At 71.8% G+C, this 115,343-nt stretch carries 96 protein-coding genes and 1 pseudogene (1 of these 97 running past the window's edge); 46 read left to right on the plus strand and 51 right to left on the minus strand.

The annotated features are described in order from the left end of the window. Positions 1-221 precede the first annotated feature (221 nt). Positions 222-941: a phosphatase PAP2 family protein gene (locus tag AB0B58_RS33075; RefSeq protein ID WP_360231808.1), complete on the plus strand. Its 720-nt coding sequence runs from the start codon at positions 222-224 to the stop codon at positions 939-941. Positions 942-962: 21 nt separating this feature from the next. On the opposite strand, the gene fdhA is transcribed toward AB0B58_RS33075, so the two are convergent. Beyond that, positions 963-2,222 carry a formaldehyde dehydrogenase, glutathione-independent gene (gene fdhA / locus AB0B58_RS33080; RefSeq protein ID WP_360231811.1) on the minus strand — a complete coding sequence of 420 codons (1,260 nt, stop codon included), beginning with the start codon at positions 2,220-2,222 and terminating at the stop codon, positions 963-965. Positions 2,223-2,499: 277 nt separating this feature from the next. Then, positions 2,500-3,510: a GNAT family N-acetyltransferase gene (locus AB0B58_RS33085; RefSeq protein WP_360231813.1), complete on the minus strand. Its 1,011-nt coding sequence runs from the start codon at positions 3,508-3,510 to the stop codon at positions 2,500-2,502. Between the two features lie 186 nt (positions 3,511-3,696). On the opposite strand from AB0B58_RS33085, the gene AB0B58_RS33090 reads away from it, so the two are divergent. The 12 genes from AB0B58_RS33090 to AB0B58_RS33145 all read left to right on the plus strand — a co-directional run bounded on the left by AB0B58_RS33090 (position 3,697) and on the right by AB0B58_RS33145 (position 18,539). Beyond that, positions 3,697-4,464, plus strand: coding sequence for a polysaccharide deacetylase family protein (locus AB0B58_RS33090; RefSeq protein WP_360231816.1), 768 nt, complete (start codon positions 3,697-3,699; stop codon positions 4,462-4,464). Then, the gene (locus AB0B58_RS33095) at positions 4,457-5,587 is read left to right on the plus strand and encodes an aminotransferase class I/II-fold pyridoxal phosphate-dependent enzyme (protein WP_360231819.1); all 1,131 of its coding nucleotides are present in this window, start codon (positions 4,457-4,459) and stop codon (positions 5,585-5,587) included. Before AB0B58_RS33090 ends, AB0B58_RS33095 begins: the two co-directional genes overlap by 8 nt. Beyond that, complete coding sequence (locus AB0B58_RS33100) at positions 5,584-6,873, plus strand: glycosyltransferase family 4 protein (protein ID WP_360231822.1); 1,290 nt, start codon at positions 5,584-5,586, stop codon at positions 6,871-6,873. The genes AB0B58_RS33095 and AB0B58_RS33100 overlap by 4 nt, the downstream gene beginning before the upstream one ends. Before the next feature lie 19 nt (positions 6,874-6,892). Next, complete coding sequence (locus tag AB0B58_RS33105; RefSeq protein ID WP_360231825.1) at positions 6,893-8,602, plus strand: polysaccharide biosynthesis tyrosine autokinase; 1,710 nt, start codon at positions 6,893-6,895, stop codon at positions 8,600-8,602. Next, positions 8,595-9,884, plus strand: coding sequence for an NAD(P)H-quinone oxidoreductase (locus tag AB0B58_RS33110; RefSeq protein WP_360231828.1), 1,290 nt, complete (start codon positions 8,595-8,597; stop codon positions 9,882-9,884). The genes AB0B58_RS33105 and AB0B58_RS33110 overlap by 8 nt, the downstream gene beginning before the upstream one ends. Then, on the plus strand, positions 9,881-11,116 hold the full coding sequence (locus AB0B58_RS33115) for an O-antigen ligase family protein (RefSeq protein ID WP_360231831.1): 1,236 nt from the start codon (positions 9,881-9,883) through the stop codon (positions 11,114-11,116). Before AB0B58_RS33110 ends, AB0B58_RS33115 begins: the two co-directional genes overlap by 4 nt. Further along, positions 11,113-12,276: a hypothetical protein gene (locus tag AB0B58_RS33120; RefSeq protein WP_360231834.1), complete on the plus strand. Its 1,164-nt coding sequence runs from the start codon at positions 11,113-11,115 to the stop codon at positions 12,274-12,276. Before AB0B58_RS33115 ends, AB0B58_RS33120 begins: the two co-directional genes overlap by 4 nt. A 24-nt stretch (positions 12,277-12,300) precedes the next feature. Continuing rightward, positions 12,301-13,332, plus strand: coding sequence for a GNAT family N-acetyltransferase (locus AB0B58_RS33125; RefSeq protein WP_360231837.1), 1,032 nt, complete (start codon positions 12,301-12,303; stop codon positions 13,330-13,332). A gap of 9 nt (positions 13,333-13,341) precedes the next feature. After that, entirely contained in the window at positions 13,342-14,598 is a 1,257-nt protein-coding gene (locus AB0B58_RS33130) for an FAD-dependent monooxygenase (protein WP_360231840.1), read from the plus strand. Between the two features lie 3 nt (positions 14,599-14,601). After that, positions 14,602-15,612, plus strand: a complete 1,011-nt coding sequence (locus AB0B58_RS33135) for a GNAT family N-acetyltransferase (RefSeq protein ID WP_360231843.1) — start codon at positions 14,602-14,604, stop codon at positions 15,610-15,612. Between the two features lie 60 nt (positions 15,613-15,672). Then, positions 15,673-17,790, plus strand: coding sequence for a tetratricopeptide repeat protein (locus AB0B58_RS33140; protein ID WP_360231846.1), 2,118 nt, complete (start codon positions 15,673-15,675; stop codon positions 17,788-17,790). 89 nt (positions 17,791-17,879) lie between these two features. Next, entirely contained in the window at positions 17,880-18,539 is a 660-nt protein-coding gene (locus AB0B58_RS33145; RefSeq protein ID WP_360231849.1) for a maleylpyruvate isomerase family mycothiol-dependent enzyme, read from the plus strand. 18 nt (positions 18,540-18,557) lie between these two features. Here the strand turns inward: AB0B58_RS33145 and AB0B58_RS33150 are convergent, their stop codons facing one another. The 4 genes and pseudogenes from AB0B58_RS33150 to AB0B58_RS33165 all read right to left on the minus strand — a co-directional run. Further along, positions 18,558-18,974 (minus strand): VOC family protein, encoded by a 417-nt coding sequence (locus AB0B58_RS33150; protein ID WP_360231852.1) that lies wholly within the window; start codon positions 18,972-18,974, stop codon positions 18,558-18,560. 58 nt (positions 18,975-19,032) lie between these two features. After that, the gene (locus AB0B58_RS33155; RefSeq protein WP_360231855.1) at positions 19,033-19,425 is read right to left on the minus strand and encodes an AraC family transcriptional regulator; all 393 of its coding nucleotides are present in this window, start codon (positions 19,423-19,425) and stop codon (positions 19,033-19,035) included. 36 nt (positions 19,426-19,461) lie between these two features. Continuing rightward, complete coding sequence (locus AB0B58_RS33160; RefSeq protein ID WP_360231858.1) at positions 19,462-20,754, minus strand: GAF domain-containing protein; 1,293 nt, start codon at positions 20,752-20,754, stop codon at positions 19,462-19,464. Between the two features lie 95 nt (positions 20,755-20,849). Continuing rightward, positions 20,850-21,047, minus strand: a pseudogene (locus AB0B58_RS33165) (aldo/keto reductase); the annotation flags it as partial. A gap of 203 nt (positions 21,048-21,250) precedes the next feature. On the opposite strand from AB0B58_RS33165, the gene AB0B58_RS33170 reads away from it, so the two are divergent. Further along, the gene (locus tag AB0B58_RS33170; protein ID WP_360231861.1) at positions 21,251-21,577 is read left to right on the plus strand and encodes a TraR/DksA C4-type zinc finger protein; all 327 of its coding nucleotides are present in this window, start codon (positions 21,251-21,253) and stop codon (positions 21,575-21,577) included. An 18-nt stretch (positions 21,578-21,595) separates the two neighbouring features. Here the strand turns inward: AB0B58_RS33170 and AB0B58_RS33175 are convergent, their stop codons facing one another. From AB0B58_RS33175 to AB0B58_RS33195, 5 genes are all read right to left on the minus strand, one after another. Further along, positions 21,596-23,050 carry an Nramp family divalent metal transporter gene (locus AB0B58_RS33175; RefSeq protein WP_360231864.1) on the minus strand — a complete coding sequence of 485 codons (1,455 nt, stop codon included), beginning with the start codon at positions 23,048-23,050 and terminating at the stop codon, positions 21,596-21,598. A gap of 71 nt (positions 23,051-23,121) precedes the next feature. Further along, complete coding sequence (locus AB0B58_RS33180; RefSeq protein ID WP_360231867.1) at positions 23,122-24,213, minus strand: hypothetical protein; 1,092 nt, start codon at positions 24,211-24,213, stop codon at positions 23,122-23,124. After that, positions 24,203-24,853, minus strand: coding sequence for a sugar transferase (locus AB0B58_RS33185; protein WP_360231870.1), 651 nt, complete (start codon positions 24,851-24,853; stop codon positions 24,203-24,205). The genes AB0B58_RS33180 and AB0B58_RS33185 overlap by 11 nt, the downstream gene beginning before the upstream one ends. A gap of 16 nt (positions 24,854-24,869) precedes the next feature. After that, on the minus strand, positions 24,870-26,126 hold the full coding sequence (locus AB0B58_RS33190; RefSeq protein ID WP_360232122.1) for a nucleotide sugar dehydrogenase: 1,257 nt from the start codon (positions 26,124-26,126) through the stop codon (positions 24,870-24,872). A gap of 29 nt (positions 26,127-26,155) precedes the next feature. Beyond that, a complete protein-coding gene (locus AB0B58_RS33195; protein WP_360231873.1) occupies positions 26,156-28,141 on the minus strand; it encodes a nucleoside-diphosphate sugar epimerase/dehydratase in 1,986 nt (661 codons plus the stop codon). A gap of 425 nt (positions 28,142-28,566) precedes the next feature. On the opposite strand from AB0B58_RS33195, the gene AB0B58_RS33200 reads away from it, so the two are divergent. Then, positions 28,567-29,736 (plus strand): glycosyltransferase, encoded by a 1,170-nt coding sequence (locus tag AB0B58_RS33200; protein WP_360231876.1) that lies wholly within the window; start codon positions 28,567-28,569, stop codon positions 29,734-29,736. Here the strand turns inward: AB0B58_RS33200 and AB0B58_RS33205 are convergent. Continuing rightward, positions 29,625-30,212, minus strand: coding sequence for a VanZ family protein (locus AB0B58_RS33205; protein WP_360231879.1), 588 nt, complete (start codon positions 30,210-30,212; stop codon positions 29,625-29,627). The genes AB0B58_RS33200 and AB0B58_RS33205 overlap by 112 nt on opposite strands. 34 nt (positions 30,213-30,246) lie before the next feature. Continuing rightward, on the minus strand, positions 30,247-30,834 hold the full coding sequence (locus AB0B58_RS33210) for a response regulator transcription factor (RefSeq protein ID WP_360231882.1): 588 nt from the start codon (positions 30,832-30,834) through the stop codon (positions 30,247-30,249). 405 nt (positions 30,835-31,239) lie between these two features. On the opposite strand from AB0B58_RS33210, the gene AB0B58_RS33215 reads away from it, so the two are divergent. Together AB0B58_RS33215 and AB0B58_RS33220 are read left to right on the plus strand one after the other, a co-directional pair. Beyond that, a complete protein-coding gene (locus tag AB0B58_RS33215) occupies positions 31,240-31,938 on the plus strand; it encodes a phosphatase PAP2 family protein (RefSeq protein ID WP_360231885.1) in 699 nt (232 codons plus the stop codon). A 105-nt stretch (positions 31,939-32,043) separates the two neighbouring features. Next, a complete protein-coding gene (locus AB0B58_RS33220; RefSeq protein WP_360231888.1) occupies positions 32,044-32,700 on the plus strand; it encodes a DUF3159 domain-containing protein in 657 nt (218 codons plus the stop codon). Here AB0B58_RS33220 and AB0B58_RS33225 read toward each other — a convergent pair. The 3 genes from AB0B58_RS33225 to AB0B58_RS33235 are packed head-to-tail and all read right to left on the minus strand — an operon-like array spanning position 32,665 to position 35,608. Then, entirely contained in the window at positions 32,665-34,125 is a 1,461-nt protein-coding gene (locus AB0B58_RS33225) for a glycosyltransferase (protein ID WP_360231891.1), read from the minus strand. The two genes, AB0B58_RS33220 and AB0B58_RS33225, sit on opposite strands and share 36 nt — an antisense overlap. Then, on the minus strand, positions 34,122-35,234 hold the full coding sequence (locus AB0B58_RS33230; RefSeq protein ID WP_360231894.1) for a HEAT repeat domain-containing protein: 1,113 nt from the start codon (positions 35,232-35,234) through the stop codon (positions 34,122-34,124). Before AB0B58_RS33230 ends, AB0B58_RS33225 begins: the two co-directional genes overlap by 4 nt. Continuing rightward, positions 35,234-35,608, minus strand: a complete 375-nt coding sequence (locus AB0B58_RS33235; RefSeq protein WP_360231897.1) for a response regulator — start codon at positions 35,606-35,608, stop codon at positions 35,234-35,236. The genes AB0B58_RS33230 and AB0B58_RS33235 overlap by 1 nt, the downstream gene beginning before the upstream one ends. Before the next feature lie 119 nt (positions 35,609-35,727). On the opposite strand from AB0B58_RS33235, the gene AB0B58_RS33240 reads away from it, so the two are divergent. The 4 genes from AB0B58_RS33240 to AB0B58_RS33255 all read left to right on the plus strand — a co-directional run bounded on the left by AB0B58_RS33240 (position 35,728) and on the right by AB0B58_RS33255 (position 40,010). Then, positions 35,728-36,936, plus strand: a complete 1,209-nt coding sequence (locus AB0B58_RS33240) for a pyridoxal phosphate-dependent aminotransferase (RefSeq protein ID WP_360231901.1) — start codon at positions 35,728-35,730, stop codon at positions 36,934-36,936. 91 nt (positions 36,937-37,027) lie between these two features. Next, the gene (locus tag AB0B58_RS33245; protein WP_360231904.1) at positions 37,028-38,035 is read left to right on the plus strand and encodes an efflux RND transporter periplasmic adaptor subunit; all 1,008 of its coding nucleotides are present in this window, start codon (positions 37,028-37,030) and stop codon (positions 38,033-38,035) included. Next, positions 38,032-38,733, plus strand: coding sequence for an ABC transporter ATP-binding protein (locus AB0B58_RS33250; RefSeq protein ID WP_360231907.1), 702 nt, complete (start codon positions 38,032-38,034; stop codon positions 38,731-38,733). The genes AB0B58_RS33245 and AB0B58_RS33250 overlap by 4 nt, the downstream gene beginning before the upstream one ends. After that, complete coding sequence (locus AB0B58_RS33255; protein WP_360231910.1) at positions 38,730-40,010, plus strand: ABC transporter permease; 1,281 nt, start codon at positions 38,730-38,732, stop codon at positions 40,008-40,010. Before AB0B58_RS33250 ends, AB0B58_RS33255 begins: the two co-directional genes overlap by 4 nt. 25 nt (positions 40,011-40,035) lie before the next feature. Here the strand turns inward: AB0B58_RS33255 and AB0B58_RS33260 are convergent, their stop codons facing one another. From AB0B58_RS33260 to hypA, 3 genes are all read right to left on the minus strand, one after another. Further along, complete coding sequence (locus AB0B58_RS33260) at positions 40,036-41,001, minus strand: hypothetical protein (protein ID WP_360231913.1); 966 nt, start codon at positions 40,999-41,001, stop codon at positions 40,036-40,038. Positions 41,002-41,126: 125 nt separating this feature from the next. Further along, positions 41,127-41,852 carry a hydrogenase nickel incorporation protein HypB gene (hypB, locus tag AB0B58_RS33265; protein ID WP_360231916.1) on the minus strand — a complete coding sequence of 242 codons (726 nt, stop codon included), beginning with the start codon at positions 41,850-41,852 and terminating at the stop codon, positions 41,127-41,129. Between the two features lie 3 nt (positions 41,853-41,855). Next, positions 41,856-42,185 carry a hydrogenase maturation nickel metallochaperone HypA gene (gene hypA, locus AB0B58_RS33270; RefSeq protein ID WP_360231920.1) on the minus strand — a complete coding sequence of 110 codons (330 nt, stop codon included), beginning with the start codon at positions 42,183-42,185 and terminating at the stop codon, positions 41,856-41,858. Positions 42,186-42,370: 185 nt separating this feature from the next. Here hypA and AB0B58_RS33275 point away from each other — a divergent pair, with 185 nt between their 5' ends. The 12 genes from AB0B58_RS33275 (at position 42,371) to AB0B58_RS33330 (ending at position 54,690) form a co-directional block, all read left to right on the plus strand. After that, positions 42,371-43,378, plus strand: a complete 1,008-nt coding sequence (locus AB0B58_RS33275; RefSeq protein ID WP_360231923.1) for a hydrogenase expression protein HypE — start codon at positions 42,371-42,373, stop codon at positions 43,376-43,378. A 43-nt stretch (positions 43,379-43,421) separates the two neighbouring features. Then, complete coding sequence (locus AB0B58_RS33280; RefSeq protein ID WP_360231926.1) at positions 43,422-45,212, plus strand: nickel-dependent hydrogenase large subunit; 1,791 nt, start codon at positions 43,422-43,424, stop codon at positions 45,210-45,212. Beyond that, positions 45,209-45,784 (plus strand): NifU family protein, encoded by a 576-nt coding sequence (locus AB0B58_RS33285; RefSeq protein ID WP_360231929.1) that lies wholly within the window; start codon positions 45,209-45,211, stop codon positions 45,782-45,784. Before AB0B58_RS33280 ends, AB0B58_RS33285 begins: the two co-directional genes overlap by 4 nt. Beyond that, the gene (locus AB0B58_RS33290; RefSeq protein ID WP_360231932.1) at positions 45,781-46,425 is read left to right on the plus strand and encodes a DUF5947 family protein; all 645 of its coding nucleotides are present in this window, start codon (positions 45,781-45,783) and stop codon (positions 46,423-46,425) included. Before AB0B58_RS33285 ends, AB0B58_RS33290 begins: the two co-directional genes overlap by 4 nt. Next, positions 46,422-47,054 carry a DUF6084 family protein gene (locus AB0B58_RS33295; protein ID WP_360231935.1) on the plus strand — a complete coding sequence of 211 codons (633 nt, stop codon included), beginning with the start codon at positions 46,422-46,424 and terminating at the stop codon, positions 47,052-47,054. The genes AB0B58_RS33290 and AB0B58_RS33295 overlap by 4 nt, the downstream gene beginning before the upstream one ends. Then, the gene (locus AB0B58_RS33300; RefSeq protein WP_360231939.1) at positions 47,051-48,367 is read left to right on the plus strand and encodes a hypothetical protein; all 1,317 of its coding nucleotides are present in this window, start codon (positions 47,051-47,053) and stop codon (positions 48,365-48,367) included. Before AB0B58_RS33295 ends, AB0B58_RS33300 begins: the two co-directional genes overlap by 4 nt. Positions 48,368-48,479: 112 nt before the next feature. Beyond that, a complete protein-coding gene (locus AB0B58_RS33305) occupies positions 48,480-48,986 on the plus strand; it encodes a hydrogenase maturation protease (protein WP_360231942.1) in 507 nt (168 codons plus the stop codon). 2 nt (positions 48,987-48,988) lie between these two features. Then, positions 48,989-51,499, plus strand: coding sequence for a carbamoyltransferase HypF (gene hypF / locus AB0B58_RS33310; protein ID WP_360231945.1), 2,511 nt, complete (start codon positions 48,989-48,991; stop codon positions 51,497-51,499). 23 nt (positions 51,500-51,522) lie between these two features. Then, positions 51,523-51,807: a HypC/HybG/HupF family hydrogenase formation chaperone gene (locus AB0B58_RS33315; RefSeq protein ID WP_360231948.1), complete on the plus strand. Its 285-nt coding sequence runs from the start codon at positions 51,523-51,525 to the stop codon at positions 51,805-51,807. Next, positions 51,804-52,904, plus strand: a complete 1,101-nt coding sequence (gene hypD, locus AB0B58_RS33320; protein ID WP_360231951.1) for a hydrogenase formation protein HypD — start codon at positions 51,804-51,806, stop codon at positions 52,902-52,904. Before AB0B58_RS33315 ends, hypD begins: the two co-directional genes overlap by 4 nt. After that, complete coding sequence (hypE, locus tag AB0B58_RS33325; RefSeq protein WP_360231955.1) at positions 52,904-53,962, plus strand: hydrogenase expression/formation protein HypE; 1,059 nt, start codon at positions 52,904-52,906, stop codon at positions 53,960-53,962. Before hypD ends, hypE begins: the two co-directional genes overlap by 1 nt. After that, on the plus strand, positions 53,962-54,690 hold the full coding sequence (locus AB0B58_RS33330) for a DUF6390 family protein (protein WP_360231958.1): 729 nt from the start codon (positions 53,962-53,964) through the stop codon (positions 54,688-54,690). Before hypE ends, AB0B58_RS33330 begins: the two co-directional genes overlap by 1 nt. 24 nt (positions 54,691-54,714) lie before the next feature. Here AB0B58_RS33330 and AB0B58_RS33335 read toward each other — a convergent pair whose 3' ends face one another. The 5 genes from AB0B58_RS33335 to AB0B58_RS33355 all read right to left on the minus strand — a co-directional run bounded on the left by AB0B58_RS33335 (position 54,715) and on the right by AB0B58_RS33355 (position 60,932). Next, on the minus strand, positions 54,715-56,412 hold the full coding sequence (locus AB0B58_RS33335; protein WP_360231961.1) for a glycoside hydrolase family 13 protein: 1,698 nt from the start codon (positions 56,410-56,412) through the stop codon (positions 54,715-54,717). Positions 56,413-56,504: 92 nt separating this feature from the next. Further along, a complete protein-coding gene (locus AB0B58_RS33340) occupies positions 56,505-57,548 on the minus strand; it encodes a LacI family DNA-binding transcriptional regulator (RefSeq protein WP_360231964.1) in 1,044 nt (347 codons plus the stop codon). A gap of 30 nt (positions 57,549-57,578) precedes the next feature. Then, a complete protein-coding gene (locus tag AB0B58_RS33345) occupies positions 57,579-58,517 on the minus strand; it encodes a serine hydrolase domain-containing protein (protein WP_360231967.1) in 939 nt (312 codons plus the stop codon). Positions 58,518-58,556: 39 nt separating this feature from the next. Further along, complete coding sequence (locus AB0B58_RS33350; RefSeq protein ID WP_360231970.1) at positions 58,557-60,548, minus strand: ATP-binding protein; 1,992 nt, start codon at positions 60,546-60,548, stop codon at positions 58,557-58,559. A gap of 9 nt (positions 60,549-60,557) precedes the next feature. After that, complete coding sequence (locus AB0B58_RS33355; protein ID WP_360231973.1) at positions 60,558-60,932, minus strand: response regulator; 375 nt, start codon at positions 60,930-60,932, stop codon at positions 60,558-60,560. 198 nt (positions 60,933-61,130) lie between these two features. Here AB0B58_RS33355 and AB0B58_RS33360 point away from each other — a divergent pair, with 198 nt between their 5' ends. From AB0B58_RS33360 to AB0B58_RS33375, 4 genes are all read left to right on the plus strand, one after another. Then, positions 61,131-61,367 (plus strand): hypothetical protein, encoded by a 237-nt coding sequence (locus AB0B58_RS33360; protein WP_360231976.1) that lies wholly within the window; start codon positions 61,131-61,133, stop codon positions 61,365-61,367. 220 nt (positions 61,368-61,587) lie between these two features. Next, positions 61,588-63,399 carry an anthranilate synthase family protein gene (locus AB0B58_RS33365; RefSeq protein WP_360231979.1) on the plus strand — a complete coding sequence of 604 codons (1,812 nt, stop codon included), beginning with the start codon at positions 61,588-61,590 and terminating at the stop codon, positions 63,397-63,399. A gap of 84 nt (positions 63,400-63,483) precedes the next feature. Beyond that, positions 63,484-64,062 (plus strand): DsbA family protein, encoded by a 579-nt coding sequence (locus AB0B58_RS33370; RefSeq protein WP_360231982.1) that lies wholly within the window; start codon positions 63,484-63,486, stop codon positions 64,060-64,062. Positions 64,063-64,092: 30 nt separating this feature from the next. Then, complete coding sequence (locus tag AB0B58_RS33375; protein WP_360231985.1) at positions 64,093-64,362, plus strand: hypothetical protein; 270 nt, start codon at positions 64,093-64,095, stop codon at positions 64,360-64,362. Positions 64,363-64,418: 56 nt separating this feature from the next. Here AB0B58_RS33375 and AB0B58_RS33380 read toward each other — a convergent pair whose 3' ends face one another. From AB0B58_RS33380 to AB0B58_RS33405, 6 genes are all read right to left on the minus strand, one after another. Continuing rightward, entirely contained in the window at positions 64,419-67,682 is a 3,264-nt protein-coding gene (locus AB0B58_RS33380) for an SCO7613 C-terminal domain-containing membrane protein (RefSeq protein WP_360231988.1), read from the minus strand. Positions 67,683-68,355: 673 nt separating this feature from the next. Next, positions 68,356-68,907 (minus strand): suppressor of fused domain protein, encoded by a 552-nt coding sequence (locus AB0B58_RS33385; RefSeq protein WP_360231991.1) that lies wholly within the window; start codon positions 68,905-68,907, stop codon positions 68,356-68,358. Then, the gene (locus tag AB0B58_RS33390) at positions 68,904-75,536 is read right to left on the minus strand and encodes a polymorphic toxin-type HINT domain-containing protein (RefSeq protein WP_360231994.1); all 6,633 of its coding nucleotides are present in this window, start codon (positions 75,534-75,536) and stop codon (positions 68,904-68,906) included. Before AB0B58_RS33390 ends, AB0B58_RS33385 begins: the two co-directional genes overlap by 4 nt. A 15-nt stretch (positions 75,537-75,551) precedes the next feature. Then, positions 75,552-79,829, minus strand: a complete 4,278-nt coding sequence (locus AB0B58_RS33395) for a LamG-like jellyroll fold domain-containing protein (protein WP_360232125.1) — start codon at positions 79,827-79,829, stop codon at positions 75,552-75,554. 201 nt (positions 79,830-80,030) lie between these two features. Next, a complete protein-coding gene (locus tag AB0B58_RS33400) occupies positions 80,031-80,864 on the minus strand; it encodes an LLM class F420-dependent oxidoreductase (RefSeq protein ID WP_360231997.1) in 834 nt (277 codons plus the stop codon). A gap of 10 nt (positions 80,865-80,874) precedes the next feature. After that, positions 80,875-83,481: an MGH1-like glycoside hydrolase domain-containing protein gene (locus tag AB0B58_RS33405; protein WP_360232000.1), complete on the minus strand. Its 2,607-nt coding sequence runs from the start codon at positions 83,479-83,481 to the stop codon at positions 80,875-80,877. 121 nt (positions 83,482-83,602) lie between these two features. On the opposite strand from AB0B58_RS33405, the gene AB0B58_RS33410 reads away from it, so the two are divergent. Continuing rightward, positions 83,603-84,388: a sulfite exporter TauE/SafE family protein gene (locus AB0B58_RS33410; protein WP_360232003.1), complete on the plus strand. Its 786-nt coding sequence runs from the start codon at positions 83,603-83,605 to the stop codon at positions 84,386-84,388. 19 nt (positions 84,389-84,407) lie between these two features. Beyond that, positions 84,408-84,902: an NUDIX domain-containing protein gene (locus AB0B58_RS33415; protein WP_360232006.1), complete on the plus strand. Its 495-nt coding sequence runs from the start codon at positions 84,408-84,410 to the stop codon at positions 84,900-84,902. A 6-nt stretch (positions 84,903-84,908) separates the two neighbouring features. Here AB0B58_RS33415 and AB0B58_RS33420 read toward each other — a convergent pair whose 3' ends face one another. Further along, on the minus strand, positions 84,909-85,595 hold the full coding sequence (locus tag AB0B58_RS33420; RefSeq protein WP_360232009.1) for a response regulator transcription factor: 687 nt from the start codon (positions 85,593-85,595) through the stop codon (positions 84,909-84,911). Next, positions 85,592-86,956, minus strand: a complete 1,365-nt coding sequence (locus tag AB0B58_RS33425) for a sensor histidine kinase (protein WP_360232012.1) — start codon at positions 86,954-86,956, stop codon at positions 85,592-85,594. The genes AB0B58_RS33420 and AB0B58_RS33425 overlap by 4 nt, the downstream gene beginning before the upstream one ends. Before the next feature lie 224 nt (positions 86,957-87,180). On the opposite strand from AB0B58_RS33425, the gene AB0B58_RS33430 reads away from it, so the two are divergent. Then, positions 87,181-87,645, plus strand: a complete 465-nt coding sequence (locus AB0B58_RS33430) for a DUF1707 domain-containing protein (RefSeq protein WP_360232015.1) — start codon at positions 87,181-87,183, stop codon at positions 87,643-87,645. 121 nt (positions 87,646-87,766) lie between these two features. After that, complete coding sequence (locus tag AB0B58_RS33435) at positions 87,767-88,588, plus strand: metal-dependent hydrolase (RefSeq protein ID WP_360232018.1); 822 nt, start codon at positions 87,767-87,769, stop codon at positions 88,586-88,588. Positions 88,589-88,597: 9 nt separating this feature from the next. Here the strand turns inward: AB0B58_RS33435 and AB0B58_RS33440 are convergent, their stop codons facing one another. From AB0B58_RS33440 to AB0B58_RS33450, 3 genes are read right to left on the minus strand one after another with little or no spacing between them, the layout of a single operon-like run. Continuing rightward, the gene (locus AB0B58_RS33440; protein WP_360232021.1) at positions 88,598-90,184 is read right to left on the minus strand and encodes a protein kinase domain-containing protein; all 1,587 of its coding nucleotides are present in this window, start codon (positions 90,182-90,184) and stop codon (positions 88,598-88,600) included. A gap of 50 nt (positions 90,185-90,234) precedes the next feature. After that, positions 90,235-91,914 carry a bifunctional 3'-5' exonuclease/DNA polymerase gene (locus tag AB0B58_RS33445; protein WP_360232128.1) on the minus strand — a complete coding sequence of 560 codons (1,680 nt, stop codon included), beginning with the start codon at positions 91,912-91,914 and terminating at the stop codon, positions 90,235-90,237. Positions 91,915-91,955: 41 nt separating this feature from the next. Further along, on the minus strand, positions 91,956-92,552 hold the full coding sequence (locus AB0B58_RS33450) for a helix-turn-helix domain-containing protein (RefSeq protein ID WP_360232024.1): 597 nt from the start codon (positions 92,550-92,552) through the stop codon (positions 91,956-91,958). A gap of 60 nt (positions 92,553-92,612) precedes the next feature. Between AB0B58_RS33450 and AB0B58_RS33455 the strand changes: the two genes are divergently transcribed. After that, positions 92,613-94,871, plus strand: a complete 2,259-nt coding sequence (locus AB0B58_RS33455; RefSeq protein WP_360232027.1) for a glycoside hydrolase family 3 C-terminal domain-containing protein — start codon at positions 92,613-92,615, stop codon at positions 94,869-94,871. A gap of 52 nt (positions 94,872-94,923) precedes the next feature. On the opposite strand, the gene AB0B58_RS33460 is transcribed toward AB0B58_RS33455, so the two are convergent. Both AB0B58_RS33460 and AB0B58_RS33465 read right to left on the minus strand, forming a co-directional pair. Continuing rightward, complete coding sequence (locus AB0B58_RS33460) at positions 94,924-95,337, minus strand: hypothetical protein (RefSeq protein WP_360232030.1); 414 nt, start codon at positions 95,335-95,337, stop codon at positions 94,924-94,926. A gap of 123 nt (positions 95,338-95,460) precedes the next feature. Beyond that, positions 95,461-95,691, minus strand: a complete 231-nt coding sequence (locus tag AB0B58_RS33465) for a hypothetical protein (RefSeq protein ID WP_360232033.1) — start codon at positions 95,689-95,691, stop codon at positions 95,461-95,463. A 210-nt stretch (positions 95,692-95,901) separates the two neighbouring features. Here AB0B58_RS33465 and AB0B58_RS33470 point away from each other — a divergent pair, with 210 nt between their 5' ends. Further along, positions 95,902-96,744, plus strand: coding sequence for a helix-turn-helix transcriptional regulator (locus AB0B58_RS33470; RefSeq protein ID WP_360232036.1), 843 nt, complete (start codon positions 95,902-95,904; stop codon positions 96,742-96,744). An 8-nt stretch (positions 96,745-96,752) separates the two neighbouring features. Then, complete coding sequence (locus AB0B58_RS33475) at positions 96,753-96,944, plus strand: DUF397 domain-containing protein (protein ID WP_360232039.1); 192 nt, start codon at positions 96,753-96,755, stop codon at positions 96,942-96,944. A gap of 73 nt (positions 96,945-97,017) precedes the next feature. On the opposite strand, the gene AB0B58_RS33480 is transcribed toward AB0B58_RS33475, so the two are convergent. From AB0B58_RS33480 to murD, 8 genes are all read right to left on the minus strand, one after another. Next, entirely contained in the window at positions 97,018-97,953 is a 936-nt protein-coding gene (locus AB0B58_RS33480) for a carbohydrate ABC transporter permease (RefSeq protein ID WP_360232042.1), read from the minus strand. A 19-nt stretch (positions 97,954-97,972) separates the two neighbouring features. Next, positions 97,973-98,884 (minus strand): sugar ABC transporter permease, encoded by a 912-nt coding sequence (locus tag AB0B58_RS33485; protein ID WP_360232045.1) that lies wholly within the window; start codon positions 98,882-98,884, stop codon positions 97,973-97,975. A 47-nt stretch (positions 98,885-98,931) separates the two neighbouring features. Further along, positions 98,932-100,365: an N-acetylglucosamine/diacetylchitobiose ABC transporter substrate-binding protein gene (gene ngcE, locus AB0B58_RS33490; protein WP_360232048.1), complete on the minus strand. Its 1,434-nt coding sequence runs from the start codon at positions 100,363-100,365 to the stop codon at positions 98,932-98,934. Between the two features lie 36 nt (positions 100,366-100,401). Continuing rightward, positions 100,402-101,301 carry a carbohydrate ABC transporter permease gene (locus AB0B58_RS33495; RefSeq protein WP_360232051.1) on the minus strand — a complete coding sequence of 300 codons (900 nt, stop codon included), beginning with the start codon at positions 101,299-101,301 and terminating at the stop codon, positions 100,402-100,404. Further along, on the minus strand, positions 101,301-102,284 hold the full coding sequence (locus tag AB0B58_RS33500) for a sugar ABC transporter permease (protein WP_360232054.1): 984 nt from the start codon (positions 102,282-102,284) through the stop codon (positions 101,301-101,303). Before AB0B58_RS33500 ends, AB0B58_RS33495 begins: the two co-directional genes overlap by 1 nt. A gap of 77 nt (positions 102,285-102,361) precedes the next feature. After that, complete coding sequence (locus AB0B58_RS33505; protein WP_360232057.1) at positions 102,362-103,669, minus strand: extracellular solute-binding protein; 1,308 nt, start codon at positions 103,667-103,669, stop codon at positions 102,362-102,364. 46 nt (positions 103,670-103,715) lie between these two features. Beyond that, complete coding sequence (locus tag AB0B58_RS33510; protein WP_360232060.1) at positions 103,716-104,690, minus strand: MurR/RpiR family transcriptional regulator; 975 nt, start codon at positions 104,688-104,690, stop codon at positions 103,716-103,718. 362 nt (positions 104,691-105,052) lie between these two features. After that, positions 105,053-106,405: a UDP-N-acetylmuramoyl-L-alanine--D-glutamate ligase gene (murD, locus tag AB0B58_RS33515; protein WP_360232063.1), complete on the minus strand. Its 1,353-nt coding sequence runs from the start codon at positions 106,403-106,405 to the stop codon at positions 105,053-105,055. A gap of 194 nt (positions 106,406-106,599) precedes the next feature. Here murD and AB0B58_RS33520 point away from each other — a divergent pair, with 194 nt between their 5' ends. Further along, positions 106,600-107,955 carry a hypothetical protein gene (locus AB0B58_RS33520; protein ID WP_360232066.1) on the plus strand — a complete coding sequence of 452 codons (1,356 nt, stop codon included), beginning with the start codon at positions 106,600-106,602 and terminating at the stop codon, positions 107,953-107,955. A 3-nt stretch (positions 107,956-107,958) separates the two neighbouring features. On the opposite strand, the gene AB0B58_RS33525 is transcribed toward AB0B58_RS33520, so the two are convergent. The 3 genes from AB0B58_RS33525 to AB0B58_RS33535 all read right to left on the minus strand — a co-directional run bounded on the left by AB0B58_RS33525 (position 107,959) and on the right by AB0B58_RS33535 (position 112,021). Continuing rightward, complete coding sequence (locus AB0B58_RS33525; RefSeq protein WP_360232068.1) at positions 107,959-110,253, minus strand: hypothetical protein; 2,295 nt, start codon at positions 110,251-110,253, stop codon at positions 107,959-107,961. A 98-nt stretch (positions 110,254-110,351) separates the two neighbouring features. Continuing rightward, positions 110,352-111,479 (minus strand): aminotransferase class I/II-fold pyridoxal phosphate-dependent enzyme, encoded by a 1,128-nt coding sequence (locus tag AB0B58_RS33530; RefSeq protein ID WP_360232070.1) that lies wholly within the window; start codon positions 111,477-111,479, stop codon positions 110,352-110,354. Further along, complete coding sequence (locus tag AB0B58_RS33535) at positions 111,479-112,021, minus strand: GNAT family N-acetyltransferase (protein ID WP_360232073.1); 543 nt, start codon at positions 112,019-112,021, stop codon at positions 111,479-111,481. The genes AB0B58_RS33530 and AB0B58_RS33535 overlap by 1 nt, the downstream gene beginning before the upstream one ends. 86 nt (positions 112,022-112,107) lie before the next feature. On the opposite strand from AB0B58_RS33535, the gene AB0B58_RS33540 reads away from it, so the two are divergent. Next, entirely contained in the window at positions 112,108-112,914 is an 807-nt protein-coding gene (locus AB0B58_RS33540) for an RNA methyltransferase (RefSeq protein WP_360232076.1), read from the plus strand. Positions 112,915-113,054: 140 nt separating this feature from the next. Here AB0B58_RS33540 and AB0B58_RS33545 read toward each other — a convergent pair whose 3' ends face one another. The 3 genes from AB0B58_RS33545 to AB0B58_RS33555 form a co-directional block, all read right to left on the minus strand. Beyond that, a complete protein-coding gene (locus tag AB0B58_RS33545) occupies positions 113,055-113,645 on the minus strand; it encodes a dihydrofolate reductase family protein (RefSeq protein ID WP_360232079.1) in 591 nt (196 codons plus the stop codon). A gap of 61 nt (positions 113,646-113,706) precedes the next feature. Beyond that, positions 113,707-114,375 (minus strand): hypothetical protein, encoded by a 669-nt coding sequence (locus AB0B58_RS33550; protein WP_360232082.1) that lies wholly within the window; start codon positions 114,373-114,375, stop codon positions 113,707-113,709. A 123-nt stretch (positions 114,376-114,498) separates the two neighbouring features. Further along, a protein-coding gene (locus AB0B58_RS33555) for an SPFH domain-containing protein (protein ID WP_360232085.1) crosses the window boundary here: on the minus strand, positions 114,499-115,343 show its 3' portion. It continues 274 nt past the right edge of the window; only the last 845 of its 1,119 coding nucleotides appear in the window; its start codon lies beyond the right edge, outside the window — the gene reads right to left on this strand; its stop codon occupies positions 114,499-114,501.

Raw genomic sequence — 115,343 nt, forward strand, 5'->3', positions numbered from 1 at the left:
GATTTGCTTTCCCCCCGCTTGTCCGGCCGTTGTCGACCGGGCATGCATAGAGATTCCGTGGCGCGCGGTGCGGGCCTCGTTCCCGAACAGGTGCCACCCGGTTGCGACCCACCCGAACCGCGAAACCTGAGGATTTCGAGGCCCGGAAACCCCGCCGAACGGGTGGTTCCGGACTGCGAGGGGGCGGGTTCAAGGACCGGATCCGCGGGTAGGGACAGACGGTGAAGCTAGGCCTGCGGCTCACCACGGCCGCCACCCTCGCGTTCCTGGCGCTGGTGCCGTTCGCGCTGCTCGCGGCGCTCGTCGCCGGCGGCTGGACGCCGCTGCACCACCTCGACATGACCGTCACCGGCGCCCTGCACGACTGGGCGCTGAGCCACCCCGGCTGGACCCGCGCGACCGTGTGGTGGACGACGATCCTCTCCCCCAACCCGCTGCGGCTGGCGGCGCTGATCCTGGTGATCTGGCTGGTCAGGCGTCGCGCACGGCCGCTCGCCATCTGGGTGGCGACCACGATGGTGGTCGGCGGGGTGCTCGGCGCCCTACTCAAACTGCTGGTCGGCCGGATCCGGCCCGAGCTGCTCGACCCGGTGGCCAGCGCGCCCGGCCTCGCGTTCCCGTCCGGGCACGCCCTGAACGCGACCCTGGCCGCGGCGGTGTTCGTGCTGGTGCTGCTGCCGGTCGCCCGCGGCGGCAGGCGCTGGCTGCTCTGGGGCGCGGCGATCGCCGTGGCCGTGCTGACCGGCCTCAGCCGCATCGTGCTCGGCGTGCACTGGACCAGCGACGTCGTGGCCGGCTGGCTGCTCGGCGTCGCGGTGGTCGCGGCGACCGCGGCGGCCTTCACCCGGCTGGGGCCCGCCACGGTGATCGAGGAGGGCCTGGATCCGCGGCTCGCCCACTCGGCCGACGGCGCCGCCCCCGGCGAGCCGCCGCGCCGGTGACACCGGCGCGGCGGCCTGCGATCAATTGCGGCTGCCGAGCATGCCGTGCGGGTCGAGGACGTACTTGCGCGCCGCGCCCTGGTCGAAGTCGCGGTAGCCCTGGGGAGCCTGGTCGAGCGGGATCGGCGTCGCGTTGACGTTCTTCGCGATCTGGACCCGGTCGTGCAGGATCGCCATCATGAGCGCCCGGTTGTACTTCATCACCGGGCACTGACCCGTGACGAACGAATGCGACTTGGCCCAGCCCAGGCCGAGCCGGATGGACAGCGAGCCCACCTTCGCCGCCTCGTCGACGCCGCCGGGGTCGCCGGTGACGTAGAGGCCGGGCACCCCGATGGCGCCGCCGGCCCTGGTGAGGTCCATCAGCGAGTTCAGGACGGTCGCCGGCATCTCGGTGTCGGCGTCCGCGCCGTGCCCGCGCGCCTCGAATCCCACCGCGTCGACGGCCGCGTCGACCAGGGGCTGGCCGATCGCCGGCGCCGACCGGCCGAGGATCTGCTGCACCTGCTCCGCCGGGTCGCCCTGTGCCACGTTGACGGTCTCGCAGCCGAAGCTGCGCGCCTGCTCCAGCCGCTGCTCGTTGAGGTCGCCGACGATGACGACGGCGGCGCCGAGCAGGAAGGCCGAGGTCGCCGCGGCCAGCCCGACCGGGCCCGCACCGGCGATGTACACGGTGGATCCGGTCGTGACGCCGGCGCCGACGCAGCCGTGGTAGCCGGTGGGGAAGATGTCGGTCAGCATGGCCAGGTCCAGGATCTTCTCCATGGCCTGCTCGCGGTCGGGGAATTTCAGCAGGTTCCAGTCCGCGTACGGGACCAGGACGTACTCCGCCTGGCCGCCGACCCAGCCGCCCATGTCGACGTAGCCGTACGCCGAGCCGGGCCGGTCCGGGTTCACGTTGAGGCAGACGCCGGTCCTGCCCTCCCGGCAGTTTCGGCACCGTCCGCAGGAGATGTTGAACGGTACCGAGCAGATGTCGCCCACCCTGAGGAACTCCACGTCGGGGCCGGTGTCGACGACCTCCCCGGTGATCTCGTGCCCGAGCACGAGTCCCTCCGGCGCCGTCGTGCGCCCGCGGACCATGTGCTGGTCGCTGCCGCAGATGTTGGTGGCGACGGTCTTGAGAATCACGCCGTGCGGCGTCTTGCGGCCGACATTGGCCTTGTTGACGCCGGGACCGTCCTTCATTTCGTAGGTCGGATATTCACTGTCTCGGACTTCCACGTCGCCCGGGCCCCGATAGACAACCGCTTTGTTGCCTGGCATCTCGTTGCGCTCCATTCCTGATCGAACTCGACTGTGGCCGGGTCTCTCGGTCAGGTGCGTCACCTCCTCTCGGCCGCATGGACTCTGCGGACGGGGGCAGGCGAGCGATCAGGTCGCGGGGCAACGGTTGCCGGACACCGCCGGGGAACGGACACGGGTCAGCGACGGGATTGCGACGGGATTGCTACGCCCGCCTTCCCTTCGCCATGTTTCCCGGGACGCAGGGGAAAGAAAACCATCGATACTGACAAGACTCGCCGATAGTCGCATTACTGGCATACGGGGCGCGGTGCTACCGGGCCCGGGCCAGGCGGGCGACGGTGCGCTGCTTGAGCGCGAAGCCCTCCTTCGCCACGTCGCGCAGGCGCGCAACCAACGGCGAACGCGACCGGCGCGCCCACGGCACCGGCACCTCCGTGGTGCCGTACTTGGCCTTGTAGGAGTTTCCGCCGACGAAGTCGAACTCGGTGACACCCCGTTCCTTGGCCCAGCGCAGTGCGTACCAGATCAGTGCCTCGTTGGGGCGCAGATGCTGGTGCTCCCGGTAACTCGCGCCGCCCCAGAAATACATCGTGCGGTGATACCAGGGCAGGACCGCGGTGGCGATGCACCGGCCCTCGGCGTCACGGGCACGGAGGAGCAGAATACTGCCTGCCGGGGCGAGATTCCGGATCAGCGAACGCACCCGCTCGATCGAATAGGTCGGCACTAGACCCTGTTTGGCGAATACGTCGCGCAATTGATCGTAGAATTCATCGGCGAATGCCGGATCGTCGCCCGGCGCCTCCTCGATGACCACTCCGGACTTTGCGGCCTTACGGATATTGCGGCGGCAGGCGCTGGCCATCGCGCCGAAGAGGTCGTCCTCGGCCGGGCTCAGATCGATCACCGCGGTCGGCGCCGCGGCCCAGCGCAGACCCAGCCCTTCGAGGTCGGCCTCGGCGAGCCCGCGATCGCGGATCTCCAGGTGCGCGGCGCCGAGATCACCGAACGCGAACGGCAGCAGGGCCTCCAGCGCGGCGCGGCGCGGAATCGCCGGATCCAGGTTGAAGCCCACGTAGGACGTGGTCCAGCCGGCCATCGGGCTGCCCAGGATCCGCAGGCCGTACCGCCTGGAGAGCAGGCCGGTGAAGTGCCCGACGGTGCTCGTGCCGTCCGTGATCGTGGCTAGGACCGGCTCGGCGCGCTGCGACTGAGCCACGAACCGCAGCCACGGCTCGGTGTGGAAGATCAGGCGATCCGGGTAGGTGTCGCGGTCGGACCAGAGCGCGGGCGTCGGCTCGACCCGTTGTAGTCGAAGCATGTAATCCCCCCTTGTGGCGGATGATGCCCCGCCGGAAGTTCATTCCGCAACAACCGTTCAGACCCTTCTCGAATTGACGTGAGCTTTCCTCATGTTCCCTATGACAATTGCTACTGACGCCACCCACCATCCATTTGCAAGAGTGAGTCGACAGGGAAAGCCGACGAGCGGGGAGGGGTGCCGAGGGTGGAGTCGCAGACCCGGATCAAGCGCCGCCTAAACGAGTTGGGGCTGCGCAGCCGGCTCCGCGCGCGACCACGGGCCCAGGGCCGGGTGCTGGCGCCGGCCGGGATGTTCCGCCGCCTGCCGACCACCGCCGGGCTCTACTTCCCGTTCTACCACGACGTGCCGGCGCGCTACGCCGACGACCTGCGCCGGCACCTGCGGACCTTCCAGCGGCTCGGACCGCTGGTCTCCTGGGACGAGGCGCTGGACGTCCTCGCCGGCCGGCGCGAGCTCGCCGGGCCGATGTTCTGCCTCTCCTTCGACGACTGCCACGCCACCTGGCGCGACGTGGCCGCGCCGGTCCTGCGCGAGCTCGGCGTGCCGGCCACCTTCTTCCTGACCACCGGGCTGGTCGGCCAGGCCGGCAACCTCACCTGGCAGGACTGCCGCGACCTGCTCGCGCAGGGATACCGGTTCGGCTCGCACACCGTCACGCACCAGCGCCTGGCCGATCAGGACGACGCCTCCTCGCTCCGGGAGATCCGCGACTCGAAGCACCGGATCGAGGACGAACTCGGCGTGGCGGTGCTCGACTTCGCGGCACCGTACGGCAGCGCCGTCGACTTCGGCGACCGCGAGCTGCACGCCGTACAGGAGGCCGGTTATCGAAGCTTCGCCACCACGCTGCGGGCCCCGATGCACCCGGGCGACTCACCGATGTACATCCAGCGCCAAGGCCTGCACCCGGCCTGGCCGATCTGGGCCGTCAGGACGCGTGTCCATGACTGACGCGCGCATCTACCTGTCCCCGCCGGACGTCAGCGGCGTCGAGCGCAAGCTGCTGCTCGAGGCGTTCGACTCGAACTGGGTGGCGCCCGTCGGTCCGGACCTCGACGCGTTCGAGGCCCAGGTGGCCGACCTGCTCGGCGTACGGCACGCGGTGGCGCTCAGCAGCGGCACCGCGGCGCTGCACCTGGCGCTGGTGGCCGCCGGCGTGCGCCGCGGCGACACCGTGCTGGTCCCCTCGTTCACCTTCGCCGCGACCGCGAACGCGGTGATGTACCTCGGCGCCCGGCCGATCTTCCTCGACAGCACGCCGGAGAGCTGGAACGTCGACCCCGGCCTGGTCGCCGAGGAACTACGCGACCGGGCCGCCCGCGGCCAGCTACCCCGGGCGGTCGTCACCGTCGACATGTACGGCCAGTGCGCCGACTACGAACCCCTGCTGGACGCCTGCGACCGCTACGGCGTCACGCTGATCGAGGACGCCGCGGAGGCGCTCGGCGCGTCGTACCGGGGCCGCCCCGCGGGGTCGTTCGGCCTGGCCGGGGTGCTCTCCTTCAACGGCAACAAGATCGTCACCACCGGCGGCGGCGGCATGCTGGTCACCGACGACGGCCGGGTCGCGACGCAGACCCGGCACCTCGCCACCCAGGCGCGCGAGCCGGTGCCGCACTACGAACACCGCTCGGTCGGCTACAACTACCGGCTGAGCAACCTGCTCGCCGCGGTCGGCCGCGGCCAGGTGCAGCGGCTCGACGACCTGGTCGCCGCCCGCGGGGAGACGGCGCGCTACTACCGCGCCGCGCTGGGCGACCTGCCCGGGCTGACGTTCATGCCGGTCGCGGAGTACGGCACGCCGAACTGGTGGCTCACCTGCCTGCTGGTCGACGCCGACGAGTTCGGCGCCGACCGCGACCGCATCCTCGATCACCTCGCCACGCTCAACATCGAGGCGCGCCCCACCTGGAAGCCGATGCACCTGCAGCCGGTGTTCCAGGACTGCGTGATGCGCGGCGGCGAGGTCAGCGCCGACCTGTTCCGCCGCGGCCTGTGCCTGCCGAGCGGATCCGCACTCACCGACGACGACCGGCAACGCGTCGTGGACGCCGTCCACGCGGTGATCCGGTGACGGCCGAGCAGGAGGGTGACGGCGGGATGCGCATCGTCTACATACACCAGTACTACTGCAACCCTCGGATGACCGGCGGCATCAGGTCCTACGAGCAGGCGCGACGGCTCGTCGCCCGCGGGCACACCGTGCACGTCATCACGACCGACATCACCCCCGGCAAGCGCGCGCTGGGCTGGCGGCAGACCGACGACGACGGGGTGACCGTGCACTGGTTCTCCGTGCCGTACTCCAACAACATGTCCTACGCCCGGCGGCTGCGCGCCTTCGCCGAGTTCATGGCCCTGGCGGCGGCGAAGGCCACCGCGCTGAAGGCCGACCTGGTCTTCGCCACCAGCACCCCGCTCACCGTCGCCGTGCCCGGCGTCATCGCGGCGAAGCTGCGCCGCGTGCCGTTCGTCTTCGAGGTCCGCGACCTCTGGCCCGAGGTGCCCATCGAGATGGGCGCGCTGCGCAACCCGGTGCTGCGCGGGCTCGCCGGCGCACTGGCGAACCTCGCATACCGCAACGCCGCGGAGGTCATCGCCCTCTCCCCCGGGATGGCCGCCGGCGTCACCGCCCGCCGGCCGGGCACCAGCACCACCGTGATCCCCAACGCCGCCGACCTGGCGCTGTTCGAGGTGCGGCCCGAGGCGGTACGGCGCTTCCGGGACGAGCACCGCTGGCTCGGCGACCGGCCCCTGATCGTTTACACCGGCGCCCTCGGCGCCGTCAACGGCGTCGACTACCTGGTCCGGGCCGCCGTACGGATGCGCGACCTCGACCCGGACGTGCAGTTCCTGATCGTGGGCCACGGCAAGGAGTGGGAGGACACCCGGCAGCTCGCCGCCGGGCACGGCCTGCTCGACCGCACCGTGCACATGTGGGAGAAGGTACCCAAGGCCGACCTGCCGGTGATCCTCGGCGCGGCCACCATGTCGACCAGCTTCGTGCGGCCCATCCGCGCACTCTGGGAGAACTCGGCGAACAAGTTCTTCGACGCGCTCGCCGCCTCCCGGCCCATCGCCATCAACTACGGCGGCTGGCAGAGCGACCTGCTGCGCGAGTCCGGCGCGGGGCTGGTCCTCGACCCCTACGACACCGACGCGGCGGCGGAACTGTTCGCCGGCCACGTCCGTGACGAGTTGTGGCTGAAACAGGCGCGCGAGGCCGCGCACCGACTCGCGGTGGAGCAGTTCTCCCGCGACCTGCTCTTCGAACGCTTCGAGGCCGTGCTCAACCGGGCGGCGGCCACCGGGCGACGGGGTCGGGCCGCGGCCCGCGCGGCCCTGTCCGAGCAGTCGTGACGATCGGGAGAGGGCAGACGTGGAACTGCGCGAGTACGTACGGGCCTGCCGGCGCCGTTGGGTTTGGATCGTCGTGCCGGTGCTGCTCGCCACGGGCGTCGCCGCGGGCCTGACGCTCACCGGGAAACCGGCGTACCGGTCGTCCATGATCCTGTTCGTCACCACCGGCGCCGGCGACCCGGACGCCAAGGCGAGCCGGCTCAACTCCTACATCGCGCTGCTCACCGGGCCCCGGGTCGCCGAGAGCGTCGTCAAGGAACTGGGTCCGGACCTGAGCGCCACGCAGGTGCAGAAGAGCCTCTCCGCGCAGGTGCAGGAGGGCACCGACCTCCTGGTCGTCTCCGCGACCGACTCGTCGGCCGAACGCAGCGAGTCGATCGTCACCACCGCGACCGCCATACTGATCGGCCTGGCCCGGCAGCTGGATCCGCCGAACTCCGCCGGCGACGGCCCGCGGCCGTCGGTCTCGATCGCGCAGAACCCGGTCACCGTCCGCCAGCCCGGCAACCTGGTCCGCAACATCGGCTTCTCGGCGGTGCTCGGACTGCTGATCGGCGCCGCCGCGGTCGCGGTACGCGAGGCCACCCGCAAGACCGTCAACGACGAGGACGACCTGCGCCGCCTCGGGCTGGGCACGGTCGGCGTCATCTCGATAGGCGGCCGGTCCCGCCGCGACGGCTCACCCGACGAGGCGCTCGCCGAGGCCTTCCGGCGGCTGCGGAGCCTCCTGCCGGACATCTCCGGCTTCAAGCGCCCCGGCGCCCGCGGCACGTCCCTGCTGCTCACCGGCCCACACGAGAAGGAGGGCACCACCGCCGTCGCCTGCGGGCTCGCGATCGCCATGGCCGAGACCGGCGCCCGGGTGGTGCTCGTCGACGCCAACCTCCGCGCACCCGGCCTGGGCCGGTACCTGTCGCTGGACACCAGCCGCGGGCTCGCCGACGTGCTGACCGGCCGGGCCCGGGTACCCGACGTGCTGCAGGACTCGCTGGACGGCCGGCTGACCGTGCTGCCCTCGGGCGACCCGGCACCGGACCCCGGCGAGATCCTGGCCTCGCCGACCCTGGGCGCCACCCTGCGCCACCTCACCGAGCGCTTCGACATCGTGCTGGTGGACGCGCCGCCGCTGCACGGGGTCGCGGACGCCGCCGTGCTGGGCAAGGTGACCGACAGCGCCCTGCTCGTGGTGCGCGCCAACCGCACCCGCACGGCCGACGTCGAGCGCTCGACGGACCTGCTGCAGCGGGTCGGTGCCCGGCTCGCCGGCGCCGTGCTCAACGCGCTGCCGCGCAAGCTGCCGACCGGCGGGACCTGGCACCGCGAGGATCCGCTGCCGCAGCCGCACGACCCGGAGCTGATGTCCCGCCTCCTCGGCGACGACAACGCCCCGGACGAGGGCGTCGCCACCGACGAGACGGTCATCTTCCCCGCGTACAGCGGCCCGGTCCGCGGCCGCGCCCGGGTGGTCAAGGCCACCATCGGCGCCGCCGAGGAGGAGCCGAAGAAGGCCGAGCCCGTACCCGAACCGGCCCTCGAAGCCGCGCCCGCGCCGGAACCCGCACCTGAGTCCACTCCCGAGCCCGTACCCGAGGACGCCGGTGCCGCCGGTGCCGCACGGGGACAGGCCCGGGTCATCGTCAACGACGTGCCGGCCGCCGGCGACCGGGCGGAGCAGCCGAAGCTGCCCACCCAGCGCGGCACCGACGACAAGCAGCAGCCCGGTGAGTGAGCTGCAGGCCGTACGCACCGCGGCCGCCCCCCGCCGCCGCGACCCGGCCGGCTGGGCCCTGGGGCAGCTGCGCGAGCCGTACCTGCAGTTGCTCGCGTCGCAGGTGCTGACCGGCGGCGTCGCGCTGGCCGCCAACATCCTGATGGTCCGCGCCCTGAGCCCCTCCGGCCGCGGCCAGGTCGCCCTGATGCTGCAGGTCGTCTACCTCACCACCCAGATGCTGCTGCTCGGCACGGAGCGCAGCTTCGTCGCGAGCTACCACGACACCGCACCGGCGGTCGCCGTCCGGGCGTACGGGCGGCTGCTGCTGGTCCCCTGCGTGCTCGGCGTGGCCGCGGCCATCGTGTACACCTCGGTGGCGCCGGCGCGGCTCAACCCGGGGCCGGCCGTCGTCGCCCTGCTCGCCGCGTACGGACTCGTCGAGACGGCGATCCTGGCGACGCGCGCGGTCGCCATCGCCGCCGGCCGGATGGCCGAGTTCCTCTATGCCCGCGTCTTCGAGTCACTGCTGCTGCTCGCGCTGCTGGTCACGCTCTTCGTCGCGGACGTCTCGCACCCCACCGTCTGGATCCTCGCCTACCTGTTCGCCGGCGCCGTGCCCACCGTCGCCTTCCTGGCCATCTGGCTGCGACAGCCGGCCGGGGCCGCGACCGCGGTGCCGCCCCGCCAGAACCGCCTGGTACGCCAGGAGGGGCTCGCCCTCTTCCCCGCCGCGCTGTCGAACATGGCGATGCTGCGGGCGGACCGGCTGGCGCTGCCGGCGCTCGCCTCGACCTCCGCCCTCGGCCTGTACGCCAGCGTGGCCACGATGACGGAGCTGCTGGCCTGGCCGCTGCGCGCGTACGCGGACTCACGCCTCGGAAAGTGGCGGGCGACCCATCGCGGCGGCGGGCTGAACACCCGGCCCATCGTGGTCACCGCCGCCGTCTACTGCCTGATCGTGACCCCGTTGGTGGCCGGCGGCCTGTACCTGCTCATCGTGCCGATCTTCGGCCACCAGTACGCGCCGGCCAAGGTCGTCGTGCTGCCCCTGGTCGCCGCGGCCGGCCTCTACGCGGTCTCCCGGATCAGCCTGGGCCTGCTCATCGCCAAGGGGCACAGCGCGCTGGTCTCCGCCGCGGAGATCACCGGCTTCGCGGTGAGCTTCACGGCATACCTGCTGCTGATCCCGCGGTACGGCATCCTCGGCGCGGCGTACGGCTCGCTGCTGGGCTACGGCGCCTGCCTGGCCTTCGCCCTGGTGACGAGCCGGGTGGTCCGGGACCGGACGACGGCGCCGTGAACACCACGGGCTGGCTGCGCACCCCCCGGGTCTTCCTGGCACCCGGCCTGGTGCTGATCCTGGTGGCCATCGGCGGCCGGTTCACCCTGGACCGCGCCGGGTTCGTCGACCTGGCCTGGGTGGACCTGCGGGTGATCGGCCTGGTCATCGCGCTGGTGGTGCTCGCGGTCGACGCGGCACGCCGGCCACACGCGCTCTCGGCACCCCGCCCGGAGGGGTGGCTGGTGGCGACCATGCTCTTCTTCCTCTTCCAGATCGCCTCCGGGCTGTGGGCACCGCCGGCGTCGCGGGTCGGCCCGCAGACGCTCGACCTGGTGCTACTCGCCGTGCTGACCCTGGCCTACTACTTCTACACGGTCGGCGACCCCACGGCCGTCGCCCGCACCACGTTCCTGCTGTTCTTCGTCGCGGCGGTCGTCTTCGCGCTCGCCGCGCTGTTCATCAACGGCCCCGGCGAGCAGGGCCGCTACTCGGCCTTCGGCGGCGGCCCGAACGTGTTCGTGCGCATCGAGATCCTCGGCGTGATCAGCGCCGTCGCCCTGTACCTGTTCACTCGGCGCATCCTGCCGCTGCTGGTCATCCCGCTGTTCCTGCTGGCGGCCGTGCTCTCCGGCTCCCGCGCCGGCCTGCTGGCCGGCATCGCGGTGGGCGCCGCCGGGCTCTGGCGGATCCGGCGCCGCGTGCACATCGGATTCGTCGTCGCCGCGGGCGCCGTGCTGGTGGCGGCGACGGCCGTGATCTGGGCGTTCGCGCCGCCCGCCTTCACCGACCTGTTCCAGGAACGCTTCGTCGAGCAGACCGTCGAGGAGCAGTACACGTCCGACCGCACCGACATCTGGGCGGCCGCGTGGCGCCTCGCCGTCGAGCATCCGCTCGTCGGCAGCGGCCTGGACGGCTTCTACGGCCTCATCGGCGTCAACCAGGCCGTGGAGTACCCGCACAACTACGTGCTCGCGGTCGCGGCCGAGGGCGGGCTGGCCGGGATCGGGCTGCTCACCGCCGCGATCGTGCTGTGGGCGCGGACGATCCGGGGCGGCGCGCACCCGCAGCTGACCGCCCTCGCCGCGTCCTCGGCCGTCTTCGTGGCCCTGAGCAGCCTTTTCTCCGGCGACTACTACGACTCCCGGCTCGCCTGGATGTTCGCCGCCCTGGCCGCCGGGGCGGCGGTGACCCCACCGGCGCCGGCCGCGCCCGGCCCGCCGGTGCGCGTGCGAGAGCCGGTGGCGCGATGAGGCGGGAGCACGCGAGGATCTGCCGCCGCAGCGTGCTGCTGCTCGGCGTCGCCTCGCTGACCGCGGCCAGCGCCTCGCCGTGCACCGCGGTGACGCCGCTCATGACGCCGCTGCCGGCGGCGCCGGCCGCGGCGCCCGGCACGGTCAAGCTCAGGCCCGTCTCACACTGGACCGCGCTGTTCGAGCAGAGCTGGAACTACCAGTACCGGACCGGCCTGCCGATGAGCCGGTCGACGGACAGCTGGGACCACTACGACCTGTCGTACTCCCTCGACGCCTGCATCGCGATGTTCCGGGCCACGGCCGACCGCCGCTACCTCGACCGCGCCCTGGAATTCGTCGAGAACGTCGCCGGATCCGCCGCGGTCTCCTCCTCGCTCGCCGACAGCCAGTTCAAGGACGACTACCTCGGCTGGGCGTCGTCGGCCTCCGGGCAGGACGGCGATGAGGTCCCGCTCTACGAGAGCTACTTCTGGCGGTACGCGACCACGCTGCTGGTCACCATGCGGGACTCGCCGACGGTCTACGCCGACCCCGGATACCGCGCGCGCCACGACCGGCTGCTGCACTTCGCCGAGGTGAACATCTTCGACAAGTGGCACTCGCGCGGCCCCGCCGAGAACATCTACCGCGAGCGGACCCACATGGCCGCGCACTGGGCGCTGATCGCGCTGAACCTGTCACGCATCACCGCGGACCCGGCCCGCCGGGCGCGGTACGACCAGGTCGTCGACAACGTCGATCAGCACGTGCCCGGCACCAGCTCGGGCCTGCGGTCCCAGCTACGGCGGAACCCGGCCGAACCCACCGCCTACTTCTGGAGCGACGTCTGGGGATCGGCCCGGCGGCCCGGGCAGGACGTGAGCCACGGCAACGGCGTCATGGCGTACGTCGTGGAGGCCCGCGACCGCGGCCGGTTCTGGACCGCCGCCGACATGGCGGCGTTCTCGGCGCTGCTGACCAAGGTGATCTGGCCTCGAGCGACGACCTACCGCGAGTTCGTGGACGGCACCGGCGCCGACAACGGCTGGTTCTCCGACGGATTCGTGAAACTGGGTCGTTTCGACCCGGCCGTGCAGCGGCGGCTCGAGGACCACCGGGTGGTCAACGACCAGTTCGCCGCGAACATGGCGTTCAACGCCTGGGTACTGGGGTCGTAGTCAGGCTGGAGGAAAGGCAACGGAATGACCGCATCGCCGCGCGCTGCACTGCTGGAACCGGCCGCACGGGAGTGGAAGGAAGCCCTGCAGAGAGCAGAGCACGACATGTACCACGAGAGCGAGTACGTCGTGCTCGACGCACGGCTATACGGCGGCAGACCGGTCGCCTTCTGGTACAGCGAGGAAGGGCGACAGCTGCTGATGCCGCTGATCGTGCGCGACATCCCCGGCTCGGAACTGCGCGACGCGCTGTCGCCGTACGGGTATCCCGGCCCGGTCAGCGACGCACCCGGCGACACCGGGTTCTGGGAGCGGGCCTGCGCCGCGATGATCGGGACCCTGCGGGACGAGGGGATCGTGTCGGTCTTCGTCCGGATGCACCCGCTGCTGCGCGCGCCGCTGCCGACGCTGGGCCGCTTCGGCGCGCTGGTCCGCCACGGCGAGACGGTGTCGATGGACCTGACGGTCAGCCTCGACGAGATGTGGCGGCAGACCCGCAGCGACCACCGCAACCACATCAACCGGGCCCGCCGCGACGGCACCCGGATCGTGTTCGACGACTGGGACCGCCTCGGCGAGTGGGTCGAGGTCTACCACGACAACATGCGCCGGGTCGGCGCGACCTCGTACTACTTCTTCACCCGCGAGCACCTCGCGGCGATGCACGACGCGGTCGGCGACCGCATGCACCTCGCCGTCGCCCTCGAGGGCGACGAGGTGGTCGGCGGCAACACGTTCTTCGAGCACGACGGCATCGCCACCGGCTACGTGTCCTCCACCCGGCGCGCTCCCCGCCGCTACGCCGACGAGCTGCTCTACGACGAGGTGCGGCGCTGGTGCAAAAGCCGCGGCGACACCGTCTTCCACCTCGGCGGCGGCAAGGGCGGCAGCAACGACTCGCTGTTCTCGTACAAGGCGGGCTTCTCGCCGAGCCGGCACGAGTTCCACACCTGGCGCGTGGTGACCGATCAGCCCGCGTACCGGGAGCTGGTCCGGCAGCGGGCGCCCGAGGCCGATCCGGCCGACCTGTCCGCCACCTTCCCGTCCTACCGTTAGGAGTTCGGCATGCGGATCAACTGCGTCGGCGGCGGACCCGCCGGCCTGTACTTCGCGGTACTGGCGAAGCTGGCCGACCCCACGCACGAGGTGACCGTGCTAGAACGCAACCCGGCCGGAGTCACCTGGGGCTGGGGGGTGGTCTTCTGGGACGACCTGCTCGACGACCTGTTCCGCTACGACCCGGTCAGCGCCCGCCGGATCTGGGACGCCTCCTGCCAGTGGGACGAGTACGAGGTGCGCGCCGCCGGCAAGGCGGCGACCCACCTCGCCGGCTACGGCTTCAGCCTCGGCCGCAAGGTCCTGCTCGACATCCTCACCCAACGGGCGACCGAGCTCGGCGTCGACGTCCGCCACCGCGACGAGCTGACCGACGAGTCCGGCCTGCCGGACGCCGATCTGGTGGTGGCCTGCGACGGCGCCGGCAGCCGGATCCGCGAGCGGTACGCCGAGCACTTCGGCACCGACATCGAGGTCGGCCGCAACAAGTACATCTGGCTCGGCACTCGGCAGGTCTTCAAGACGTTCACCTTCGGCTTCGAGCGGACCGAGGCCGGCTGGATCTGGTTCCACGCGTACCCGTTCAACTCCGAGACCAGCACCTTCATCGTGGAGTGCGCCCCCGAGACCTGGACGGCGCTGGAGCTCGACCGCCTCGACGCCCGGGAGGGCGCCGCCCGCCTGCAGGAGATCTTCGCGGCGCACCTCGACGGGCAGCCGCTGGTCGACCACCGCGCCGAGGTCGGCGGCACCGGCTGGCTCAACTTCCGCCGGCTCACCAACCAGCGTTGGGACCACGGCAACGTCGTATTGATGGGCGACGCCGCGCACACCACGCACTTCGCCATCGGCTCGGGCACCAAGCTGGCGATGCAGGACGCGATGGCGCTGGCCGACGCGGTGTCCTCAGGGGACGAACTCGCGGCGGCGCTGGAAAGATACGAACATCGACGAAAGGCGGCACTTGCGCCGCTGCAACGTGCCGCAAAGGCCAGTAGTGAATGGTTCGAACGAGTGCCAGACTACGTGGACCTTCCGGCGAAGCAGTTCTCCTATGCGCTGTCCGACCGGCGAGGCGAATATCCGATGTGGAGATATCTGCTGCACGTCGCGACACAGAGTGCGATTCCCCGCACGCTGCTGCGCTGGGCACTCAGCGCACGCCGGTGGAGCCGAGCCCGACGGAGGCCGGGCGCTTCGCGCACCACCCAGGCCGGTCGCCCGACGCAGCGGTACGGGGTGAGACCCAGACCTGCAAAGGGGTGACGAATGGCCGGAGCCGCCCTGCTTGAGCCCGATGACGCCGCGTGGACCGACGCGCTGAGCCGGATCAGGCACGACGTGTACCACCTTCCCGAGTACGTGCGCATCGACGCCGGGCTCTCCGGCGGCACTCCGGCCGCCCTCCGATATGACGACGCGGGCCATGTCCTGCTGCTACCCCTGGTCCTGCGCGCCGTGCCGGACACCGATCTGCGGGACGCGATCTCCCCGTACGGATACCCCGGTCCGGTCAGCGACACCGCCGATGCGGCCTTCTGGTCACGCGCCGTGGATGCGATGGCCGAGTCGCTGCGCACGCGGGGCGTCATCACGGCGTTCGTCCGGCTGCATCCGCTGCTGGAGGCCCCGGCCGCCGCCCTGGCACATGCAGGCACGGTCGTGCAGCACGGCGAGACGGTCTCGGTGGACCTCTCGCTGACGCCGGAGGAGATGTGGCACCAGACCCACCGCACGCATCGCAACCAGATCAACAAGGCCCGCCGGGCCGGCGTCTCGATCGTCTTCGACGACTGGGACCGCTTCGCCGAGTGGATCGCCACCTACCACGCCACCATGCGCCGGGTCGGCGCGACGGACTTCTACTTCTTCACCTCGGAGCACTTCCACCGGCTCCGCGCGGCGCTCGGCGACCACGTGCACCTGGCGGTGGCGCTGTCCGCGGAGGGCGAACTGCTCGGCGGCAACCTGTTCTTCGAGTACGGCGGGATCATGCACACCCACCTGCAGGCGACCCGGGACGGCAGCACGTACTACGCGGACAAGCTGCTCTACGACGAGGTACGCCGCTGGGGCCGGGACCGGGGCGACACGGTTTACCACCTCGGCGGGGGTCTCGGCGGCGCGGCCGATTCGCTGTTCGCGTACAAGGCGGCGTTCGCCGCGGGCCGGCACGCCTTCCACACCTGGCGGGTGGTCACGGATCCGGACGCCTTCGAGAAGCTGGCGGGCCCGCCTTCGCCGGCGGCGATGGAGGGCCGCTTCCCGCCGTACCGCTGAGGTCCGGTTTTCACGCTATCGATGGGTGTCTGGATTGTCACTGCCTGCAACCATGTATCAATGGCGATGGATCGTGGTGGGCGCCGTGCGGCGCGCGGGGTAGCCGTCACCGGCCTGGTGGCCGGCGCCGTGCTGCTGACCGCCCTGCTGGGGGCGGCGACGAACCTGCTCACCGGCCTGCCGGCCATCCAGCGCTGGGTACAGGCGCAGAGCGCGATGATGCTCGGGCAGGCGACCTGCGGCCTGGTCCTGCTGGTCGGTGTGCTCGCCGTGCTGCAACACCGGCTCGCCAGCGCCGAACCCGCCGCGGCGGCCGGCGCGGTCCGCGACCCGTTGCCGCCCGCGCACTACGGTCGCATATGGAACGTGGCGCAGCCCGTGGCCTCCTTCACCGGCCGGGACAGCGAGCTGGCGGCGCTGGACGAGGCCGTACGCGGCGGCGGGCGCCTGGTCCTGTCCGGCCTGCCCGGGATGGGAAAGACCCAGCTCGCGCTCGCCTGGACGCACCTGCGCGCCGCGGACGCCACGCTGGCCTGGCAGATCCAGGCCGGTGACCGGCTCACCGTCCTCGCCGGCCTGGCCCGGCTCGCCGACCGGCTCGGCCTGGCCGGCGACACCGACCAACAGCGCGCCCGCGCCGTGGCGGAGCGCCTCAGCTCGATCGACGGCTGGGTGCTGCTCTTCGACGACGCGTCGCCCTCGACGATCCGTGGGCTGCTGCCCGCCCGGGGCGGCACCGTCCTGCTGACCTCGCGCAACCCGAACTGGGCGGAGGTCGCCGTGCCCTTCGAAGTCGGGCCGTTCCCGCCGGCGGCCGCGGCCCGGTTCCTGACGCCGGGCGCCGCAGCGGCCGACGAGGCCGCCGAGCAGCTGGCGCGACGGCTCGGCTACCTCCCGCTGGCGCTGGCGCAGGCCCGCGGGTACTGTGCCGCCACCGGCCGCACGACCGGCGCCTACCTCGCCGACTACCGGCGGCTGCTGGCTCACGCCGACAGCGACTCGGCACGTGCCGCGGTCACCACCACGCTGTCCCTGGCCATGGCGCAGGCGAGACGGCGGAGTCCGGCCGCCGGGCAGCTGATGGCGCTGCTGTGCCAGCTGGCACCCACCGACATCCCGATCGACCTGCTGACCGCCTTCCCGGACCTCCTGCCGCGCCGGCTGCGACGCGCCGCGGCCGGCGGCAGGCCGGGTATCGACGCCCTGGTCACGGTGCTGGCCGAACTGGGGCTGGTGTCGCTGGGCCGACCTGGGCTCCTGCGCATCCACGAGCTGACCGGCGACCTGCTGCGCGACCCGGCCGGCAGCGCGAACCTCGGCGGCGGCCGGTCCCGCGCGGCCACGAACCGGCTGTCCGCGATCGCCCTGCGGCTCGTCTGCCGGGCCGTTCCGGAGGACTTCGCCAACCCCGCCACGTGGGAACGCTGGGCGCTGCTGCTGCCCCATGCCCAGGTGCTGGCCGACCGGCACCCGCCGGTCACCCACGCCGTCGCGATGCTGCGGCTGGCCTGCGGGCGGTACCTCTACGTCCGGGGCGAGCACGCCACCGCCGCCCGCCTGTTCACGCAGGCGCTGGACGGCTGCCGGCGGCTGCTGGGCGAGCGCCACTCGGACACGCTGACCGCCATGAGCAACCTGGCCCGGACGCTGCACGACCGGGGCGAGCTGGAGCAGGCGCGGCGGCTGCACGGACAGGCCCTGGCGGCCCGCCGCGAGGTGCTCGGTGACCTGCACCCGGACACCCTGACCTCGGTCTGCAACATGGCTCGGGTCCTGCATGACCAGGGCGACCTCGACCAGGCTGGGCGACTGCACGAGGAGGCGCTCACCGTCCGGCGCCGCGTGATCGGCAAGCTGCACCCGGACACGCTCACCTCGATGTGCAGCCTGGCTCGGGTCCGGCACGACCAGGGCGAGCTGGAGCAGGCACGGCGGCTGCACGAGCACGGCCTGGCCGCCCGCCGTGCGGTGCTCGGCGATCTGCACCCGGACACGCTCGCCTCGATCAGCAACCTCGCCCGGGTCCTGCACGACCAGGGTCACCTGGACCGCGCGCGGCGACTGCACGAAGACGCGTTCACCGCCCGCCACCGCATCCTCGGCGACCGGCACCCCGATACCCGGGCATCCGCGGGACACCTGGCCCGGATCCAGCGGGAAACGGGCCGGAGCTCCTGACGCCGAGCCTCACCCCTGCGCTACTCTCCGTAGACGCCGGATCGGTGCGCACTTCCGCCGATCGGCCCCATGCCGAGGGAGGTAACGGCATGAAGGACAAGGTCGTCATCGACCGCGACCAGGTCTGGCAGGTCATCGACTCGCAGCGGACGGCGCTGGCCGACCTGCTGGATGACCTCTCCGACGACGAATGGCGGCAGCCGTCGCTGTGTGCCGGGTGGACGGTCCGGGACGTGGCCGCCCACCTGACGCTGCAGCAGCTCGGCCTCACCGACGTGATCCCCATGCTGGCCAGGTGGCGCGGAAGCATGGACCGCACGATCCAGGATGCCGCCCGCCGGCGCGCCACCGCGTTGTCGACCGGGCAGCTCATCGCCGGGATCCGCGGCATGGTCGGTTCCCGGCGCCGCAACCTCGGGGTCACCCACCTCGAACCCCTCATCGACATCCTCGTCCACGGACAGGACATCGCCATCCCGCTCGGCCGCCGCCACGACATGCCGCCGGCCGCCGCGGCCGTCGCGGCCGACCGGGTGCTGTCGATGCGGTGGCCACCGCCCGCTCCCGCGACCCGGAAGGTGACGGGGTTCCGGCTCACCGCCACCGACACGCCGTGGTCCGCCGGCGAAGGGCCGGAGGTCCACGCACCGATGGCGGCGCTCCTGCTGGTGTGTACCGGACGCCTCGCCGCGCTACCGCAACTGTCCGGCGACGGCGCCGCGGATCTCACCGCCCGCCTCTCGCGGTGACCGAGCCGCGGCAGTCCTTCAGCCCTTGTGCTGGGTGAAACGGATGGGGTTCCCGAACGGGTCACGCATGCCGCAGTCGATTCCGTACGGGCGCTCGGTGGGTTCCTCGGTGAACTCGACGCCGAGGCCGAGCAGCGTCTCGTAGGTCTTGCGGCAGTCGTCCGTGCTGAAGATCAGAGTGCCGCCCATCGCGCCCTTGGTCACCAGCTCGCGGACCTGCTGCGCCGTCTCCTCGGACATCTGCGGGCCACCGGGCTTCTGCAGCAGGACCTGGCGGTCCGGGTGACCGGGGACGTTGACGGTCAGCCAGCGCATGAAGCCCAGGTCGACGTCGGTGTTGACCTCGAGGCCGAGCTTGCCGACGTAGAAGTCGAGGGCCTCGTCCTGGTCGAGAACGTAGATCTGTGAGTGTGTGATCGCGGTGAACATGCTCATCACGCTACTGACCGGCCCGGACGAAAACTTATCCAAAACTGCTCAGCCGTACGGATGATCAGGCGCTCGGCCGGGTCCATGCCATCGTGAAGCAGGTCGGTACACCCGTGGTCGCCGCATCCCGGCGGTACGCCCGCGGTGACCGGCCGACGATCTCGCGGAACGTGCGGCTGAAGGTTCCCAGGCTGCCGAAGCCGACCTGGTAGCAGATGTCCGTCACGCTGCTCTCGGTCTCCCGCAGCAGGAACATCGCGCGTTCGACACGGCGGCGCTGCAGGTAGCGGTGCGGCGTCTCGCCGAACGTGGCCCGGAAGGTGCGGGTGAAGTGCGCCTGCGACACGTGCGCGATCCGCGCCAGGGCCGCGACGTCCAGCGGCTGCGCGTAGGCGCGGTCCATCGCGTCCCTGGCGCGCAGCATGCGACGGTTGGTCTCCTCGACGGCACGGCCCACGACGCCATCACATCACGTTCCGCGCGTCCGGGGCGGTCAGCGGTCGCGGTATGCGGCCAGGCCGCCGAGTTCCTCGCTGGCGATGAAGACCGACCGCACGTTGATGATGGCCTCCTCGACGTGGGCGGGGCAGCCCCACGCCGCGTCACCCCACGAGTCGGCGATCTTGATCTCGGCCGGCGCGGTGCATCCGGAGGAGCCGCCGAGCTGGCAGCGTTCGGGGTGCGGCGTGGGTGCCTGCGCGGCCGCGGCGGCGCGCATCCGGGCGGCGAGCTCCGCGGCCGCGGCGGCGCGCTGTTCGGCGTCGGCGCGCAGTTCGCGCTCCGCGCGTACCGCCGTGGCCAGGTCGTCGAGTGCCGCCTTGGCGCGCGCCTCGGCGGCTCGCTGCGCCTGCTCGGTGTGGTGGCGTTCGATGGCGAGGGCCGCGGTGTCGGCGAAGACCCGGGCCAGGGCCAGGTCGGCGTCCTGCGGGATGCGCGGGGTGCGGTGGTACATGGCGAAGGTGCCCAGCAGGCCGCCGTCGCGGGCCAGGATCGGCGTGGACCAGCACGCGGCCAGTCCGGCCCGGCCGGCCAGGTCCCGGAAGTCGGCCCAGAACGGGTCGGTGGCGATGTCGGTGACGATGACCGGTTCCCGCCGGTGCGCGGCGGTGCCGCAGGAGCCGACGGCTTCACCGGTGGCGATCCCGTCGATGGCCTGGTTGTAGAAGTCTGGCAGGCTGGGTGCGGCGCCGTGGCGCAGGTGCCGGCCGTCGGGGTCGGCCAGCAGGACGGAGACGAGCACCTCCTGGGGTGCGAGCTTCTCGATGCAGCGGGCCATCCCGTCGAGCACCTCGGCCAGGGGCGCCTGGCGGGCGATCTGCTCCAGCAGCGCACGGTGCTCGGCCATCAGCTGCTGGGCCTGCTTGACCTGGGTGGTCTCCACGCCGATCACCCGGATCCCGGTGACGTTGCCGTCGGTGTCCCGGCGCGGCTCGTAGGTGAGGTCGAAGAACGCCTCCCGCGCGTGCGGGCCGGATCCGAGCACGACCCGGACGTCGCGGCCGGTGTAGGGCTCCCCCGTGCGGTAGACCTGGTCCAGCAGCGCGATGATGCCCTGACCGGCCAGTTCCGGCACCAGTTCGGCGAGGGCGACCCCGGTGCGAGCCCGTTCTTCTCCGATGGTGGCGAAGAACGCCGCGTTCGCCGTCTCGACCAGGTACTCCGGCCCCGCAAGCGACGCGAAGACGGCGGTGGAGTGCCCGAACAAGGCCCGCAGATCCTCCTCCGCCGCCTGCCCGGCGGGCGCCGGATCCGCGGCAGGGTGCCGCCGGCCTGATACCGCCGTCATGTCGTGGCCTGCCTCTCGTCCGCGGATGCGTGCAATGATCCATGACGCACCGCCCGGCCGCAGGGAACGCCCCCGAGATCGGCGCCCCGCCGGACCTATGCCGGTTCGTGCAGCAGATCCAGGCCGGCGCGCTGGGCCGGGGTCAGGTGGAGTTGCCCCGCGGCGACGTTCTCCTCGAGGTGGTCGACGCGGGCGGTGCCGGGGATCGGGAGCATGACCGGCGAACGGCTCAGGAGCCAGGCGAGCGCGACCTGGGTGGCGGTGGCGCCGGCCTCGGACGCCACGGCGGCGATCCCCGCCTTCGCCCCCGACGTGCCCGCCGGGCGAGCGTCACCGAGGCCTCGCGGGCATCGCCCGGCCCGGTCGGCAGCCGCATGGCACCGAACCCGAGCCGCCGTACCTCCAGGTCTCCGCCGATACGGAATGCCGTCGCGGTCATTCGTCTCCCCCGTCGAGGCAAGCCTAACGGCGCTCCGGCGCTCGTTAAGCTGGCGGGATGGTTCGGCATGAGCTGCTGCGGCTGCGAGCGCGGGCGCAGGCCGAGGCGGCGACACTGGCCCAGGATCTGGAGGCGCTGTTCGCGGCGTCGCGGGATTCGAACGCCGACGACGAGCACGACCCGGAGGGCGCCACCATCGGCTTCGAACGCGCCCAGCTGACCGCGCTGCTGGCCGCCGCACGGGAACGGGTCGCCGAGGTCGACGACGCGCTGCGCCGGGTGGACGCGGGGACCTACGGCGTCTGCGAACGGTGCGGGCGGCCGATCGCCGAGGAACGGCTCGCCGCGCGGCCGTTCGCCCGCTGCTGCATCGCGTGCGCATAGGGCATCCCGATCACGCGGTCACTCGAAGAGTTCCCCTATCCGGTCCTGGAAGGTGAGCACCGAAAGCACGCCGAACAGCAGGAAGGACCAGATCAGCGCGCCGAGGCGGACGCCGCGGATGCGGATCGGCTCGGGCAGGATGCGCCGGTTGATCAGGATCAGCAGGGCGGAGTAGATGAACATCATGAAGCCGCCCACCACCGCCGAGATCACCAGCAGCACGATGGGCTGGCTGAAGCCGGCCAGCAGGACCGCGATGCCGATCAGGACCAGGCCCCAGACCAGCGCGGCGTACACCTTGCTCTCGTTGGCGTTGCGGGCGTACGAGGTCTTGATGACGTCGGCGGCCATCCGGCTGGTGTAGTCGACGATGCCGAGCGCCGCCGCGAACAGCGAGAATGCGCCGATGATCCAGAACAGGTACTGGAACCACGGGCCGACCCGGTCGGCGAGGACCTGGCCCTCGGTCTGCAGGAAGGCGATGTTGTTCTCCAGGCCCTCGCGCCCGAACACGGTGGAGAAGGCGAGCAGCGAGGTGAACAGGATCGTCACGAAGGTGATCAGCACGAACGTGGTGAGCTGCTCGACGTTGGCGAACTTCCACCAGCCGCGCCAGCGCCGCAGGTTGTCCGGCGTCGGCTCGAAGACGTATCCGGTGCTCGGCGCCGCCTCCGGCTGGCCGGTCACCGGGCTGACGAGCCGCGGCACGTACGTGCCCATGCCGTAGCCCTTGTCCCGGATCCAGTTGGACTGCACCAGGTTCTGCCCGCCGCCGGCGCCCGCGAAGGCGAGCGCGCCGAGCAGCAGCGCGAAGCCCAGCTCGTCGATCGGAAGCCGCGGCTGCGTCACCACCTGCGGCAGATCGCTCCAGGCCGCCGCGCCGATCGCGAAGATCGCCGCGATCACGAAGAACGTCAGCACCGCCGCGACCTTCAGCATCTGCGTCTTCTCGAGGGCGACGTAGACCACGGGCGCCAGGGTGAGGACCAACCCGACGACCACCAGCATGCCGATGGCGATCGCGGTGCGGTTGCCGCCGAAGATGTACGTGGTGAGCGTGGCCGAGCTCGTCACCCACCCGGGCCACAGGTTCGCGAAGTAGGTGAGGATCGCGAAGAACAGCCCCCAGTGCCGCCAGTACCGGCTGAACCCGGTCAGCGCGGTCTCGCCGGTGGCGAGGGTGTACCGCTCGATCTCCATGTTGAGGAAGTACTGCGTGACCAGGCCGACCAGCGCCGCCCAGACGAAGACCAGCCCCACCTGGGAGGCGATGTACGGGAACAGCACGAACTCGCCGGAGGCCAGGCCGACCCCGGCGGCGATGATGCCCGGGCCGATCAGCCGCCAGTAGCGGCGCGGCTCGTCCGGCATGTCGCGGATCTGCGGACTGGGAAGGTTGCGGGTGGGGAAGGCCGCGGCCACCCCGGCCGGTGTGGTCTCGCCGGCGTTGCCCACGTCGTCGGTGGTCGACACAGCAGCTCCTCGGTCGGGCCTCCTACCCTCCCCGCGACCACTTTGGTGTGTCAAGGGTCACAGTCACGCGTTCACCGGACGGCCTGCGACGCCGGGGCGAACGCGGTCAGCACCTCGGCGATCCGGCGGATCTCGGCCGGGCCGCACCGGTGGTCGACCGGCACGGTCAGCATCCGCTCGGCGAGGTAGGCCGCCTCCTCATCGCCGCTCCAGAGTCCGGCGCGGTCCTGCTGCCAGTGCACGGGTGCGAAGATCCCGTGCCCGGCGAGGTGGCCGCGCAGGGCGTCGCGAATCTCCTCCGAGGGGCACACGAGCTGCACCCGGAACGGCGCCGCGTCGGCCGGCCCGCCGGTCAGGACCCGCCAGGCGGGGCCCTGCCCGGGCAGGGCAGCGATCAGCGCCCGGGCGTTGCCGGTGCTCGCCGCGCGCAGTCCCGCCACGTCCAGCAGCGGCAGCGTCGCCACGGTGACGGCGCTGGCCGGGCCGCCGCTGCCGAGCAGGGCGTACTCGCCCTGCTGTTGCAGCGAGCGGAAGCCCTCCTTGCCGATCGGCCGGCCGCCGAGCCAGGCCGACTTCAGCAGCATCGCGGCCAGCTTGAGCTGGGCGCCCGGGCTCTCCTCGCCGCGCGGCCGGGGCAGGTCGAGCCCGCGCGGTGACCACAGCAGGCCACCGTCGGGCAGCGGCAGCGTCTTGCGCAGCGAGGCGACGGCGTACGCCGCGGTGCTTTCGCGCGCCCAGGTGCCGAACGGATCGTGCGAGTGGTCCTCCACGACGTGCACGCGCGCGTGTTCCTCCCGCCAGGCGTCCCACGGCTCGCGTACGTCGCGGCCGAACAGGTTCTGGGCGAGCACGACGTCGCCGGGCTCGGCGTGCAGCGTCTGGAAGCAGGGGCCCTGCCCGTCCGGCAGGTGCCGGTACCAGGCGATCGGTGCCTCCGCCGAGAGCGCCTCCGCGACGCCCATGCAGAAGTACGACGGCATGTGCAGCCGGCCGCCGGGCGCCAGCAGGCGCAGCACGGCGATCAGCGCGCCGCAGCCGGTGGCGAACAGCGCGTGCCGGTCCGGCAGCCACCGCGGCAGGCCGCCGCCCTGCTCGGCGCCGAGCAGGACGCCGGGGTCCCAGTGGAATTCCGAACCGACCTCGCGGGGTGGTTCAGGCGGCACGGCGCACGTCCACGTCCTGCGCCCGGCGGATGTTGAGCTCGTCGACGTGCACGGGAGCCTCGTCGCGCCGCAGGGTGGCGACCGTGAGCCAGAGGATCCGCAGGTCCAGCACCGGCGACCAGTTGTCCACGTACCACCGGTCCAGCGCGAAGCGCTGCGGCCAGTCGATGTCGTCGCGGCCGTTGACCTGGGCCCACCCGGTGATTCCCGGCTTGACCTCCAGGCGCCGCCGGTCCTCGGCGGAGTAGTTGGCGGCCTGCGGCAGCACGTCCGGCCGGGGACCGACCAGCGCCATCTGCCCGCGTACCACGTTGACCAGCTGCGGCAGCTCGTCGAGGCTGGTGCGGCGCAGGAACCGGCCGCAGCGGGTGATCCTCGGGTCGTTCTCCACCAGGCCGAACGGGTCGCTGATGCCGAGCTTCGCGCTGAGCGCAACGGAGCCGTGCACCATCGAGCGGAACTTCAGCATCCGGAACGGCACGCCGTCGCGGCCGGCCCGGTCCTGGACGAACAGGATGCCCTTGCCGTCCGCGATCCTGATCCAGGCCGCGACCGCGAGGATCACCGGAGACAACAGCACCAGGGCGAGGGCGGCGGCCAGGCGGTTCAACAGGTCCCAGAGCAGGCGTACGGGTTCCACGGGCGCACTCCTTCGGCTAGAGCGACTCGACGGTGGGTCCGGTCAGGCGGTGGCGGGTGTCCAGCACGTAGCGGGCGTGGCGCACGACGAGGTCCAGGTCGAACGCGTCGTGGTCGGCGAGCAGCACCACGGCGTCGGCCGCGGCGATCTGCTCCTCGGTCAGCGCGACCCGCACGACCCGCTGGTCGACGTGGGCGTCCTCGACCACGTGCGGGTCGGCGGCGCGGACCTCGGCGCCCATGTCCAGCAGCAGCGAGGCGACCCGCCGCGCCGGAGATTCGCGGGCGTCGCCGGTGTTCTTCTTGTACGCCAGCCCGAGCAGCAGCACGGTCGAGCCGTTGACCGCCTTGCGGTGCCGGTTGAGCGCGGTGACCAGGCGCCGCGCGACGTAGTCCGGCATGTGGTTGTTGATGTCGTTGGCGAGCTCGACGAAGCGGAAGCTCTGCCCGAGGGTCCGCTGCACCCGCCAGGACAGGTACGACGGGTCGATCGGCAGGCAGTGGCCGCCGACGCCCGGGCCGGGCACGAACCGCAGGTAGCCGAACGGCTTCGACGACGCCGCCTCGATCGCCTCCCAGACGTCGATGCCGAGGTCGTGTGCGAACACCGCGAGCTCGTTGACGAGGGCGATGTTGACGTGCCGGAACGTGTTCTCGAGCAGCTTCGCCAGCTCCGCGACCTTGCAGTCGGAGACCGGCACGGTCTGCTCCACGACCGAGCCGTAGAAGGCCTGCACCCGCTCGAGGGAGGCCTCGTTGATGCCGGACACGACCTTCGGGGTGGTGACGAGGTTCCACTGCCGGTTGCCCGGGTCGATGCGCTCCGGGCTGTAGCCGAGGAAGAAGTCGGCGCCGGCGACCAGGCCGGAGCCCTCCTCGAGCAGCGGCGCGACCAGGTCGGTCGTGGTGCCGGGGTAGGTGGTCGACTCGAGCGCGACCGTGGCGCCCGGCCGCAGGTAGCGGGCCAGGGTCCGGGCGGACTCCTCGATGTAGTTGAGGTCCGGCGTGCCCTCGCGCAGCGGGGTCGGCACCGCGATGACGGCGACGTCGAAGCCCGCGCAGGCGCGCGGATCCGACGACGGCTGGAAGGCGCCGCTGTCGAGGATCTCCTGCAGCTCGGCCGACGACACGTCGTCCACGTAGGACTCACCGGCGGCGAGCCGCTTGATCCGCTCGTCGTCGACGTCGAAGCCGACGACCGTGTGGCCCACCTGGGCGGCGCGGACGGCCAGCGGCAGCCCCACATATCCCTGACCGGCGATGACGACCCGCATGGGCCTGCTCTCCTTCTTCTTCCGGGTGCTCACGGTTGCCGTCCCGGCCGTACGGTGAATTCGGGCTGGCGCGGCGGCGGCGCCGTACGGTTGCGGCCGGCGGCGCGGTTGCGGCCGGGCCGCGACACCACGGCCGGCGGGCTCGCCTCGCGGGCGGCCGACAACGCCGGGCTCTCGGCGAGCCAGCGCAGGACGGCGATCAGGTCGGTACGCGGCACGGTGGGGTCGAGCAGCGAGAGCACGGCGCCGTCGAGCGGCGGCACCGGAGCCTGCGAGATCAACGGGTGGTTCGGCCGGTGATCGGGTTCGTCCGGGCCGAGCAGGATCTCCTGCAGCTTCTCCCCCGGGCGCAGTCCCGTGTAGACGATCTGGATGTGCCGGTCGGCCGCGTCGGCGAGCCGGCGGGCGACGTCGGCGATGCGCACCGGCTCGCCCATGTCCAGGACCAGCACCTCGCCCGTGCTGTCGAGGGCGCCGGCCTGGATGACCAGGCGCACGGCCTCCTGCACGGTCATGAAGAAGCGCGAGACCTCGGGGTCGGTGACGGTGATCGGGCCGCCCGACTCGACCTGCGCCGTGAAGGCCGTCAGGACGGAGCCGCGGCTGCCGAGCACGTTGCCGAACCGGACGCTGCAGTAGGTGCCGGGTGCGGACTCGTCGGCGGCCGCGGTGAGCCGCTCGGTGATCCGCTTGGAGTAGCCGAGCACGCTTGTCGGCTCGGCCGCCTTGTCGGTCGATATGTTCACCAGCCGGTCGACGCCGTGGCGCAGCGCGGTCTGGAGGATCTGGTACGTGCCGATGATGTTGGTCTTGAGCGCCTCGGAGGGGTGCATCTCCAGCAGCGGCAGGTGCTTGAGGGCCGCCGCGTGGAACACCACCTGCGGCCGGTGCTCGGCGAACACCTCGTCGAGGCGCTGCTGGTCCCGGATGTCGGCGACGACCAGGTTGCGGTCGTCGAGCATCGCGCGGCCGTCCAGCGACAGCTGCACGGCGTGGAGCCCGGACTCGTCGCGGTCCAGCATGACCAGGCGGGCCGGGTGGAAGCGGGCGACCTGGCGGCACAGCTCGGAGCCGATCGAGCCGCCGGCGCCGGTGACGAGGACCCGGCGCCCCTCGAGATAGCCGGCCACCGCGGCCAGGTCGATGCCGATCTCCCGCCGGCCGAGCAGGTCCGCGTGGCTGACGGGACGGATGTCCTCCACGCTGACGGTGCGGCCGAACAGTTCGACGACGGGCGGCACGACCTTCAGGTCGACGTTGAGCGGCTGGGCCAGTTCGGTCAGCTCCCGGACGAGTTCGGCGCTCGCGCTGGGGATCGCGATGAGCACCGCGTCGGCGCGGAACCGCCGGACGACCTCGGCCATGGCGTGCCGGTTGCCGGCCACCGGAACGCCCATCAGCCGCAGGGTGCGCTTGGCCGGATCGTCGTCGAGCAGGGCGACCGGGACGTACGGGCTGAACGGGCTGCGCAGCATGGCGCGGATGACCTGGGCCGAGCCCTCGCCCGCGCCCATCACGACGACGCGGGTGCCGTGCTCCGGCGAGGGCCGCAGGCGGTGGTCGTGCAGCAGCCGCGCGGCGTAGCGCACGCCGGCCGCCAGGACCAGGGCGATCAGGCCCGCCGCGATGATGGCCGAGCGCGGCACGAGCCGGCCGACGAGGGTGTCCAGGATGAACACCACGGGGGTGGTGAGCGCCGCGGTCTTCGCCAGCGCGGCGATCTCCTCGAAGCAGCCGTAGGACCAGCGGCCGGTGTAGAGCCCGAACTGCAGTCCGGCGACGGTGTGCACGATCGCGGCCAGCGAGGCCAGCACGAGCAGCCCGGTGGCGTCGACCGCGGCGAGGTCTCCGTCGTGGCGCAGCAGCGTGGCGATCAGCAGCGCCACGGCCAGCGCCATCGCGTCGGCGGCGGCCCGGGCGGCCCGGACGGGCAGCGCCGCGAGCAGCCACGGCGGTGTCCTGGAGCCGGCGGGGGCGCCCGTGACGTCGGTCGGCGTCGGTCGCCGTACCTGCATGAATTCCTCCCCGTTCGAACGTTGGTGTCGACAAGGAAAATCGAGCGTCACGCAATGCATAATCGAGATCCGGGAATGCATTTGCGGCCGCTCGCCGTACGTCGCTATCAGCGCCTACGAATAGAGCGTGCCAGCCGTGGGGTATCGGCCACAGTAGTAATTGTCATGCCCTACATGAGGCTTCCTCATGTTCCGTACCTATGGCCGCCCCACGTGCTCGATCGCCATCCTGACAAGCACTTTCCGACCTAAGGACGACATCCGTTCGGCCAATAATCGGGCGCCCGGAAGTCAGTGAGAAGGCTTCACGTTCAACATGACATTTGCAACTGTCATTGGGCGCCACCGCTCTGGCAGCGTCTTTATCGCGGGTGTCAAACAGGAGACAAAATGAAAGAGTTCCGCGCGCGGGTCGGAGCCGGGCCATGAGGGTTCTGCACATCATCTCCACGTTGGCCGAGGGCGGCGCCGAGCATCAGCTCCGGCTGCTGGTACGCCGGCTGCCGTACGACTGCGAGGTCGTCACGCTGTCGCGGCCCGGCGCCGTCGCCGCCGCCCTGCGCGCCGACGGCACGACCGTGCACGAAGTGATCACCACCCGCGACCGCGACCTGTCCGCGGTGATCAAGTTGCGCCGCCTCATCCGGCTCGGCCACTTCGACGTGGTGCACACCCACCTCTACCGCGCCTGCGTGCAGGGCCTCTTCGCGGCCCGGCTGGCCGGCGTGCGGCACGTGGTCGCCACCGAGTACCACCTCGGCGGCGACGGGGGCGCCCGCGCCCTGTACCTGATCGGCGAGCGGCTCGGCCGGCTCACGATCGCGGCGTCCGAGCCGATCGCCGGCCGGCTGCGCGCCCTCGGCGTGCCGGACGAGCGGATCACGGTCATCCCCAAGGCGATCGATCCCGCCGAGTTCCGCTACGACCCGGCGCTGCGCGCCGCGGCCCGGGCGCGCCTGGGCATCGGGCCGGGCGTGCGGGTGATCGGCGGCGTGGGCCGGCTCGAGCCGGGCAAGAGGTTCGACCGCCTGATCCGGGCCGTCGGCGAGGTGCCGGAGGCGATCCTGCTGCTGGTCGGCGACGGCTCGGCCCGGCCCGCGCTGGAGCGGCTCGCCGTCATCGAGGGCGTCGCCGACCGGGTGACCTTCGCCGGCGCGGTCGGCCACGCCCGGGAGATGCTCTGCGCGATGGACGTCTTCGCGTCACCGTCGGACGAGGACACGTTCGGGCTGGTGGTGCTCGAGGCGCTCGCCAGCGGCCTGCCCGCGCTGTACGCGGTCTGCCCGCCGCTGGAGGAGCTGGCCGCGGCCCGGTCCGCCGTCGGGGGCGCCGAGCGGCTCTCCCCGCACGACCCGGAGTCGTTGCCGCGCAAACTCCGTACCGAGCTGCTCTGTTTCGAGGAACGCCGCGGCGCCCGCCTGCCGGCCCGCTCGGCGGGCGAGCGCTACGACGCCGCCGAGCTGGCCGCGTCGGTCGGGCAGCTCTACGAGCGGATGGCCGGCGGCCGCTCCCCGCTGCGGCGGGGCACGAGGGAGCAGTCCTCCATCGCGCGCCCGAACGAGGGGAAACGCAGGAGGCGGCGCAGGGCGACGTAGCCGAGCAGCGCGCCCAGCGTGTTCGACAGCAGGTCGTTGACGTCCGCCCACCGGTCGCCGTGCAGGGTGAGGTCGAGGATCGCCTGCGTGGCCTCGATTCCCGCGCTGAGCAGGAAGCCCACGAGCACGACCCGGCCCCGGTCCCGGATCCCGAACACGAGGCGGAGCACCGCCGCGAGCGGGAGCGTCATGACGATGTTCAGCAGGAAGTCGTCCACCCGCATGGTGGTCAGCGGGACCAGGATGATCCGGTAGAGCTCGGGCTCGCCGGCGTTCTCGCCCCAGGCCAGCCGCAACGGCAGCATGGTCGCGCCGAGCACGGCGACCAGGTACCACCCCGCGGCACAGGCCGTCACGAACCGCCGCGGCGTGAGCAGCCCGCGCCGGCGGAGCACGGCCCAGGACACGACCATGAGGACGGTCCCCAATGGGAGCAGAATCGGCAGCGCCGGCACTTCGAGCTGATCAGATGGCATCCGGACCAAGAATACCGAGGCGGGCGCCCGGTGCTCAGCGCAACCAGCCGCCCTTACGGGCGATGCGGATCGCGTCGAGGCGGTTGCGTGCGCCGGTCTTCGTGATGACGGCCGAGAGATAGTTGCGCACGGTGCCGCCGGAGAGATAGAGCCGGCCCGCGATCTCGCGCACCGACTCGCCCTCGGCCGCGAGCCCGAGCACCTCCAGCTCCCGGGTGCTGAGCCCCCGGTCGGTGTTCAGCGAGGCGGCCTGCAGCATCGGGGACACGACGCGCTCTCCGGCCGCGAGCCGGCGGATGGAATCCGCGAGCACCGCGTCGGAGGCGTCCTTGAGGACGAAATTGAGCCCGCCGGCCCAGCGGCGCGGCGGAAGCATTCCGCGTTTGGCCGGATCGCACAGCAGCAGCATCGAGCAGGACGGAATGGTGGCGTGCAACTCCTCGGCGAGCGGCAACACCTGACTGACCATGTATTCGGTGTCGATCACGATCACGTTCGGCCACAACTCGGCGGCGCGGGCCGGAAGATCGCCGCTGAGCGTCAGGGTACCGACGTAGTGAATGTCAGGTTTGGCCTCTAGCAGTGTTCGTACCGGGACCCCGAAGTATCCCTCGTCTCTCACCACCACAACCCGGATCATCACACCACCTAGTCTGTCAGCCGGGATCCCTGTTTCTCCACCTGTCTACTTCGGAGATGCCAGTCCCACCGGATCGGCCATTTGTACGAGAGGGTCGGTACAGATGATCTTTATAGGTAATGTTTCCGCAGTTCAACACGCATTTGTGCCATTCAATTGCTGGCACACCCACGCCTACTCAACGTACCGGCAAGCACACGCTACGAACACAGCCCTAGCCGATCGACTGAGTCAGAAGTACCGGATCTTCGTGCAGTGCCCGCCGAATCGACGGTGAAACAGATCGTAATAAACTTGACCCACGGATATGTCCGCAGTCAAAGCTTTTCACCCGATATATACAAGGGCGAGTTTCGCCGCCGGTCGGCGGCGGGTACTGCCCGGCGCATGGCAGATTTCGCGACCCAGGTCCTCAAGCGGGTGCTGACGCCGATCGCGGCGCTGCTCGCCGTCATGATCGCACTGGGCCTGCTCATCACGAGGGTCATCCCGCACGCCTGGCCGCTGACCGTCGAGGACTCGGTCAATCGCGAACTCGAGCGCGACCGCACCCACGACATCAGCATGTTCTCGCTGATCTTCAGCACCCTGGCCAGCACCCCGGCGATCATCGCCGTGACGATCCTCGCGGCGATCGTGCTGCGCCTGACGCTCAAGCGCTGGCGGGAATCGATCTTCCTGTGCGCGGCGGTCTGCGCCCAGGCGCTGATCTTCTTCCTGACCACACTGATGATCGACCGGCCGCGCCCCGAGGTCGACCACATGGACACCTCGCCGCCCACCTCGAGCTTCCCGTCCGGCCACACCTCGGCGTCGGTCGCCCTCTACCTGGGACTGGCCGTGATCCTGTACCGGCTGACCGACCGCACCGGGCTCAGGGCGGCGTGCTGGCTGCTGCTGCTCGTGCCGCTCGGCGTGGCGCTGGGCCGGATGTACCGCGGCATGCACCACCCCACCGACGTGCTCGCGTCGTTCGTCAACGGCGGCATCTGCGTGTGGGTCATGGCCCGGGCCATCCTCGACCGCGGCGCGATCCGGCACCGGGAACTCGCCGCCGGACGCCGCCGCGGCGGGTCGTCCGGCTGACGGCCGGCACGCCGCCGGCTGTGATCTTCGGTGCGGCGGCGGACCGGTCGGTGCGCGCCCGATCGTCGCCGGTTAGGCTTTCCTAACTTGAGAGCGGGGTGGGGCGTGGCCGAACCGGAGTCTCTGGCCGATCTGCTGGGCGGCCGGCGGGCCGCGCTGGACGCGACCGTACCCCCGGTGATCTTCGTCGTGGCCTGGCTCGCCGGTGGCCGCTCGATCTGGGTCGGCGCCGGCGCCGCCGTGGTCGCCGCCCTGGCGGTCGCCGCCTGGCGCCTGTGGCAGGGCGGCAAGCCCCGCGCCGTCCTGATCGGCCTGCTCGGCGTCTGCGTCGCCGCGCTGATCGCCCTGCGTACGGGGCGCGCCGAGGACTTCTTCCTGCTGCAGATCGTGACCAACGCCGCCAGCGCGCTGGCGTGGGCGGTCAGCATCGTCATCCGCTGGCCGCTGCTCGGCGTCATCGTCGGCGCGGTGCTCGGCCAGAAGACGCGCTGGCGCCGCGATCCCGCGCTGCTGCGGGCGTACTGCCTGGGCAGTTGGGTCTGGGTCGGGCAGTATCTGGTCCGCCTCGCCGTGTTCGTCCCGCTCTGGGCGGCGCACGCGGTGATGGCGCTGGGCGTCGCGCGCGGCGTGCTCACCTGGCCGCTGGTCGCCGCCTGCCTCGCGGTCAGCTGGTGGGTGATCCGCCGCAGCCTGCCGGCCGGGCACCCCGGCCTGCGGCATCCGCGGTCAGCGGTCGACGCCCACGCCGACCGTCTCGCGTGACTCGACCACCGTGTCGAAGCCCTCGCGGTGCATCGTGCCCCACTCCGCCCGGCGCCCGTGCAGCGCGCCGAGCGCGCCGCGGACCTGCCACACCGCGAGGATCTGCCGGTAGCCGAAGTTCTCCAGGATCGCGGCCAGCACGCCGCGCGCCAGGTCGCCCCAGCGCGGATAGCGGTGGAACGAGACCTCCTCGATGAAGAGCGCGACCAGGCTGACCAGCAGGCCGTAGCCGTAGGCGACCAGCACGAAACGCCAGAGGAACGCGACGTCGATCGCGTCGACCAGGAGACCGAGCGGCAGCAGCACCAGGGCGGCCAGTTCGACGAACGGCGCCAGCAGCTCGAAGACCACGTAGTACGGCAGCGCGACCAGGCCGATGCGGCCGTAGCGGGGGTTGAGGATCATGCCGCGGTGCTTGCGCAGGATCTCCGCGATGCCGCGGTGCCAGCGCCGCCGCTGCCGGCCCAGCACCCGCAGGCTCGACGGGGCCTCGCTCCAGCTCACCGGCTCGGCCACGAAGACGACCCGGTAGTCCTCCTTGAGCTGCCGCAGGTGGCGGTGCAGCCGGACGACCAGCTCGGCATCCTCGCCGATGGTGTCGTGCGCCATGCCGCCGATCCGCACGAGCAGATCGCGGCGGAAGAGGCCGAACGCGCCGGAGATGACCACCAGCCCGCCGAGGCGGGACCAGCCGGTGCGGCCCATCAGGAACGCACGCAGGTACTCGACCACCTGGATGCGGCCCAGCCACCGCCTCGGCATCCGCACGTCGACGACGCGGCCGCCGATCACCTTGCAGCCGTTGGCGATGCGCACGACGCCGCCGCAGGCCACCACCCGCAGCGGGTCGTCGGCGAAGGGCTTGGCCACCGAGAGCAGCGCGTCCGGGTCCAGCACCGAGTCGGCGTCGACCATGCAGATCAGCGGGTGCCGGGTCAGGTTGATGCCGACGTTGAGCGCGTCGGCCTTGCCGCCGTTGGTCTTGCGGACCACGGTCAGCGTCTCCGGGTTGGCGCGGGCGACGTGCACGGAGAGCACCCGGGACTGGTACGGGACCTCGCCGGGCACCACCCGCGGCACCTCGACCAGGTCGAAATGGGCGCGCAGCAGCTCGAACGTGTCGTCGGTCGACCCGTCGTCGACGACCACCACCTCGTAGCGCGGATAGCGCAGCGCGGTCATCGCGGTCACCGCGGGGACGATCCCCGCGCCCTCGTTGTACGCGGGCACGATCACCGAGACCGGCAGCGTGAGCGGGCTGCGGAACATGTCGTCGGCGCCGGCGAACGGTACGCGCCGCAGGTGTTTGCCGAACTCGAGCCCGGCCAGCACCATGAGCACCAGGTAGCTGGTGTTGAGCCCGATGAAGTACGCGAAGATCGCGACGTCGGTGAAGCGCAGAATCTCGCGTACGGCCTCGGTCATGCCGCCGCCCCCACCCGCTCGGCGCCGACCTGTGACAACGCCAGGGCCTCCAGGGCGTGGCTCACCGACACGCCGTCCGAGGCCGACGGCCGGCGATGCGTGCCGGCGCCCTCGGCCCGTTCCGCCTCGACCGCCGCGGTCAGCGCCTCGGTGCCGGGCGCGCCGAGCCGGCGCAGGGCGTGCGCCGCCTCGTGCGCCACCTGGAACTCGTCGTCGTCGAGCAGCTCCGCCAGCGTCGGCACGGCGGACGGCGCGCCAAGCACGCCGAGCGCGCGGGCGGCGGCGGCCCGCAGCGGCGCCGGCCGCGACGAGCGCAACGCCAGCGTCAGCGGTTCGAGCGCGGTACGCGTGCCGAGCCTGCCGAGGTTCGTGGCGGCGGCGATCCGCACGTCGAGGACGGTGTCGTCGCGCAGCACCCGGGCGACGCGGTGCGCCGATCCGGTCGCGCCGAGCAGGCCGAGCGCGTCCAGGCACACCGCACGGATGCGGGCCTGCGGGTGGTCGAGCGCGGCCGAGAGGGTCACCTCCGCCTCGGCGCCGAGCTGCGCGAGGGCGTGCGTGGCCAGCAGCGACGGCAGCGGGTCGGCGCGGTCCAGGCTGGCGATGATCCGCCAGGCGGCGGCCGGGTCGCCGATGCGGCCCAGCGCGCGGACGGTCACCACGCGCACCTCCGGGTGCCGGTCGGTGAGCAACCGGCACAGCTCGGGTACGGCCTGGCGCAGCGCGAGGTCGCCGAGCACCTGTGCGGCGCGGGCCCGCTTGACCCGGCTGCGCGAGCGCAGGTCGCGCTGCGCGGCGCGGGCGACACCGCGGCGCAGGAAGACGGAGACGAGCCCGAGGTGCGCCTCGCCGCGGAGCTTGCCGAGCAGGGCGAGCGCGGCGGGCTCGACGGCGCGCCAGGCGTCATCCGGGATGGCGACGAGGTCGTGGCTGCCCTCTTCGCCGTTGTCCGCGACGAAGGCGAGCAGCGCCCGGCGCGGGCCGACGGCGAGCTCGGCCCGCCTGCGGTTGCGGCTCCTGCGGAACACCCGGACCGTGATGATGGCGAGCGCGATCACGGCCACGATGCCGGCGAGGATCTCGATGACGAGGGTGAAGAGCCCGAGCATCAGCTGCCCGCCCGGGCCAGCGCGGCCTCGACGCGTTCCTGCAGTTCGCCCGGGCTGAACGGCCTGACGATGTGGCCGGTGGCGCCGGCCGCGTACCCCTGCTCGAGGTCCTCCGGGCGCGACCGCGCGGTGAGCATGATGATCGGGACGGGCGCGGTCACAGGTCCGGCCCGCAGCTCGCGGCAGACGTCGATGCCGCAGAGCGCCGGCATCCGCACGGCGAGCAGCACGAGATCCGGCGGCTGCTCGCGGGCGGCGCACAGGGCGGTGGGCCCGTCGGCGGCGCCGACCACGTCGAAGCCGCCGTTGGTCAGGCGGTCGGAGACGAGGTGACGGATATCCGGATCGTCCTCGACCAGGAGGATCGTGCTCATCGTCGCCTTCCCGCCGCTCCGGACCCGCTCCGTGCCGTGTCGAATATATCCGTTATGTGAGCATCGTTCGCGGCGAACGGCGGCAATGCCGCTGTACTCGACGGCTTAGGCTGCTGGGCATGGTGGAGCAGGCGAGCAGGCTCAGGAACGTCCGCTACGACATCCGCGGGCCGGTGCTGCGCCGCGCCCAGGAGCTGGAGGCCGCGGGTCACCGCATCCTCAAGCTCAACCTGGGCAACCCGGCGCCGTGGGGGCTGAGCACCCCGGAGCCGATCGTCACCGACATGGTGCACAACCTCGGCGACGCCGAGGGCTACAGCGACGCCCGGGGCATCTACTCCGCCCGCGTCGCCGTCGCGCAGTACTACCAGACCCTTGGCGTCGAGAACGTGCAGCCCGACGACGTCTTCCTCGGCAACGGCGTCTCCGAGCTCATCGTGATGTCGTTGCAGGCGCTGCTCAACACCGGCGACGAGGTGCTGGTACCGAGCCCTGACTATCCGCTGTGGACCGGCGCGGTGACGCTGTGCGGCGGGCGGCCGGTGCACTACCGCTGCGACGAGAACGAGGGCTGGGCGCCCGACCTCGAACACGTCGCCGCCCAGGTCACCCCGAACACCCGGGCCCTGGTGATCATCAACCCGAACAACCCGACCGGCGCGGTCTACTCGCGGGAGACCCTGCTGGGCCTGCTGGAGATCGCCCGCCGCAACGACCTGCTCGTGCTCGCGGACGAGATCTACGACAAGATCCTGTACGACGGCGCGAGGCACGAGTGCGCCGCGGCGCTCGCGCCGGACCTGCTGGTGCTCACCATGAGCGGGCTGTCGAAGGCGTACCGGGCGGCGGGCTTCCGCTCGGGCTGGATGGCGATCAGCGGTCCGACCACCCACGCGACGGAGTACCTGGAGGGCGTGCAGCTGCTCGCCAACATGCGCCTGTGCCCGAACGTGCCGGCGCAGCACGCGGTGCAGACCGCGCTGGGCGGCTACCAGAGCATCAACAACCTGATCCGCCCCGGCGGCCGCCTGTACGAGCAGCGCAACCACGCCTGGGACAAGTTCAACGAGATCCCGGGTGTCAGCTGCGTCAAGCCGCAGGGCGCGCTGTACCTCTTCGCCCGCCTCGACCCGGAGATCCACAAGATCCGCGACGACCAGCGGATGATCATCGATCTACTGGAGCAGCAGTTGATGCTGCTCTCGCACGGAACGGGCTTCAACCTGCCGACCCCGGATCATCTGCGAATGGTGTTCCTCGCGCCGGTCGACGTCCTCGACGACGCCACCGACCGCCTGCGCCGTTTCCTGGAGACCTACCGCCAGTAGTGCCCCCGTCGCATGTTTGCGGGGGCCATGTACCGTCTGCCGGTCGGATCGGAGATCGTCTCTGTCCGGCTGAGGCAGAGACGGTCGGCTGATGGGAGAACCGGTGGACGTACGCAGGCTGCTCACCGGCATGGGCGTGTCGATAGCCGCAATCGCGCTGGCCGGTTGCACGTCGTCCGGTGGGGGCGTCGAGACGCCGGGGCTCGAGCCGCGCGGGACGGTCCTCACCACCGTCAAGCCGACCCGGCAGGACCTCACCAACAAGATCAGCCTGGCCGGCAAGGTGACCATCAACCCGGTCTTCGGGATCGTCGCGCCCAAGAGCGGCGAGCTGCGGTACCTGCAGCGGCCGCCAACGCCGACGCAGTTCGACCAGGAGACCTGGGTGGCGACGGTCTGGCGCAAGGGCAAGCCCTACTCGGTCGAGATCCCCGCGGGTGCGACCCTGGCGGGCCGGCTGATGGAGGACCGGTCCGACGTCACCGCCGGCATGCCGGTCGTGTCGGCCCGGCACATCGGGTACGGCATCGTCGCCGACATCGACAGCGCGCTGGCGTACCGGATCTCCGGCGCCGCCAAGTCCGTCGAGGGGCAGATCAAGAACGGGCCGGGCCCGTTCAAGTGCAAGCCGCTCGGCACGATCGCGGCGCTGCCGGCCGGCACCATCCCCGAGCCGCCGCCGGCCTCGCCCGCGCCGGAGGCCTCCGGCAAGGCGCCCGAGCCCCAGCCCGAGCCGGAGTCGCCGGGCGGCGCCGAAGGCTCGGAGCCGACCGGGCTCCAGCTCGTCTGCACCGCGCCCTCCGGCGTCAAGCTGATCAACGGCGCCGCCGTCACCCTGAACCTGGTCACCGGCCGGGCCGACAACGCGATGGTGCTGCCGGTCGAGGCGATCGCCGGCACGCAGGGCCGGGGCAAGGTCGACGTGGTCGGCGCGGATCGCGAGCGCAAGACCGTCGACGTGGTCCTCGGCCTCACCGACGGCAAGGTCGTGCAGATCAAGTCGGGCCTCAAGGGCGACGAGACCATCGCCATCCCCGGCCCGAACCTGCCGACCGCGGCCCCCGGTGCCGAGGACAACCCGTCCGGGATCCCCGGATGACCGCGCTGATCGAACTGACCGGCATCACCAAGGTCCTCAAGGGGCAGCAGCAGGCCCGGACGATCCTCGGCGGTGTCGACCTGAGCGTGCACGCGGGCGAGAGCGTCGCGATCGTCGGCCGCTCCGGCTCCGGCAAGAGCACCCTGCTCAGCGTCGTGGGCCTGTTCGACCGCCCGGACGAGGGCAGCTACCTGCTCGGCGGCCAGGAGATCAGCAGGCTGAAGGAGCGCCGGGCCGCCAAGCTGCGCAGCTCGCACTTCGGGTTCGTGTTCCAGCGGTTCTTCCTGCTCAAGCACCTGACCGCCGCCCAGAACGTGGCCATGGCGCTGGTCAACGGGCAGGGCTGGCTGCCGCGCCGCGACCGCCGGGCCCAGGTCATGGAGGCGCTCGACCAGGTCGGCGTCGCGCACCTGGCAAAGAACCGGCCGCCCCGGCTGTCCGGCGGCGAGCAGCAGCGGGTGGCCATCGCCCGGGCCCTGGTACGCCGCCCGAAGGTGCTGCTCGCCGACGAGCCGACCGGCGCGCTCGACACCGAGACCGGCGCACTGGTGATCGACGCCCTGCTCGAGGCCACCACCCGCGGCTGCGGCCTCATCCTGGTCACCCACGACCGCGACCACGCGGCCCGCATGGGCCGCACCCTCGACCTGGTCGACGGCACCCTCACCGAGCGGGCTCCGGCGGGGGTGACGGCATGAGGCGACTTTCTGGGCGGGGGCGGTCCGCGCTGATCATCGGCGTTCAGGGGATCCGGGCCCGGAAGCTGCGCACCCTGCTGTCCATGGTGAGCCTCTTCCTCGGCGTGCTCGCCGTGGTGGTCGTGCAGGCCGGCGCCAGCATCGCCGAGCGCGCGCTCTTCGCCGACGTCGAGCTCAGCCAGGGCATCGACGGCACCAAGGTGATGGAGGTGCCGATGCAGCCGCAGGCGGCGGAGATCGTCCTCGGCACCGTGCGCGGCCGATCCGACGTGACGGCCATGCTCAGCGTCGCGGCGATCATCGGCGAGCCCGGCGTCGCGCCCGTCAACGAGGGCGGCTCGCCGTTCGACGAGGACTGGGGCCCGTCCCAGGTCTGCTACCCGGATCAGCCCTGCGAGCCCGCCGAGGCCGCCCCGCCCGGTCAGGCCATCCAGGTGCAGCTCACCGCCATGACCGCCGACATCCGCCCGTTCCGCCCGTTCCGGCCCAAGAGCGGCGAGTGGCTCGACTTCTCCACGGTGCCGGCGATGGCGCCGCGGCTCGTCATCAACCTCGAGGCCGCGAAGGGCTTCTCGCGCTACAAGGTGCCCGCCGAGATGCGCGTCGGCGGCGCGGCGGTGAACGTCACCCCGCAGGTCGTCGGCGTGGTCGACGACGGCGGCTATGAGCCCCGCGCCTACGTCCGGCTGGACGAGCTCTCCACCTGGCTGCCGCCGGCCGGCCTGGCCGACCCGAACAGCGGCGGCGGGATGCAGGTGCTGCTGGCCGGCTCGACGCCGGTCGAGCAGGTGCTGACGACCAAGCTGCGGGGAGCCGGCGCGGAGGTCTACGTCTCCACCGTCGACTCCCGCGAGCAGGGGCAGAACGAGATCCGGCTGCTGCGCCTGGTCTTCCTCGCGATGGCCGGACTGGTCCTGCTGATCGGCGTCGCCGGCATCCTCAACGTCGGCCTCGCCACGGTCGGCGAACGGATCGAGGAGTTCGCCCTGCGCCGGGCGGTCGGCACCCCGCGTTCGCTGCTGGCCGGGATCGTGCTCGCCGAGACCCTGCTGACCGGGCTGCTCACCGCGGCGGCGGCGATCGGCGTCAGCGTGGTCGGGCTGAAGGCGATCTCTGCGCTGGTCGGCGAGTCCGAACCGTTCCTGCGCGACCTGCAGTTCCCCTGGGACGCCGGGGTGGCGGGCATCATCGCCGGCCTCATCGCCGGCATCCTGGGCGGGTTCGTCCCGGCCCTGCGGGCCGCCCGCATCCCGATCGCGACCGTCATGCGCGCCTGACGCGCCGTCCGCGGCTGCCTGGCCGCTACTCCGCTGCCAGGTACGCCGTGGTGAACGGTTCCAGGCGGGCGCGCAGATCCGCGTAGGCCGCCACCGTCAACGGGGTCACCACGACGCCGACGATCAGCGTGGCCACCCCCTCGAAGACCGTGTCCAGCAGCGAACTGGCGACGATGGCACCCGTGTCGGCGGTGGTCGGGTCGACGAACGCGGACCCGGTGGCGAGCATGGTCACCACCACGCTCGCCGCGCCGAAGAGCAGCGTGCCGCCGACACTCAGGCCGACGATCGTGGCGATCCGCCCGACGGAGGCACCGAAGTCGTGGTTGAAGAGGCGGAAACACCGGGAGATGGCGTTGCCCGGCTCGAACAACACCACGACCGGCAGCAGGACGAAGACCGCACCGACGTAGAAGGCGGGCAGAATGCAGGCGAAGACCGCGGCGACGGCGATCAGGCCGGCCAGCAGCGACCAGCCGATCAGCGCCGGCACCCGCGGCAGAACCGCCCGCACCGCCCGCCCGACCCGCACCTCCCCGCCGGTGGCGATGGTGACAACCAGCCGCGCCGACACCAGCGTGCCGATCGCATAGATCAGCCCCGCCAGGCCCGCGGCGAGCCCTGCGGTGCCGATGACGGTGAGGAATCGGCCGAACTCGAAGGTGTCCGCGAAAGGATCGTCCGCCGAGCGCGCGGCGGCGAGTTGTTCGTACAGCCCGATCGGGATCAGCAGGGCCAGGGCCGGGATGGCGGTGACGGCCTGCACCAGGGCCAGCGGCCGCCATCCTCGCCGTACCACGGCGAAGCCGCGCCGCCACCAGCCCGCGTAGTCGGCGCTGACCAGCGGATCGGACGGGTCGAACGGCGGGGCACCGTACGCCGGCTGCGAGCCGGGATAGAAGGCCATGGCCGCGGGCGGACCGGCCTGCGGCCAGGCGGGTTGGTCGTCGGGCTGCGCGCCGAAGGGACCGGCGGGCGGGGACTGCGACATGCCGGTCACTCCGAACGGACGTTGGCCAAGATCGCAGAACATACCCGCGGCCACCGCGGTCCGGTAAGGCCGGTACGGGCGTGCCGAACGGGCCGATCGGGCAGATTGACCTCTCCGGTCGGGGCTCAGCGCGCGCCCGCGTCCTCCAGCCAGTCGTACCAGGATTCGATGTTGTCGCCGGTGGTCGCGGAGACGGCCAGCACGTGCGCTCCGGGGTTCACCGCCTTCACGTGCGCGCGGCAGGCGGCGAGGTCGAAGTCGACGTACGGGAGCAGGTCCGTCTTGTTAACGATCACCAGGTCGGCCGCGGCGAACATGTACGGGTACTTCAGGGGCTTGTCGGTGCCCTCCGTCACCGAGACGATGACGACCTTGCCGTTCTCGCCGAGGTCGAACAGCGCCGGGCAGACCAGGTTGCCGACGTTCTCGATGAACAGCAGCGAGCCCGCCGCCGGGTCCAGCTCGTCCAGCGCCTCGCCGACCATCCTCGCCTCGAGGTGGCAGCCCGCCCCCGTGTTCACCTGCACGGCCGCGCAGCCGGTGCGCCGGATCCGGTCCGCGTCGAGCGGCGTCTCCTGGTCGCCCTCGATCACCGCGACGCCGCGGCGGCCCGAGGTGTCACGGATGGTGCGCTCGAGCAGGGTGGTCTTGCCCGCGCCCGGTGAGCTCATCAGGTTGACGGCGAGGATGCCGAGGCCGGCGAGCCGGCCTCGGTTGGCCCGCGCCAGCGCGTCATTCTTCGCGAGCACCTTCTGCTCGAGTGTGACGATCTCGGTCGAGTTGATCTCGTGCGAATGACCGATCTCTTGCGGGTGATCGTGTGACTCGCCGCAGCCGCAGGTGGTACACATTTCTCAGCCCACTTCCATGGAAAGGATCCGCAATTCACGCCCGGCCGTCACGTGGACGTTCGCGCTGCCGCAGGGGCACAACAGAATAAGATCATCGAGCACGATGTCGGCGTCGCAGTCACCGCAGTGGGCGACGCCCGGGCGGGCTACGACATCGAGCCGCGCGCCCTGCGCCACGGTGCCCTCCACCGCGAGATCGAAGCAGAACCGCATGGCCTCGGGCACCACCGCCGTCAACGCTCCTACCTCGACTTTCACGCTGTGGACGGCGCGACCGGCGGCGCGCTCGCAGACCGCGTCGACGACGCTCTGGGTGATCGACAGCTCGTGCATTGTGGCCTCGTCCCGGCCGGATCGAATCATTAGCAGCGTTGACATAATTACACGCTCGGCGACTAGGGTGTCAGGTACGTCACACCGACGGGCCGAGTGTCGTAGGGGTCCCTTCCAGGCCCCGGAAAGCGGTTTTCATGCCTTCACCGGAAGCACTGAAAGCGGCTGACACGCTGATTCACGTTTTGTGGATCAATGCGGGCCTCAGCTGCGACGGCGACTCCGTCGCGCTGACCGCCGCGACCCAGCCCAGCATCGAGGAGATCGCGCTCGGCGCGTTGCCCGGACTTCCCCAGGTCGCCGTGCACTGGCCGCTGATCGACTTCGAGTGCGGGCCGAACGGCGGCGCGGACGACTTCCTCGAGTGGTTCTTCAAGGCCGACCGCGGCGAGCTGGAGCCCTTCGTCCTGGTCGTCGAGGGATCGATCCCCAACGAGAAGCTGCACGACGAGGGCTACTGGTGCGGTTTCGGCAACGACCCCGCCACGGGGCAGCCGATGACCACCAGCGAGTGGCTCGACCGGCTCGCGCCGAAGGCGACGGCGGTCGTGGCGGTCGGCACCTGCGCGACCTACGGCGGCATCCACGCCATGGCCGGCAACCCGACCGGCGCGATGGGCGTGCCCGACTACCTGGGCTGGCAGTGGAAGTCCAAGGCCGGCATCCCGATCGTCTGCGTGCCAGGCTGCCCCATCCAGCCCGACAACCTGTCGGAGACCCTGACCTACCTGCTGTACATGGCCACCGGCCAGGCCCCGATGATCCCGCTCGACGACGCGCTGCGCCCGACCTGGCTGTTCGGCCAGACCGTCCACGAGGGCTGCGACCGCGCGGGCTACTACGAGCAGGCCGACTTCGCCACCGAGTACGGATCACCGAAGTGCATCGTCAAGCTGGGCTGCTGGGGCCCCGTCGTCAAGTGCAACGTGCCCAAGCGCGGCTGGATGAACGGGGTCGGCGGCTGCCCCAACGTGGGCGGCATCTGCATCGGCTGCACCATGCCCGGCTTCCCCGACAAGTTCATGCCGTTCATGGACGAGCCGCCCGGCGGCAAGTTCTCCACCACCGTCGCCGGCCCGTACGGGGCGACGATGCGCCGGCTTCGCAAGATCACTACGCACACCCTCGACCGGGAGCCCAAGTGGCGCCGCCCCGGCCCGACTCTGACCACCGGCGCCACGCGCACCTGGTAATGGCCCAAGCGCCACGGCCATCGGACAACTGAGAGGCGACGTCATGACGGCGACGCAGGACCGGCGTGGCCCCACCGCCAAGAACACCGAACTCGTCGACATGGCGTGGGATCCGATCACCCGCATCGTCGGCAGCCTCGGCATCTATACGAAGATCGACTTCAAGCAGCGGATCGTCGCGGAGTGCAAGAGCACCAGCTCCATCTTCCGCGGCTACTCGATCTTCATGAAGGGCAAGGATCCCCGCGACGCGCACTTCATCACCAGCCGGATCTGCGGCATCTGCGGCGACAACCACGCGACCTGCTCCTGCTACGCGCAGAACATGGCGTACGGCGTGAAGCCGCCGCACCTCGGCGAGTGGATCGTCAACCTGGGCGAGGCCGCGGAGTACATGTTCGACCACAACATCTTCCAGGAGAACCTGGTCGGGGTGGACTACTGCGAGAAGATGGTCGCCGAGACCAACCCCGGCGTGCTGGAGATGGCCAACCGCACCGAGTCCCCGCACGCAGGCGAGCACGGCTACCGCACGATCGGCGACATCATGCGCTCGCTGAACCCGTTCACCGGCGAGTTCTACCGCGAGGCGCTCCAGGTCAGCCGGATGACGCGGGAGATGTTCTGCCTGATGGAGGGCCGCCACGTGCACCCCTCCACGCTGTACCCGGGCGGCGTCGGAACCGTCGCCACGATCCAGCTGATGACCGACTACCTGAGCCGGCTGATGCGCTACGTCGAGTTCATGAAGAAGGTCGTGCCGATGCACGACGACCTGTTCGACTTCTTCTACCAGGCGCTGCCCGGCTACGAACAGGTCGGCAACCGGCGCATCCTGCTCGCCTGCTGGGGCTCGTTCCAGGATCCCGAGCACTGCAACTTCAAGTACGCCGACATGACCGACTGGGGACGCAAGATGTACGTCACCCCGGGCATCGTGGTCGACGGCAAGCTCATCACCACCGACCTGGTCAAGATCAACCTGGGTATCCGGATCCTGCTCGGCTCGTCGTACTACGACGACTGGGAGGACCAGGAGATGTTCGTGACGCACGACCCGCTGGGCAACCCCATCGACCGGCGGCATCCGTGGAACCAGCACACCAACCCCAGGCCGCAGAAGCGCGACCTCGACGACAAGTACAGCTGGGTCATGTCGCCGCGCTGGTTCGACGGTAAGGACTACCTCGCCCTCGACACCGGCGGCGGGCCGCTGGCCCGGCTCTGGTCCACCGCGCTCGCCGGGCTCGTCGACATCGGCTACGTGCAGTCCACCGGCAGCAGCGTGAAGATCAATCTGCCGAAGACCGCGCTCAAGGGACCGGTCGAGTTCGAGTGGAAGATCCCGCAGTGGAGCAACACCATCGAACGCAACCGGGCGCGCACCTACTTCCAGGCGTACGCCGCCGCCTGCGCGCTGCACTTCGCGGAGAAGGCGCTGGTGGAGATCCGGGCCGGGCGCACCAAGACGTGGGAGAGCTTCGAGGTGCCGGACGAGGGCATCGGCTGCGGCTTCACCGAGGCCGTGCGCGGCGTCCTCTCGCACCACATGGTGATCCGGGACGGCAAGATCGCGAACTACCACCCGTACCCGCCGACGCCGTGGAACGCCAATCCCCGCGACAGCTTCGGCACGCCGGGGCCCTACGAGGACGCCGTGCAGGGCCAGCCCATCTTCGAGGAGAACGACCGGGAGAACTTCAAGGGCATCGACATCATGCGTACGGTGCGCAGCTTCGACCCGTGCCTGCCGTGCGGCGTGCACATGTACCTCGGCGGCGGCAAGAAGCTGGAACTGCTGCACTCGCCGACGCAGTCCGCCGGCGCATCGTGAGCGAAGCGGACTGGCGCGCGGCCGGTGACCGCGTCGAGACCCTGATCGCCGCCAGCGCCGCCGGGGGCGCGGTCGCCCGCGAGCGCGCCGAGGAGCTGGTCCGGCTGGTCGCCGACCTGTACGGCGCCGGCCTGGAGCGGCTGCTCGACATCGCGCACGAGCACGGCGCGCTGACCGACGACGTCCTCGCGGCGCTCGCCGGCGACGACCTGGTGGCGAGCCTGCTGCTGGTGCACGGCCTGCACCCGTACTCGGCGGAGACCCGGATCGAGCAGGCGCTGGCCGACGTCCGCCCCAGCCTCGGATCGCACGGCGGCGACGTGGAACTGCTCGAGGTCAGCGCCGACGGCGTGGTCCGGCTGCGGATGCCCGGCAGCCGCGACGGCTGCCAGTCTTCGGCCGCGAACCTGAGACTGACCGTGCAGGACGCGATCGAGGCCGCCGCCCCGGAGGTCACCGCGATCGAGGTCGAGGAGCCCGCCGCCACACCCAGGCCCGGGTCGGTGATCCCGGTCTCCGCCCTCTTCTCCCGCATCGCCGACGGCGCCGGGTCCGACGCGGTCGCGTCATGACGGCGCCACGGCGTGGCGGCGTGCCGCTGGCCGCGCTGCGCCGGGTCACCCGGTCCCGGCCGGTCCCCGCCGACGGGGAACGCTGCGAGATGTGCGCGAAACCGATCGCCGCGGCGCACTCGCACGTGGTCGATCTGCAGAGCCGGGCGCTGATGTGCGCCTGCCGGCCCTGCTACCTGCTGTTCTCGGACGCGCGCGCCGCCTTGAACTACCGGTCGGTGCCGGAGCGGTATCTCTCCCTCTCCGGCGCCGCGATCGACGGCCGGACCTGGGACGAACTCCAGATCCCGGTGGGCCTCGCCTTCATGTTCCGCAACTCCGTGCAGCAGCGGATGGTCGCCTTCTATCCCGGCCCGGCCGGCGCCACCGAGTCCGACCTGCCGCTGGCCGCCTGGGACCGGATCGTCGCGCAGAGCCCGCAGCTGGCCGTGCTGCGACCGGACGTCGAGGCGCTGCTGGTACGCCGCCCCGGCGAGGACTGCTTCGTCGTGCCGATCGACGCCTGCTACGAGCTGGTCGGGCAGCTGCGCAAGCTGTGGCGCGGCTTCGACGGCGGCTCCGAGGCGCACGCGCTCATCGACACGTTCTTCGCCGACGTCCGCTCCCGCAGCCGACCCGCGCCGGCGAAGGAGACCGCATGAGCGCCTACGAATTCTCGGTGCTCGACGTTGTGGCCGAGCCGTATGCGGTCGCGCCGCAGCTCACCGCGCGACTGCGCATCGACGAGAGCACGGGCCAGCGCATCCACGCGATCGCGCTGCGCTGCCAGGTGCGCATCGAGCCGCAGCACCGCAGCTACGACGAGGGCGAACAGCAGGACCTACGCGGCCTGTTCGGCGAGCGCGCACGGTGGACGGACACCCTGAAGCCGTTCCTGTGGATGCAGTGCAACACGACCGTGCAGGGCTTCACCGGCCGCACCGAGACCGACCTCGTCCTGCCCTGCACCTACGACCTCGACGTGATCGGCACGCAGTACCTGCACGCCCTGGACGCGGGCGACGTGCCGCTCACCCTGCTCTTCTCGGGCACCGTGTTCACCCGCGGCAGCGCCGGGTTCGGGGTGGAGCAGATTCCGTGGGACTGCGAGGCCCGCTACGAGCTGCCGGTCCGGGTGTGGCGGCAGATGATCGAGATGTACTTCCCGAACACCGGCTGGCTGCGGCTCGACGCCGAGGTGCTGGCCCGGCTCGCCGGCTACCGCGCCCGGCACGGCATGACGAGCTGGGAGGAGACCGTCGAGAAGCTGCTCGGCGGTGCGGTGACATGAGTCTGGACAACTTGCGCGCGGTCGCCGATGCGGTGCTCTACGAGGGATACCTGCTCTATCCGTACCGCAAGAGCTCGTCGAAGAACCGGTCGCGCTGGCAGTTCGGGGTCCTCGGCCCGCCCAGGGCCACCGCGGCGTCCTTCGCCGAGGCACCCGACATGGCGATGCAGTGCCTCCTCGACCCCGGCGCCGCCGCTGGCGTCCGGATCCACCTGCGCTTCCTGCAGCTGCAGGCCCGCGAGGTGCAGCGCCTCGAACCCGACGGCTCCCACCTGCCGGTCGGCGAGCTGACAGTCGCCGGAACGGAGCTGCTGAGCTGGGACGAGGCCGTCGAACGGGAGATCACGGTCCCGGCGACGCCGCTGGATCAGGCGGCGGACGTCGCCGTCGACATCCCCGGCGGGTACGAGACGGAGCCGATCGCCGGACCGGACGGCTCACCCGCCGGCCGGATCGTGCGGCGCCGGTGGCCGCTGACCGCGCGGCTGCGCACCCGGACCGACGTCGACGACGGGTACGTGCGGCTGACGGTCGAGGTGCGCAACGAGCACCCGGAGACGGTCGCCGGCAAGGACGCCGCGATCCGGTCCTCGCTGATCGGCGCGCACCTGCTGGTCGAGGCGTACGACGGCGCGTTCGTCTCGCTGCTGGAGCCGCCGCCGGCGGCGGCCGCGGCGGCGGGGCGCTGCCGCCAGCGCCGCTGCTGGCCGGTCCTCGCCGGGCCCGAGGGCTCCCGCGACGTCGTGCTGGGCGCGCCGATCATCCTCTACGACCACCCGCAGATCGCCGAGCAGAGCCCGGGCGCGCTGTTCGACTCCACCGAGATCGACGAGATCCTCACGCTGCGGGTGATGACCATGACCGACGCGGAGAAGGCCGAGGCCCGCTCCACCGACCCCCGGGCCGCCGCGATCATCGACCGCTGCGACGCCATGACCGACGCCGACCTGCGGCAGTTGCACGGCGTCCTGCGCGACCCGGCACCCTGGTGGGATCCCGCGGCCGACGCCGAGGCGAACCCGGACACCGACGCGGTGATGATCGACGGCGTGCCCGTCGCCAAGGGCAGCCTGGTCCGGGTGCACCCGTCCCGGCGCGCGGACGCGCAGGATTTGTTCTTCGCCGGCCAGGTGGCGCGGGTGACCGCGGTGCTCGGCGACGTCGACGGCGGGGTGCACGTCGCCCTCGTGCTCGTCGACGACCCCGCCGCGGACCTGCACGACTGGTACGGCCGCTACTTCTACTTCGCACCCGAGGAACTCGAACCGCTACCGGCGGCCGCCGAGGCGGCCGGAGAGGAGAACCGATCGTGAAAACCATCGGCATCATCACCACGGTCGTCGGCGCGACCGTCGCCGTGTTCGCCGCCGTCGTGGCGGTACGGTCGATACCCGACATCCAGCGTTACCTGAAGATCCGCTCGATGTGACCGCGGACGAGGAGCACGGCCCGGCACGGGTACTGGTCGCCGGCATCGGCAACTTCTTCCTCGGCGACGACGGCTTCGGCCCCGAGGTCGTGCGCCGGCTGGCCGGCGCACGCACGCTGCCGCCCGGGGTACGGGTGACCGACTACGGCATCCGCGGCATGCACCTGGCCTACGACCTGCTCGACTCCTACGACACCCTGGTGCTCGTCGACGCCCTGCCTTCCGCCGGGGAGCCGGGCCGGCTCGTGGTGCTCGAGGTGACGGCGGACGACCTCGGCGACGGCGAGTACGACGCGCACGGCATGCACCCAGCGGCCATGCTCGCCAACCTCGAGCGCCTCGGCGGCACCCTGCCGACCACCTACGTCGTGGGCTGCCGGGCCGGCACCGTCGAGGAGGGCATCGGCCTCAGCGAGCCGGTCGCGGCCGCCGTCCCCGAGGCCGTCGACCGGGTACGCGAGCTCGTCGGCCGCGTCCTCGCCGGCGACGCGGGGAGGTCCTGACCATGTGCCTCGGAATTCCCGGCCGGGTGGTGCGGCTCGTCCCCGGCTACGCCGACCAGCTGGCCTTGGTGGACGTCATGGGCGCACAGCGCCAGGTAAACGTCGGCATGCTCGAGCGGGCGCCGGACCCGGAGGACTGGGTCCTGATCCACATGGGCTTCGCGCTGGAGGTCATCGACGAGGCGGCCGCCGAGCAGGCCATGTCCGGCCTGGAGCTGATGGGCCAGGCCCGCGCCGACACCGAGCCCGCCGGACGGGTCCGCCGGCGGTTCACCGTCGCCGGGCTCGTGCAGGGCGTCGGCTTCCGGCCGTTCGCCTACGCGACCGCCGCCGACCTGGCCCTGACCGGGTCGGTGGCGAACACCGCCGACGGCGTGGTGATCGAGGCCGAGGGCTCCGAGGAGGCGGTGCGGGAGTACGCCCGCCGGCTCCGGGCGGACGCGCCGCCGCTCGCGATGGTCACCGCCGTACACGAGGCCCCGCTGGTGCCCGAGGGCGGCACCGGCTTCACCATCGCGGCGTCGAGCGCGGGCGGGCGCGCGCGGACGCTGGCCTCGCCCGACGTGGCGACCTGCGACGACTGCCTCGCCGAGCTGCGCGATCCCGCCGACCGCCGGTACCGGCACCCGTTCATCACCTGCACCAACTGCGGTCCCCGCTTCACCATCATCACCGGCCTGCCGTACGACCGGGCCGCCACGACGATGGCCGGGTTCACCATGTGCGCCGCCTGCCGCGCCGAGTACGAGGACCCGGCCGACCGGCGCTTCCACGCCCAGCCGATCGCGTGCGCCGACTGCGGCCCGCGGCTGGAGCTGGAGACCACCGACGGCGCCCGGCACCCGGACCCGCTGCGCGGCGCGAGGGAGCTGCTCGCGGCCGGGCGCATCGTCGCCGTCAAGGGTCTCGGCGGTTACCACCTGGCCTGCGACGCCCGCAATCCGGCCGCCGTCGCCGAACTGCGCGCACGCAAGCGGCGCGGCGGCAAGCCGTTCGCCGTGATGGTCGCCGACCTCGACACCGCCCGGCGGCTGGTGACGATGACCGACGACGAAGAGCGGCTGCTGACCGGCGTCCGCCATCCCATCGTGCTGCTGCGCCGGCGTGCCGGCGCCGGCGTCGCCGACGCGGTGGCGCCGGGCAACCCCGATCTCGGGATCATGCTGCCCTACACGCCGCTGCACGTGCTGCTCTTCGGCCTGCCGGGCGACCCGGCCGGGCCGGACGCCCTGGTCATGACCTCGGGCAACCTCGCCGGCGAACCGATCGCCTACGACGACGCGGACGCCGCCCGGCGGCTCGCGCCGCTGGCCGATGCCTGGCTGCGGCACGACCGGGCGATCCGGGTGCCGTGCGACGACTCGGTCAGCCGGCACGCCGCCGGCGCGGAGCTGCCGATCCGCCGATCCCGCGGCCACGCACCGATGCCGCTGGCGCTGCCCTTCGAGGTGCCGCCGACGCTGGCGGTCGGCGCCGATCTGAAGAACACCTGTGCGCTTGGCAGCGGCCGGTACGCCTGGGTCAGCCAGCACATCGGCGACATGGACGACCTGAGCACCATCGACGCCCTGAGCGGCACCGAGGCCCACCTGGAGCAGCTCACCGGGGTACGCCCCGAGGTGCTCGCCGCGGACCTGCACCCCGGCTACCGCTCCACGGGCTGGGCGAACGACCACGCCGCCGGCCGGCCGGTGCGGCTGGTGCAGCACCACCACGCGCACATCGCCTCGGTGATGGCCGAACACGGCATCGGCCTCGACGAACAGGTTATCGGGGTGGCGTTCGACGGCACCGGCTACGGCACCGACGGCGCGGTGTGGGGCGGCGAGGTGCTGATCGCCGACTACAAGTCGTACGACCGGGCGGCACACCTCGGGTACGTGCCGCTCGCGGGCGGGGACGCCAGCGTGCTGCGCCCGTACCGGATGGCGCTGGCGCATCTGCGGGCCGCCGGCGTGCCGTGGCACCCGGAGCTGGGCTGCGTCGCGGCCTGCCCGCCGGCCGAGCGCGGGGTGCTCGCGCACCAGCTGGAGACGGGTTTCGGCTGCGTGCCCACCTCCAGCATGGGCCGGCTGTTCGACGCGGTCGCCTCGCTGGCCGGCGCCTGCCACGTCGTGGAGTACGAGGCCGAGGCCGCGATCATCCTCGAGGGACTGGCGGCCTCGGCCGGCCCGGCCGGCGACGGCTACCGCTTCGGTGCGCCCGCCGACCCCGGCCCGGTGATCCGCGCGGTGGCCGCCGACGTCCTCGCCGGCGTGCCCGCCGCCGTGGTCGCCGCGAGGTTCCACGCGGCGGTCACCGCCCTGATCGCCGACCTCGCCGAGCTCAGCCGCGAGCGGACCGGCCTCGACATCGTCGCGCTCGGCGGCGGAGTATTCCAGAACACGTTGCTGCTCGACGCGGCCCGGCGCGCCCTGCACGAGCGGGGGTTCACCGTGCTGCTCCCCCGGCTGCTGCCGCCCAACGACGGCGGTCTCGCCCTCGGCCAGCTGGTCGTCAGCGCCTGTTGTTGAGCATCGAGAAAGGAGACCCGCGCATGTGCCTGGCCGTTCCCGGACGCGTTCTGAGCATCGCCGAGACCGACGGCACCCTGATGGCCGAGGTCGACTTCGGCGGCGTACACAAGAACGTGTGCCTCCAGTACATCCCCGACGCCGCGATCGGCGAATACGTGGTGGTCCACGTCGGATTCGCCATCCAGCGGCTCGATGAGAAGTCCGCGATTGAGACGCTGGCCAACTTCGAGCGCCTCGGTATCCTCGACGACGAGTTCGGCGACGGGTTCACCCGCGCGGCCGAACAGGCGGGAGCCGACCAATGAAGTACCTCGACGAATTCAGCAACCCCGACCTGGCCCGAAGGCTCCTCGACGAGATCCACGCGACCGCCACCCGCCCCTGGGCGTTGATGGAGGTCTGCGGCGGCCAGACCCACTCGATCATCCGGCACGGCATCGACCAGCTCCTGCCCGAGGGCATCGAGATGATCCACGGCCCCGGCTGTCCCGTCTGCGTCACCCCGCTGGAGATCATCGACCGGGCCCTGGCCATCGCCGCGCAGCCCGGCGTGATCTTCTGCTCGTTCGGCGACATGCTGCGCGTGCCCGGCAGCGACCGGGACCTGTTCGGCGTCAAGAGCGCCGGCGCGGACGTGCGCGTCGTCTACTCCCCGCTCGACGCGCTCACCATCGCCCGGGAGAATCCCGACCGCCAGGTGGTGTTCTTCGGCATCGGCTTCGAGACCACCGCCCCGGCCAACGCGATGACCGTCTACCAGGCCAAGCGGCTCGGCATCACCAACTTCTCGCTGCTGGTCTCGCACGTGCTGGTGCCGCCGGCGATCGCCGCCATCATGGAGTCGCCGCGCTGCCGGGTGCAGGCCTTCCTGGCCGCCGGCCACGTCTGCAGCGTCATGGGCACCGGCGAATACCCGCCCCTGGCCGAGAAGTACGGCGTCCCGATCGTGGTGACCGGCTTCGAGCCGCTCGACATCCTCGAGGGCATCCGCCAGACCATCGTCCAGCTCGAGGCCGGGCGCCACGAGTTGCAGAACGCCTACCCCCGGGCCGTACGCGCGGAGGGCAACCTGCCCGCGGTGGCGATGCTGCGCGACGTGTTCGAGGTGACCGACCGGACCTGGCGCGGCATCGGCACGATCCCGGACAGCGGGTGGCGGCTCTCGCCGCGGTACTCCGACTTCGACGCGGAACTGCGCTTCGACGTCGGCGGCATCAACACCTGCGAGTCGGCGCTGTGCCGCTCCGGCGAGGTCCTGCAGGGCCTGCTGAAACCGAACGAGTGCGCGGCGTTCGGCAAGCAGTGCACCCCGCGCAACCCGCTCGGCGCGACGATGGTGTCCTCCGAGGGGGCGTGTGCCGCCTACTACGCGTACCGCCGGCTCGACCTGGTGCAGATCTGATGACGGACCTGGACTTCGAGAACTGGACCTGCCCGCTGCCGCTGCGCAACACCCCGTCGATCGTGATGGGACACGGCGGCGGCGGGGCCATGTCGGCCGAGCTCGTCGAGCACCTGTTCCTGCCCCGATTCGGGGCCGCCGCCGGCACCGCGAGCCTCGGCGACTCCGCCGTCGTCACCGTCGGCGGCGCGCGCCTCGCGTTCTCCACCGACTCGTTCGTGGTGAAGCCGATGTTCTTCCCCGGCGGCACGATCGGCGACCTCGCGATCAACGGCACCGTCAACGACCTGGCCATGTCCGGCGCCACCCCGCTGTACCTGTCGACCGCCTTCATCCTGCAGGAGGGCACCGCCCTGGCCGACCTCGCCCGCATCGCCGAGGCGATGGGCGCCGCCGCGGCGGCCGTCGGGGTGCGGCTGGTCACCGGGGACACCAAGGTCGTGGACAGCGGCAGCGGCGACGGGGTGTACATCAACACCACCGGCATCGGCGTCGTCGCCGACGGCGTGGACATCGCGGCGCACCGGGCGGCGGCCGGGGACGCGGTGCTCATCAGCGGGGACATCGGCGTGCACGGGGTGGCGGTCATGAGCTGCCGCGAGGGCCTCGAGTTCGGCACCGCCGTGCGCAGCGACACCGCCCCGCTGCACGGCCTGGTCGCCGCGATGATCGCGACCGGCGCCGACCTGCACGTGCTGCGCGACCCGACCCGGGGCGGCGTCTCGGCGTCGCTGAACGAGATAGCCCGGGCCGCGGGCGTGGGTGTCGAACTGGTCGAGCGGGACCTGCCCGTACCGCCGGGGGTCCGCGACGCGTGCAGCCTGCTCGGCCTCGATCCGATGCAGGTCGCCAACGAGGGCAAGCTCCTGGCGTTCGTGCCCGCCGCGCAGGCCGGCGACGTCCTGGCCGCCATGCGGGCGCATCCGCTGGGCGAGGGCGCGCGCCGGATCGGCACGGTCGTGTCCGAGCACCCCGGCATGGTCGTGGCGCGGACGGCGCTCGGCGGCACCCGGGTCGTCAACCTGCCCATCGGCGAGCAACTGCCCCGGATCTGCTGATGAGCCTGCGGGGGACGCTGCTGTTCGCCCGGTATGCATACCCGCCGAACGAGCTGGGCTACTGCGGGCCGGAGGGTGCGGCGGCGCTGCTGCGCCCGGACGCGCCGGCGGAGATCGCCCGGCGGGCCCGCTGCTTCGAGGGCGCCTGGAGCTACCTGGAGTTCATCGCCGCGTCGGCCGGCATCGCCGATCCGCTCGACGAGGCGGTGGTCGAGGCGTACTGGATCGGCAACGAGCTGCTCGACGGCGTCTCGGCGCCGGAGCTGGTGGCGTGGCTGGGCGAACGCTTCCACGGCCAGCCCGGCGGCACCTGGCGTACGGCGGGCGAGCGGGCCACGCCGCACCACAGCTTCCAGGTGTTCGAGGTCTATCCGTGGGCCGGGCTGCTCACGGCCAAGGCCGGGCCGGTCGCGGTGTCGGTGCTCGACCGCTGCCGCATCCGCGTCGGCGTCGTCCTCGACGTGCACGGCGAGTCGGCGACCGTACGCTCGAATCCCCTGGTGTGGGACGGCGCGGAGCTGACGCCGGGTCCGGCGCGCGACGAGGTCGCCGCCTGGTCGGTCAACGGGAGATCGCTGCTCGGCAGCCTGTCACCCGGCGACCGGGTGTCCCTGCACTGGGACTGGGTCTGCGACGTCATCACCGGCGAGCAGCAGGAGCGGATCGAGTCGCTGGAGCTGCGCCAGCGTCGCTCCCTGACGGCCCCGGCCGTCGAGAAGTGCGGGTGACGACCGGGGCGCGCGTGTCCAGGGTCAGACGGACCACCAGATCGTGGTGTCCGCCGGGATCTCCACCTCGGCGCCGTCCAGGTCGACCGGGCCGCTGGTCAGCAGCGCCCGCCCCGGCATGGGGATCCGGATCGGGGCCGCCGTCATGTTGACCGTGCAGCGGAAGTGCGGGGCGCGCTCGAAGACCAGCAGGCCCTCCGGCGCCTCGCACCAGGTCAGGTTGTCCGCCGCGCCGAGCGCCGGGTCCGAGTGGCGCAGCGCCAGCGCCGCGCGGTAGAGCTCCAGCGTGGAGCCCGGGCGTCCCTGCTGCGCCGCGACGCTCAGCTGCGCCCAGCTCTCGGGCTGCGGCAGCCAGCTGGGGCCGTCCGGCGGGCCGAAGCCGTACGGGGTCCGGTCGCCGTCCCACGGGATCGGCACCCGGCAGCCGTCGCGGTAGCCGTCCTGGCCGTTCGCGCGGTGGAACGCCGGGTCCTGGCGCACCTCCGGCGGCAGGTCGACGACCTCGGGCAGACCCAGCTCCTCGCCCTGGTACAGGTACGCCGAGCCGGGCAGCGCGAGCATCAGCAGCGTCGCGGCACGCGCCCGGCGCTGCCCCGCCGCCGGGTCGACGTCGATCGGCTTGCGGCCGGCCACCTCGTCGCCGTCGTTGGGCTGCAGCATGCGGGTGGTGTGCCGGACGACGTCGTGGTTGGACAGCGTCCAGGTGGCCGGGGCGCCGACCTTGCGCATCGCCTCGAGCGAGTCGTCGATGACCTTGCGCTGGTCGGCGGCGTCCCACGCCGTGCCGAGGTAGCTGAAGTTGAAGGCCTGGTGCAGTTCGTCGGGGCGCACGTAGTTGGCGACCCGCTCCAGGGTCGGCGCCCACGCCTCGGCCACCGCGATGCGCTCGCCCGGGTACTCGTCGAGGATCCGACGCCAGCTGCGGTAGATCTCGTGCACGCCGTCGCGGTCGAAGCACGGGCTGATGCCCGCGTCGAGCAGGTGCCATTCCCTCGACTCGTCGATGTCGGGCAGGCCCTCGGCCTTGACCATGCCGTGCGCCACGTCGATCCGGAAGCCGTCGACGCCGAGGTCCAGCCAGAACCGCAGGATGGTGCGGAACTCGTCGGCGACCGCGGGGTGCTCCCAGTTGAAGTCCGGCTGCTCCGGCGCGAACAGGTGCAGGTACCAGTCGCCGGGGGTGCCGTCCGGGTCGGTGGTCCGGGTCCAGGCGGGGCCACCGAAGATCGACTTCCAGTTGTTCGGCGGCAGCTCGCCGTTCTCGCCCTGTCCGGGCTGGAAGTGGTAACGCCCCCGCAGCGGCGAGCCGGGGCCCTCCGCGATCGCCCGCCGGAACCATTCGTGCTGGTCCGAGGAGTGGTTCGGCACGAGGTCGACGATCACGCGGATCCCGAGCCCGTGTGCGTCGGCGATCAGACCCTGCGCGTCGGCGATGGTGCCGAACATCGGGTCGACCATGCGGTAGTCCGCCACGTCGTAGCCGGCGTCGGCCTGCGGCGAGGCGTAGAACGGCGACAGCCACACGGCGTCGACGCCCAGCTCACGCAGGTACGGCAGGCGGCTGCGGATGCCCGGCAGATCGCCGATGCCGTCGCCGTCGGAGTCGGCGAAGCTACGCGGGTAGATCTGGTAGATGACCGCGTCCCGCCACCAGGGGCTCGGCGCGGCCGCGGCGGCGTCGTCGCGCTCAGCCGTCGGTAGTGCGAACAGTTGATCGGTCATGGCGGATGACGGTAGCAGGTTACTAACTCGTGTTACATACCTCTGAACGGCCGACCTCGCCGCCGGGTCGGACGATAGCTCTCAGTAACGGCTCAGGACGGCTTGGCGGTGGAGTCGCGCACGATCAGCGACGTGCCGAGCGACTGGTGCGGGTGCTGGTCCTCGCCCCGGATGGCCGAGATGAGGAAGTCCGCCGCGGTGCGACCCTTGGTCACGATCGGCTGCCGCACCGTGGTCAGCCGGGGGCGGAACCACGCCGACTCGGCCAGGTCGTCGAAACCGGTCACCGAGACCCCCGTCGGCACGTCGATGCCGAGCTCCTGCAGGGCGTCGACCACCCCGTACGCGAGCACGTCGGAGAGCGCCATGATCGCCGTCGGCGGCTGCCCATCGGCCATCAGCGCGCGGGTCGCGCGGTAACCCTCCGTGCGCGACACCGGGACCTCCGCCAGCCGCACGTCGTCCATCGTGAGCCCGACCTCGGCCAGCGCCTCCGCGATGCCGGCCATCCGCCGCCGCAGCGGTCCGCCGGGGCCGCGGTCCGGCTGGTCCGGGCCCGGGCCCAGCGACACCACCGCGAGACGCCGGTGCCCCTGCTCCAGCAGGTACCGGGTGACCTCCCGGGCGCCGCCATGATCGTCGACGTCAACGCTGGGCGCGCCCTCGTACCGGTCGCTGTCGATCAGCACGAACGGGATGTTGCGCCGCTCGAGCTCGGCCACCTCACCCCGGTCCATCTCCAGCCCGCAGACGATGAAGCCGTCGACCGCCGCGTACGGGATGGCCTTGAGCACCGAGTCCTGCAGCGGCGGCGTGAGCAGCAGGGTGTAGCCCTCCTGGTCGCACACCTGCCCGACGCCCATCAGGAACCGCGAGTAGTAGGGGTTCTCCATGATCCGGGCCAGCGGCTCCGGCAGCAGCACGCCCAGCGACTGGGTCGCGCCGGCCTGCAGCATCCGGGCCAGCGTGTTCGGCGTGTAGCCGATCTCCCGGGCCACCGCCAGGATGCGCTCACGGGTGGCGGCGGAGATCCGCTGCGGGTTGTTGAAGGCGCACGACACCGCCGACCGGGACACTCCGGCCGCCGCGGCGACATCACTTGACGTCGGCTTGCCGCCGGCCTTTTTCGACGGCATCCGCCACGACCTCGCTCGCTCGGTAAGCGCCTACGATAACCCAGCCGCCGACAGCAGCTGCCGGACCAGGGTGTGCACGTCTGCCGTCTCGTCGTCGGCCAGGACGACGATCCCCGCGCGGCGGTCCGGCAGCCAGGCGCCGAACGTGACGAAGCCGGGTATGTCGCCGGGGTGGAAGTAGGCCCGGTGCCCGCCGACCGTGCCGATGTACAGCCCGTAGCCGTAATAGGCGCCGGCGAAGGACCGGCCCGGCGCGGGCTCCTCCCCCGTCGGCGCGAGCGGGCCCGTCAGCACCATGTGCGACTCCCAGCCGAGCACGGCGCCGGTGTGCAGGGCACCCGTCCAGCGGGCCAGATCGCCCACGGTCGACCACACGTCGCTGGTGCCCGGCAACGGCGGCAGCACGGCATCCGGCAGCGGCTCGCCGGCGCGGTGCCCGCGTGCGGACCCGGCGCCGTCCGGACGTCCCGTCGTGGTCGAGCCCAGGCCGGCCGGCGCGAAGAGGTGCTCCGCGAGGAACGACCCGTACTCCTGTCCCGCGGCCCGCTCGACGATGTGCGCGACCAGCAGATAGCCGGGGCTGCTGTAGCACCAGCGGACCCCCGGCCGGCTGAGCGGCTCCGCGTGCGTGAGCAGCGGGACACGCTGCTCGATCGCGATCGTCTCGGCCACGCCGAATCCCGGCACGTCCTGCCAGTGGCTCATCCCGGAGGTGTGCGTCAGCAGGTGGTGCAGGGTGATCTCGCGCCACCGGGCCGGGCTGCCCGGCAGCCAGTGACTCACCGGCTGGTCCAACTTGAGCGTGCCCCGCTCGGCCAGCAGCAGCGCGGCGACCGCGGCGAACTGCTTGCCCAGCGAGGCGATCGGGAAGCGGGTCTCCGACGTCGCCGGGCCGCCGGCGACGTCCACCGCGACTGACCCGTCGACGGTCACCAACGCGGCGCCGTGCAGGCCCTCGACTGTCCACATGGCCGACAGATTAGCCCCGAACGCGGGGGAAAGGAGAGATCAGGACACCGGGAGGTGAATCGTGAAGGTCGTACCGACGCCCTCGGTCGACTGCACGTCGATCCGGCCGTGGTGGTTTTCCACCACGGTGCTGACGATCGCCAGGCCCAGGCCGGTGCCGGGAACCGCCTCCCGGACCGCGTTGCTGGCCCGGAAGAAGCGGGTGAAGAGCGCGTCCTGCTCCCCCTCCGGGATGCCCATGCCGGTGTCCGCGACAGCGATGACCACCTCGCCGTCCTCGCGCCGCGCCACCAGCGACACCGTGCCGGCCGCCGGCGTGAACTTCACCGCGTTCGTCAACAGGTTCATCAGGAGCCGGTCCAGCTGGCCGGCGTCGGCGTTGAGCCGCAGCGGCCCGTACACCTCGGTGTGCAGGCCGACCCGCGCCTTGACCGCCGCCGGCGAGATCGCCGCGACGGCGGCCTCCACCAGCTCGGCCAGGTCGACCGGGTGCGGCGTGGCCTGGAACGTCCCCGATTCGATCTTCGAGAGGACCAGCAGCTCCTCGATCAGCTCGCGCAGCCGCCGGGTGTTGCGCCCGATCACGTCCAGCATCCGCGCCTGCTGGGGTGTCAGCTCGCCGGCCTCGGCGTCCAGCAGCAGCTCGACATAGCCGGAGATGCTGGTCAGCGGCGTGCGCAGCTCGTGCGAGACGGTCGACAGAAAGTCGTTCTTCGCGGTGTCCAGATCCTGCAGCCGGGCCACCAGCTGCTGTTCGCGCTCGTACAGGCGGGCGAGGTGCACCCCGCGGCCGAGGTCGCCGGCGACCGACTCGGTGAGCCGGACGTCCACCGGCGTGAAGGGCTCCCGGGCGTCGCGGATCAGGGTGAGCGCGCCGAGGCAGTCCTCTCCGGCGCTGACCGCCACGGTGAGTACCGGCCCGTCGCCGACCCGGGCCCAGGCCTGCCGCTCGGCCTCCGGGGGATGCACGCCACCGGCCGGCACCGGGTCGTCGGTGGTCCATACGTCGCCGCTCCTGAGCCAGCCCACGTCGCAGCCGGCGAGCGGGGCGAGCGGCCCGCCGGCGTGCTCGTCGCGCAGGCTGCTCAGCCGCGGCACCTCGGGACACCCGGGCGCCATCCGGACCAGCACGTGGTCGGCCCGCATGATCTCGGCAAGACCCCGGATCGCCTCGTCGATCGCGTCCAGGACGCTGAGGTGTGCCCGAATCCGGTAGCCGAGCTCGCGGACCAGGCCGCGCCGCCTGGCGACGTCGCGCTCGGCGCCGCGTATCCGGTCGCCCTCGTCCGCCATGGCGTTGACCGCGGCGGCGACCGCCCGGATCTCGGTCGGGCCGCTGCCGGCGTCGGCACGGACATCGAGCTTGCCCTGCCCGCGCTGGGCCATCACGCGGACCACGTCGTCGAGCGGAACGGTGATCCGGCGGGCCGTGATGATCGCGGTGATGGCGGCGAGGAGCGCCGCGCCGACGGTCAGCGCCACCAGTACCACGATTGTCGCGCCGCCCAGCCGGAAGCTGAGGCTCCGCAGCTCGTCGGTGCGTGCGGCGAGATCGGCGTCGAAATCCCGGTTCGCGGCCAGGAAGGCCTGGAAGAGCGGCCGCCCCTCGCTGGCGTACCGCACCGCCTCGGCGCTGCGCGGCGGCGCCCGGCTCTGCAGCTCCGCCAGGTCGAACCAGGTGTCGGCCCGGATCAGCTGCTCGTCGACGGCCGGCACCTCGTCCTTGTCCGCCAGCGACCGCAGCGACTGGCTGACCAGGGCGTAGTCGGCCACGGCGGCCTCGAAGACGCCCAGCATCTCGTCGTCGCCGGTCAGCGAGTAGCCGCGCAGTCCCCGCTGCGCGTCGGTGAGCACGCCGCGTAGCTGGGCGTTGGCCAGCCGGAGCGGATGGACCCCGGTGGTGAGCGCGCGGACCACCCGGTGCTGCTGCAGCACCATGGCCGTCTCGATCAGCCCGGAACAGACGATCAGGCTGACCAGGATCACGAACGCTCTGGTCAGCAGGAATCCGACAGAGCGGTCACCGCGCATGGGCAGGTATCAGGCCCGGGCCCGGCTCAGCAGCGCCTGGATCCGCGACACCAGCTCGCGCGGGCTGAAGGGCTTGGTCACGTAGTCGTCGGCGCCGGCGCTGAAGCCACCCTCGACGTCGTGCTCCTGCACGCGGGCGGTCAGCATGATGATCAGCATGCCGGACGTCACCGGGTCGCCGCGCAATATCCGGCACACGTCGATGCCGGAGAGCCCGGGCATCGAGATGTCCAGGACCGCGAGCGTGGGCTGCCGGGCCCGGGCCTGCTCGAGCGCCGACTGGCCGTCCTCGACCGCGATCACGTCGAAGCCGGCCTGCTCGAGCTTGAACGCCACCAGGTCACGGATGTCGGGATCGTCGTCGGCGACCAGGACCACCGTCACGGCAATTCCCCCCGGTCGAGGCCGCGCGGGAATGCCCGACCTGATATTCGCTACCAATTCGCATGATATCCCGTTAGTCCGCGTAAGACCGCCGCTCGCCGCAACCACATGGCAACCCCCGCGCAGCCGCCGTGCAGCTCCGACCTGGTGCCCTTGAACACAGACGCTCAACCGCGAACAGAACGGCAGGAGGACCCGATGACTGTCCTGGACAGCGATGACATCCGCACCGAGGCGTTGTTCGTCTCCGACCTGCAGCGTTCGCAGCAGCCGACGGCAGAGCTGATCCGCGAGGCCGTGTCCGAGACGGTGGACCGGCTGGGTGAGAGCGGCTGCGCCGCCCTCGTCGCCCAGGAGTTCGGCGAGCACCCCGACTGCGCCCTCGGCCGGATGCAGTGGGCCCGGAACGCGGTGCGCACCGCGTTCGCGGCCTGACCGCCCTCCTTCGAGACGCCGGCGCCGGCAAAGCTGGCGCCGGCACCGCGACCGGCCGTAAGGTATCGGTCATGCACGCGCGATTGAGCATGTGGTGGCCCGCCGACCCGGCGGCCACACCCACCCGCGCGTAACCTCACCCACCGCGGCCGCCTCTCCGAGGCGGCCGTTTCCGTGTGGCCCGATCCTCGGCGGCGGCTCATGACCGAACCGAGGAACCATGAGGCCCTTCGCCCTGCTGCACCGTGACGGCGCCGACCACGTCGACGTCCTCGAAGGCGACGTCGTCACCGTCGACACGCTCGCCGACATCCCCCTGACACCCGGAAGACCCGGCCCGCAGACCCTCGCCCTGATCCCGTTCCGGCAGATCGCCGAGCGCGGCTTCGACTGCGTCGACGACGGCGCGCCCCTGGAATGCCTGCGGATCGCCGCACACACCACCCGGCCCCTGCCTCAGGTCATCGACGAACTCCCGGCCGCGCCGGTCGCGCTCTCCGGCGGCGCGTTCGACATCACCGACGACGCGTACGGCGAGATCGTCGCCGAGGTACTGCGCGACGAGATCGGCCGCGGCGAGGGCGCCAACTTCGTCATCCACCGCGTCTTCACGGCGACCGTCGACGGCGCCCCGCTCGACGCGGCCCGGGCGGCGTTCCGCAACCTGCTCACCGGCGAGCGGGGCGCGTACTGGACGTTCCTGGTGCACACCGGCACCCGTACGCTCGTCGGCGCCACCCCGGAGCGGCACGTCAGCGTCGCCGACGGCCTGACGATGATGAACCCGATCTCCGGAACGTTCCGCCACGACGGCACCCGCGACCTGCTCGACTTCCTCGCCGACCGCAAGGAGATCGACGAGCTGTACATGGTGCTCGACGAGGAGCTCAAGATGATGGCCGCGGTCGCCGAGCACGGCGGGCAGGTCGTCGGCCCGTACCTGAAACGGATGGCCCACCTCACCCACACCGAGTATCTGCTGGCCGGAAAGGGCTCGCTCGACGTACGCGAGGTGCTGCGCGCGACCATGTTCGCGCCGACCGTCACCGGCAGCCCGCTGGAGAACGCCTGCCGGGTGATCGCCCGGCACGAGCGCCGCGGCCGCGGCTACTACGCGGGCGTGCTCGCGCTGCTCGGCCACGACGACGAGGGGCGGCAGACCCTCGACGCGCCGATCCTGATCCGCACGGCGGAGATCTCGCCCGCCGGCACCCTGCGGGTGCCGGTCGGCGCCACCCTGGTCCGGCACTCGACCGCGGCCGGCGAGGTCGCCGAGACACACACCAAGGCCGCGGGCGTGCTGGCCGCGCTGGGCGCCTCCTCCCTGCCCCGGCCGGCGGCACGCCCCGAGGACGACGGCCCCGAGGTGCTGGCCGCCCTGGCCGCGCGCAACGACGGCCTGGCCCGCTTCTGGCTGGACCAGCGCCGCCCGGGCGCCCTGACCGTGCCGGACCTGGACGGCCGGACGGCCGTGATCGTCGACAACGAGGACACGTTCACGGCCATGCTGGCGCACCAGCTCCGCGCCCTCGGCCTGGCCGTGACGGTGGTGCCGTGGACGGCGCCGGTCGTGCCGGGCGCCGACCTGGTGGTCGTCGGCCCCGGCCCGGGCGACCCCGCCTCCGGCGGGGAGAAGATGTCGACGCTCCGGGCCCTGATCGCCGACCTGCTGGCGGCGGGCCAGCCGACGCTGGCGGTCTGCCTGGGCCACCAGATCCTCAGCGCCGCGCTCGGCCTGCGCCTGCACCGCCGGGACGTGCCCTACCAGGGCGTCGCCCGCGACATCGACCTGTTCGGGAACGTGCGCCGGGTCGGCTTCTACTCCAGCTTCACGGCCCTCGCCGACCGGATCGACGGCGTGGAGATCGCCGCCGACCCGGCGGACGGCACGGTGCACGCGCTGCGCGGCCCGGGATTCGCGGGTGTCCAGTTCCACCCGGAGTCGGTGCTCAGCGCGGACGGCGTCGCGGTCCTCGCGGAACTTCTCCCGCCACTTCTCTCCCGGACGGTTAGCCCGGCAACCAGCGGGTAGCGCATAGGACACCGGTGGTTCAAGCGGACCGAGAGCCTCCGCTTGGACCACCGGCCCCGCCCGCCGCGGCCTAGGATCTTCGGCATGGAAGCCACCTATTTCTTCGATCCGGCCTGCCCGTTCACCTGGCGCACCTCGCGGTGGCTTGTCGGCGTGGCAGAACAGCGTGGCGTGACCCTGCGCTGGCGCGCGTTCAGCCTGTCCATCCTCAACGGTGACAACGTCCCGGACCAGTACAAGCCGATGATGGCGGCGTCCAGCCGGGCGCTGCGCCTGGTGGAGGCGCTGCGTGCCGATCACCGCGACGAGACCGTCGGCGCCTTCTACACCGAGCTCGGCACCCGCACCCACGAGGCCGGCGTGCCGATCTCGGACGAGATCGTCGTGGCGGCGGCCGAGGCGGCCGGCGTCGACAACGCGAAGGCTATCCTCGAGGACCCGGCGTGGGACGAGGCGGTGCGCGAGTCGCACGAGCTGGGCTTCGGCTCGGCGGGGCCGGACATCGGCTCGCCGGTCCTGATGATCGAGGGCGCCGGGCGGGGCGTGCACGGCCCGATCATCGACGAGGTACCCGACCGCGAGGAGTCCCTGGCCATCTGGGACGCGGTCGTCCCGCTCGCCCGGAGCGGCGCGTTCTTCGAGCTCAAGCGTGGCCGCCGGTAAGTCGTCGTCAGCCTGATGAAGGAGCACCACATGATCGAGCCACAGGTCAACCTGGACCCGGACTCCCTGAGCCCGGTCGGGGACAAGCTGCGCGGCCCGCTGGAGGATCAGCTGACGTCCGCGCTGCGGGCCGCGGCGGAGAAGATCGCCGACGGGTACGCCGGTGAGCCGGTCGACACGGTGACGGCGCAGCTGCTGGAGCAGACCCGCGCGGGCCTGCACCCCGACATCGCCGCGGGCTTCGAACCGGACCACGCCGAGCTGCGCCGCGTCGCCGAGGCCATCGTCCGCGACTCCTGACCGGCCGGCATCTCCCCGGTCAGGAATCGCGGACGCAGGCCGCGGCAACCGGCGGATCAGCCCATCCGGGTCAGGGCCGCGCGGACGCGGGCCAGGTCGCGGCGGCGGCGTTCCAGGGTCATCGCCAGGCCGACCAGCAGCAGGCCGGCCATCGCGAGCGGGATCCAGCGCGGCAGCAGATCCCAGACCAGCGCCGCCTCGTGCAGGGCAACGGCGACCAGGACGCCGCCGCCGGCGACCACCGGCGCCTGGAGGCGGACGTGCGCACCGGCCAGCAGGACGGCGAGCGCGCCGAGGCCGAGCAGCAGCCGGCGCAGCGGCTCGGCCTCGCCCGTCAGGACGGACGCCAGCGTCGGCAGCAGCGCCGCGGCCAGCGCCGGGCCGTACGCGATCCAGCTCGACAGGTCACCCCGGTCGCGGCGGGCCAGCCAGCCGATGAACAGCGCCACCGCGGCGGCCGGCAGCGTGTAGGCCTCGACCGTCGCGACCCCGACGGCCGCGATCAGCAGCCACCAGGCGCAGAGCTCGGCGAGCAGCGCCGCGATGACGTGTCCACGCCGGACCGCCGCGGCCTCACCGGGACGCAGCGCCCGCAGCCCGAGCGCCAGCCCCCAGAGCGTGCAGACGAGGGCCGCGTACCGGATCGACCCGGCGGCGAACAGCAGCGCGACGAACGCACCGGCGTGCGCGGCGACCTGTACGGCCCGGCCCTCGTACGGCCGGCGGATCGCGAGCGCCGTGCCCAGCCCCAGCAGCACCGCGGCGGTGCCGAGCACCGCGAAGGCCGTGCGGTCGAGGGGCAGGCCGGCCGCCCGGCTCGCCGAGAACGCGAACGTCACGGCGCCGGCGGCGACACCCAGCCAGCCCGACAGCCGTGCCGCGAGGCCGCGGCCGGAGACGCCTGCCACGGCACCGGCGACCACGGTGAGACCGAGCGCGGCCAGGGTGGCGCCGGCGGTCGGCAGCGACCCGGCGAGCCCGGCCCCGGTCAGCGCGGCACCGGCCAGGCCCGTCGCGGCCCGGGCGGCCCCGAACCCGCCCGGACCGAATTCGGACGGCCGCAGCAGCGCGACGGCGAGCAGCCCGGCCAGGCCGAGGAGCAGGCTCGCGGCCGGCACCCCGGGCCACGGCACGCCGGCCGCGGCGAGACCCGCCGGCGCCAGCACGGCGAGGATCGGCGCGACGGCCCAGGTCGCCGCCCGCAGGCCGCGCGCGGCCCGCACCGCGATCGTGACGGCCACGGCGAACACCCCGAGCGCGACCACAGCGGCGCTCGCCGCCGTGCCGACGCCGGTGCCGTCCGGCGTGCCGGTCCACGCCTGACCCAACCACCCGTACGGGCGCAGCAGGACGGCGAACAGGCTCGGCGCGGTCCAGCCGAGCAGCGCGGAGCCGAGCGGCAGCGCGGCCAGGCCGGCCCAGATCGTCGCCGAGAAGGTGAGCGCGACGAGCAGCAGGCCGACCGCCGCGTAGATCGCGGGTGAGTCGCCCGACGCGTACGCCCACGCGGGGGCCGACACGACGGCCAGCAGGACGGCCGCCAGCACATGGGTCCGGTAGCCCCGGGCGGTCAGGTGCAGCGCCCCGACCAGCAGCGCCACCGCGGCGAGGGCCACCCGGCTCTGCACCGGGGCCGGCTGGGACAGCGCGACCGCGCCGGCCCAGGCCGCCGCCGGCACGGCGAGCAGCCCGACGGTGAGCGCCACTCCCCCGAGCGTCCGCTGGTCACGCCGGGCGGCGGCCGCGGTGCCGACGCCGAGGGCGGCGACCGCGGCCAGGGTCGCGCAGGCGACGCCCGGGCTCTCGAGGGCGACCACCACCGCATGGACCGTGAGCGCGGCGGCGACTGTTGCGGGCCAGATAGGAACCACCCGCAGGGCCACGGCCAGCGCCGCCGCGACGACGACCAGGTCGAGGACCGCCGCGGTCCACCAGTACAGGCCGAAGCCGGCCGGGGCGGAGTGGGCCAGCAGCGCGGCACCGCCGAGCAGCACATGCGGCTGCAGGGCACGCGGGACCAGGACGACCAGGGCGGCGGTGACGAGCGCGATCACGGCGGGCAGGCGCCAGTCGGCGACGCCGAGGAGCGTGCGGTCGACCGCGATGACGGCCGGGCCGGCCGCGACGACCAGCGCGCCGATCCACGGCCCGCGGCGTACCGGCGCCGGCAGCAGCCGGTTCACCACCGTGACCAGGACCGCCGTCGCGGCGACGACCGCGGCGATCAGCACCGGGGCGAGGAAGCTCCCGCCGGCGACCGCCACGAACCGGCCCGCCGCGAGTGCCAGGGCGACCACGAACAGGCCGCCGGTGATCGCCTGAGCGGTCCGGACCCGGGCCAGGACCGCCGCGGTCACCATCAGCCCGGCGGACGCCACCAGCGCGGAAGCGGCCAGCGCCGCCTCCGCGGCCGTGTCGGAGTCGGCCAGCGCCACCAGCGCCGGCAGGCCGGCGAGGGCGAGCGCGATACCGCCGAACGCGTACGCCGTGACACCCAGCTCGCTCAGCGCCGACCGCCGCAGGTGGATCACCACGAGGTTCAGGGCGGCGACCCCCGTGAACGTGTACGCCCACCCGACCGAACCCGGCTCGAACGGCGCCGCGAGCAGCGGCAGCACCGGCTGTGCCACGATCAGCGCCGCGAAGCGGGGCCCGGCCAGCCCGGTCACGTGCTCGTACCCGGCGGCGACCGCGGCCGTGACCGCGCAGACCGCACCGGCGTACCCGAGCGCCGAGTAGTCCGCGACGCCGAACAGGTTCACGTACCAGGCCGCGTACCCGTCGAGCAGCACCAGCAGCAGGCCGACCGCCGCGAAGGTCTCCGCCGTCGCGCGCAGGTTGCGCCGCAGCGCGGCGAACGGCAACGCCAGGGCGACAACGGTGAACCCGGCGAGCAGCAGCGCGCGGCCGCCGACGCCGAACTGCGCCCACGCGACCGCGGTGAAGACGATCGCCGCGACGCCGAGCAGCAGGCCACCGAGCGTGAACAGCACGTTCTGGACCAGTTTGGTCGACGCTTCCTTCGTGCGCGGCGCCGGCGGCGGTCCGGCGGGCCGCGCGACCGCCGGCGCGACCCGCGGCGTCATCGCCACACGGATCCGGGCCACCGCGGCCTCGCGCGAACGCCAGGCAAGTCGCAGCGCGTCGTCGGCCGCCGTGACCGCCACGCGGGCGTCCGCCAGCCGGGCGGCGAGCACCGGGATCTCCGCGTCGAGGCGGACGACCTCGGCGGCGTCGGGGTCCGGGCCGCGGCCGCAGCCGGGACAGCCGGAGGTCAGATTCGCCGGGGAATGGCAGTACGGGCACGGGTACGAGGTCACACGGACGATCATCGCCGCCCGCGGCCTCCGGCTCCTGAGTCCGCATACCTAGGTGGCCGCGGCCGACGACCCAGAAACGGCGGGATCAGCGTCGACCGCCTGGATGCACGGCCGGGCGAGCATCGCGAGGGCCCGGTTCCCGACCGAGGCCGAGACGGGCTAGATCTCCTCGGCGGGCCAGCGCCACTCCGGTGCCGGCCTGTCGGCCAGCACCGCCACGCCAGATCCGCGGTCGGACCGGCGGCCGACCGCAGCGCCGCCGCGGCGGCGGCCACCGCGGACACCTCCTCAGAACCGGCGAACGTCATCCGCGGAGACGCCCGACGGCCGACCGCGTCGACTCGGCGTCCCGCAGCGCCTGCCACCGAATCGACTCCACCTGTTCGGCGGAGAGCTCCGGCGATCGGCAGAGCTCCTGGCGTACCTGCTCTTCGACGCCCTGCTCCCGGTCGTAATTGTCGGACTCGTGGAATCCTGATCAAAGCCGTCCATCGTGTACCCGAGCAGGAAGACGGCCTGCTCGGCGAAGAACCGTCCGCCGTCCGCCTCCGACTTGGCCCGCATATCCCGGAACCTGTTCAACCGCGGCCGGCGGGCCGCGAGCGCGGTCGCACGCTTTGACAAACCGACGGGAGCGCCTCGATCGAGGTGCTCCCGTCGGCTCAGCTCGGGCCTACTGCACCTGGGTGGCCTCGGTGACCGGCCGTCGCTCCGGATCCGCGATGCCGAGGTCCTGGTCGAACAGCTGATCCATCAGCCAGCCGGCTCCGTGCTTGTTCTTCAGGTCGATCTCCGAGTCGTAGACCGGCAACGCGCGCAGAAACTGCACATGCTTCCTCCGAGTCACCAGCGGCGGAATGAAGTCCTCCACCTCCGGCACCATCAGGAAGGCCCGCATCTCGGAGCCCGGCCACAGCGGCTCACCGAGCGTGACCGTTTCGCCCTTGTCGATCTCGCCGGCCAGGATCGGGAAGGCTCCGAGGCTGGCCAACGAGGAGATCACCCCGTCCTGCGGCGGGTCGAGGCCGAGGATGAATTCCACCCGGTGGTCACCGGCCGCCTTGCCCTCGCTGGCACCGACGGTCGCATAGAGCGCGACGCCCATGTCGGTATCGGCGATTCCCCAGGTGTGCACCTGGAGGCGGGCACCGGAACCGCGGTAGTCCAGCACCCGCGAAGGCTTTCCCCACAACGATTGGTAGTACTTCGCGACGTCTCGGCTCACCTGGGACCACCTCCGAAGGGCCACCATACGCCGCGCCCCCAGCCCGGTGGCCACCACATGCCTGGCCCCATACCCAGGCGTCTGCCGCCCTTGCTGCCGTTGCACGGTTGGCAGGCGCCGGTGAGGTTGCCCCGCTGGTTGATCTCGGCGGAACGGTCTTTCTTGGTGCGCCACCAGCCTCGGGCGTAGTGGTAGAGCTTCACCGGGAAGATATGGTCGGCCTGCTCCGACTTGGCCCGCCCGCAGTAGACACAGACCGGGTTGTCCTTGAGCGCTTCCTTCCGGTCCTTGCCCTTCATGTTCGAGAACTGCTTGCGGCGCTTGTATTTTTCAGCCGCGCCTTGCGGGTTGCTCTCATTCCATGCGGCGCGATAACCGTCGGGATCGACCGGGCACTCGTCGTCGCCGACGTTGTGTACGAGTACCTTGGCGTCACCGACGGTGACGTAATAGGTATGGATGTCGTCGACGGTGAGGTTGTGCACCGTGGCCACGGCATCCCAGGCGACGACCGCGATGACGGTCACCCGGGCGCCGTCCGGCGTCAGCAGGGCCATGTCCGTCTTCAGCTCGGCGGCGGTGAGCCACTGCCGCTCGCTCTCCACCCAGAACGGGTGGCCGTCGGTGGCCGTCAGCGAATCGTCCGCAGTACCGTCGCCGTCGACGTCGACGCTCACCTTGACCAGGTGCTTGTCGCCGTGACCGGTGATGAGCGCGGTGACCGGCCGGGCGCCGTCCTCCCCGGTCTTCGGGTCGGTGGCCCGCACCTCGTCATCGAGTTCGACGTCCTCGATGTTCTTGGAGCTGCCGTCGGCCATCAGCACCTTCGTGCCGGGCGGGAAGCTGTTGCACCCCTTGCCGGCCCGCTTGAGCAGGCCCTTGAGTCCGCCGGCACCGCGCGCCGCCGTCTTGGCCTGCCGAACGCCCGGAATCATGCCGGCGATGCCGGTGGCACAGCCCAGCTTGTCGCCGCCCGCGCAGCTCTTGGCGGTGTCGATGGCACCGGCGACCGCGGCGACCGCGCCCGCCGCCGCCGCGACGATCTGCGCCGGCGGCGGCAGGAACGTCGCGACCATCGCGACCGTACCGGCCACCGAGGCGATCGTCCCCGCGTTGTTCACCACGGCCTTGGCCGCGCTGGTCACCCCGCTGGCGACGGCGCTCGCGGCCTTCTGGAAACCGTTCTTGATCGCGCCCCAGAACAGCCCGTCCGGGTCGGAGAACGTTGTCGGGTTGTTGTTGGCGTACGCGTACGGATGCAGGCGTTGCGGGTCGTACTCGTCAACCTCCGGGTCGACGGAGATGAACGACCCTGTTCTCGGGTCGTAGAACCGGGCACCGAGCATGGTCAACCCGGTCGGGTCGGCCACGCCGCCGACGAAGCCGCGCTGACCGGCCGGCCACTGCACCGCGGCGGAGGCGTCGCGGGCGTTCCCGTACGGGTCGTTGTATCTGATCGTCGCGGCGCGGGTGGCCGAGTTGACCGCCCAGGTCGCCGAGTCCTGCTGGTCCGACCCGAGCCAGATGATGTCGCCCTTGCGGGTGGTGGTGTCGGTCCGCGAGGCGATGGTGTCACCGGCGTGCTCGTAGTACCGCGTCGCGCCGGTTCCCTGGGTGGGCGTCGTCGTGTACTCGTGGCCGTAGACGAACACGGTGGCCGCGCCGCCCGGGTCGACCCGCGCGATCCGGTTGCCGTCGACGTCGTACACCATGGTGGTGTCGCCCTCGGGGCCACTGATCTTGGTCAGCTTGCCGTGCGGGCTCCAGGTGAACGTCTCGGACCGGTCACCGATCTTGCGGTATTCGAGGTTGCCGCGCTCGTCCCAGTCGTAGTGCTCGACCTGGTCACCGGTGGTGACCGTGCGCAGGGCGTGCGTGGTGGCGTCGTAGCCGTAGTCCGACGTCTTGCCGGTCACGTGGTCGGTTGTCGTGTCCCGCGAACCGTGCTGGTCGAAGGTCCACGACTTCCAGTACGGAGCCTTGCCGCCGGCCGCCGGGGTTTCGCAACCGGTGGACGCCTGCGACCAGGCCTGGGTGAGCCGCCGCAGGTGGTCATAGTCGAAGCACTGCACGTCAGCCTCGCCGGGGCGAGGGTTGTTGTCCGCGTCGACCGGCCGGTTGGCCATCGACAGCACGTTGCCGGCGTCGTCGTACTCGTACTTGAGCGCGGCGACGTTGGGCACCGTGCCGTCCCGGTCGAAGTAGAACTCCGACAGCCTGCGGGTCACGTCGTCGTAGACGTAGTTCTGGTACGCCTGCGGCTTGTCGCCGACGGGTGTGCCGAGCCAGCGGTTCAGCACCTCGCCGTACGGCGAGTAGGTGGTCCGGTCGACGTAGGTGCGGGTCGTGCCGGAGGGCGACGAGGTGCCGGCGAGCTTGACGACGTTGCCGAGGTCGTCGTAGGTGCGGGTGATGCCTTCCTTCTCCATCGGCCCGACCTTGGGCAGGCTGGAGCGGAACGGCAGGCCGTTGACCGTGTACGTGTTCGTCGTGACGTAGGTCCCGGCGAGCGCGGTCAGGCCGGGCATAGCCGGGATGACCGATTCCTCGTCGACGACCTGGTATGCGTCGTTGTACTCGAAGATCTCCTTGCTGAAGGAGAACCCGTTGACGATCGACGTCGACTTCGTCGGGTGGCCCTTCGCCACGGTGTCGTAGGTCCAGGCGGCCGCCTTGACGCCGTTGAAGAGGCGTTCCTTCTGCCGCCCGAGGTCGTCGTAGGTCGTCGAGACCACGTCGCCCTTGGCGTCGGTCGACTTGGTGACGTCGTCCGCGTTGTTGTACTCGACGGTCGTGATGCCCTTGTCCGGGTCGGTCGTCTTGACCTCACGCCCGCGCAGGTCGTACTCGTACTCCCAGGTGAAGGCGCCCTTGGCGACCGTGGCCAGGTCACCGCGCGGCGAGTAGGTGTACTTCGTCGCGTCAAAGTCGCCCTCGGGCCGCGAGCCGTGGAACTCCCGTTTCTCGACGACGTCGCCGGCGGCGTTCTCGATGGTCGCGCTGGGGGTGCCACCGGCCGGCGGGGTGACCGCGGTCTGCCAGCCCGCCGGGTTGCCGCCGTACGCGGTGAAGGTGCTCCACTTCCTGGTGTTGTTCGACCAGAGCGCCTCCTCGACGACCCGGCCGAGCCGGTCGTAGGTGGAGACCGTCCGGCTACGGTCCTCGCCGGGCTCGATCCTGGCCCGCTCGATGCTCGGTCTGCCCTCGCCGTAGTTCTCGTCCGACTTGAACTCGACCTGGCCGCGGTCGTTGTAGCCGGTCGTGCTGACCAGTCGGGCGTCCTTGCCTTCCTTGGTCTTCTGGGCGACCTCCTGAGTCTGGATCGACCGGTAGAGGGAGTCGAACAGGCCGACCTCGGTGAGGTAGTTCCCGTTCGGGCCGAGCCGCCTGGTGGTCACCGCGAGCGGGCCGTCGTTGCGGATCTTGTAGTCGAACTCCATGCTCGGCGTGGCCGTGGCCTTGGCCCGACCGGGCAGCCAGACCTTGGCGAGCCGGCCCATCGCGTCGTGCGCGAGATCGGTGCGCTTCTTGTTGGCGTCCAGGATCGACGTGGGCTCGGCCCAGGCCGGGTCCTGGTCGGTGATCACCTCGTGCTTGAGCGGGTTGAGCGTCCTGGTCTGGGTGACCGGGCCCGGCCCGGCCGGCGTGTAGGTGGTCGTCGTGACCTTGCCGAGTTCGTCGGTCTTGCTGTTCTCCCGGCCGAGCCCGTCATAGCCGGTGCGTCCGGTCGTCGTGTAGACCGGGGCGCCGCTCGTCCAGGTGTTCAGCGTGTCAACCCGGGTCACCTGGCCCTTGGTCGGCGCCGAGCCGTGCGTTTCGGACTTGTCGTAGTAAGTCTTGACGTCCGAGATCAGGTCCGCCGGCCGGGACACCGCTGCAGTGCAGGCCTTGGCGACCTTCTCCTCCCGGGAGACCCGCCCGCGCAGCCACGGGTCGTCGTTGTTGACATAGGTGAGGCGGGTACAGGTCTCGTCCCCGGCCTTGTCCGTGTCGCCCAGCTCCGAGATCGACTCGGCCTGGCCTTCATCGCTGTACTCGGTCCGCGTCTCGGTCTGCTGCCAGACGCCCGGGGCCATGAGTCTGCGGCTCTTCTGCGTCGACGGCGCGATTCGGTAGGACTTGTCGCTGCCGCCGGTGCGGGCCCGGACCGCGGTCTGCTTGACCCAGTAAGCAGTGGACTGCGCCTCGGCCACGGCGGTGCCGTCGAGCTTCGCCTCCTCCAGCAGCGAGCCGGCCAGCGCCGGGTGATCGGTGTAAGTCCTACCGGCCGAGTCGGTGACCTGGACGCTGCGGGTCTTGTCGGCCGGCAGCGGCTGGTCGTCGAGACCGCGGTAGAAGCGCTTGCGGGTGGCCAGCACCCGACCCGTGTCGCTCTGCCCGATTCGGGCGGTGACCTGGGAGTACCCGCGCCACTGGCCGTACGTCCGATGCTTCTTCTTGAGGAATTCGCCGTCGTCCCAGCCCCACAGGACGTTGGTGCCGCCACCGTCAGTGGAGTATTCGTACCGGGTGGTGATCGGTGGCTGGTCTGCCGTCCGGTCGCTGTGTGTGACTTCCCGGACGACGTACTTACGGAACCAGTCCCGGGTCGGCTCGAAGTAGCCGTCTGGGGTCCAGTAGACCGGGTAGCAGAGCCGGCTGTTGGTGGTGACGTCCGGCAGATCGCCGGCGTCGCAGTCCGGGTCGGAGTAGGTGACGTGGATGTCGGCACCGGACTCGGTACGGATGTTGTCGATTCGCCAGCGGGAGAACAGTGCCGCGCCGGCGATCGCGTTGACCTGGTTGGCCAGCTCGACGCCGGTGAAGGAGACCGGCGGGTCGGTGATGGTGCCGCCGACGTGGCCGGCGTGGGTGATCGACTTGAGCCAGAGCGATGCGGACTGCGCCGCCTTCGGGGCCTTGAACTCCTGGTCCAGGGTCCAGGACTCGACCGGGTTGAAGGAGCTACCGCTGCGGATCTCCGTGGTGATCTTGGTGAGCCGCTTGATCGAGAAGAAGACCGGCGCCAACTTGTCGGTGCACGGCTCGGCGGTGCACTCCTTGTCCCACGGCACGTCCGGCCAGTTCGCCTTGACCGGTTTGTCGTCCTTGTAGCACTCATCGGCGAAGCAGCGGTTGGCGGTGCTGAAGACCACCCGCGCCGTCGCCGCGACATCCGGGTAGGCGGTGTTCAGGCCGTACTCGATGCGCTCGAGGTTGCCGCCCCGGTCGAAGGAGACCCGGTTGGCCTTGTCGCCGGCGGCGCCGTAGTGCCCGGTCTCCTTCCTGTAGTAGTACCGGGTCATGTTGCCGTTGACGTCGATCTCCTTGTCGAGCAGCCAGCGCCAGGCCTGCTGACAGGAGGAGTCCTTGAACGCGGTGGCGTGGCAGTACTCACCCGCGTGGTTACCGAAGACCGGCACGGTCAGCCGCGAGACCGACGTGGCGACCTCGCCGGCGAAGAAGTGCCGCGTGCCGTCCGGAGTCGTGATCACCCAGCGCTCGGTGGTGGCGGAGTCCTTGTCCGCGACCGCACCCTCGTGCTCGACCTTCCAGTTGGCGTCCTGCGCCGCCCGCCAGGCGCCGGTGGCGTCGTCCTTGATCAGCGTGGCGTTGCTGCCGCCGAGAGAGACCGTGATATTCGGCGACTTGTCCTTCCAGCACTGGTCGGCGGTCTTCTTCTCCTTGTTGTTCGGGTCCTTGTCGTCGGCCTTGTCCAGGTCGTCGGCGCAGCCGACGTAGCTGCGCTCGATCAGGCCCGGCGAGTAGTCCCAGCCGTCGCCGGCCCAGGACGCCTGGTTGTTGTTGCCGGCCATCCGGCCGTCGACCATCTGCGACGAATAGCTGAGCGCGACCTCCGGCGTCGGGCCCGGCGCCGGCGGCAGCTTGATCGCATTGGTGTAGCTGAACCCGCCGGAACCGTCGCCGGCCGTCCACGAGCCGGACGCCTGCAGGTCGCTGGCCTTGTAGTCGCCCTCGCCCGACTCGGTGTCCGCCGCGAGGGTCATCACCGTCGGCGCGGCGCTCGAAACGGTCAGCCCGGCAGCGAGCCTTTGACCGCCCTTCGCGGCACGCAGCGGCGTCGCCTCCTGGCACTCCGGCCGCTCCGGCGTGGTGGCCGCGCAGGACGGCAGCTGGGCCAGGTTCAGCCGGCCCGCCCAGCCGCCGCCGTACAGATCGGCGAAGTCGCCGTAGTCGACGGTGGTCTCGAGGTCGCCCGACTTGTCGACCTCCACCGCGATGACCGGGCCGCTGACGCCCAGCTTGGTGGACTGCTCCTCGGGCAGCGTGGACACCCGTACCCGGTCCGGGGCCTTCTTGCCCGGAACCGCCTTGACCGTCACCGGGATCGAGCCGGCCTTGGCCGACACCGCCCGGCCGGCGGAACCCGTGAGTGCGATCTCGGTGGAACCGGCGGCCGGCCACCGGCCCTTGGCGGGCCCGGTCCACGTGCCCCCGTCAGCCGGCAGCGGTACCGGCGTCACCCGTACCGTGCCGAAGTCCTTGGCGGCGACGGACTCCACGTCCCGCTCGCCGATGAACTCCGGCGCCACCCAGTGGTAGGTGAGGAGACCGGTGACCATGAGGGCCGCGGCGCCCAGGGCGAACCTGCGGCGGCCCGGTGAGAACCATGCCTGTTTCTGTGTCATCGATGTCTCCGGGAATCAGGCGTGGGCGAAGGTGCCGAAGAGGTCGGGGTCGACCGTGGAGCTCCAGACCCGGACGTCGTCCACGACGCCGCCGAGGTAGTTGGAGCGGCGGCCGTCGGTGGACCCGGTGCAGCCGACGGTCAGCGGGCCGGCGGCGTGCCACGGCGCGGACGACACGCTCACCCCGTCGCCCTGCGGCTCGCCGTCGACGTAGAAGCGCAGCTTCTTGGCCGGCAGGTCGTAGACCGCGGCGACGTGCGTCCAGGTGCCGGCCGCCGGCGCCTCCAGCGAGCGGACCTCGACCAGCGGTGCGCCGTCGGCGTCGCTCTTCGGCATCACCACCCGCAGGCGGTTGGCCTCGCCGAAGTACTCGATCCGGAAGCCCTGCCGGACGCCGCCGGACTGCGACACCACGGTGCGGGTGCCGCTCAGTTCGTCAAGCGCGACCCACGCGGCGACCGAGAACGAGCCGTCGGTGCGGACCGCCGGGCCGGCGGCCTCCGCGCAGGAGCCGGCGGCCAGCGCCAGGCCGAGCGCGCCCTGCCGGCTGGCGAACCGGTCCTGCTCCCAGCCGTACTCGCCGGCGACGGAGAGGTGCCGGGCGTTGCCGGAGCGGTCCTCGAGGTTTGTCGGTTCCTCGGCGCGCGGACCCTCCAGCGGCCACATGCCCTCGAGCCTCACCGGCGGGTTGGAGCCCTTGACGGCGATCGCCTCGGCCTCGGTGAGCGCACCACGCCAGACCCGCACGTCGGTGAGCGCGCCGCGGAAGTAGTCGCTGTGCGCGCCGGCGTACTTGGCGCAGCCGACGGTGAGCGGGCCGGGCGCGCTCCAGTTTGCGCCGGACCGCGCCACCGTCGTGGCCTTCGCCCCGTTGACGTACAGGGTCATGGTCTTGGCCGTGGCGTTGTAGACGCCGACCAGGTGGGTCCACTTGCCGACGGTCGCCGCGAAGGCGTCGGTGGTGGAGTAGGCCCACTCCGAGGCGGCCGTCTCGCTGTCGGACGCCTTCATCATCAGCGACCAGAACGGAACGCCCTGCCCGTTGACCCGGGCGCCGAGGAACCAGCCGCTGACCCGGGTGCCGTCGGCCCCGATGATCGTCTGGTTCATCGCGCTGGTGTCGTCGAGCCGGGCCCAGACCGCGAGGGAGAACGACTCGTTGCTGCGCACCACGGAACGCGGGCTGGTCGCGCACCGGTCACCGCTGACGTACCAGGCCGAGTCGGGCCGGGCGTACTGGTCGTCGGTCCACTCCATCGGCGCCGGCGGCGTGGTCGGGGTGGGCTCCGGCTTCGGATCCTCCGTCGGTTCCTCGGTCTCCTCGGGCACCTCGGGGTCGCCGGTGGGCTCCGGCTCGGTCGGGTCGCCGGACTCGGTCGGCTCCGGCGTCGGCTCCCCGGTGGGCTCCGGCTCCTCGGTCGGCTCCGGCGTCGGCTCGGGGGTCGGCTCCGGCACCACGGGCTCCGGGACGGTCAGGTCGTAGCCGTGCTCGGCGAAGTCGGCGCCGCTCTGCCGCAGCTGCCAGGCGCCGGAGATGCCGGCCGGCAACTCGTTGGCGGCGGCCCCGACCTGCGACTCGGTCAGCAGGCCGCTCCAGACCGCCACCTGGTCGACGGCGCCGATCATCGGATTGTTGGTCGCGGTGGCGGTGCCGCCGCAGCCGACCAGCGTACGGGCGGCGCCGCGCCATGGCAGGGCCGCGATCGCCGTCTCGGCCACGATCTTGCCGCCCAGGTACAGGCGGAGCACCTTGCCGGCCGGGTCGACGCTGGCCGCCAGGTGCTGCCAGGCGTTGAGCGTCGGCGAGGTGGTGCCGCGGGCGATGGTGCGGGTCACCGACGTCGCGTCGGCGTTGGTGATCGCGGTCTCCCACCGGTCGGAGGCCGAGTCGTAGCCGAGCGTCCAGGCCGCGGCGTTGGTGCCGGCGATCGCCAGCACGGTCCGGTTGGCGGACTTGTTGGTCAGCTTCACCCAGGCCGCCGCGGTGAACTCCGCGTCGCTGCGCACGACCGGGATCGTCGTCGCGCAGGCGCCGCCCGTGAGTTCGAGGGCAGCGCCGCCGCGGCCCACGTTGTCGCTCGTGTAGGTCGGCGCGGCCGTCGCGGTCCAGCGCAGGTCCTTCTGGTCGGCCGCGAGGTCGAGGCTGCCGGAATCGTCGGTGGTGCCCGAGTCGTCGCGCAGGTCGTAGGTCATCCGCCAGACCGCCATCGGCTGGATCGGCGTGACCCGCCCGGTGAAGACGTTGTAGATCGCGCGGCTGGAGTAGTTGCCGGCGTTGTCCCGGGCCCAGACGTAGATCTGCGTGCGGCCGCTCTCCGGCGTGAACGTCATGGTCGCCTTGCCGGACGGGGCGTCGAGCGGGGTCTCCTTGACGTCGACGCCGATGCCGTACTCGAAGCGCTTCATGCCGGAGAGGGCATCGGTCGACGAGAAGCTGAGCGTGACCGGCTTGTTCAGCTCCGGCGCGCCCGAGGTCCGGGTGATCACCGGCAGGGTCGGCGCCGTGTGGTCCTGCCGGAAGTAGCAGGTGGAGCTCCAGCCGGTCTTGTCGGTGCCGTCCGTGCCGTACACCCGCCAGCTGTAGCTGCCGTCGGCCAGGACCGGCGAAGTCCAGTTCCCCTCCTTGCCGGAGCCCGTCGCGGCGGACGTCTTCTCGCCCGGGTTCGTCGGTCCGTTCAGATCGAAGACGATCTTCACGGAGTTGTCGGCATCGATCGCCGTGCCGTACAGCGCCGGCGTGCTGTCGTTGATCCAGGGCCCGGGTGAGGCCGCGCAGGCGCCGCCCGGCGCCGTGCGCACCGCCTTGGGCGTGGTCGGCTTCGACTGGTACTCGGCGGTCAGCTTGACCTTGCCGCGCTCCGCCTTGATCCAGTGCCCGCCGCTCTCGCTCGGCACCCGCAGACCGAACGTGATCGTGGTGTAGTCGGCGTCCGCGTGCCGCTGCACGTGGGTCTTGACCCCGGAGGCGTTGAACTTCACCCAGGCCGGCTTCTGGCCGCCGCCGCACGCGCTGTTCACCTTGACCGTCTTGGTCTGCAGCGCGGCGCCGTGCAGCCACTTGCCGTTCATCCCGTTCCAGGTCGGGGTGTTGCCGTCGATGGCGTTGGTCTGCCAGAGCGCCAGCGGCTCACCGGCGCACCAGGCGCTGTGCAGCAGGTAGGCGTCGACGCTCGGCGTCTTGATCAGCCGCTTGCCGCGGAGCGTGCTGATGTCGAACTGCATGTGCGCGCGCCACACGTCGGAGTAGTTGTCGAAGTTGGACCCGATCCGGATCACGTCGCGCGGCCAGCTGTTGCCGGACACCCACTTCGAGCCCGGGCTGGACTTCGAGACCGGGATCCACTTCTGGTAGTACTTCGAGTACGTCGGGTCGATATAGACCGGGAAGGTGGCCTGCCCGGACAGCAGGTCGTCGGCGACCCGCACGGTGAGCCGGCGGTCGGCAACGCGCACGTCGAGGCCCGACCGCCGGGCCAGCCCGCCCGGGGCCGCCGCCGTCGACGGGTCCGCCGCCGCCGACCTGACCGCGCCGTCGTACTGCTTGCGCAGGGCCGGCGACGAGGGCACGCGGACCGTGCGGGCGGAGTCCCAGGCCGTCGCGCGGGACGCGCCGGCCACCACGCCGGCCGGGCCCTTGATGACGATCTCGTCGTTCGCCTCGGTCACGGCGGCGGAGCCGCCGATCGCGTAGGAGGTCTCGCGGACCTCCGGGTTCGCGGCCGCCTCGGCGGTACGCACCACCAGGACGTGCGAGAAGCCGCCGGCCACGGCCCGCACCACCAGGTCGGCGCCGGGGTAGACGTCCGGGTAGGTGACCGAGTCGCCGCCGACCACGCCGGCCGGCAGGGCGGCGGGCCAGGTCAGGGTGAAGTCGGTGCCACCCTCGCGGTAGGTCGCGAGGGGGCCGGTGCCGCCCGCGGAGAAGGACACGTCCGCCGCGGCCCGCGGCCGGTATCGGCCGTCGGCGCCCCGTTCGAGGTCCGTGTCGAGGTCGATCCAGCGCGAGCCGCGCTCGACCCGCTGCGGCTCGAGGTAGGACTCGAGGGTGAAGTTGCCGGACGGCTGCGCCAGCACCTTCGTCGTCTCGTCCGCCTCGGCGAGGACCTCGACCGGCTTGCCGCAGAGGGCGGCGAGCCGCTGCGCGGACGCCTCGCTCTCGGCCGCCGGCGCCTGATCCGCGGCCACGCCCGAGGGGCAAGCCGCCGCCTGGGCCGCACCGGGCAGGCCGACCGCGGACAGGAAGGTGGCGAGAACCGCCATTGTGGAGCCGAGCGCAATCCGGGCATGCGCCATCGACACGATGAATCTCCCCCGTGAACCGTGCTGAGACTTGTCTCCGAAGCAGGGTTCATCGAGCGTGCGAACGAGCCCAGGGGATCGACGCTGCTCTGCCCCCGTCAGGCAAGCGCGTGGCACAGAAACTAGGGGCTTAATCCGATCTTCGTCAATAGTGACGAGCGTCAAAGTGACGCGACCGTCACCGAGCCCGAGCGCTCAGCGGCCGGTCAGTTCGGCGATCGCCTTCTCCCACTTCTCCAGCCTGGGCTCGACCACGTCCCACGGCCCGGAGGGCAGCCAGTAGAAGGCGCGCCGCACGCCCGCGTTCGCCAGCTGCTCAAGTGCCTTCGGCTGCGCCGGCACGCTCATCACCTGCACCTGGATGGGCCGGTCCGCGCGGGCCTCCAGCTCGGCGATCCGGGTGAACAGGTCCTGGTCGAACCACTGTGGGAGCCAGCCGTCGCCCCAGGCCAGCACGCGGTCCAGCACCGTGGGGCCGCCGCCGCCGACAAGCACGGGCGGCCACGGGTTTCCTACCGGCTTGGGCCACGACCAGATCCGGTCGAAGTTCACGAACTCCCCCGAGTAGGACGCCTCTTCCTGCGTCCAGATCGCCTGCATCGCCTGCACCCGCTCGCCGAGCAGGGCCATCCGGGTACGCGGGTCGGTGCCGTGGTTGGCCATCTCCTCGCGGTTCCAGCCGGCGCCGACGCCGAACTCGAAACGGCCGCCGGAGAGGTGGTCGACGCTGGCGACCTCGTTGGCGGTGATGATCGGGTCGCGCTCGACGACCAGGCACACGCCGCTGCCGATCCGCAGCCGGCTGGTCGCGGTCGCCGCCGCGGTCAGCGCGACGAACAGGTCGTAGCAGTGCCAGTACTTGCTGGGCAGTTCGCGGCTGCCGTCACCGTAGGGTGTCTCGCGGCTGGCCGGGATGTGGGTGTGCTCGGGGAAGAAGAGGGCGTCCTGTCCGCGCTCCTCGACCTGCCGGGCGAGCGCACCGGGACCGATGCCGTCATGGGTGGGGAAGTAACCGACACCGAACTCCATGTGGGCGATCCTATCGATGCAGGGTCAGAATCAGGTCCACCACCAGCGCCGTCCAGCCGGTCTGGTGCCAGGCGCCCAGGCCCGCGCCGTTGTCGCCGTGGAAGTACTCGGGAAACGCGATCAGGTCCTTCCAGTCCGGATGGTTCTGGAAGACCTCGGAGGCGCCGTAGATCGGCCGGCGGCCCCACGAGTCCGGCACGAACAGCGAGATCAGCCGCCGGGACAGGTCGTCGGCGACCGCGCTCAGCGGCATCTTCGTCTGCGAACCGGTCGGATACTCCACCATGAGGTCGGGGCCGTAGAACGCCGCGAACTCGCGCAGCGCCTCGATGAGCAGGTAGTTGACCGGCATCCAGACCGGACCGCGCCAGTTCGAGTTGCCGCCGAACAGCCCGCTCGTGCTCTCCGCCGGCTCGTAGCCGACCGTGAACTCGGAGCCTCCGAGCGACACCGTGAACGGCTTCTCGCGGTGCGAGCGCGACAGCGTTCTGAGTCCGTACGGGGAGAGGAACTCCTCCGGGTCGAGCATCCGGGCCAGGATCCGCAGCAGCTGGTCCTGGCCCACCATGGAGAGCAGCCGCTGCTGGCGGCCGTCGGGCGAGAGCCGCCGGGCGCTGATCACGTCGGCGTACTCGGACCGGTTGGAGAGCAGCCAGCGCAGCCGCGCGCCCAGCCCGGGCAGCCGGTTGAGGGTGCCGGCGCTGAGCCTGGTGGTGGCGGCCAGCGGCAGCAGCCCGACGATGGAACGGGCCTTGAGCGGCATCCGGTGCCCGTCGGGCAGCCGCAGCACGTCGTAGAAGAAGCAGTCCTCGTCGTCCCAGAGCCCCTGCCGGTACGCCGCCTCGGCGATGTACGCGAAGTGCTCGAAGAACTTCGTGGCCATGTCCTCGTAGGTGCGGTCGTGCAGCGCGAGGCGGATCGACATGTCGAGCAGGTTGAGGGCGTACATGGCCATCCAGCCGGTGCCATCGGACTGCTCCAGCACGCCGGCGACGGGCAGCGCCGCGGAGCGGTCGAACGGGCCGACGTTGTCCAGGCCGAGGAAGCCGCCCTCGAAGACGTTGTTGCCGCCGACGTCCTTGCGGTTGACCCACCAGGTGAAGTTCAGCAGCAGCTTGTGCATGATCCGGGCGAGGAAGTCGTGGTCGCGGCCGCCGTCGATCTCGAAGACCCGCAGCGCGGCCCAGGCGTGCACCGGCGGGTTCACGTCGCCGAACGACCACTCGTACGCGGGGATCTGCCCGTTGGGGTGCATGTACCACTCGCGCAGCAACAGCAGCAGCTGCGACTTGGCGAAGCCGGGGTCGACGCGGGCGATCGAGACACAGTGGAACGCCAGGTCCCACGCCGCGTACCAGGGGTACTCCCAGGGGTCCGGCATCGAGATGACGTCGAAGCTGTTCATGTGCCACCAGGCGTTGTTGCGCCCGTAGCGCCGGCCCGGCGGCGGAGGCGCGGAGCCGGGGTCGCCGCTCAGCCACTGCTTGACGTCGAAGTGGTAGAACTGCTTGCCCCACATCAGCCCGGCGATGCCCTGCCGGACGACGGCCGCCTCCTCGGCGGACGCGGCGGCGGGGATCAGCTCGGCGAAGTAGGCGTCGGCCTCGTCCCGCCGGTCGCGGACCACGGCGGCGAAACCGTCGCCGAGGTCGAGCGGGCCGGTCGCCTCGTCGGACCGGGCGAGCCGCAGCCGGATCTCGCGGGTCTCACCCGGGCCCAGCGTCAGCTCGTAGTGCAGCGCGCCCTTGGTGCCGACGCCGGCCGGGTTGACGGTCGGCGCGCCGGCCACGAGGTGGTCGTTGATGCCGTCCTTCGGGTACGTGCTCGTGCCCGGCAGGCCCCAGAGGCGCTGCGCGTTGGTCTCGTTGTCGCACATCAGCGCGGGTGGGCCGCCCTCGCCCTCGAGCGTGATGTGGCCGAGGCTGCGGTGCTGCCCGGCGAGCCGTCCGGCGCCGCCCTCGATGACCGGGACCTGCCGGTTCGGCAGACCCCACGACCAGGTGTTGCGGAACCACAGCGACGGCAGCACGTGCAGCGTCGCCGCGTCGGGGCCGCGGTTGGAGACGGTCACGACGATGCACATGTCGTCGACGCCGGCCTTGGCGTAGTCGACGGTGACGGCCCAGAACCGGTCCTCGTCGAAGACGCCGGTGTCGATCAGCTCGAACTCGGGTTCCTCCCGCGACCGGTGACCGTTGACCCGGACCAGCTCGTCGTATGGGAAGGGTGCCTGCGGATAGTGGTAGCGCCAGCTCATCCACGAGTGGGTCGGCGTCGAGTCCTGGTACCACCAGTAGTCCTTGGCGTCCTCGCCGTGGTTGCCGCCGTCGCCGCCGAGGCCGAACATCCGCTCCTTGAGGATCGGATCCCGGCCGTTCCAGAGGGCCAGTGCGAAGCAGAACGTCTGCCGGTCGTCGCAGACCCCGGCCATGCCGTCGTCGTTCCACCGGTACGCCCGCGAGCGCGCGTGGTCGTGCGGGAAGTAGTCCCAGGCGGTGCCGTGCTCGCTGTAGTCCTCCCGGACCGTGCCCCACGCCCGCTCGGCGAGGTAGGGGCCCCAGGCACGCCAAGGCTGCTCCCCGGAGTCGGCCTGGGCCAGGCGCTCGCGCTCCGCCACGCCGTCGCCCACCTCCCTCGTCCGCCCGGAACACTCGCATTGTTACTGACAGGTGTTACGAACACTAACGGACGAGGTCCCGGGGCCGGGGGTCACCGGGGACCTGTGCGAGGGTTCCACGGTGACATGGACCGAGGCCCTGCTGAGCATCGCGGCCGGACTGGTCATCTCGGTCGTGACCACCCCGGTGGGCGTCTCCGGGGCGGTGTTCCTGCTCCCCGTCCAGCTGAGCGTGCTCGCGGTGCCGAATCCGGCGGTGACGCCCACGAATCTGCTGTTCAACGTGGTGTCCGGCCCGGGCGCGCTGCTGCGGTACCGCCGGCGCGGCAGCCTCGCCAGCCCGCTGACCCGGCTGCTGCTGGTGGGCACCCTGCCGGGCGTGGTCGTCGGCGCGGTCGTACGGGTCTTCGTCGTGCCCGGTCCAGACGTGTTCCGGCTGATCGTCAGCCTCCTGCTGCTGCCCCTCGGCCTGTGGCTCTGCCTGCGCCCGCCCGCGCCGGAGCCCCGTGCCGACCCGGTGTCGCGCCGGGGTATCGCCGGCCTGGCGCTGGGCGTCGGGGTGGTCGGCGGCATCTACGGCATCGGCGGCGGTTCCATCATCGGTCCCGTCCTGGTCGGCCGCGGCATGCCGATGGCGGTGGTCGCGCCGGCGGCGCTGGCGTCGACCTTCGTCACGTCCGTCGCCGGGGCGGCGGCGTTCGCGGTGCTCGCGCTGACCGGGCGCGGGGACATCGCGCCGGACTGGGGCGTCGGGATCCTGTGCGGGGTCGGCGGGCTCATCGGCGGCTACCTGGGTGCCCACCTGCAGCCCCGGCTGCCCGAGCGCGCGCTGCGGCTGGTGCTCGGCGGGCTGGCCATCGCGCTGGCCGTGCTCTACGCCGGCCAGGCCGTGCTGCGGGCGGGCTGAGGTTCGTTAGGGTCGCGGCGTGTCTGCATCTGACTATGTGAAGAACCTGCGTGCCAAGTTCGGCCAGGGCGTGATCATGTTTCCGACCGTCAGCGCGATCGTGCTCAACGACCGCGGCGAGATCCTGCTCGGCCAGCGCAGCGACAACCAGCAGTGGTCGGTCATCGCCGGCATGATGGACCCCGGCGAGCAGCCCGCGGACGCGCTGGTGCGCGAGGTGCTCGAGGAGACCGGCGTCGAGGTGAAGATCGAACGCGTGGCGGGCGTCGCCCTGCACCAGGTGGTCTACCCGAACGGCGATCACTGCCACATGGTCAACACCTGGTTCCGCTGCCGCGCGGTCGGCGGCGAGGCCCGGGTCAACGACTCCGAGTCGATCGCGGTGGGCTGGTTCGCGCCCGACGCCCTGCCGGAGCTGAACCCGTTCGCCTTGGTCCGGATCCGCACCTCGCTGGAGGAGGACGCCCCGGCCTGGTTCGCACAGCCCGGCGAAGGCGAGATCGCCGGCATCTGAGCCGGTTCAGGCGAGCCAGCCCGGACGGATCAGGCCCGCCTCGTACGCGTAGACCACCAGCTGGGCGCGGTCGCGGGCGCCGAGCTTGACCATCGTGCGGCTGACATGGGTCTTCGCCGTCGCCGGGCTGATCATGAGGCGGCCCGCGATCTCGTCGTTGGACAGGCCCTCGCCGACCAGGACCATCACCTCGCGTTCGCGCTCGGTGAGCTGCGCCAGCCGGCGCTCGGCCTCCTCCGGCGGCAGCGCGGGACGCCCGCGCCCGCCCGGGGCGGCGAACTCGCCGATGACCCGGCGGGTGACGCTCGGGGACAGCAGCGCGTCGCCGCCGGCGACCGCGCGCACGCCGCGGAGCAGCTCGACCGGCTCGGTGTCCTTGACCAGGAACCCGGAGGCGCCGGTGCGCAACGCCTCGAAGACGTACTCGTCCAGCTCGAACGTGGTGAGGATGACGACCCGGGTACCGCTCAGCGCCGGGTCGGCGGCGATGCGGCGGGTCGCCTCCAGGCCGTCGACGCCGGGCATGCGGATGTCCATCAGCACCACGTCGGGCCGCGTCTGCCCGGCCAGGCGCACCGCCTCGAGGCCGTCGCCCGCCTCCGCGACCACCTCGATGTCCGGCTCGGCGTTCAGCAGCGCCCGGAAGCCGGCCCGGACCAGGACCTGATCGTCGGCGAGCAGGACTTTGATCATGCGTTCTCCCCCGTCGCTGTCGGCAGCACCGCCGAGACCAGGTAGCCGCCCGCCGGCGGCGGGCCCGCCGCGAGGGTGCCGCCCAGGCTGGCCGCGCGGGCGCGCATCCCGGCGATGCCGCTACCGCCGGCGCCGTCCGGCGGCTCCTTCGCCGCCGGGCCGTCGTTGCGGATCGACAGGCGGATCTCGTTCTCCGCGTAGGTGACCGAGACCGTCGCGGCCGCGCCCGCTTCCGCGTGCCGGCGCACGTTGGTCAGCGCCTCCTGGACGATCCGGTAGGCCGCGCGGTCCACCTCCGCCGGCAGCTCGCGCCGCTCACCCACCGTCGTCGTGGTCACCGGCAGGCCCGCGTCGGCGGTGAGATCGGTGAGCCGGCCCAGGCCCGGTGCGGGCTGGCGGGGCGCGGCCTCCTCCTCGGGGCGCAGCACGCCGAGCACCGCCCGCACCTCGCGCAGCGCCTCGGAGCTCGCCGTCTTGATCGCGGCGAGGGCCTCACGGGCCTGCTCGGGGCGGTTGTCCATCAGGTGGAGCCCGACCCCGGCCTGCACGTTGATCAACGACAGGTGGTGGCCGAGCACGTCGTGCAGCTCGCGGGCGATGCGCAGCCGTTCGTCGGAGGCCTGGCGGCGTTCCTGTTCCTCCCTGGCCCGGGCCCGTTCGGCCCTGGCCTTGGTCATCTCGGCCAGGTAGATGGCCCGGGCCCGGGCGGCGCTGCCGAGGAAGACCGTCAGGGCGAGCCCGAGGCCGATGAGGACGGTGTCGCGCAGGTCGGGACGGGCCGCCGCCGGCAGCCCGAACGCGCCGCCGAACCAGGTCACGGTCAGATAGGTCAGGTAGCCTGCGGCGGCGACGGCCACCGCGGCGCGGCGGCGGCCCGCCTTGACCGCGCTGAAGAGCGCGATGACGGGCGCGACGGCGTAGCTCCACGCCGGGGTCGACAGCGCGGCGAAGCCGATCGTGGCAGCGCCGCAGACGGCGAGGACGACGATCGGGGCGCGGCCGCGCCAGGCCAGCGCGAGCGGGCCGATGAGCAGCAGCGCGCACGCGACGACGTCGGCCGGGCGGGACAGGGCAGTGGCCTGCGTCCAGTTGCCGAACACGTGGAAACAGAGCGCCGCGATGACCGCGCCGAGCCAGGGCGCCTGCCGCGGTCGCCGGCCCCAGCCCTCGGGCCGGCCGCCCGGCCGGAAACGACCGGGCGGCCCGCCGTGCTCGTCGGCGGGCGCGCCGGCCGGGACGGAACCGTGCGCTCCGGCGTGCGCCTCGATCGCGTCGAACCAGGCCGGCGGCGCGGCGCGGCGGGCCCGGCGGCCGGCTCGATCCGGTCGCCGAGGCGGGTGCTGCCGGCCCGGGTTGCGCACGTCTCGAACCTACGGCACCGCAGCTCACCCGGGCATCCGCGCGACGACGACGCGGGCCTGCGCCCCGCGTGGTACGGGTGCGCCCGGCGTACTCCCCGGGTGGTACCCCGCGGGCTGGCGGCTGCGCCGCGGGCCGCGTACCGGATGCTCCGCCGGGGCGACGCGGCCCGGCGGCGGACCGGTCACGCTGTCTGTCAGATCCCGCCACGTCCCAGGAGGTCACCGTGCATCCCACCGACGCCAACTGGTCCGGGCCCAACCGGCTCCGGACCTCCGACACCGAGCGCGAGCAGGTCGCCGAGATTCTGCGGGCCGCGATGGCCGAGGGCCGGCTCACCCTCGAAGAGGGCGAGGAGCGGCTCGGCCAGGTGTACGCGGCGAAGTTCCGCGACGAACTCGCCCCGCTCACCGCCGACCTGCCGGACAACGGCCGCCGGGCGCTGGCCGAGACTCCGCAGGCCCGGGCCGCGACACGCCGGGGCGTACGCCGGCACGCCAGTTTCGTGGCCGTCACGGCCGTCCTGCTGACCGGGCTGTGGCTGCTCTCCGGCGCGCACTTCTTCTGGCCGGCGATCCCGCTGGCGTTCCTGGTCATCGGCCTGATGAGACACGCCAGGTACGGCGGCCACCGGCACGAGCACTACTACCGCCACCGGGTCGCGCCGTGGAACGCACCCGGCTACAGGTGATCATCAACACTCCACAGTAGCTGTGGCGGTCGTTGAACACCCCTTCCCGCTCTGCGACAGTGGCCGGGTTTACCCCCGGCCGCCATCGCGAACGGGGGCCTCGGGGAGGGGTGGCACGACCATGATGGGTCCGTCGCACGCACTGTCGGGGGCGGCCGTCTGGCTGGCTGGCAGCTGGGCCCTGGATCACTTCGCCGGGTACGAGCAGTCGGCGCTGGCGGTGGCCGTCGGCACGGCCGTCTGCGCGGGCGGCGCGCTGCTGCCCGACCTGGACCTGTCGGGCAAGGTGACCCGCAACCAGGGCGGCGCGACGGTCGCCCGGACCTTCGGCGTGTTCTCCCTGTTCGTCGCCGAGGTGATCGAGAAGGTCTCGCTCGGGGTCTACACGGCGACGAAGCTCAGCAAGGACCCGCGCCGCAACAACGGGCACCGCACGTTCACCCACACGCTGCCGTTCGCGGGACTGGTCGGCTGGGGCACGACGGCGCTGTGCGCCAACTACGGCAGATGGGCCGTGGTGGCCGTCGTCTTCCTCATGGCCGGCCTGGCGCTGCGCGGGCTGTTCGACGAGTGGGCGGAACGGGCCGGCTGGGTGATCGTGACGCTGGCGTCGGGGGTGATCGCGTGGTTCACCGCGGCGAACCTCCCGGGCGATCGCGGCTACCCGATGCTGGGGTTCGCGGTGGGCGTCGGCTGCTTCGTGCACCTGCTCGGCGACATGATCACCAAGAACGGCGTGCCGATCCTGTGGCCCATTCCGACCGGCCGCCGGATGTGGCGGATGGTCGGCATCCCGAACGGGATAGCGGTGAAGGTCGGCGGCCGGGGCGAGGTGCTCGTGCTGCGCACGTTGTTCACCCTGGTGGCGCTGCTGTCGATCTTCGGAATGTTCGCGCCGCACCTGCTGAGCCGGTTCGACCTGGACACCTGGGCGGACGGCTGACCCCGTCGCTCAGGGTGTCGCGGACGGAACGCCGCCTGTGCAGGTGACGGTCATCCGGACCCGCTCGTTGCCGTGCTTGAACACCGCGACCGTCGTGGTCGCGGGCCCCGCGTCGACCTCGTCCACCTTGTACGACCTGGCGGCCGTCCAGGACAGCAGCTGGGCGGTGCCGGCCTCGGGGCAGGTGGCGCGCACCGATCCGCCGGCCGACGTGAGCGTGCGTTCCTGCGGCGGCGGCGTGGTCTCGGCGGTCGGGCTGGGCGTGGGGCGGCTCGTCGCGGCGACCGGACCCGTCGTCGTGCGGGTGGGCACCCCGTTCGCCGGGGCCGGCGCGACCGTCCCGGGTGCGACCGTCCCGGGTGCGACCGTCCCGGGTGCGACCGCGCCGGGTGTGGCCGCGCCGGGTGTGGCCGGTGCCTTTCCGCTGCTTGCGACCGACGGCACCGCGGCGGGAGCCGAACGGCTGACGGCGGGCGCCCCGGCGGCCGCGTCAGGGTCCGCCCGGTCATCGCCGGCGAGCAGCCACCAGAGCCCGGCGAGGGCCGCCACGAGCAGCACGGCGGCGGCGAACGGCAGCAGGCCCCGGCGGCGGTGCGCCGGCCTGGCCTCGGCGGGCGGCGCCGCGGCGGTCGGGGCCGAGGCGGGCATACCCTCGGCGGTTGGGGTCGCGGCCGGTGGTGCGTCCGGCTCCGCCCTCGGACGGATCAGGACGGACGGCTCCTCGTCGCGCCACGGTCCGGCCGGCGGATGCGGGGGAATGTCGTCGACGACGCGCAGCCCGGCGCCCTGTGCCAGCAGCGCCGCGGCCTCGCGGGCGCTCGGCCGTTCGGTGGGGTCCTTGGCCAGGCACCGGTTGCACAGCGCGATGATGTAGCCGGGCACCTCGGGCTGCGGCGTCAACGGCTCGGGATCGAGGTAGATGTGCGCGGTCAGCATCTGCGTGGTGGTGTCGGCGCTCCACGGCGAGTGCCCCGAGAGCATCCGGTACAGCAGCACGCCCAGGGCGTACACGTCCGAGGCCGGTTCGACCGCGTCGTCGATCAGCCGCTCGGGCGCCAGGTATGCCGGCGTGCCGAGCACCTCGAAGTCCGGCTCCCCGGTGCCGCCCGGATCGATCGCGGCGGCGATGCCGAAGTCCACCACCTTGACCCCGGCCGGGGTGACCATGACGTTCGCCGGCTTGATGTCGCGGTGCACCAGCCCGTCGGCGTGCGCCGCGGCCAGCGCCGCCGCGACCTCGGCGGCCACCCGCATCGCGAACCGCGGCGGCAGCTCACCGGCCGTCATCCGCTCCTGCAGGGTCCCGCCACGGACGAGTTCCATGACGACGTACGGCATCCGGCCGAAGTAGTCCTCCGCCTCGCCGAAGTCGTAGACCTGGGCGATGTTGGGGTGCGACAGCGCGGCGGCGGCCCGGGCCTCGGCGTGGATCCGCCGTCTCGAGTCGGGGTCGCCGGCGTGCCGGGCGGCCAGCAGTTTGACCGCGACCTCCCGGTCCAGCACCTGGTCACGGGCCCGCCACACGACGGCCATGCCTCCGGCGCCGAGCTGATCCCGCAGCGCGTACCGGCCGCCGAGTACAGGTGTCGCATCCATTTGCGCCAGTCTGCCGGTATAGACGGCGATGCGCATCCCCCGAGACAGGATCAGGCCGCGTCGGCGTAACACCGCACGATCGACACGTCGAGCGGGAAGCGGACGGACGTCGCCCCGAAAAGCAGCTCGCCCGCGCTCGCCGCGCTGTCCCGGACCGCCTGCGCCACCTGCTCCGCCTCCTCGGCCGGGCAGTGCACCCCCACCTCGTCGTGCACGAACAGCACCAGCTCCGCCCGGGTGCCCCGCAGCGCCGTGCGCAGCGTCGCGAGCAGGACCAGGGCCCACTCCGCCGCCGTCGCCTGGATCACGAAGTTGCGGGTGAAGCGGCCCCGGGCCCGTCCCGGCGCACCGCCCTGCGGCTCCGCCGACCCGGACTCCTCGGGCGGGTCGAGGCCCGCGTCGCGCCAGGCCGTCGACGCGGGCGGGCAGGTGCGGCCCAGCCACGAGCGCACCAGTCCCCCGGCCTCGCCGGTCCGGGCCGCGGCCTCCACGTATTCGAAGGCGGTCGGGTAGCTCTGCCGCAGCACCGCCAGCGCCGGGATCGCGGCACCGCCGGTCTGTCCGTACATCGCGCCGAGCAGGGCGACCTTCGCCTTCGCCCGGTCGCCGCCGAACGAGTCGGTCGCCAGCGCCGCGTAGAGATCCCCGGCGGCTCCGGCCTTGGCCAGCCGGGCGTCGCCGGAGACCGCGGCCAGGACGCGGGGCTCGAGCTGGCCCGCGTCCGCGATCACGAAGCGCCAGCCCGGGTCGGCCACCACCGCCCGGCGGACCACCTTCGGCACCTGCAGCGCTCCCCCACCCCGGGTGGCCCAGCGGCCCGAGACCACGCCGCCGGGCACGTACTCCGGGCGGAAGCGGCCCTCGCTCACCCACGCGTCGCGCCAGGCCCAGCCGTGTGCCGTCCAGATGCGGTAGAGCTCCTTGTATTCGAGCAGGGGCTTGACCGCGGGATGCTCGACGTTTCGCAGGACCCAGGCGCGCGTGTTGGGGACGTCGATGCCCGCGCGGGCGAACGCGCGCAGCACCTCGGCCGGCGAGTCGGGGTGCAGGCCGTGCATGCCGAACGCTGCGTTGACCTCGCCGGCCAGCTCGGCCAGCCGGCGCGGCGGGCCGACCGGCTGCGGCGCGCCGAGCAGCTCCCGCAGCAACCGGTCGTGGATCTCCGCGCTCCAGGGCAGGCCGGCGTGGCCCATCTCCGCGCCGACGAGGGCGCCGGCGGACTCGGCCGCCACGAGCAGGCCGAACCGCCGGGGCCGGCCCGTGGCGCGGATGCGGGCGTGCTGGTCGGCGTAGACCCTGGACAGGGCCTCGAGCACCACCGAGCCGGAGGCCGTGGGCGGGCCGGTCATGGCCTCGAAGAGGGCGGCCTGCGCGAAGCCCGGCGGCTCGGCCAGGCGCGGCGGCGGGTCGGCCGGCACGGGGCCGCCGGTCAGCCGGGCCCACGCGGCGGGCAGCGCGCGCGGCTCGCCCCAGCGGCCCGCGTGGCCGAGCAGCAGCGCCTCGGTCAGCTCGATGTCGTGGCAGCGGCCAACCCGCACGCCGGCGCGCAGCAGCGTGGGATAGCCGTCGGTCGTCGCCGCCCAGATCCAGCGGGGGTGCTCGGCGGCCTCGCGGGCGGCGATGGCGGCCGGGAGATCGGCGACGCGCTCCGGCTCCCCGGCCGCGGAGCCGTCGGGCAGCAGCTCCTGCCAGCGGCCGGAGCCGTGCCAACTCCCGTCGTCGGACACCACCGCTACCAGCACGATGTCATTCTGCCGCCCGGGTACGACACTCAGCTGCCGAGTAGGCCTTCCAGCAGCTCCAGCGACTTCTCGATGTCGATCCGCGGGTCGAGCAGCCATTGGGTCTGCAGCCCGTCCGAGGCGGCGATGATCAGCGCCGCGGCGGCCTCCGGCGCGATGTCCGGGCGGATCCGGCCCGCCCGCTGCTCCGCCTCAACGCTCACCGCCAGGAACCGTCGCAGCTCGGCGAACCGTCGCCCGAAGAACGCCCGGGACAGCTCGTTCCCCTCCTCCAGCGCCCCCGCGACCAGCGTCGAGTACAGCTGCACCAGGCCCGGCACCCCGTGGTTGCGGCGCGCCGCGTGGGTCATGATGCCGACCACCGAGACGCCCGCGGGCAGCCGGTCCTCGACGATCGAGCGCTCCTCCGCGGCCCGGTACACCTCGATCAGCAGCTCCTCGCGGGACGCGAAATAGTGCTTGAGCGCCGCGTGCGACACCCCGATCGCCTCGCCGATCGCCCTCAGGGACGTGCCCTCGGCGCCCCGCTCCGCGAAGACCTCGATCGCGCGGTCGAGGATCTCGCGCCGCCTGCGGACGCCCTTTTCGTACGCGCCGCGGCGCGGCGTCTCCTGGGCGTCATCCATCGACCCATCCTAGGGGCGCCAAAACTTCCGCGCGGAGGTTTTCGTTGTTACGGTCGTGTGATGACACTCGATATCCCCGCCCTGCTCGCCTCGCTGACCCTCGAGGAGAAGGCCGAACTCCTCGACGGTGCCGACTTCTGGCGTACGCAGCCGGTCGAGCGCCTCGGCATTCCCGGCGTCATGGTGACCGACGGACCGCACGGCCTGCGCAAGCCGGCGGGCGGGTCGGACCAGGTCGGCCTCGACGACAGCATCCCGGCGACCTGCTTCCCGCCCGCCGCCGGCCTCGCGTCCACCTGGAACCCCGGCCTGCTGGCCCGCATCGGCGAGGCGCTCGGCCGCGAGTGCCGGGCCGCGGAGGTCGCCGTGCTGCTCGGGCCCGGCGTCAACATGAAGCGCTCGCCGCTGTGCGGGCGCAACTTCGAGTACTTCTCCGAGGACCCCCTGCTGGCCGGGGAGCTCGGCGCCGCGCTGGTCAACGGGTTGCAGAGCCAGGGCGTCGGCGCGTCGGTCAAGCACTTCGCCGCGAACAACCAGGAGACCGACCGGATGACGGTCTCCGCCGACGTCGACGAGCGCACCCTGCGCGAGATCTACCTGCCCGCCTTCGAGCGGGTCGTCACCCAGGCGCGGCCCTGGACGGTGATGTGCTCCTACAACAAGATCAATGGCAGGTACGCCAGCGAGCACCGCTGGCTGCTCACCGACGTGCTGCGCGACGAGTGGGGCTTCGAGGGCCTGGTCATGTCCGACTGGGGCGCGGTCAACCGCCGCGACCACGCGATCGCCGCGGGCCTCGACCTGGAGATGCCCTCCTCCGGCGGCGCCGGCACCCGGGTCGTCCTGGACGCCGTCAAGGCCGGGACGCTGAGCGAGGCCGACCTCGACCTCGCCGTCACCCGCGTCCTGACGCTTGTCGACAGGTCGCTGCCGGCGCCGCCGCCGGGGCAGACGTTCGACGCACCCGCGCACCACGCGCTCGCGCACGAGGCCGCGACCGCCAGCGCGGTGCTGCTCAAGAACGAGGGCGGCATCCTCCCCCTCGACCCGCACTCCGGCGGCACGATCGCGGTCATCGGCGAGTTCGCCCGCACCCCGCGCTTCCAGGGCGCCGGCTCGTCACAGGTCAACCCGACCCGGATCGACGTCGCCCTGGACGCGCTGCGCGGGTCGCTCCGCGGGCGCCGCGAGCTCACCTTCGCCCCCGGCTTCGCCATCGAGTCGGAGGCCGCCGACCCCGCGCTCGTCGACGAGGCCGTCCGGGCCGCCGCCGGGGCCGAGGTGGTGGTGCTGTTCCTCGGCCTGCCGCCGTCGTACGAGTCCGAGGGCTACGACCGCGCGCACATGGACCTGCCGGCACACCAGATCGACCTGCTGCATGCCGTCGCGGACGTCAACCCGCGCGTGATCGTCGTGCTCTCCAACGGCTCGGTCGTCACCGTCGCACCCTGGCAGGACCGCGCCCAGGCCGTCCTCGAGGGCTGGCTGCTCGGCCAGGCCGGCGGCGCGGCGACGGCGGACCTGCTGACCGGCGCCGCCGAACCCGCCGGCCGGCTCGCCGAGACGGTACCGGTGCGCTTCGAGGACAACCCCACGATCGGCGCGTTCCCCGGCGAGCTCGGCCACGTCCGGTACGGGGAGGGCCTGCTGATCGGCTACCGCTGGTACGACGCGCACCGGCTCCCCGTCGCGTACCCGTTCGGCCACGGCCTGTCGTACACCTCATTCTCCTACGACGACCTCGCGATCGCCGTGGCCGCCGACGGCGAGCAGGCATCCGTCGAGGTGACGCTGACCGTCACCAACACCGGCGGACGGGCCGGCCGCGAGACCGTGCAGCTGTACGTCACCGACCCGGAGGCGAGCGTCTACCGGCCCGAGCAGGAGCTGCGGGCGTTCGCTCAGGTCAGCCTCGAGCCCGGCGAGAGCGGGACCGTCACGCTCACCCTCGGGGCCCGCGAGTTCGCGTTCTGGCACGAGACCGCCCGCCGCTGGGTGGTGGAGGGCGGCACGTTCGGGATCCGCGTCGGTGCGTCCTCGCGCGACATCCGCCTGGAAGGCACCGTCGAGCTCGCCGGCGATTCCTACGTCCCGTCGCTGACCGCCGAGTCGACAGTGGATGCCTGGCTCGGCCACCCGCTCGCGGGCCCGTGGCTGCGCGAGCAGCTGGGCGAGAGCCTGTTCGCCGCCATGCTCGCGGACCCGGCGAACGGCCAGATGATGCGGGCGATCCCGCTGGGGCGGCTGTCGCGGTTCCCGGGCTCCCCGGTCGACGAGCCGGCCGTCGAGGCCGCGGCGCTGCGGTTCGCCGCCCGGTGAGCAGTCGTCACCGCCGGGCCCGGCCCGGCGGTGACGTCGCCGCGTCCGGCGCTCAGCAGCCCGGGCGCTTGTGGCTGGGCAGGGTGTAGGTCTTCGTACGCTTCGACTTCACCTCGGTCACGCGCACCCGGGTGAACACCTTGCGGCAGTCCGAGGAGCGGACCCGGGTGAACTTCAGCTTCACGCCGGTGCGCTTGTAGTTCGCCGAGGCGCAGTTCGGGATGCACGTGTTGACGTTCTGCACGCCGGTGGCGTACCCGGTCGACCCGGTCAGGCTCGTCCAGTGCAGCTTGCTGAAGTACAGGTCCTTGTACGGCCAGATCGTCTTCGGCTTGACCTTGATCTTGTGGTAGGCGTAGTCGACGACGACGCCGGGCTTGGCCGCCGCCTGCGCGGGGCTCGCGGTCAATCCGGCGAACGCCACGGCGACGACGGTCACGACGGCGGCAAGTCGGCTCAGTTTCATTTCGTGGTTCCCCCATGTGTTGTTCGGCCGGTGGCCGATCCGACGAGCACCATCCTGCTCAAAAGTGATCATCCACAGTCGTCTCCCGCCGAGGCATGGCACGAACCCGGTGTCGATCAGCGCCTAGTGCGTCCAGCCGATGAACCTCTCGAAGAGCTCCGACGGCGGGCCCTGCGGCAGGTCGGGTATCGCCTCGTCCATGTTGGCCCACATGACGATGGCGAGCTGCACCCGGTCCATCTCGCCCGCCAGGTACTCCCGCGCGGGATCGCAGGGCCACGGCTTGCCGCAGGACCGGCAGTCCCAGGACGGCCGCTCGGCGGCGTGGTCCCCCGCATCCGCGATCTCAGTCAACGAGCCGGCCCGGTTCATCCACCGAGGACCCTCCGCGCTCGCCTTGATGTGTACCGCACGCTTCCCCTTCCGCGGAGTGGGCGGGGCGGCGGAGGTTCGGGTTCCTCCGCCGCCACTCCCGGTGCAGTCATTTTGCGCACGCAGTTTGATCTGGTCAATGACACTGAGACATTTCGATCTCACCACCGGTGAGTAGGGCAGAATGCCGGCGTGGACAGTCCGACGTTCGTGAGGTTCCAGCTCGGCGCTCAGCTCCGCCGGCTGCGGGACGAGGCCAAGGTGACCACCGAGCGCGCCGCGGCGGTCATCGAGGTCTCGCCGAGCACCCTGCGACGCATCGAGTCCGGCCGGGTGGGCATCAAGGGCCCCGCCCTCGGCGCGCTGCTCGGGGAGTACGGAGTCACCGAACCCGAGCTGCGCGAGACCCTGCTGACCATGGCGCGCGAGGGAAAGCAGCGCGGATGGTGGGCGAAGTACAGCGACCTGCCGCAGGTCTACCGGCAGTACATCGGCCTGGAGTCGGCGGCCGACGAGATGCAGAACTTCGAGACCATCGTCGTGCCCGGCCTGCTGCAGACCGAGGCGTACGCCCAGGCGATCACGAGCCGGGAGGCGTCGCAGCCGACGCCCGACGCCATCGCACAGCGGGTCGCCGTCCGGATGGAACGCCAGAAGCTGATCACGGGCGGCCGGCTGCGCTTCGTCGCCGTCATGGACGAGGCGGTCCTGCACCGCCAGATCGGCGGCGCGGACGTCATGTACGAGCAGCTCACGGCCATGCTCGAGGCGGCAGAGCTGCGGAACGTCACGCTGCAGGTGATCCCGTTCCGGGAGGGTGCATACGCCTCGATGCTCTCGAGCTTCGCCATCCTCAGCTTTCCGGACATCCCGGGAGTCGTCTACATCGAAGGGCTGACCGGCGACCTCTACGCCGAGGGTGACGACGTGCAGCGATGTACCACAGTGTTCAATGACCTGCGCTCATCCGCGTTGTCGCCCAGTGCATCAACTGAGATGATCAGGGGGATCCGCGACGCGGAGCACCAGTCATAGGAGTCAAGATGCTCGACCAAAACTGGCGTAAGAGCACGCGCAGCGGCGGTAACGGCCAGTGCGTCGAGGCCCGCCGCCATGCAGACGGAACCGTGCAGGTGCGAGACAGCAAGAACAGGACCGGCCCGGTACTCACCTTCACCCCCGGCGGATGGACCGCCTTCCTCGACGGCGCGCAGCGGGGCGAGTTCACCGCCTGACCCGCATCGCCGGCCGCAATCGGGCGGCGCCCATCCCCCTGGACAAGGCGCCGCCCGGACTCGGTGCCGCGGACTACTTGGTCGCCCCCGCGGTCAGGCCGGACTGGATCTGCCGCTGGAAGAACGCGTACACGATGATCATCGGCAGGATCGAGAGCGTGAGGGCCGCGAAGAGCGCGGCCCAGTTGGCCTGATAGCCCGCCGACACCGAGATGTTCGCGATGCCCTGGGTGAGCACCCACTTCTGCTCGGCGCCCTGGCCCTGCATGATCGCGACCGGCAGCAGGTACTGGTTCCACTGGCCGACGATGTTGAAGATCGTGATGCTGACCAGGCCGGACCGGGCCATCGGCAGCATCACCTGGAAGAACAGCCTCGTGTGCGAGGCGCCGTCGACGATCGCGGCCTCGGCGATCTGGTTCGGCAGCGTCTTGAAGAACGCCGTCATGAAGAAGACCGTGAACGGCAGCGAGTAGGCGATGTAGACCAGGATCAGGCCGGTGTAGGTGTTCAGCAGGCCGAGGTTCTGCAGGATCAGGAACAGCGGAACCAGCGCCAGGAACACCGGGAAGGCCAGGCCCGAGACGAACAGGTAGTAGATGAAGCGGTTGCCGAAGAACCGGTACCGCGCCAGCACGTACGCGGCCATCGAGCCGAAGAGCATCGTGCCGGCCGTGCTGATCGCCACCACGAAGACGCTGTTGAGGAAGTAGCGCCCGACGTGCGCCTCGCTCCAGGCCGTGCGGTAGGTCTCGAAGGAGATCTGGCTGGGCAGGCTGAACGGCGCGTGCGTGAAGATCTCGGTGTTGCTCTTGAACGACGCGAGCACCACCCAGATCAGCGGCGCGATGACCAGGATGCCCCAGACCGCCAGGGCGACGTGCGCGAAACCGCTGAACAGCTTGATCTCGCGCTTGTCCCGGCCCGCGTCGGTGCTGTGACGCGAGCCGGAGTGTGACGCCGGGCCCGGCGGGGTGACCTTGCTGTCGGAACGCATGAGGTTTGTCATCGTAGGCTCCCGGTCCGGCTCACAGCTCGATCGCGTCGCGCCGGGTGACCCGCAGGGTCAGCGCCGCGAACGTGATGGTCAGGAAGAACAGCACGACGCCCATGGCCGAGGCGTAGCCGAACTGTGCGTAGTCGAAGGCGTTGCGGACGATCTCGAGACCGAGCACCGTCGTCGCACCGTCCGGGCCACCGCGGTCGACGGACATGACGTTGACGAGGGCGAACGCGTCGAAGGCGGCGATGCCGAGGTAGACCCAGGCGACCTGCATCGTGTTCCACAGCAGCGGCAGCGTCACCTTGAAGAACAGCGTGCCGCGGGTGGCGCCGTCGAGCGCGGCGGCCTCGTAGATCTCCGTCGGGATGGATCCCATGCCCGCGGAGAAGAGCACCACGTAGAAACCGACCGCCTGCCAGACGAGCACCGCCAGGATCGACCACATCGCCAGGTTCTCGTCGGCCAGGAACAGCACCGGACCGGCGTCCATCTGGTGCAGCAGGCCGTTGATCAGGCCGCTCTCGTCGGGCGAGTAGACCCGGGCGAAGATGACCGCCACCAGCGCCAGGGCCAGCAGCTGCGGGAAGAAGAACACCACCCGGTAGAACTTCGAGCCCCAGACCCCCCGGGTACGGCCGCCCTTCGACCCGCCGCCCACGTTGATCAGGAACGCGAAGAAGAGCGCCAGGATGATGGTGAGCAGCGGGAGGAAGACCAGCAGCAGGATGTGGTGCCGGATCGCCTGCCAGAAGATGTTGTCGTTGAACAGCTTCACGAAGTTGTCGAAGCCGATGTAGCTCACGTCCGGCGAGAAGCCCCGCCAGTTGGTGAACGACAGCTGGAACGCCTGGACGTACGCCGCAATCACGAACGTCGCGTAGATGGCCACCGGCACGATCAGGAAGCCAATGATGAACGGGTACCTGCCGTGCTTCATGGTTCTCTTGCTCCGTCCGTGATTGCGGGTACGTCGTCAGCGATGAATCAGCGGGAGAACTTCTCGATCGAGGAGTCCTTCTTGATGGCGTCGGCGGCCTTCTGCATCCGCGTGACGAACTTGTCGGCGGTGCCGCCCTGGTAGAACAGCTCGTTCGTGGCGGCGCGCAGCTCGTCGTCCAGCTTCTTGTACCAGGTGTCGAAACGGAAGCTGAACGTGTCAGCGCCCGCCGCCACCAGGGCCTTGTTGCCGGAGGTGAGGCCGGCGCTGATCTCCATGCCGTCGGTGGCGCCCGCGACGACGGTCAGCGTCTTGGTGAGCTCGGTGAAGCCGATGGCGCCCGCCTTCGACAGCATGTGGCGCAGGTACTCCATGCCGCCCTTGGGGTTCTTGCCCTTGCTGGCGACGAAGTACTGCTCGCCGGCCGCGGCGTAGAGCGCGGTGACGGGCAGCTTGTCGGCGGCGGTCACGCTCGGGATCGGCATGAGCTGGTAGTCGAAGCCGGCCGGGGTGTCCTTGGCCTGCTCGTTCTCCAGCCAGGAGCCGGACGGGTAGAGGCCGACCTTGTACTGGTTCTGCTGCAGCTGGACCTCGGTGTGCTTGAGGCCGAGGAACGCCTTGTTGGAGTACTTGGCGCCGACCTCGGCCCACGCGGCGGCGGCCTGCTTGACGGCGTCGGTCGTCCAGGCGCCGTCCTCGAGGTTGTCGATGTTCTTGAGGATGTCGGCGCCACCGATCTTCGCGGCGCTGGTCAGGATCACCGTGTACATGTAGTACGGCGCGTTCGCACCCGCGTAGCCGAACGGGGTGATGCCCTTGCCCTTCATCTTCTCGAGCAGCGCGGTGAAGTCCGCCCAGGTCGTCGGCGCGGTCCAGCCGTTGTCCTTGAACAGCTTGCCCGAGTACCAGAGGCCGAAGACGGTGAAGGCGTAGTTCAGGACGTACGGCTTGCCGTTGAACGTGCCCTGCTCGATCGTGCCGGGGATCAGGGTGTCCTTGACGGCCTTGCCGGAGACGTCCACCGACGGGGCCGCGTACAGCTCGGTCAGGTCCTGGACCTGTCCGGCCTGGACGAGGGCGCCCTGGTCCATCAGCTTCGAGCCGGAGTTGTTGATCATGTCCGGCGGGTTGCCCGCGGTGAACCGCGGCTGCACGACCGTCGCGATCTCCTCGGTCTGGTTGAACGCGACCTTCGAGTTCGGGAACAGCTTGTTGTACGACGGGATGTGCACGTCGGTCGCGTACTTGGTGCCGAGGCCGCCGTTGAAGATGACGATCTCCAGCGGCTCGTCCTCCTTGATGCCCAGCGGGTTGGTCGCGGAGACCGTGCCGGCGGGCTTGTCCGTGGTCTCCTTGTCGTCGCTGCCGCTGCCGACGCAGGCGCTCAGCATCGTGACCGCGGGGGTGGCGAGCAGACCGACGGCGGCCGCACGGCGCAGCAGCGTACGGCGGTCGACCTCGGGCTTAAAAATTTCGGACATTCGCTTTCTCCTCAGGGGTGTTGATGCGGTGCCGGGTCAGCCTTTGACGGCGCCAGCCGTCAGGCCCGTTGCGATGTTGCGCTGGACGATCAGGAAGAAGATGACCACCGGCAGGGCGGTCAGGATCGACCCAGCCATGAGCGGGCCCCAGAAGGTGCCACGGCTCGTCTGGTTCTGCAAGAGCCACGCCATCAGGTTCTGGTGCGCCTGATCGTTCAGCGTGTTGATGATGATGAATTCGTTCCAGGCCTGGATGAAGCCGTACACCGAGGTCGCCACCAGGCCGGGGCCGGTGAGCGGCAGAATGATCTTCCAGAAGACCTGGAAGCGGCTGGCGCCGTCGATCGAGGCGGCCTCGTCGAGCTCGCGCGGGATCGCACTGATGAAACCGCGCAGCGTCCACACCGTGTACGGCAGGATCAGCCCGACGTAGACCAGCGTGATGCCCAGCAGGCTGTTGGTGAGGTTCGCCTTCTGCAGCATGAGGAAGAGCGGGATCAGGACAGCGACGAACGGCACCATCTGCACCGACAGGACGACGAGGATGATCGCCTTACGGCCGTAGAACTGGAACCGGGCGATGGCCAGCGCCGCAAGGAAGCCGACCAGCAGCGCGCCGACGACCGCGCCGCAGGTGATGATCACGCCGTTGACCAGGTCCTGCTGGAAGAACGGCGCATTGAACGCCGACTTGAAGTTGTCCAGCGTGAACGTGTGCGGGAAGAACGTGGGGTCGAACTGGAGGATCTCCGGCGCCGGCTTGAACGACGTGTTGATGATCCAGTAGACCGGGAAGAACATGACGATCGCGAACAGCACGCCGATCGCGTTGGCAGCGACCGTGCCGGTCCGGCTGCGGCCGACCGTCGGCGTGTCCGACTCGCGCTGCTTGCGGCGCCGCTTGCGTACGGCGGCCTGCGGTGCGGTGGCGACCATCAGTCCACGTCTCCGATCTTGAACATCTGGCGCATGTAGAACGCCATCACGCCGAGCAGCAGGAGCACCGTCACGACCGCGATGGCCGAGCCCAGCCCGTAGTTGTTGTTCTTGAACGCCACGCTGTATGCCCAGGTCGCCAGCACCTGGTACTCCTCCTCGGGCCGGCCGTTGCGCACGACGTAGACCTGGGTGAAGAGGCCGAAGTTCCAGATCACCGAGAGCGTCGTGACGATGATCAGCAGCGGCTTGAGGATCGGCACCGTGATCGAGCGCAGGGTCTGCCAGGCGGACGCGCCGTCCACCGTGGCCGCCTCGAGCAGCTCCTTGGGCACCTGGGTGAGGCCGGCGTTGAGGGTGATCGCGATGAAGGGAATGCCCGCCCAGACCACGATCGAGGTGATCACGATCCAGCCCTGCACCGGGTCGGCGAACCAGCTGTGGTTGGCGAAGTCGACGCCGGGCAGCAGGTCGATCAGGTAGTTCAGGACGCCGAAGTCGGAGTCGACCAGCCAGCGGAAGATCTGCGTGGCGACCAGCTGCGGCATGGCCCAGACGAACATCATCGCGACGATCATGGCGATCCGCACGCTCGGCGCGACCCGGCGCATCAGCAGCGCGACGGCGAGCCCGAGGACCACCGTGAGCAGCACGGACACCACGGTGAAGGCCACCGTGCGGGCGACGACCTCGTAGAAGGTCTGGTCCGTGAAGATCTTGACGTAGTTGGCGAGACCGACGTTGTCCGGCGGCAGGTCGCCGAAGAGCTGCCGCAGCCCGAGGCTCTGGAACGACAGGACGATCATCCGGATCAGCGGGTAGCCCAGCAGTCCGGCGAGCAGGAGCAGTGCGGGCAGGGTGAGCGCGAGGGGGGCGAACCCGCCGCTCGTTGCCGAACGACGTCTGCCCCTGGCGCGCCCATCGGCCGGGGCCGGCGCCGCCGGCTGCTGCACCGGGGCGGACGGGGAGTCGACGACGGACATCGGTCCCTTACCTCTCTGACGGGGGGAGTGAGGTGTCGGGTCGTGCCGCCCGCCCGGAGGCGGGCGGCACGATCTCGTCAGCTGGCGTTGAGGATCTCGTTGATCTTGGCGTCGGCTTCCTTCGCGGCGTCGGCCACGGTGGACTTACCGGTGGCGATGCTCACCAGCATGTTCTGCAGCACGTTCGCCGACTCGACGTCCGACCACTTCGGCGCCATCGGGACGAACCAGGTCTCCTTGGCGGCCAGCGCGGTCGCCTCGTTGCCCTTCACGGCCGCGGCCTTGTCCAGCAGGGTGGTCGCGTTGGGCAGGGCGCCCTTGGCGATCAGGCCCTCCTGGGACTTGGTGTCGGTGAAGATCTGGGCCCACTTGGCGGCCAGGTCGGCGTTCTTGCTCTTCGCCGTGACGGCGACGTCCGAACCGCCGAGGAAGGACGGGATTCCGGGCAGCGGCGCCGAGGCGACCTTGCCGTTCACCTTCGTCTTGACCTTCGCCGAGGCGGGGTCGTTGGGGTCCTTCGGCTGCTCCTGTACCGCGCCCAGCTCCCAGCCGTTGCCGTAGAGCATGCCGGACTTGCCCTGCGCGTACACCGCGTCCTGGTCGCTCTCGTCCTTGGTCGGGTCACCGCTGGAGTAGGTCTTGGCCAGCTCGGCCCACTTGGTCAGGCCGGTTTGCGCACCCGCCTCGGAGAGCGTGCCGACCCACTTGTCGCCGTCCTTCTTGGCGATCTCGCCGCCGTTGCCGTGCACCCACGCCATCGCGGCGTACCAGTACTTGCCCGGCATGTAGAAGGCGGAGAACTGCTTGTCGCTGCCGTTCTTCTCCTTCAGCGTCTTGGCCGCGGCGACCAGGTCGTCGTAGGTCTTCGGCGCGGTCAGGCCGGCCTTCTCGAACAGGTCCGTGCGGTAGAGCAGGACCCGGGCGCCGGCGTAGTACGGCACGCAGTAGGTCTTGCCGTCGAGCTCGCACGGGGCGGAGAGGCCGGTCAGCCACTGCGCCGAGTTCTCGAACTGCGACTTGTCGAGCGGCGCGAAGGCACCGTTGAAGACATACTTCGGCATCTCGGTGTTGCCCAGCTCGACCACGTCGGGCACCTCGGCGCCGGCCAGGGTGGTGTCGAGCTTGGCCAGGTGGTCGGTCCACTGCTGGTAGTCGACCTGCACCTGGGCGCCGGTGGCCTGGGTGAATCGTTCGTTGGCCTGCTTGACGACCTCGGGCCAGCCGGACTGGGCGTCGACCATGAGCCAGACCTTGATGGTCTTGCCGGCGCCGTTGGCCGATGCGTTGGCGTTGGGGGTGTCGCTGCTGTCGCTGCTCGAGCCGCACGCGGCGGCGCCGACCAGCGTCGCGGCGAGCGCCGCGGCAACCGCGATTCTGCGCTTCACGCTTTCCTCCTGGACAAAAATGAATATGGGGGTGAGGGGAACTGGTTCACGGTGCGGAGCTGCCGTCCTTGACGGCTTTGTGGCCGTGTACGGCTTGGGCGGTGCGCTGGAATGCCGCGTGCGAACGTTCGTGGGTCCGCTGGGCGACGGCGACATAGAGCAGATCGAGGACGACCAGTTGAGGGTGGCGCGCGGAGAGCGCGTCCGGCCGGAAGGTCGTCGCCTGGGTGGCGGTGAGCAGCACGATGTCCGCGAGCTCGGCCAGCGGCGAGCGCGGGAAGCTGGTGAGTGCGATGGTGGTGGCGCCGCGGCTGCTGGCCTCGGCGAGCAGCTCGATCGTCTCGCCGGTCTCGCCGCTGTGCGAGATGCCGAGGGCGACATCGCCCGAGCGCGACAGCGCGGCGCTGGCCAGGCCGTTGTGCACGTCGGTCCAGGCCCAGGCGGCGACGCCGATGCGGTGCAGGCTGAACTGCATCTCCTCGCCGACCAGCGCGCTGCCGCTGGCGCCGAAGATGTTGACCCGCGGCGCGACGGCGATGGCAACGGCGGCACGCTCCACCTCGGCCAGGTCGAGCAGCGACGCCGTGTCGTGCATGGCCCGGGTGTCGGCGGCCATGATCTGGCCGAGCACGCGCTCGAGCGGGTCGCTCGGCTGGATCTCGCGGCCGATGTCCACGGTCCAGCCGGACGCGCGGGCCCGGCCGGTCTCCGCGGCGATGCCGAGGCGCAGATCCGCGTAGCCGTCGAAGCCGAGCGCCCGGCAGAACCGGGTCACGGTGGCCGGCGAGGTGCCGCTGCGCTCGGCGAGCTCGACGATGGTGGCCCGGGAGGCGGCGGCCGGGTCGGTGAGTACCTGCTCGGCTACGCGCTGCAGGGCACCGGTGAACTCCGGTAGCAGGGTGCGTACCCGTACCAGCACACCGTCGGAGTTGTTGCTCATCACGATGTGCGGGGCCTGGTCGCGCGCCAGCGAGTCGACGACCGCGGTCGATGCGGTGCCGTCTGCGTCTGGCTCGACCATGGGCCATCCCTTCATAAGGAGTGTTTACTGTCGCGGTAAAAGTTCTTACTTTCTGACCCCCCATGTCAAGACCGTGGGTGAAGTTTTCAAACCGTTACCAAGGGCACGTCGATGAATGCGTGCGACCCCACCGGCGGTTGACCCGCGTCGATCCCCATATGGTCGTTACGGCGTGACCGCCATCACATGCACGTGTTTAGACCGATTTATTCGTCGACCTTTCGGGTGAGTAGGCATGGCCAATCAGCGGATGCAGTACTCGCCTGTTCGTATGATGGGACCGTTAACACAAAACGCCCCCGCAGCAGCGGGGGCGTCTCGAAAAAACGGCGGGATCCGGCAAAAATTCTGCCCAGAACCGATCAGGCGCTGTCGCGAACCGCCTGGGCGAAGACCTCGGAGCGGTGCTCGAAGTTGCGGAACCGGCCGTAGCTGGGCGCCGCCGGGGACAGCAGCACCACCCCACCGGGCGGCGTGAGCTTGCGCGCCAGCCGCACCGCGGACGGCAGGTCCTCGGCCGCCTCGGTGCGCACGCCGGGCAGCCCGGCCAGCTCGTCCAGGATCCGCGGCCCGCTGTCCGGCAGGCCGATCACGGTGATCTCGAGACCCCGCAGGTGGTCCCGCAGCGGGGCATAGTCCAGGCCGCGGTCGGTCCCGCCGACGAGAACGGTCAACGGCCTTCCCTCGTACGCGTCGATGGCGTGCATCGCCGAGTACGGGCTCGTGGAGAGCGTGTCGTCAACGAACGTCAGCCCGGACGGGTCCTCGATCTCCGCGAGCCGGTGCGGCAGCCCCTCGAACGACTCCACGGCCCGGCGCAGGTCGTCCTTGCGGGCGACCACGTCGATGCCCATGCCGTCCAGCACGGCCAGCGCCACGCACAGGTTGCGCCCATTGTGCCGCCCGCGCAGCCGCAGCGCGGCACGCGGGAAGAGGGCGTCGTCGCTGCAGTACACGAGATCGTCGTCGTCGATCCGGAACCGGGAGTCGCCGCCGCCCGCCGGAACCGCCGCGAAGCCGTTGGCGTCCCGGGCCCGCAGGGTCTCGGTCACCAGCCGCTCGTCCGCGCCGTTGATCACGATCAGTTCGGGGCCGTGCGCGAGCAGGTTGAGCTTGTCGCGGTAGTACTCGCGCTCGCCGCCGTGCGCGTCCAGGTGCTCCGGGAACAGCGAGGTGACCACCGCGACCCGCGGCGAGTCGGTCAGGTCGCTGCACTGATAGCTGGACAGCTCGAGGACGTACTGCTGCGCCGGCGGCAGGTCGAGCAGCGGCACGCCGATGTTGCCGCCGAAGACGTTCGGGCGGTCGACGGCCGCCAGCAGGTGGCTGATCAGGGCCGCCGTGGTGCTCTTGCCCTTGCTGCCGGTGACACCGACCGTCCGGCCGGCGTGGTCGGCCATCCAGAGCGCACTGCCGCCGGTCACGGTGACGCCGCGGGAACGCAGCTCGGCCATCCACGGGTGGGTCTGCGGCACGCCCGGTGAACGCACCACCACGTCGGCCGCCACCAGCGCGGCGAACGCATGATCACCACCGGCCAGCGGCGCCAGCGCGGCCAGCTCGCCCTCCCAGGGCACGGAGAGGAAGTTGACGCTGTCGTCCACCGCGATCAGGCGCGCCGGACCGTGCGCGGCGACGGCCATGACCGCGGCGCGGCCCTCACGGCCGGTACCCCAGACAGCCACGGAACGTCCCCGCAGGTCGGTCAAGCGCACTTTCGTCTCCCTCGGTCGCGTGGCACTAGTGCCTGAGTCGGAGTGGGGGTCGAGGTGAGGCGAGGTCCAGGTGTCGCCTGGGTGTGCGCCGGGATTGTCCGCATACCGGTGTTGTATGTGGGCGATCCCGGCGTGCGGCCAGGCGACACCTGGACCCGCCGCAGCCCGGGCCCCACTCCGACTCAGGCACTAGTATGGCTCGCTGGTCCGACGACGGGAGCTTCCGGGTGCGCACGCAGTTCGAGGTCATGCGGTTCCCCGCATACAGGTTCGATCCGGCGACGGGAGTCGCGGAGTTCGACTACCTGCTCGACGGCCCGCAGCCGCTGGAGTTCACCGAGACGATCATCTTCCCCGTCGCGGCCGGCCCGGCACCCGAGCACTTCCTGCGGGTGCTCGACCTGCTCCACGTCGTCGCCGGAGTGAGCTACTACAAGGTCGGCGCCCCCGCACGCATCGAGGCGCCGTCCGTGGTGCCGGCCGAGGCCGCCGCGCTGTTCACGGCCGTCTACACCCACGGTCTCGGCGAGTACGCCTACGTCAACAGGCTGCCGCACGTTCTGGAGCTGTCGGTGCACGTCCCCGGCACCTCGGCCGCCGCACCGGCGGTCGACAACGCGGAGGGCCGCCCGCTCTCGGCCGTCGGCGGCGGCAAGGACTCGATCGTCACGCTCGAGATCCTGCGCGCCGCCGGGCTCGACCCGGTGCCCTTCTCGGTCAACCCCAACCCGGTGATCGTCAACGTCAACGCCGCCTCCGGCCTGCACGCGCTCGCCGCCCGCCGCCGGCTCGACCCCCGCCTCTTCGAGCTCAACGCCGCCGGCGCGCTGAACGGGCACATCCCGGTCACCGCCATCAACTCGCTGATCGCGATCGCCACGGCGGCGCTGCACGGGCTGGGCCCGGTGGTGATGTCGAACGAGCGTTCGGCGTCCGACCCGAACCTGATCTGGAACGGTCACGAGATCAACCACCAGTGGTCCAAGGGCCTCGCCGCCGAGGGGCTGCTGCGTGCCGCGGTCACGGCGCACACCGGCCTGACCGAGCCCTACTTCTCGCTGCTGCGTTCGCTGTCGGAGCTGCACATCGCCCAGCTCTTCGCCCGGCACACGACGTACGACGACGTGGTGACCAGCTGCAACAAGGCGTTCAAGCTGCACGACCCGACGGCACGCTGGTGCGGCGACTGCCCCAAGTGCCGCTTCGTCGCCCTGGCGATGGCGCCGTCGATGCCGCGCGAGCGGCTCACCCGCATCTTCGGCCGCGACCTGTTCGCGGACCCGGCGCAGGTGCCGGGCTACCTGGAACTGCTCGGCATCGACGCGCACAAGCCGTTCGAGTGCGTCGGCGAGGTCGAGGAGTCGCTGGTCGCCCTGACGATGCTCGGCGACGACCCGCAGTGGGGCGACTCCCCGGTGATCGCGACGCTGCGTGCGGCCGTGCCGGCCGGCGCGTGGGCCGCGGCCTCGCGCGACGAGGTGCTGACGCCGAGCGGGCAGACGTTCGTGCCCCCGTCGTACGCGAAGGTCCTGGCGACCGCGATCGGCTAGCCGCTATTCGGGCACGTCGTGGTGGATGCGTTCCGGCGCGACGCCGAGCCCGTGCAGCGCCTCGCTGGTCGCGGCCAGCATCGACGGCGGCCCGGCCAGGTAGACGTCGTGCGCCGACCACTCCCCGTACTCGGCGACCGCGTCGGTGACCAGGCCGGACGCGTACGGGCCGGCCGGGCCCTCGGAGATCACCGGGACGACGGTGGCCCGGCGGCAGGCGTTGGCGATCGCCGCGACGTCCTCGATGTCGTACAGCTCGGCCAGGTCGCGGATGCCCCAGAAGAGCACCGCCGAGCGCCGGTCGCCGGTCTCCGCGAGCTGGATGAGCAGCGCCTTCAGCGGCACGATCCCGGTGTCACCGGCGATCATCAGCAGGTCGCCGCCCCGCTCGGGCAGGACCATGCCGCCCTCGGCCGGGCCGATCCGGACGGTGTCACCGACCTGGGTGCCGTACACCAGCGCGCCGCTGACGCCGGCGTCGCCCTTCGCCCGCACGTGCAGCTCGACGATGTTGTCGCGGCGCGGATTCCCCGCCAGCGAGTAAGGCCGCCAGACCCCGGGCAGCCCGGGAACCTCGATCCGGGCGAACTGCCCCGGCCGGTACGGCATCGGAAGGTACGGCCGGAGCCACAGCACGGCGAGATCGTCGCGCCTGCGCTCGTGCCCGACGACCACGGCGGTCCACGCGGCGGGCCGGTACGGCGCCGTGGCCATCCCGTGCGCGATCCACTCGTACGCGTGCTGCCAGGTGGATCGCCAGGCCTGGTCGAAGTCCTGCCGCCAGCCGTTCGCGGCCATGCCGGCCCGCATCGCCTCGGCGAGCGCGGCACCGGCGAGCTGGAGTTGCTGCGGCAGCACCCCGCACTCGGCGAGCACCGCGCCGAGCCGGCCGCAGGCGGCGACCAGCTGCGGCGGCTGGTCGAGGTTGTGCACCAGCCAGGTCAGCGCCAGTGCGAGCTGCTCGGCCTGCCATCCGGGCCCGCCCGGCAGCTTGACGAACAGTGCGGGCTGGGCCTGCGCGAGCGCGGCCCGCAGCCGCACGGCGACGTCCTCGGGGCCGCCGGCGAGCGACAGGCTGTTGCCGAGCAGCCGCTGGACCTCGTGCAGCGCGACGTCGTCGGCGGGGTTCATGCCGTCGACGGGCGGCTCGGGGCGCACGCCGACGGGCGGCACGACGCGCGGCATCCGCACCTGGCCGAACGGGGGTATCAGGGGGTCGCCGGCCCAGTGCGGGCCGGCCGGGCGCGGGCCGCCGATCCCCGGGATCGGGGCGATCGGCTCGGTGCCGAACACGGGTGGCACCACGCCGGAGAGCCACGGCCCGGCGCCGGGCGGATACGCGGTGGTGGGGCCGCGGCGTGACCCGCCTGATGCGGGCGGTGCCGTGCCCGGGGCCGCGCCCGGGGCTCCGGTCATCCCCGACGCCGGCGGGACCGCGGGGAGGGCCGGGCCGCTGGGCGGGTTGGCGGTGCCCGGAACGGGCGGAAACGGCATCACCCGGCCCAGCCCGGTCACGGACATGCCCGGCCGGCCTGCCGCGCCTTGGCCGCCCGGCCCGCCGGGCGTGGAAGGAACGCCGGGCACAGAGGGAACACCAGGCACAGGGGGGACACCGGGCCCGGACGGAACACCAGGCCTCAGCGGAATGCCGGGAACAGACGGGCCTGGGCCGGGAATGACGACCGGCCCGCCGGGTACTCCGCCGCGCGGAGGCACCCATTCAAGATCTTCCCCGGGAACCTGCGCCCCGGGAACCGCCGCACCAGACCCCGGACCGCCGGGTGCGCCCGCACCACCGGAGCCCGCACCGGGTGCGCCCGCACCACCGGAGCCCGGGCCGCCCGCGCCGCCGGCCGCCGCGCCACCGGATGCGCCCGGACCGCCGGGCTCCGGACCGCTCGCCGCGCCGGCACCTCCCGAGCTCCCGCCCGGCACCGGCCCTGTCGGCCGGGTCGTCCGGGAACCGCCGGGAACCGGCCCGATCGCGGCGCGGAACTCCCCCACCCGATCGGCGGCGGCGCCCTGCTGCGCCTCGGCCTCCGCGGGCACGAGCTCGGCCCGCGGCGGCTCGCCGGCGGAGAGCTCGCGGAACGGATGCGCCGCCGGCAGCGGCGCGGCGGGGAGTTCGGGCGGCGAGGCGGCGGGCCAGTCCGGGTGCGTCAGCAGATCGGGATGCGCGGTCTCCGGAGCCTCGACGGCGGGCTGCGCGCCCAGGACGGCCGCCGCGTCCGCGGCGCCGGAAGCGGCCGCGTCCGGCGCGGCGAGCCGCAGCCGGATCGCCCGCAGCAGCGCCAGCATATGAGGGTCAGTACCGGATCCGGACGACACCTGCACCCCCCACCGCAGAACGACGCGAACAGTACAACCGTACTGCCGTGGCGTCCGGACGCCATCGACTACCCGGTGGTGCTGGCCATCCGCGCGGTCGCCTCGTCGAGGATCTCCGCGCTCGTGGCGAAGTTCAGCCGGACATGACCGGCGCCGGCCGCGCCGAAGCGGGTGCCTGGCTCCACCGCGACCCGGCCCTTCGCCAGGAACAACTCCTGCGGCTCGTCGTCGCGGCCCAGGGCCCGGCAGTCCAGCCAGGCCAGGTAGGTCGCCTCCGGCGCCCGCCAGCGGACCGCCGGCAGGCGGGTGCGCAGCAGGTGGCCCAGCTGCGCCCGGCGGGCGTCCAGCTCCGAGTGCAGCTCGGCCAGCCAGGCGTCGCCGTCGGTGAACGCCGCCACCGTCGCCAGGACGCCGAGGTGGCCGGTGCGCCAGCGGACGTCCGGCGGGAAGCGGCCCACGAGCGCGGCCGTCGCCGGTGCGCCCGTCACGATCGCCGCGCACTTGAGGCCCGCCAGGTTGAAGCCCTTGCTGGCCGACAGCACGCTCACCGCAACCTCACCCGCGCCGGGGATGCTCAGCAGCGGGGTGAACTCGGCGCCCGGCAGGACCAGCGGTGCGTGGATCTCGTCGCTGACGATCGTCACGGAGTACAGCCGGGCCAGCCGGACCAGGGCCGTGAGCTCCTCGCGGGTGTGCACGCGGCCGACCGGGTTGTGCGGGTTGCAGAGCACGTAGACCGCGGGGTGCGCGGCGAAGGCCGCCTCGAGCGCGGGCAGGTCGAGGCGGAACTCCTCGGTGAGCGGCACCTCGCGCAGCCGGGCACCCGCCTCGGGCGCCCAGTGGAAGAACGGCGGGTACACCGGCGGGCTGATCACCACGGTGTCGGCGGGGCGGGTGAGCACCCGCAGCAGCTCGACCACGCCGACGCCGACGTCGGCGACCGCGGTGACCGAGCCCGGATCCACCTCCCAGCCCCAGTGCCGGGCCGCGAAGCCCGACAGCGCCACGCCGAGATCCGGGTTCGCCAGCGAGTAGCCGGTGTCCGAGGCGTCCACCGCCGCATGAAGCGCGGCCGCGACCGGCGGGGCCAGCGGATAGTCCATCTCGGCCACGAAGAGCGGCAGCACGTCGTCGGGGTAGGTGCGCCACTTCGCGCTGCGGCGCCCGCGGAGGGTCGCGAGCGGGTCGACGAGCATCAGCCGAACCGCGGCGAGGCGATCCGGTAGACCACGCTGTGGCGCAGCGGGCCGTCGACGCTCGGATCCTCGAAGTCGCCGGCCGGGTCGTAGGTCATGCCGAGGCGGTGCATGACCGCGCGGGAGCGGTCGTTGCCGATCGCGGTGACGGCCAGGATCTCCGCGAGCCCCAGCACGTCGAAGCCGTAGTCGAGACAGGCGTGGCCGGCCTCGGTCGCGTAGCCGTGGTTCCAGGCCGAACGGGCCAGCCGCCAGCCGATCTCGACACCCCGGAACGGCATGCCCTCATCCACCGGGTCGAGCCCGGCGAAGCCGATGAACTCGCCGGTCGCGGAGACCTCGACGGCCCACCAGCCCCAGCCGCGCGCGGCGAGCTCGGCGCGGAAGTGCTCCACTGAGGCGGCGCTCTGCTCGTAGTTCATCACCTGGGGAAAGAACTCGCGTACCAGCGGATCGGCGTTCATCGCCGCCCAGGGCATCACGTCGGAGTCGCGCCACTGCCGCAGCAACAGGCGGTCGGTCTTCAACTCAGAGATCGTCATCGCGTCCCTTCTCGGCGACCAACCTGGCAACCCGATAAAAGGTACCGGCATCCGACCAGCCGCCGGCCAGTGGGCAGAATGCTCTTGTGCCAGCACTGAGCATCACCGACCCCGACGACCCGCGGATCGCCGACTACCGCGCGCTCACCGACCTGGAGCTGCGTACCCGGTGGGAGCCGCCCAACGGCCTGTTCATCGCCGAGGGCGAACTCGTCATCCAGCGCGCCCTGCGCGCCGGTTACCGGCTGCGCTCCGCGCTGGTCGACGAGAAACGCGTCGACCAGCTCAGCGGTCTACCGGCCGACGCGCCGCTCTACAGCGCGGCCCCCCGCGTCCTGGAGGCCGTCACCGGCTTCCACGTCCACCGCGGCATCCTCGCCTCGTTCCACCGGCGCGAACTCCCCACACTCGACCAGCTGCTCTCCGGCGCCCGGCGCCTGGCGGTCCTCGAGGGCCTCAACACCCACACGAACCTCGGCGCCCTGTTCCGGAGCGCGGCCGCCCTCGGCATCGACGCGATCGTGCTCTCCCCGACCTGCGCCGACCCGCTCTACCGCCGCGCGGTACGCGTCAGCATGGGCGAGGTCTTCGCCATCCCGTACGTGAAGACCGAGGACTGGCCGAAGTCGCTGGCCGCCGTCCGCGCCGCCGGCTTCACGCTGCTCGCGATGACGCCGGCACCGGACGCCGTCGCGCTGCAGGAGCTGACCGCGACCCAGCGCGAGCGGCCGGCGCTGCTGCTCGGCGCCGAAGGCCCGGGACTCACCCGCGAGGCCCTCGCGGCCAGCGACGTCCGCGTCGCCATCCCGATGCACAACAACGTCGACTCCCTCAACGTCGCCACCGCCGCCGCCATCGCCTTCTGGGAACTCACCCGCGCCGACACACCGTGACCCCACCTTCCGGTGTAATCAATCAGCAGGATCCCATCGAGCTGCCCAATTCTGTTCCGCGAGCAACCGGGGCGGTCGGAGCGCGGCCGTCGCACCGGCAACATCCGTCGACGCCGCCCAACACCACCCGGCACTCGGCCTCAGTCGACGCGGTAGGTCAGGTGGGTGGCGGTGCCGGATGCTCGCACGTGGATCTGGCGCAGCGTGCGCGGGGTGGTGCCGTCGGCGAACAGGGGCGTCCCGCCGCCGAGCAGCACCGGCGACAGGTGCAGCCGTAGCTCGTCGAGCACGCCGGCCTCGAGCGCGCCGCGGATGATCTCGGCGCCGCCCATCACCACCACGTCGCGGTCGCCGGCCATCACGGCGGCCGTCTCGACGGCGCTGCGCACGCCGTCGACGACGAATGTCACCCGATCGGCGAGGCGGACCGTGTGCGGCGGCCGGCGGGTCACCACCAGCACCGGCGGCCGCGCGGCCAGGCCGGCGCCGTAGCCGACTTCGTCGGTCCAGCCGTTCGGGCCGTCCACGACGTCGAAGAGCCGGCGGCCCATCACGACCGCGCCGGTCGCGTCCGTTGCCGCGACGAGCACTTCCCGGTCGATCGGATCGGGGCTGAAGGCCCAGGTGTGCAGCCCCTCGCCACCGCGGCCGAGCCCGTGCTCCAGGTCAGGATCCGGGCCCGTCACGAACCCGTCAATGGACACCGAGATGTCGGCGACCACCTTCGTCATCTGGACCTCCCGGATCGCGTGCCCGACCAAGCCGAGCATGCCATCCGGGTGCGACAGGCGCTCAGGCTGGGGGGATGAGCCGCGAGCCCGTCCAGGCCAGACCCATGCCGGCGGCGAGCAGGAGCAGGGCGCCGACGGTCGGCAGCGGGCGGACCGCGTACGAGCCGGCGCCGATCGAGACGGCCGCGAGCATCAGGAGCACGCCGTCGGCCGGATTGACCAGCTTGGAGCGGAACACCGCCCAGCCGAGCAGCAGCCAGCCGGCGCCCGCGACCGCCGCGGCGAACAGCGAGGCGGTGTGGACCCCGGCGGCGGTGAGCCCGGTGCCGGCCGGCCCGACGCCTTCGGGCAGGGCGGCCAGCGGGAGCATCATCATGAAGCCGGCCAACCCGACGAGCAGGCCGGCGAGCGCCGGGCGGCGGGCACGGGAGCCGGCCAGCAGCCCGGCCAGGCCGATCATCGCGACGGCGCAGAGCCAGCCGGCGGCGAGTTCGACGAGCAACGGGCCGGGCGGGCTCGCCACGCCGAGCGTGGTCCAGCCGTACAGGCCGGCGCCGACCGGCAGCGCCCAGAGGGAGATCCGGGCGTACCGGCGTACGGACCAGATCCAGACGGCCTCACGGACCGGCAGCAGGTGCTCGGCGGCGGCGGTGTTCCCGGCACCGCCCACCCAGGCCGGTGCCACGCGCAGCGGGCGTCCGCTGGCCGTCTGACGTTGACTGATGCTCATTCCATCGCCTCATGCCGAGCGGCCGTGGACACCGGTCGGAATCCTCGGTCAGCATGGCAAAACCCCGCGCGGTACGCGGGGTTTTGCGGCATTCGCAACGATCTTGCACCTCCCCGGGGGAGGTCAGGCGCGCTCGGGTTCCCCCGTCGTGTGGTACTCGGCGCCGCCGAGCGCCGCCGACGGCGGGACCGCCTCCGGTGCGGGCAGACCCCGGGCTCCCCTGTCGCCGCCGGTCACCTGCGCCTCGGCGGCACGCACCTGTGCGTCGACGGCGGCGGCCTCCTTAGCCGCGGCCTCGGCCGCCGCGGCGGCCTCACGCTCGACGGCACCGGCGTCGACAGTCGACGACGGCAGGTCGCCCACCATGTTGGCCAGTCCGCCCAGCGCGCCGCCGACGCCCTCGAGGGCCTTGGTGAGTTCGGTCGGCACGATCCAGACCTTGTTGGCCGATCCGTTGGCGATCTGCGGCAGGGCCTGCAGGTACTGGTAGGCCAGAACCTTCTGGCTCGGGTTGGCCTCGTGGATCGCGTTGAAGACGGTCCGGATGGCCTTGGCCTGGCCCTCGGCGGTGAGGATCCGGGCCTGCCGGTCACCGTCGGCGCGCAGCACCGCGGACTGCTTGTCGCCCTCGGCCGTGAGGATCTGGGACTGCTTAACACCCTCGGCGGTGAGGATCGCGGCGCGGCGGTCACGCTCGGCGCGCATCTGCTTCTCCATCGAGTCGCGGATGCTCGGCGGCGGCTCGATCGCCTTGATCTCGACGCGGGTGACCTTGACTCCCCATCGGCCGGTGGTCTCGTCGAGCACGCCGGACAGGTGACGGTTGATCTCCTCGCGGCTGGTCAGCGCGCGCTCCAGGTCCAGCGAGCCGATGACGTTACGCAGGGTGGTGACGGTCAGCTGCTCGATGGCCTGCAGGAAGTTCGCAATCTCGTACGTGGCGCGTACCGGGTCGACGACCTTGAAGT

Origin of the sequence: Actinoplanes sp. NPDC049118, from assembly GCF_040648555.1 — a bacterium.
Taxonomy (GTDB): domain Bacteria; phylum Actinomycetota; class Actinomycetes; order Mycobacteriales; family Micromonosporaceae; genus Actinoplanes.

Excerpts from the sequence above, each read along its gene's own strand:
- AB0B58_RS33420 (WP_360232009.1), bottom strand. The coding sequence starts at position 85,595 with ATGATCAAAGTCCTGCTCGCCGACGATCAGGTCCTGGTCCGGGCCGGC.
- AB0B58_RS33235 (WP_360231897.1), bottom strand. The coding sequence starts at position 35,608 with ATGAGCACGATCCTCCTGGTCGAGGACGATCCGGATATCCGTCACCTC.
- AB0B58_RS33550 (WP_360232082.1), bottom strand. The coding sequence starts at position 114,375 with ATGAGCATCAGTCAACGTCAGACGGCCAGCGGACGCCCGCTGCGCGTG.
- AB0B58_RS33495 (WP_360232051.1), bottom strand. The coding sequence starts at position 101,301 with ATGGTCGCCACCGCACCGCAGGCCGCCGTACGCAAGCGGCGCCGCAAG.
- AB0B58_RS33160 (WP_360231858.1), bottom strand. The coding sequence starts at position 20,754 with ATGACGGCGGTATCAGGCCGGCGGCACCCTGCCGCGGATCCGGCGCCC.
- AB0B58_RS33535 (WP_360232073.1), bottom strand. The coding sequence starts at position 112,021 with ATGACGATCTCTGAGTTGAAGACCGACCGCCTGTTGCTGCGGCAGTGG.
- AB0B58_RS33450 (WP_360232024.1), bottom strand. The coding sequence starts at position 92,552 with ATGGATGACGCCCAGGAGACGCCGCGCCGCGGCGCGTACGAAAAGGGC.
- AB0B58_RS33085 (WP_360231813.1), bottom strand. The coding sequence starts at position 3,510 with ATGCTTCGACTACAACGGGTCGAGCCGACGCCCGCGCTCTGGTCCGAC.
- AB0B58_RS33280 (WP_360231926.1), top strand. The coding sequence starts at position 43,422 with ATGACGGCGACGCAGGACCGGCGTGGCCCCACCGCCAAGAACACCGAA.
- AB0B58_RS33480 (WP_360232042.1), bottom strand. The coding sequence starts at position 97,953 with ATGACAAACCTCATGCGTTCCGACAGCAAGGTCACCCCGCCGGGCCCG.
- hypE (WP_360231955.1), top strand. The coding sequence starts at position 52,904 with ATGACGGACCTGGACTTCGAGAACTGGACCTGCCCGCTGCCGCTGCGC.
- AB0B58_RS33530 (WP_360232070.1), bottom strand. The coding sequence starts at position 111,479 with ATGCTCGTCGACCCGCTCGCGACCCTCCGCGGGCGCCGCAGCGCGAAG.
- AB0B58_RS33350 (WP_360231970.1), bottom strand. The coding sequence starts at position 60,548 with ATGCGCGGTGACCGCTCTGTCGGATTCCTGCTGACCAGAGCGTTCGTG.
- hypF (WP_360231945.1), top strand. The coding sequence starts at position 48,989 with ATGTGCCTCGGAATTCCCGGCCGGGTGGTGCGGCTCGTCCCCGGCTAC.
- AB0B58_RS33300 (WP_360231939.1), top strand. The coding sequence starts at position 47,051 with ATGAGTCTGGACAACTTGCGCGCGGTCGCCGATGCGGTGCTCTACGAG.
- AB0B58_RS33150 (WP_360231852.1), bottom strand. The coding sequence starts at position 18,974 with ATGAGCATGTTCACCGCGATCACACACTCACAGATCTACGTTCTCGAC.
- hypD (WP_360231951.1), top strand. The coding sequence starts at position 51,804 with ATGAAGTACCTCGACGAATTCAGCAACCCCGACCTGGCCCGAAGGCTC.
- AB0B58_RS33390 (WP_360231994.1), bottom strand. The coding sequence starts at position 75,536 with ATGACACAGAAACAGGCATGGTTCTCACCGGGCCGCCGCAGGTTCGCC.
- AB0B58_RS33315 (WP_360231948.1), top strand. The coding sequence starts at position 51,523 with ATGTGCCTGGCCGTTCCCGGACGCGTTCTGAGCATCGCCGAGACCGAC.
- AB0B58_RS33345 (WP_360231967.1), bottom strand. The coding sequence starts at position 58,517 with ATGTGGACAGTCGAGGGCCTGCACGGCGCCGCGTTGGTGACCGTCGAC.
- AB0B58_RS33260 (WP_360231913.1), bottom strand. The coding sequence starts at position 41,001 with ATGTCGCAGTCCCCGCCCGCCGGTCCCTTCGGCGCGCAGCCCGACGAC.
- AB0B58_RS33435 (WP_360232018.1), top strand. The coding sequence starts at position 87,767 with ATGATGGGTCCGTCGCACGCACTGTCGGGGGCGGCCGTCTGGCTGGCT.
- AB0B58_RS33135 (WP_360231843.1), top strand. The coding sequence starts at position 14,602 with ATGGCCGGAGCCGCCCTGCTTGAGCCCGATGACGCCGCGTGGACCGAC.
- AB0B58_RS33120 (WP_360231834.1), top strand. The coding sequence starts at position 11,113 with ATGAGGCGGGAGCACGCGAGGATCTGCCGCCGCAGCGTGCTGCTGCTC.
- AB0B58_RS33200 (WP_360231876.1), top strand. The coding sequence starts at position 28,567 with ATGAGGGTTCTGCACATCATCTCCACGTTGGCCGAGGGCGGCGCCGAG.
- AB0B58_RS33525 (WP_360232068.1), bottom strand. The coding sequence starts at position 110,253 with ATGCTGGCGCTGCTGCGGGCGATCCGGCTGCGGCTCGCCGCGCCGGAC.
- ngcE (WP_360232048.1), bottom strand. The coding sequence starts at position 100,365 with ATGTCCGAAATTTTTAAGCCCGAGGTCGACCGCCGTACGCTGCTGCGC.
- AB0B58_RS33190 (WP_360232122.1), bottom strand. The coding sequence starts at position 26,126 with ATGCGGGTCGTCATCGCCGGTCAGGGATATGTGGGGCTGCCGCTGGCC.
- AB0B58_RS33400 (WP_360231997.1), bottom strand. The coding sequence starts at position 80,864 with ATGGAGTTCGGTGTCGGTTACTTCCCCACCCATGACGGCATCGGTCCC.
- AB0B58_RS33225 (WP_360231891.1), bottom strand. The coding sequence starts at position 34,125 with ATGACCGAGGCCGTACGCGAGATTCTGCGCTTCACCGACGTCGCGATC.
- AB0B58_RS33290 (WP_360231932.1), top strand. The coding sequence starts at position 45,781 with ATGACGGCGCCACGGCGTGGCGGCGTGCCGCTGGCCGCGCTGCGCCGG.
- AB0B58_RS33455 (WP_360232027.1), top strand. The coding sequence starts at position 92,613 with ATGACACTCGATATCCCCGCCCTGCTCGCCTCGCTGACCCTCGAGGAG.
- AB0B58_RS33330 (WP_360231958.1), top strand. The coding sequence starts at position 53,962 with ATGAGCCTGCGGGGGACGCTGCTGTTCGCCCGGTATGCATACCCGCCG.
- AB0B58_RS33335 (WP_360231961.1), bottom strand. The coding sequence starts at position 56,412 with ATGACCGATCAACTGTTCGCACTACCGACGGCTGAGCGCGACGACGCC.
- AB0B58_RS33370 (WP_360231982.1), top strand. The coding sequence starts at position 63,484 with ATGGAAGCCACCTATTTCTTCGATCCGGCCTGCCCGTTCACCTGGCGC.
- AB0B58_RS33295 (WP_360231935.1), top strand. The coding sequence starts at position 46,422 with ATGAGCGCCTACGAATTCTCGGTGCTCGACGTTGTGGCCGAGCCGTAT.
- AB0B58_RS33510 (WP_360232060.1), bottom strand. The coding sequence starts at position 104,690 with ATGGTCGAGCCAGACGCAGACGGCACCGCATCGACCGCGGTCGTCGAC.
- AB0B58_RS33215 (WP_360231885.1), top strand. The coding sequence starts at position 31,240 with ATGGCAGATTTCGCGACCCAGGTCCTCAAGCGGGTGCTGACGCCGATC.
- AB0B58_RS33460 (WP_360232030.1), bottom strand. The coding sequence starts at position 95,337 with ATGAAACTGAGCCGACTTGCCGCCGTCGTGACCGTCGTCGCCGTGGCG.
- AB0B58_RS33095 (WP_360231819.1), top strand. The coding sequence starts at position 4,457 with ATGACTGACGCGCGCATCTACCTGTCCCCGCCGGACGTCAGCGGCGTC.
- fdhA (WP_360231811.1), bottom strand. The coding sequence starts at position 2,222 with ATGGAGCGCAACGAGATGCCAGGCAACAAAGCGGTTGTCTATCGGGGC.
- hypB (WP_360231916.1), bottom strand. The coding sequence starts at position 41,852 with ATGTGTACCACCTGCGGCTGCGGCGAGTCACACGATCACCCGCAAGAG.
- AB0B58_RS33145 (WP_360231849.1), top strand. The coding sequence starts at position 17,880 with ATGAAGGACAAGGTCGTCATCGACCGCGACCAGGTCTGGCAGGTCATC.
- AB0B58_RS33475 (WP_360232039.1), top strand. The coding sequence starts at position 96,753 with ATGCTCGACCAAAACTGGCGTAAGAGCACGCGCAGCGGCGGTAACGGC.
- AB0B58_RS33245 (WP_360231904.1), top strand. The coding sequence starts at position 37,028 with ATGGGAGAACCGGTGGACGTACGCAGGCTGCTCACCGGCATGGGCGTG.
- AB0B58_RS33130 (WP_360231840.1), top strand. The coding sequence starts at position 13,342 with ATGCGGATCAACTGCGTCGGCGGCGGACCCGCCGGCCTGTACTTCGCG.
- AB0B58_RS33230 (WP_360231894.1), bottom strand. The coding sequence starts at position 35,234 with ATGCTCGGGCTCTTCACCCTCGTCATCGAGATCCTCGCCGGCATCGTG.
- AB0B58_RS33205 (WP_360231879.1), bottom strand. The coding sequence starts at position 30,212 with ATGCCATCTGATCAGCTCGAAGTGCCGGCGCTGCCGATTCTGCTCCCA.
- AB0B58_RS33485 (WP_360232045.1), bottom strand. The coding sequence starts at position 98,884 with ATGAAGCACGGCAGGTACCCGTTCATCATTGGCTTCCTGATCGTGCCG.
- AB0B58_RS33440 (WP_360232021.1), bottom strand. The coding sequence starts at position 90,184 with ATGGATGCGACACCTGTACTCGGCGGCCGGTACGCGCTGCGGGATCAG.
- AB0B58_RS33255 (WP_360231910.1), top strand. The coding sequence starts at position 38,730 with ATGAGGCGACTTTCTGGGCGGGGGCGGTCCGCGCTGATCATCGGCGTT.
- AB0B58_RS33365 (WP_360231979.1), top strand. The coding sequence starts at position 61,588 with ATGAGGCCCTTCGCCCTGCTGCACCGTGACGGCGCCGACCACGTCGAC.
- AB0B58_RS33140 (WP_360231846.1), top strand. The coding sequence starts at position 15,673 with ATGGCGATGGATCGTGGTGGGCGCCGTGCGGCGCGCGGGGTAGCCGTC.
- AB0B58_RS33375 (WP_360231985.1), top strand. The coding sequence starts at position 64,093 with ATGATCGAGCCACAGGTCAACCTGGACCCGGACTCCCTGAGCCCGGTC.
- AB0B58_RS33500 (WP_360232054.1), bottom strand. The coding sequence starts at position 102,284 with ATGTCCGTCGTCGACTCCCCGTCCGCCCCGGTGCAGCAGCCGGCGGCG.
- AB0B58_RS33195 (WP_360231873.1), bottom strand. The coding sequence starts at position 28,141 with ATGCAGGTACGGCGACCGACGCCGACCGACGTCACGGGCGCCCCCGCC.
- AB0B58_RS33170 (WP_360231861.1), top strand. The coding sequence starts at position 21,251 with ATGGTTCGGCATGAGCTGCTGCGGCTGCGAGCGCGGGCGCAGGCCGAG.
- hypA (WP_360231920.1), bottom strand. The coding sequence starts at position 42,185 with ATGCACGAGCTGTCGATCACCCAGAGCGTCGTCGACGCGGTCTGCGAG.
- AB0B58_RS33250 (WP_360231907.1), top strand. The coding sequence starts at position 38,032 with ATGACCGCGCTGATCGAACTGACCGGCATCACCAAGGTCCTCAAGGGG.
- AB0B58_RS33240 (WP_360231901.1), top strand. The coding sequence starts at position 35,728 with ATGGTGGAGCAGGCGAGCAGGCTCAGGAACGTCCGCTACGACATCCGC.
- AB0B58_RS33340 (WP_360231964.1), bottom strand. The coding sequence starts at position 57,548 with ATGCCGTCGAAAAAGGCCGGCGGCAAGCCGACGTCAAGTGATGTCGCC.
- AB0B58_RS33520 (WP_360232066.1), top strand. The coding sequence starts at position 106,600 with ATGGCTCGCTGGTCCGACGACGGGAGCTTCCGGGTGCGCACGCAGTTC.
- AB0B58_RS33545 (WP_360232079.1), bottom strand. The coding sequence starts at position 113,645 with ATGACGAAGGTGGTCGCCGACATCTCGGTGTCCATTGACGGGTTCGTG.
- AB0B58_RS33360 (WP_360231976.1), top strand. The coding sequence starts at position 61,131 with ATGACTGTCCTGGACAGCGATGACATCCGCACCGAGGCGTTGTTCGTC.
- AB0B58_RS33395 (WP_360232125.1), bottom strand. The coding sequence starts at position 79,829 with ATGGCGCATGCCCGGATTGCGCTCGGCTCCACAATGGCGGTTCTCGCC.
- AB0B58_RS33125 (WP_360231837.1), top strand. The coding sequence starts at position 12,301 with ATGACCGCATCGCCGCGCGCTGCACTGCTGGAACCGGCCGCACGGGAG.